The sequence below is a fragment of the Thermococcus aciditolerans genome, assembly GCF_008152015.1.
Taxonomy (GTDB): Archaea; Methanobacteriota_B; Thermococci; order Thermococcales; family Thermococcaceae; genus Thermococcus; species Thermococcus celericrescens.
In genome coordinates this window covers 221936-332857 of sequence record NZ_CP041932.1, presented here as the reverse complement: position 1 = coordinate 332857, position 110922 = coordinate 221936, and the positions used below count along the sequence as shown (strand labels likewise).

113 protein-coding genes and 2 tRNA genes (2 of these 115 only partly in view) are annotated in these 110922 nt (G+C 55.4%); 57 read left to right on the top strand and 58 right to left on the bottom strand.

Annotated features, from left to right (window positions below):
- The 6 genes from FPV09_RS01750 to FPV09_RS01725 form a co-directional block, all read left to right on the top strand.
- Nucleotides 1-1203: the 3' portion of an NfeD family protein gene (locus tag FPV09_RS01750; protein ID WP_148882148.1), read on the top strand. Its footprint begins 150 nt before the window's first position; only the last 1203 of its 1353 coding nucleotides appear in the window; the start codon falls outside the window, past its left edge; its stop codon occupies nucleotides 1201-1203.
- Nucleotides 1204-2049, top strand: a complete 846-nt coding sequence (locus tag FPV09_RS01745; protein WP_148882147.1) for a slipin family protein — start codon at nucleotides 1204-1206, stop codon at nucleotides 2047-2049.
- Nucleotides 2050-2222: 173 nt separating this feature from the next.
- On the top strand, nucleotides 2223-3002 hold the full coding sequence (gene minD, locus FPV09_RS01740) for a cell division ATPase MinD (RefSeq protein WP_058939462.1): 780 nt from the start codon (nucleotides 2223-2225) through the stop codon (nucleotides 3000-3002).
- Nucleotides 3002-3250 carry a hypothetical protein gene (locus tag FPV09_RS01735; RefSeq protein ID WP_210411146.1) on the top strand — a complete coding sequence of 83 codons (249 nt, stop codon included), beginning with the start codon at nucleotides 3002-3004 and terminating at the stop codon, nucleotides 3248-3250. Before minD ends, FPV09_RS01735 begins: the two co-directional genes overlap by 1 nt.
- An 89-nt stretch (nucleotides 3251-3339) precedes the next feature.
- Nucleotides 3340-3588, top strand: coding sequence for a hypothetical protein (locus FPV09_RS01730; RefSeq protein WP_058939460.1), 249 nt, complete (start codon nucleotides 3340-3342; stop codon nucleotides 3586-3588).
- Between the two features lie 122 nt (nucleotides 3589-3710).
- Nucleotides 3711-5222, top strand: a complete 1512-nt coding sequence (locus FPV09_RS01725) for an AMP phosphorylase (protein ID WP_148883600.1) — start codon at nucleotides 3711-3713, stop codon at nucleotides 5220-5222.
- Between the two features lie 13 nt (nucleotides 5223-5235).
- Here FPV09_RS01725 and trm5b read toward each other — a convergent pair whose 3' ends face one another.
- The gene (trm5b, locus tag FPV09_RS01720) at nucleotides 5236-6231 is read right to left on the bottom strand and encodes a tRNA (guanine(37)-N1)-methyltransferase Trm5b (RefSeq protein ID WP_148882145.1); all 996 of its coding nucleotides are present in this window, start codon (nucleotides 6229-6231) and stop codon (nucleotides 5236-5238) included.
- Between the two features lie 209 nt (nucleotides 6232-6440).
- Between trm5b and FPV09_RS01715 the strand changes: the two genes are divergently transcribed.
- The 6 genes from FPV09_RS01715 to FPV09_RS01690 all read left to right on the top strand — a co-directional run bounded on the left by FPV09_RS01715 (nucleotide 6441) and on the right by FPV09_RS01690 (nucleotide 9690).
- A complete protein-coding gene (locus FPV09_RS01715; RefSeq protein WP_148882144.1) occupies nucleotides 6441-6641 on the top strand; it encodes a t26-17p in 201 nt (66 codons plus the stop codon).
- A 967-nt stretch (nucleotides 6642-7608) separates the two neighbouring features.
- On the top strand, nucleotides 7609-7998 hold the full coding sequence (locus tag FPV09_RS01710; protein ID WP_139680844.1) for a hypothetical protein: 390 nt from the start codon (nucleotides 7609-7611) through the stop codon (nucleotides 7996-7998).
- Complete coding sequence (locus FPV09_RS01705) at nucleotides 7995-8276, top strand: type II toxin-antitoxin system HicA family toxin (protein ID WP_139680845.1); 282 nt, start codon at nucleotides 7995-7997, stop codon at nucleotides 8274-8276. The genes FPV09_RS01710 and FPV09_RS01705 overlap by 4 nt, the downstream gene beginning before the upstream one ends.
- A gap of 126 nt (nucleotides 8277-8402) precedes the next feature.
- Nucleotides 8403-8633 carry a hypothetical protein gene (locus FPV09_RS01700; RefSeq protein ID WP_148882143.1) on the top strand — a complete coding sequence of 77 codons (231 nt, stop codon included), beginning with the start codon at nucleotides 8403-8405 and terminating at the stop codon, nucleotides 8631-8633.
- A 317-nt stretch (nucleotides 8634-8950) separates the two neighbouring features.
- Entirely contained in the window at nucleotides 8951-9304 is a 354-nt protein-coding gene (locus tag FPV09_RS01695) for a hypothetical protein (protein WP_148882142.1), read from the top strand.
- Nucleotides 9301-9690 (top strand): hypothetical protein, encoded by a 390-nt coding sequence (locus FPV09_RS01690; protein ID WP_168194711.1) that lies wholly within the window; start codon nucleotides 9301-9303, stop codon nucleotides 9688-9690. Before FPV09_RS01695 ends, FPV09_RS01690 begins: the two co-directional genes overlap by 4 nt.
- A 256-nt stretch (nucleotides 9691-9946) precedes the next feature.
- On the opposite strand, the gene FPV09_RS01685 is transcribed toward FPV09_RS01690, so the two are convergent.
- A tRNA-Glu gene (locus FPV09_RS01685) sits at nucleotides 9947-10024 on the bottom strand.
- A 97-nt stretch (nucleotides 10025-10121) separates the two neighbouring features.
- On the opposite strand from FPV09_RS01685, the gene trm10 reads away from it, so the two are divergent.
- Nucleotides 10122-11234: a tRNA (guanine(9)-/adenine(9)-N1)-methyltransferase gene (gene trm10 / locus FPV09_RS01680; RefSeq protein WP_148883599.1), complete on the top strand. Its 1113-nt coding sequence runs from the start codon at nucleotides 10122-10124 to the stop codon at nucleotides 11232-11234.
- 2 nt (nucleotides 11235-11236) lie between these two features.
- Here the strand turns inward: trm10 and FPV09_RS01675 are convergent, their stop codons facing one another.
- The 16 genes from FPV09_RS01675 to FPV09_RS01600 form a co-directional block, all read right to left on the bottom strand.
- Nucleotides 11237-11803, bottom strand: a complete 567-nt coding sequence (locus FPV09_RS01675; protein ID WP_148882140.1) for a hypothetical protein — start codon at nucleotides 11801-11803, stop codon at nucleotides 11237-11239.
- A gap of 86 nt (nucleotides 11804-11889) precedes the next feature.
- On the bottom strand, nucleotides 11890-14562 hold the full coding sequence (locus FPV09_RS01670; protein ID WP_148883598.1) for a valine--tRNA ligase: 2673 nt from the start codon (nucleotides 14560-14562) through the stop codon (nucleotides 11890-11892).
- A 220-nt stretch (nucleotides 14563-14782) separates the two neighbouring features.
- Nucleotides 14783-15727, bottom strand: a complete 945-nt coding sequence (locus tag FPV09_RS01665) for an MFS transporter (RefSeq protein ID WP_246112289.1) — start codon at nucleotides 15725-15727, stop codon at nucleotides 14783-14785.
- 307 nt (nucleotides 15728-16034) lie between these two features.
- Complete coding sequence (locus FPV09_RS01660; RefSeq protein ID WP_148882139.1) at nucleotides 16035-16466, bottom strand: hypothetical protein; 432 nt, start codon at nucleotides 16464-16466, stop codon at nucleotides 16035-16037.
- Nucleotides 16454-17023: a hypothetical protein gene (locus tag FPV09_RS01655; RefSeq protein ID WP_148882138.1), complete on the bottom strand. Its 570-nt coding sequence runs from the start codon at nucleotides 17021-17023 to the stop codon at nucleotides 16454-16456. The genes FPV09_RS01660 and FPV09_RS01655 overlap by 13 nt, the downstream gene beginning before the upstream one ends.
- A gap of 36 nt (nucleotides 17024-17059) precedes the next feature.
- Entirely contained in the window at nucleotides 17060-17551 is a 492-nt protein-coding gene (locus FPV09_RS01650) for a hypothetical protein (protein ID WP_148882137.1), read from the bottom strand.
- The gene (locus tag FPV09_RS01645; RefSeq protein WP_148882136.1) at nucleotides 17535-18101 is read right to left on the bottom strand and encodes a hypothetical protein; all 567 of its coding nucleotides are present in this window, start codon (nucleotides 18099-18101) and stop codon (nucleotides 17535-17537) included. The genes FPV09_RS01650 and FPV09_RS01645 overlap by 17 nt, the downstream gene beginning before the upstream one ends.
- Nucleotides 18098-18907, bottom strand: a complete 810-nt coding sequence (locus tag FPV09_RS01640) for a class I SAM-dependent methyltransferase (protein WP_246112288.1) — start codon at nucleotides 18905-18907, stop codon at nucleotides 18098-18100. The genes FPV09_RS01645 and FPV09_RS01640 overlap by 4 nt, the downstream gene beginning before the upstream one ends.
- 49 nt (nucleotides 18908-18956) lie before the next feature.
- Nucleotides 18957-19913: a hypothetical protein gene (locus FPV09_RS01635; RefSeq protein ID WP_148882135.1), complete on the bottom strand. Its 957-nt coding sequence runs from the start codon at nucleotides 19911-19913 to the stop codon at nucleotides 18957-18959.
- Complete coding sequence (locus tag FPV09_RS01630; RefSeq protein ID WP_148882134.1) at nucleotides 19910-21172, bottom strand: DUF58 domain-containing protein; 1263 nt, start codon at nucleotides 21170-21172, stop codon at nucleotides 19910-19912. The genes FPV09_RS01635 and FPV09_RS01630 overlap by 4 nt, the downstream gene beginning before the upstream one ends.
- The gene (locus FPV09_RS01625) at nucleotides 21172-22146 is read right to left on the bottom strand and encodes an AAA family ATPase (protein ID WP_148882133.1); all 975 of its coding nucleotides are present in this window, start codon (nucleotides 22144-22146) and stop codon (nucleotides 21172-21174) included. The genes FPV09_RS01630 and FPV09_RS01625 overlap by 1 nt, the downstream gene beginning before the upstream one ends.
- Nucleotides 22143-23180, bottom strand: a complete 1038-nt coding sequence (locus tag FPV09_RS01620; RefSeq protein ID WP_148882132.1) for a hypothetical protein — start codon at nucleotides 23178-23180, stop codon at nucleotides 22143-22145. Before FPV09_RS01620 ends, FPV09_RS01625 begins: the two co-directional genes overlap by 4 nt.
- Nucleotides 23167-26718, bottom strand: coding sequence for a transglutaminase domain-containing protein (locus FPV09_RS01615; protein WP_148882131.1), 3552 nt, complete (start codon nucleotides 26716-26718; stop codon nucleotides 23167-23169). Before FPV09_RS01615 ends, FPV09_RS01620 begins: the two co-directional genes overlap by 14 nt.
- A gap of 84 nt (nucleotides 26719-26802) precedes the next feature.
- Nucleotides 26803-27771, bottom strand: coding sequence for an aminotransferase class I/II-fold pyridoxal phosphate-dependent enzyme (locus FPV09_RS01610; RefSeq protein ID WP_148882130.1), 969 nt, complete (start codon nucleotides 27769-27771; stop codon nucleotides 26803-26805).
- Entirely contained in the window at nucleotides 27756-28640 is an 885-nt protein-coding gene (gene cbiB / locus FPV09_RS01605) for an adenosylcobinamide-phosphate synthase CbiB (RefSeq protein WP_148882129.1), read from the bottom strand. The genes FPV09_RS01610 and cbiB overlap by 16 nt, the downstream gene beginning before the upstream one ends.
- Complete coding sequence (locus FPV09_RS01600) at nucleotides 28637-29374, bottom strand: uracil-DNA glycosylase family protein (protein WP_148882128.1); 738 nt, start codon at nucleotides 29372-29374, stop codon at nucleotides 28637-28639. Before FPV09_RS01600 ends, cbiB begins: the two co-directional genes overlap by 4 nt.
- A gap of 42 nt (nucleotides 29375-29416) precedes the next feature.
- Between FPV09_RS01600 and cobZ the strand changes: the two genes are divergently transcribed.
- From cobZ to FPV09_RS01575, 5 genes are read left to right on the top strand one after another with little or no spacing between them, the layout of a single operon-like run.
- A complete protein-coding gene (cobZ, locus tag FPV09_RS01595; protein WP_058939446.1) occupies nucleotides 29417-29845 on the top strand; it encodes an alpha-ribazole phosphatase CobZ in 429 nt (142 codons plus the stop codon).
- 31 nt (nucleotides 29846-29876) lie between these two features.
- The gene (locus FPV09_RS01590) at nucleotides 29877-30086 is read left to right on the top strand and encodes a hypothetical protein (RefSeq protein ID WP_245610457.1); all 210 of its coding nucleotides are present in this window, start codon (nucleotides 29877-29879) and stop codon (nucleotides 30084-30086) included.
- The gene (cobS, locus tag FPV09_RS01585; protein ID WP_148882127.1) at nucleotides 30083-30769 is read left to right on the top strand and encodes an adenosylcobinamide-GDP ribazoletransferase; all 687 of its coding nucleotides are present in this window, start codon (nucleotides 30083-30085) and stop codon (nucleotides 30767-30769) included. The genes FPV09_RS01590 and cobS overlap by 4 nt, the downstream gene beginning before the upstream one ends.
- A gap of 4 nt (nucleotides 30770-30773) precedes the next feature.
- Nucleotides 30774-31313, top strand: coding sequence for an NTP transferase domain-containing protein (locus FPV09_RS01580; RefSeq protein WP_148882126.1), 540 nt, complete (start codon nucleotides 30774-30776; stop codon nucleotides 31311-31313).
- Nucleotides 31310-31522, top strand: a complete 213-nt coding sequence (locus tag FPV09_RS01575) for a hypothetical protein (RefSeq protein ID WP_148882125.1) — start codon at nucleotides 31310-31312, stop codon at nucleotides 31520-31522. Before FPV09_RS01580 ends, FPV09_RS01575 begins: the two co-directional genes overlap by 4 nt.
- On the opposite strand, the gene FPV09_RS01570 is transcribed toward FPV09_RS01575, so the two are convergent.
- The gene (locus tag FPV09_RS01570; RefSeq protein WP_148882124.1) at nucleotides 31519-32970 is read right to left on the bottom strand and encodes a cobyric acid synthase; all 1452 of its coding nucleotides are present in this window, start codon (nucleotides 32968-32970) and stop codon (nucleotides 31519-31521) included. The two genes, FPV09_RS01575 and FPV09_RS01570, sit on opposite strands and share 4 nt — an antisense overlap.
- A 68-nt stretch (nucleotides 32971-33038) precedes the next feature.
- Between FPV09_RS01570 and cobT the strand changes: the two genes are divergently transcribed.
- A complete protein-coding gene (gene cobT, locus FPV09_RS01565; protein WP_148882123.1) occupies nucleotides 33039-34049 on the top strand; it encodes a nicotinate mononucleotide-dependent phosphoribosyltransferase CobT in 1011 nt (336 codons plus the stop codon).
- Here cobT and FPV09_RS12115 read toward each other — a convergent pair.
- Together FPV09_RS12115 and FPV09_RS01550 are read right to left on the bottom strand one after the other, a co-directional pair.
- Nucleotides 34024-34350, bottom strand: coding sequence for a PIN domain-containing protein (locus FPV09_RS12115; RefSeq protein ID WP_246112287.1), 327 nt, complete (start codon nucleotides 34348-34350; stop codon nucleotides 34024-34026). The two genes, cobT and FPV09_RS12115, sit on opposite strands and share 26 nt — an antisense overlap.
- Nucleotides 34351-34694: 344 nt before the next feature.
- Nucleotides 34695-35288, bottom strand: a complete 594-nt coding sequence (locus tag FPV09_RS01550) for an adenosylcobinamide amidohydrolase (RefSeq protein ID WP_148882121.1) — start codon at nucleotides 35286-35288, stop codon at nucleotides 34695-34697.
- A gap of 102 nt (nucleotides 35289-35390) precedes the next feature.
- Between FPV09_RS01550 and FPV09_RS01545 the strand changes: the two genes are divergently transcribed.
- Entirely contained in the window at nucleotides 35391-35906 is a 516-nt protein-coding gene (locus FPV09_RS01545) for a MogA/MoaB family molybdenum cofactor biosynthesis protein (protein WP_058939438.1), read from the top strand.
- Between the two features lies 1 nt (nucleotide 35907).
- The gene (locus FPV09_RS01540) at nucleotides 35908-37098 is read left to right on the top strand and encodes a molybdopterin molybdotransferase MoeA (protein WP_148882120.1); all 1191 of its coding nucleotides are present in this window, start codon (nucleotides 35908-35910) and stop codon (nucleotides 37096-37098) included.
- A gap of 7 nt (nucleotides 37099-37105) precedes the next feature.
- Here FPV09_RS01540 and FPV09_RS01535 read toward each other — a convergent pair whose 3' ends face one another.
- The 3 genes from FPV09_RS01535 to FPV09_RS01525 all read right to left on the bottom strand — a co-directional run bounded on the left by FPV09_RS01535 (nucleotide 37106) and on the right by FPV09_RS01525 (nucleotide 39256).
- A complete protein-coding gene (locus FPV09_RS01535; RefSeq protein WP_148882119.1) occupies nucleotides 37106-37330 on the bottom strand; it encodes a hypothetical protein in 225 nt (74 codons plus the stop codon).
- A 315-nt stretch (nucleotides 37331-37645) separates the two neighbouring features.
- A complete protein-coding gene (locus FPV09_RS01530) occupies nucleotides 37646-38740 on the bottom strand; it encodes a DUF835 domain-containing protein (protein ID WP_148882118.1) in 1095 nt (364 codons plus the stop codon).
- Nucleotides 38741-38938: 198 nt separating this feature from the next.
- Nucleotides 38939-39256 carry a hypothetical protein gene (locus FPV09_RS01525; RefSeq protein WP_148882117.1) on the bottom strand — a complete coding sequence of 106 codons (318 nt, stop codon included), beginning with the start codon at nucleotides 39254-39256 and terminating at the stop codon, nucleotides 38939-38941.
- A 232-nt stretch (nucleotides 39257-39488) separates the two neighbouring features.
- Here FPV09_RS01525 and FPV09_RS01520 point away from each other — a divergent pair, with 232 nt between their 5' ends.
- On the top strand, nucleotides 39489-40739 hold the full coding sequence (locus tag FPV09_RS01520) for an HD domain-containing protein (RefSeq protein ID WP_148883596.1): 1251 nt from the start codon (nucleotides 39489-39491) through the stop codon (nucleotides 40737-40739).
- A 21-nt stretch (nucleotides 40740-40760) separates the two neighbouring features.
- Here FPV09_RS01520 and FPV09_RS01515 read toward each other — a convergent pair whose 3' ends face one another.
- Nucleotides 40761-41717, bottom strand: a complete 957-nt coding sequence (locus tag FPV09_RS01515; RefSeq protein ID WP_148882116.1) for a transcriptional regulator — start codon at nucleotides 41715-41717, stop codon at nucleotides 40761-40763.
- A gap of 45 nt (nucleotides 41718-41762) precedes the next feature.
- Between FPV09_RS01515 and FPV09_RS01510 the strand changes: the two genes are divergently transcribed.
- Nucleotides 41763-42350, top strand: coding sequence for a GNAT family N-acetyltransferase (locus tag FPV09_RS01510; RefSeq protein WP_148882115.1), 588 nt, complete (start codon nucleotides 41763-41765; stop codon nucleotides 42348-42350).
- A 53-nt stretch (nucleotides 42351-42403) separates the two neighbouring features.
- Here FPV09_RS01510 and FPV09_RS01505 read toward each other — a convergent pair whose 3' ends face one another.
- Nucleotides 42404-42748, bottom strand: a complete 345-nt coding sequence (locus tag FPV09_RS01505; RefSeq protein WP_210411144.1) for a cupin domain-containing protein — start codon at nucleotides 42746-42748, stop codon at nucleotides 42404-42406.
- Nucleotides 42749-42806: 58 nt separating this feature from the next.
- Here FPV09_RS01505 and FPV09_RS01500 point away from each other — a divergent pair, with 58 nt between their 5' ends.
- The 3 genes from FPV09_RS01500 (at nucleotide 42807) to FPV09_RS01490 (ending at nucleotide 46702) form a co-directional block, all read left to right on the top strand.
- Nucleotides 42807-44171: an alpha/beta hydrolase gene (locus FPV09_RS01500; RefSeq protein WP_246112286.1), complete on the top strand. Its 1365-nt coding sequence runs from the start codon at nucleotides 42807-42809 to the stop codon at nucleotides 44169-44171.
- Between the two features lie 30 nt (nucleotides 44172-44201).
- A complete protein-coding gene (gene tiaS, locus FPV09_RS01495; protein WP_148882114.1) occupies nucleotides 44202-45494 on the top strand; it encodes a tRNA(Ile2) 2-agmatinylcytidine synthetase TiaS in 1293 nt (430 codons plus the stop codon).
- An 86-nt stretch (nucleotides 45495-45580) separates the two neighbouring features.
- Nucleotides 45581-46702 carry a hypothetical protein gene (locus FPV09_RS01490; RefSeq protein ID WP_148882113.1) on the top strand — a complete coding sequence of 374 codons (1122 nt, stop codon included), beginning with the start codon at nucleotides 45581-45583 and terminating at the stop codon, nucleotides 46700-46702.
- Here FPV09_RS01490 and FPV09_RS01485 read toward each other — a convergent pair.
- Nucleotides 46623-47633 (bottom strand): deoxyhypusine synthase, encoded by a 1011-nt coding sequence (locus FPV09_RS01485; protein WP_148882112.1) that lies wholly within the window; start codon nucleotides 47631-47633, stop codon nucleotides 46623-46625. The genes FPV09_RS01490 and FPV09_RS01485 overlap by 80 nt on opposite strands.
- Nucleotides 47634-47704: 71 nt before the next feature.
- Between FPV09_RS01485 and FPV09_RS01480 the strand changes: the two genes are divergently transcribed.
- The 4 genes from FPV09_RS01480 to FPV09_RS01465 are packed head-to-tail and all read left to right on the top strand — an operon-like array spanning nucleotide 47705 to nucleotide 50904.
- On the top strand, nucleotides 47705-48511 hold the full coding sequence (locus FPV09_RS01480; RefSeq protein ID WP_148882111.1) for an SDR family oxidoreductase: 807 nt from the start codon (nucleotides 47705-47707) through the stop codon (nucleotides 48509-48511).
- 23 nt (nucleotides 48512-48534) lie between these two features.
- Nucleotides 48535-49167 (top strand): cysteine hydrolase family protein, encoded by a 633-nt coding sequence (locus FPV09_RS01475; protein WP_148882110.1) that lies wholly within the window; start codon nucleotides 48535-48537, stop codon nucleotides 49165-49167.
- Entirely contained in the window at nucleotides 49149-49973 is an 825-nt protein-coding gene (locus tag FPV09_RS01470; protein WP_148882109.1) for an NAD(P)/FAD-dependent oxidoreductase, read from the top strand. The genes FPV09_RS01475 and FPV09_RS01470 overlap by 19 nt, the downstream gene beginning before the upstream one ends.
- Nucleotides 49957-50904, top strand: a complete 948-nt coding sequence (locus FPV09_RS01465; protein WP_148882108.1) for a radical SAM protein — start codon at nucleotides 49957-49959, stop codon at nucleotides 50902-50904. The genes FPV09_RS01470 and FPV09_RS01465 overlap by 17 nt, the downstream gene beginning before the upstream one ends.
- Before the next feature lie 42 nt (nucleotides 50905-50946).
- On the opposite strand, the gene FPV09_RS01460 is transcribed toward FPV09_RS01465, so the two are convergent.
- From FPV09_RS01460 to thsB, 3 genes are all read right to left on the bottom strand, one after another.
- Nucleotides 50947-52089 carry an amidohydrolase gene (locus FPV09_RS01460; protein WP_148883594.1) on the bottom strand — a complete coding sequence of 381 codons (1143 nt, stop codon included), beginning with the start codon at nucleotides 52087-52089 and terminating at the stop codon, nucleotides 50947-50949.
- 141 nt (nucleotides 52090-52230) lie between these two features.
- Nucleotides 52231-53103 carry a zinc metalloprotease HtpX gene (locus FPV09_RS01455; RefSeq protein ID WP_148882107.1) on the bottom strand — a complete coding sequence of 291 codons (873 nt, stop codon included), beginning with the start codon at nucleotides 53101-53103 and terminating at the stop codon, nucleotides 52231-52233.
- Nucleotides 53104-53205: 102 nt separating this feature from the next.
- Nucleotides 53206-54858, bottom strand: coding sequence for a thermosome subunit beta (gene thsB, locus FPV09_RS01450; protein WP_148882106.1), 1653 nt, complete (start codon nucleotides 54856-54858; stop codon nucleotides 53206-53208).
- A 177-nt stretch (nucleotides 54859-55035) separates the two neighbouring features.
- Between thsB and FPV09_RS01445 the strand changes: the two genes are divergently transcribed.
- Complete coding sequence (locus tag FPV09_RS01445) at nucleotides 55036-55704, top strand: Kae1-associated kinase Bud32 (RefSeq protein WP_148883593.1); 669 nt, start codon at nucleotides 55036-55038, stop codon at nucleotides 55702-55704.
- Between the two features lie 138 nt (nucleotides 55705-55842).
- On the opposite strand, the gene FPV09_RS01440 is transcribed toward FPV09_RS01445, so the two are convergent.
- The 3 genes from FPV09_RS01440 to FPV09_RS01430 all read right to left on the bottom strand — a co-directional run bounded on the left by FPV09_RS01440 (nucleotide 55843) and on the right by FPV09_RS01430 (nucleotide 59439).
- Complete coding sequence (locus FPV09_RS01440) at nucleotides 55843-57102, bottom strand: methyl-accepting chemotaxis protein (RefSeq protein WP_148882105.1); 1260 nt, start codon at nucleotides 57100-57102, stop codon at nucleotides 55843-55845.
- Nucleotides 57103-57242: 140 nt separating this feature from the next.
- Nucleotides 57243-58973, bottom strand: a complete 1731-nt coding sequence (locus tag FPV09_RS01435; RefSeq protein ID WP_148882104.1) for a P-loop NTPase family protein — start codon at nucleotides 58971-58973, stop codon at nucleotides 57243-57245.
- Between the two features lie 79 nt (nucleotides 58974-59052).
- On the bottom strand, nucleotides 59053-59439 hold the full coding sequence (locus FPV09_RS01430) for a DUF2095 family protein (RefSeq protein ID WP_148882103.1): 387 nt from the start codon (nucleotides 59437-59439) through the stop codon (nucleotides 59053-59055).
- Nucleotides 59440-59502: 63 nt separating this feature from the next.
- Here FPV09_RS01430 and FPV09_RS01425 point away from each other — a divergent pair, with 63 nt between their 5' ends.
- Both FPV09_RS01425 and FPV09_RS01420 read left to right on the top strand, forming a co-directional pair.
- Complete coding sequence (locus FPV09_RS01425) at nucleotides 59503-59946, top strand: GIY-YIG nuclease family protein (protein WP_148882102.1); 444 nt, start codon at nucleotides 59503-59505, stop codon at nucleotides 59944-59946.
- Nucleotides 59943-60704, top strand: coding sequence for a geranylgeranylglyceryl/heptaprenylglyceryl phosphate synthase (locus FPV09_RS01420; RefSeq protein ID WP_148882101.1), 762 nt, complete (start codon nucleotides 59943-59945; stop codon nucleotides 60702-60704). The genes FPV09_RS01425 and FPV09_RS01420 overlap by 4 nt, the downstream gene beginning before the upstream one ends.
- A 3-nt stretch (nucleotides 60705-60707) precedes the next feature.
- On the opposite strand, the gene FPV09_RS01415 is transcribed toward FPV09_RS01420, so the two are convergent.
- The 3 genes from FPV09_RS01415 to FPV09_RS01405 all read right to left on the bottom strand — a co-directional run bounded on the left by FPV09_RS01415 (nucleotide 60708) and on the right by FPV09_RS01405 (nucleotide 62178).
- Complete coding sequence (locus FPV09_RS01415) at nucleotides 60708-60947, bottom strand: hypothetical protein (protein ID WP_148883592.1); 240 nt, start codon at nucleotides 60945-60947, stop codon at nucleotides 60708-60710.
- A 108-nt stretch (nucleotides 60948-61055) separates the two neighbouring features.
- Entirely contained in the window at nucleotides 61056-61781 is a 726-nt protein-coding gene (locus FPV09_RS01410) for an endonuclease III domain-containing protein (protein WP_148882100.1), read from the bottom strand.
- Nucleotides 61747-62178: a DUF6849 domain-containing protein gene (locus tag FPV09_RS01405; protein ID WP_148882099.1), complete on the bottom strand. Its 432-nt coding sequence runs from the start codon at nucleotides 62176-62178 to the stop codon at nucleotides 61747-61749. The genes FPV09_RS01410 and FPV09_RS01405 overlap by 35 nt, the downstream gene beginning before the upstream one ends.
- Before the next feature lie 91 nt (nucleotides 62179-62269).
- On the opposite strand from FPV09_RS01405, the gene FPV09_RS01400 reads away from it, so the two are divergent.
- The 4 genes from FPV09_RS01400 to FPV09_RS01385 all read left to right on the top strand — a co-directional run bounded on the left by FPV09_RS01400 (nucleotide 62270) and on the right by FPV09_RS01385 (nucleotide 65090).
- Nucleotides 62270-62734: a PadR family transcriptional regulator gene (locus FPV09_RS01400; RefSeq protein WP_148883591.1), complete on the top strand. Its 465-nt coding sequence runs from the start codon at nucleotides 62270-62272 to the stop codon at nucleotides 62732-62734.
- A complete protein-coding gene (locus FPV09_RS01395) occupies nucleotides 62721-63704 on the top strand; it encodes an ATP-binding cassette domain-containing protein (protein WP_148882098.1) in 984 nt (327 codons plus the stop codon). Before FPV09_RS01400 ends, FPV09_RS01395 begins: the two co-directional genes overlap by 14 nt.
- A 4-nt stretch (nucleotides 63705-63708) precedes the next feature.
- Nucleotides 63709-64473, top strand: coding sequence for an ABC transporter permease (locus FPV09_RS01390; protein ID WP_148882097.1), 765 nt, complete (start codon nucleotides 63709-63711; stop codon nucleotides 64471-64473).
- Between the two features lie 74 nt (nucleotides 64474-64547).
- Complete coding sequence (locus tag FPV09_RS01385; RefSeq protein ID WP_148882096.1) at nucleotides 64548-65090, top strand: hypothetical protein; 543 nt, start codon at nucleotides 64548-64550, stop codon at nucleotides 65088-65090.
- Here FPV09_RS01385 and FPV09_RS01380 read toward each other — a convergent pair.
- Nucleotides 65087-66322 (bottom strand): phosphoglycerate kinase, encoded by a 1236-nt coding sequence (locus FPV09_RS01380; protein ID WP_148882095.1) that lies wholly within the window; start codon nucleotides 66320-66322, stop codon nucleotides 65087-65089. The genes FPV09_RS01385 and FPV09_RS01380 overlap by 4 nt on opposite strands.
- 145 nt (nucleotides 66323-66467) lie before the next feature.
- Between FPV09_RS01380 and FPV09_RS01375 the strand changes: the two genes are divergently transcribed.
- Entirely contained in the window at nucleotides 66468-68606 is a 2139-nt protein-coding gene (locus tag FPV09_RS01375; protein WP_148882094.1) for a restriction endonuclease, read from the top strand.
- On the opposite strand, the gene FPV09_RS01370 is transcribed toward FPV09_RS01375, so the two are convergent.
- The 7 genes from FPV09_RS01370 to FPV09_RS01340 form a co-directional block, all read right to left on the bottom strand.
- The gene (locus tag FPV09_RS01370; protein ID WP_058939084.1) at nucleotides 68607-69230 is read right to left on the bottom strand and encodes a hypothetical protein; all 624 of its coding nucleotides are present in this window, start codon (nucleotides 69228-69230) and stop codon (nucleotides 68607-68609) included.
- An 82-nt stretch (nucleotides 69231-69312) separates the two neighbouring features.
- Nucleotides 69313-71325, bottom strand: a complete 2013-nt coding sequence (locus FPV09_RS01365) for a metallophosphoesterase (protein WP_148882093.1) — start codon at nucleotides 71323-71325, stop codon at nucleotides 69313-69315.
- 64 nt (nucleotides 71326-71389) lie between these two features.
- The gene (locus FPV09_RS01360; protein WP_148882092.1) at nucleotides 71390-71986 is read right to left on the bottom strand and encodes a DUF447 domain-containing protein; all 597 of its coding nucleotides are present in this window, start codon (nucleotides 71984-71986) and stop codon (nucleotides 71390-71392) included.
- A gap of 31 nt (nucleotides 71987-72017) precedes the next feature.
- Nucleotides 72018-73082 carry an ABC transporter ATP-binding protein gene (locus tag FPV09_RS01355; protein ID WP_148882091.1) on the bottom strand — a complete coding sequence of 355 codons (1065 nt, stop codon included), beginning with the start codon at nucleotides 73080-73082 and terminating at the stop codon, nucleotides 72018-72020.
- Between the two features lie 10 nt (nucleotides 73083-73092).
- Nucleotides 73093-74931, bottom strand: a complete 1839-nt coding sequence (locus FPV09_RS01350) for an ABC transporter permease (protein ID WP_148882090.1) — start codon at nucleotides 74929-74931, stop codon at nucleotides 73093-73095.
- 150 nt (nucleotides 74932-75081) lie between these two features.
- Nucleotides 75082-76527: an ABC transporter substrate-binding protein gene (locus FPV09_RS01345; RefSeq protein WP_148882089.1), complete on the bottom strand. Its 1446-nt coding sequence runs from the start codon at nucleotides 76525-76527 to the stop codon at nucleotides 75082-75084.
- An 85-nt stretch (nucleotides 76528-76612) separates the two neighbouring features.
- Complete coding sequence (locus FPV09_RS01340; protein WP_148882088.1) at nucleotides 76613-77662, bottom strand: CGP-CTERM sorting domain-containing protein; 1050 nt, start codon at nucleotides 77660-77662, stop codon at nucleotides 76613-76615.
- A 155-nt stretch (nucleotides 77663-77817) separates the two neighbouring features.
- Between FPV09_RS01340 and FPV09_RS01335 the strand changes: the two genes are divergently transcribed.
- Genes FPV09_RS01335 through FPV09_RS01325 form a run of 3 tightly spaced genes read left to right on the top strand, consistent with a single transcriptional unit; the run spans nucleotide 77818 to nucleotide 82068 of the window.
- Nucleotides 77818-78945 carry a tyrosine--tRNA ligase gene (locus FPV09_RS01335; protein WP_148883590.1) on the top strand — a complete coding sequence of 376 codons (1128 nt, stop codon included), beginning with the start codon at nucleotides 77818-77820 and terminating at the stop codon, nucleotides 78943-78945.
- A gap of 30 nt (nucleotides 78946-78975) precedes the next feature.
- Nucleotides 78976-79449: an Lrp/AsnC family transcriptional regulator gene (locus tag FPV09_RS01330; protein ID WP_148882087.1), complete on the top strand. Its 474-nt coding sequence runs from the start codon at nucleotides 78976-78978 to the stop codon at nucleotides 79447-79449.
- Between the two features lie 21 nt (nucleotides 79450-79470).
- Nucleotides 79471-82068 carry a DEAD/DEAH box helicase gene (locus FPV09_RS01325; RefSeq protein WP_148882086.1) on the top strand — a complete coding sequence of 866 codons (2598 nt, stop codon included), beginning with the start codon at nucleotides 79471-79473 and terminating at the stop codon, nucleotides 82066-82068.
- 4 nt (nucleotides 82069-82072) lie between these two features.
- On the opposite strand, the gene FPV09_RS01320 is transcribed toward FPV09_RS01325, so the two are convergent.
- A complete protein-coding gene (locus FPV09_RS01320) occupies nucleotides 82073-82879 on the bottom strand; it encodes a DUF63 family protein (protein WP_148882085.1) in 807 nt (268 codons plus the stop codon).
- 104 nt (nucleotides 82880-82983) lie between these two features.
- Between FPV09_RS01320 and FPV09_RS01315 the strand changes: the two genes are divergently transcribed.
- Nucleotides 82984-83370 (top strand): V-type ATP synthase subunit I, encoded by a 387-nt coding sequence (locus tag FPV09_RS01315; protein WP_148882084.1) that lies wholly within the window; start codon nucleotides 82984-82986, stop codon nucleotides 83368-83370.
- Nucleotides 83371-83422: 52 nt separating this feature from the next.
- Complete coding sequence (locus FPV09_RS01310; RefSeq protein WP_246112285.1) at nucleotides 83423-84058, top strand: hypothetical protein; 636 nt, start codon at nucleotides 83423-83425, stop codon at nucleotides 84056-84058.
- Here FPV09_RS01310 and FPV09_RS01305 read toward each other — a convergent pair.
- The 3 genes from FPV09_RS01305 to FPV09_RS01295 are packed head-to-tail and all read right to left on the bottom strand — an operon-like array spanning nucleotide 84055 to nucleotide 86370.
- On the bottom strand, nucleotides 84055-84816 hold the full coding sequence (locus FPV09_RS01305; protein ID WP_058939071.1) for an energy-coupling factor transporter transmembrane component T family protein: 762 nt from the start codon (nucleotides 84814-84816) through the stop codon (nucleotides 84055-84057). The genes FPV09_RS01310 and FPV09_RS01305 overlap by 4 nt on opposite strands.
- Entirely contained in the window at nucleotides 84813-85604 is a 792-nt protein-coding gene (locus FPV09_RS01300; protein WP_148882083.1) for an energy-coupling factor ABC transporter ATP-binding protein, read from the bottom strand. The genes FPV09_RS01305 and FPV09_RS01300 overlap by 4 nt, the downstream gene beginning before the upstream one ends.
- Nucleotides 85570-86370: a biotin--[acetyl-CoA-carboxylase] ligase gene (locus FPV09_RS01295; RefSeq protein WP_246112284.1), complete on the bottom strand. Its 801-nt coding sequence runs from the start codon at nucleotides 86368-86370 to the stop codon at nucleotides 85570-85572. Before FPV09_RS01295 ends, FPV09_RS01300 begins: the two co-directional genes overlap by 35 nt.
- 70 nt (nucleotides 86371-86440) lie before the next feature.
- Between FPV09_RS01295 and FPV09_RS01290 the strand changes: the two genes are divergently transcribed.
- The gene (locus FPV09_RS01290; protein ID WP_148882082.1) at nucleotides 86441-86959 is read left to right on the top strand and encodes a biotin transporter BioY; all 519 of its coding nucleotides are present in this window, start codon (nucleotides 86441-86443) and stop codon (nucleotides 86957-86959) included.
- Nucleotides 86960-86966: 7 nt separating this feature from the next.
- Here FPV09_RS01290 and FPV09_RS01285 read toward each other — a convergent pair whose 3' ends face one another.
- The gene (locus FPV09_RS01285; protein WP_246112283.1) at nucleotides 86967-88019 is read right to left on the bottom strand and encodes a pyrolysin; all 1053 of its coding nucleotides are present in this window, start codon (nucleotides 88017-88019) and stop codon (nucleotides 86967-86969) included.
- 87 nt (nucleotides 88020-88106) lie between these two features.
- Nucleotides 88107-88703, bottom strand: coding sequence for a molybdenum cofactor guanylyltransferase (gene mobA / locus FPV09_RS01280; protein WP_148882081.1), 597 nt, complete (start codon nucleotides 88701-88703; stop codon nucleotides 88107-88109).
- Between the two features lie 116 nt (nucleotides 88704-88819).
- On the opposite strand from mobA, the gene ppcA reads away from it, so the two are divergent.
- Together ppcA and FPV09_RS01270 are read left to right on the top strand one after the other, a co-directional pair.
- Nucleotides 88820-90241 (top strand): phosphoenolpyruvate carboxylase, encoded by a 1422-nt coding sequence (gene ppcA, locus FPV09_RS01275; protein WP_148882080.1) that lies wholly within the window; start codon nucleotides 88820-88822, stop codon nucleotides 90239-90241.
- A 68-nt stretch (nucleotides 90242-90309) separates the two neighbouring features.
- Nucleotides 90310-90771 carry a DUF1931 family protein gene (locus FPV09_RS01270; protein WP_148883586.1) on the top strand — a complete coding sequence of 154 codons (462 nt, stop codon included), beginning with the start codon at nucleotides 90310-90312 and terminating at the stop codon, nucleotides 90769-90771.
- Here the strand turns inward: FPV09_RS01270 and FPV09_RS01265 are convergent.
- The 3 genes from FPV09_RS01265 to FPV09_RS01255 all read right to left on the bottom strand — a co-directional run bounded on the left by FPV09_RS01265 (nucleotide 90759) and on the right by FPV09_RS01255 (nucleotide 94444).
- Nucleotides 90759-90956, bottom strand: coding sequence for a hypothetical protein (locus FPV09_RS01265; protein WP_394343841.1), 198 nt, complete (start codon nucleotides 90954-90956; stop codon nucleotides 90759-90761). The two genes, FPV09_RS01270 and FPV09_RS01265, sit on opposite strands and share 13 nt — an antisense overlap.
- A gap of 87 nt (nucleotides 90957-91043) precedes the next feature.
- Entirely contained in the window at nucleotides 91044-92465 is a 1422-nt protein-coding gene (locus tag FPV09_RS01260; protein ID WP_148882079.1) for a hypothetical protein, read from the bottom strand.
- An 80-nt stretch (nucleotides 92466-92545) separates the two neighbouring features.
- Nucleotides 92546-94444 (bottom strand): S9 family peptidase, encoded by a 1899-nt coding sequence (locus FPV09_RS01255; protein WP_148883585.1) that lies wholly within the window; start codon nucleotides 94442-94444, stop codon nucleotides 92546-92548.
- Nucleotides 94445-94562: 118 nt separating this feature from the next.
- Between FPV09_RS01255 and FPV09_RS01250 the strand changes: the two genes are divergently transcribed.
- The 9 genes from FPV09_RS01250 (at nucleotide 94563) to FPV09_RS11905 (ending at nucleotide 104156) form a co-directional block, all read left to right on the top strand.
- Nucleotides 94563-95714 (top strand): hypothetical protein, encoded by a 1152-nt coding sequence (locus FPV09_RS01250; protein WP_148882078.1) that lies wholly within the window; start codon nucleotides 94563-94565, stop codon nucleotides 95712-95714.
- Entirely contained in the window at nucleotides 95708-96823 is a 1116-nt protein-coding gene (locus FPV09_RS01245) for a hypothetical protein (protein WP_148882077.1), read from the top strand. The genes FPV09_RS01250 and FPV09_RS01245 overlap by 7 nt, the downstream gene beginning before the upstream one ends.
- A gap of 15 nt (nucleotides 96824-96838) precedes the next feature.
- Nucleotides 96839-97753: a hypothetical protein gene (locus FPV09_RS01240; RefSeq protein WP_148882076.1), complete on the top strand. Its 915-nt coding sequence runs from the start codon at nucleotides 96839-96841 to the stop codon at nucleotides 97751-97753.
- A gap of 49 nt (nucleotides 97754-97802) precedes the next feature.
- On the top strand, nucleotides 97803-100235 hold the full coding sequence (locus FPV09_RS01235; RefSeq protein ID WP_148882075.1) for a tRNA(Met) cytidine acetyltransferase TmcA: 2433 nt from the start codon (nucleotides 97803-97805) through the stop codon (nucleotides 100233-100235).
- A gap of 147 nt (nucleotides 100236-100382) precedes the next feature.
- Nucleotides 100383-100895: a TIGR00288 family NYN domain-containing protein gene (locus tag FPV09_RS01230; protein WP_148882074.1), complete on the top strand. Its 513-nt coding sequence runs from the start codon at nucleotides 100383-100385 to the stop codon at nucleotides 100893-100895.
- The gene (locus tag FPV09_RS01225) at nucleotides 100892-101404 is read left to right on the top strand and encodes a TIGR00288 family NYN domain-containing protein (protein WP_014013710.1); all 513 of its coding nucleotides are present in this window, start codon (nucleotides 100892-100894) and stop codon (nucleotides 101402-101404) included. Before FPV09_RS01230 ends, FPV09_RS01225 begins: the two co-directional genes overlap by 4 nt.
- A gap of 296 nt (nucleotides 101405-101700) precedes the next feature.
- Nucleotides 101701-102633 (top strand): calcium/sodium antiporter, encoded by a 933-nt coding sequence (locus FPV09_RS01220; protein ID WP_148882073.1) that lies wholly within the window; start codon nucleotides 101701-101703, stop codon nucleotides 102631-102633.
- 108 nt (nucleotides 102634-102741) lie between these two features.
- Nucleotides 102742-103896 (top strand): thiamine ABC transporter substrate-binding protein, encoded by a 1155-nt coding sequence (locus tag FPV09_RS01215; RefSeq protein WP_148882072.1) that lies wholly within the window; start codon nucleotides 102742-102744, stop codon nucleotides 103894-103896.
- A gap of 110 nt (nucleotides 103897-104006) precedes the next feature.
- A complete protein-coding gene (locus tag FPV09_RS11905) occupies nucleotides 104007-104156 on the top strand; it encodes a hypothetical protein (protein ID WP_014013713.1) in 150 nt (49 codons plus the stop codon).
- On the opposite strand, the gene FPV09_RS01210 is transcribed toward FPV09_RS11905, so the two are convergent.
- From FPV09_RS01210 to asnS, 3 genes are all read right to left on the bottom strand, one after another.
- Nucleotides 104149-104814, bottom strand: coding sequence for a GNAT family N-acetyltransferase (locus tag FPV09_RS01210; protein ID WP_246112281.1), 666 nt, complete (start codon nucleotides 104812-104814; stop codon nucleotides 104149-104151). The genes FPV09_RS11905 and FPV09_RS01210 overlap by 8 nt on opposite strands.
- 89 nt (nucleotides 104815-104903) lie before the next feature.
- Nucleotides 104904-104980: transfer RNA gene (locus FPV09_RS01205), tRNA-Arg, on the bottom strand.
- A gap of 51 nt (nucleotides 104981-105031) precedes the next feature.
- Nucleotides 105032-106324, bottom strand: coding sequence for an asparagine--tRNA ligase (gene asnS, locus FPV09_RS01200; RefSeq protein ID WP_148882070.1), 1293 nt, complete (start codon nucleotides 106322-106324; stop codon nucleotides 105032-105034).
- Between the two features lie 239 nt (nucleotides 106325-106563).
- Between asnS and FPV09_RS01195 the strand changes: the two genes are divergently transcribed.
- Nucleotides 106564-107820 (top strand): amidohydrolase family protein, encoded by a 1257-nt coding sequence (locus FPV09_RS01195; RefSeq protein ID WP_148882069.1) that lies wholly within the window; start codon nucleotides 106564-106566, stop codon nucleotides 107818-107820.
- Here FPV09_RS01195 and FPV09_RS01190 read toward each other — a convergent pair.
- Both FPV09_RS01190 and FPV09_RS01185 read right to left on the bottom strand, forming a co-directional pair.
- Nucleotides 107807-108226, bottom strand: coding sequence for an NfeD family protein (locus tag FPV09_RS01190; protein WP_058939107.1), 420 nt, complete (start codon nucleotides 108224-108226; stop codon nucleotides 107807-107809). The two genes, FPV09_RS01195 and FPV09_RS01190, sit on opposite strands and share 14 nt — an antisense overlap.
- A gap of 32 nt (nucleotides 108227-108258) precedes the next feature.
- Entirely contained in the window at nucleotides 108259-109218 is a 960-nt protein-coding gene (locus tag FPV09_RS01185; protein WP_148882068.1) for an SPFH domain-containing protein, read from the bottom strand.
- Nucleotides 109219-109346: 128 nt separating this feature from the next.
- Between FPV09_RS01185 and FPV09_RS01180 the strand changes: the two genes are divergently transcribed.
- Nucleotides 109347-110922, top strand: the 5' portion of a protein-coding gene (locus FPV09_RS01180) for a phosphoadenosine phosphosulfate reductase domain-containing protein (protein ID WP_148882067.1). 320 nt of this gene lie beyond the right edge of the window; the window shows 1576 of its 1896 coding nt (coding positions 1-1576); it begins with the start codon at nucleotides 109347-109349; its stop codon lies beyond the right edge, outside the window.

Here is a 110922-nt window from a genome sequence, read left to right as displayed (position 1 = left end):
AGCAGGGCGGAGGATGCGAATGCCTCCGCCATAATTATCGAGCTGAACACCCCCGGCGGCAGGGCCGACGCCATGCAGGAGATAGTAACGCGGATTGAGAACGCCAGGGTCCCGGTTATCATCTACGTCTACCCCTCGGGCGGAATGGCCGCATCCGCGGGAACGTACATCGCCCTGAGCTCCCATCTCATCGCCATGGCCCCGGGGACGGTGATAGGGGCCTGCAGGCCGATACTCGGCTACGGCCAGAACGGAAGCATCGTCGAAGCCCCGCCGAAGATAACCAACTTCTACGTGGCCTACCTCCGCGAGCTGGCCCGGATGAGCGGCAGGAACGAGACGCTCGCGGCGGAGTTTATAACCGAGGACAGGAGCGTAACCCCCGAGGAGGCCATGAAGTACGGGGTCATTGAGGTTATAGCGACCGACCTTGACGACCTCCTCCAGAAAGCCGACGGCATGGAGACAAAGATGCCGGTCAAGGGAAAGGGGAAGGTCGTGCTGCACATCAAAAACGCAAACGTGGTTTACCTGGAGCCATCCTTCAGGGACACAGTTGTAAAGTACATAACCGACCCAACCATAGCGTACCTCCTTCTGAACATAGGCTTCATAGGGCTGATATTCGGCTTTTTAACCCCCGGCTGGCACGTGCCGGAAACCATAGGGGCCATACTCCTAGTGCTCGGCCTCACCGGACTGGGCTACTTCGGATACCACAGCGCGGGCCTGATCCTCGTAGTCCTAGCGATAATATTCTTCATAGCCGAGGCGCTGACGCCGACCTTCGGCCTGTTCACAGTTGCGGGGGTTGTGACCTTTGTCATAGGGGGCATTCTGCTCTTCAGCGGAACCGGAGCTGGAGGTGAGTACTTGGTGACGGGTGAGACGTACTCAGTACTGCGTATAGCGATACTGGTCATGGCAATACTGCTCGGGCTGTTCTTCCTCTTCGGTGCGGCCACTGTGGTCAAGGCCCACCGGAAAAAGCCCGAGGCTGGGAAGGAGGAGCTCATCGGGGAAGTCGGGAAGGTCGTGGAAGACGTCGATCCCGAGGGTGTCATCAAGCTTCACGGGGAGCTCTGGAAGGCAGAGAGCCGGGATGGGAGCAGAATTCCGGTCGGGGGGAAGGCCAAAGTTGTTGAAGTCAGGGGATTAACCCTCATCGTCGAAAAAGTTGGGGGAGTAAAGGAGGGAGAATGAATGGCCATAATGGCAAGTACCGTGGTTATTTCGATTGTTTTGTTGTTTGTTTTGATTATACTGGCAACGGCCATAAAGATAGTCAAGGAGTACGAGAGGGCGGTTATATTCCGCCTCGGTAGGGTCGTGGGAGCAAGGGGTCCCGGACTGTTCTTCATCATTCCAATATTCGAGAAGGCGGTCATAGTGGACCTCCGTACGCGCGTCCTTGACGTGCCGGTGCAGGAGACCATAACCAAGGACAACGTTCCCGTCCGGGTCAACGCCGTCGTTTACTTCCGCGTGGTTGATCCCGTTAAGGCGGTTACCCAGGTGGCAAACTACATAATGGCCACCAGTCAGATCGCCCAAACGACCCTGAGGAGCGTCATCGGCCAGGCCCACCTCGATGAGCTGCTGAGCGAGAGGGAGAAGCTTAACCTCCAGCTCCAGAAGATCATCGATGAGGCCACCGATCCGTGGGGAATAAAGGTCAGCACGGTCGAGATTAAGGACGTTGAGCTACCGAGCGGCATGCAGAGGGCCATGGCCAGGCAGGCGGAGGCCGAGAGGGAGAGGAGGGCCAGGATAACTCTTGCAGAGGCGGAGCGCCAGGCCGCTGAGAAGCTCCGCGACGCCGCTGAGATAGTGTCCCAGCACCCGATGGCCCTTCAGCTCAGGACGCTCCAGACCATAAGCGATGTTGCCAGTGACAAGAGCAACGTGATCATCCTGCCGCTCCCGATGGAGATGCTCAAGCTCTTCAGGAGCCTGGCGGACACCGCAGAGATGGCCAAGGTAAAGCTTGAAAAGGAAGTCCAGGAGAAGCTGGAGGCCGAGGCCAGGGCAAAGGCGGGAGAGGAGTGAACTACGAATAGTTTTTCTTCTATCTTTTTCCCACGTCTTTAGATGAACCGCAAAAAATAAAAGCATTGCCAGCATAGTTCATACACGCAAACTGAATACTCCGTATAAAATCGAAGGTCACAGTGATTATCGCGGGAAAGCGTCGTTAGCGCTTTACACCGGAGGTGTTAACTTTGGAAGGCCGTTCAATTGTTTTTGCATCTGGAAAAGGTGGAACTGGTAAAACAACGACGGTTGCAAACCTGGGTGTTGCTCTGGCCCAGTTCGGAAAGGAGGTCATTCTGCTGGACGCGGACATCACGATGGCGAACCTGAGCCTCGTCCTTGGAATGGAGGACATTCCAATAACCCTCCACGACGTTCTGGCGGGCGAAGCGGACCTCAAGGACGCCATCTACGAGGGCCCGGCAGGAGTCAAGGTCATACCGGGAGGACTGAGCCTGGAGAAGATAAAGAAGGCCAAGCCGGAAAAGCTCAGGCAGCTCATCAGGGAGATAGGCCAGATGGCGGATTTCGTCCTCATCGATGCCCCCGCCGGCCTCGAAATGACATCCGTCACTGCCCTTCTTATAGGCAAGGAACTCATAATCGTTACCAACCCCGAGATATCCGCGATCACGGACTCCCTTAAAACCAAGCTCATCGCCGAGAAGCTCGGAACACTCCCCCTCGGAGCGATACTCAACAGGGTAACCAACGAGAAGACCGAACTCACCCAGGAGGAGATAGAGGCCATTCTTGAGGTTCCGGTTCTGGCGGTGATACCCGAGGATCCCGAAGTCAAGCGTGCAAGCGCCTACGGTGTCCCCCTGGTAATCAAGAACCCGACCAGCCCCTCTGCAATAGCCATCAAACAGCTCGCGGCCAAACTTGCGGGAATCAAGTGGCAACCACCCGAGCCAGAGAGCCCCATAAAGAGGGTCTTTAAGGCACTCTTCGGAGGGAAGAAGTGATGGCCGACGCCCTCGTGTATGGAGCCGTGGTCATCCTCGTAATCCTCAACATAATCCTTCTGATGCTCTACTACTCCGCCAAAAGCAACCCCTACTACGTCGTCTACGACGAGGAGACCAAGAGCGCTCTCAAGAGGCGCGTCTCAAGCCTCAAGGAGGACCTCGAAAGCGAGCTCATAGACTTTGATGTTGAGGAGTGGGAAAAGACCCTCGAAGAGTCCATTGACGAGGAAGTCAGGAACCTCTGAGCTTTTTAACCATTTTGTTATTAAACATTTTTGGGGCGTTAAATTTTAAAAGGTCTGTTCTATTAACTCTAAAATGGGGGTGGGCTGTTATGAAGGTCCGGCTCGGCTATCCAGACAGGATAGTCGAGGTCGATGATAGGACCGTCCGCGTCTTCAGGGGCAGACTCGTGAGCGCCCCCCTGAGTGAGGTCGTGAGCTACTACCTGAGGGGCGATGGACTTCTGCCGCCTGCAGTCAGGGAAATCGCCCGCGACATCGTTGGAGTTCTCCTCAGAACGGGTGAGCTCAAGGGCGAGTACCAGGGGATTACAGAACAGGTTCATGGCCTCAGCAGATGATTTCTACATTATCCTGCAAGACCCCATCCATTTTTTAAAATGTTTTTCCCGTACATCAGTTGAAAAAGTTTAAGTATTCTTCCGCACAATACTAGGAACTAAACTCGCAGGAGGGAATGGAAGTGAAGGTGAAGGTCAGGATACTGGATGTGTACAGCGGGAGATACTCGGTTTTTATAAATGAGAAAGAGGCCATGAAGGCCAAGCTTCACCCGGATGATCTCGTAAAGCTTGAGGCAGGCAAGAAAACGGTTTATGGTAGCGTAGTCATAAGCAGTCTTGTTAAGGAGGGAGAGATAGGAATAAGCAGGGACGTTCTTCAGCTTCACAGCTTCTCGGAGGGTGAGGTGGTCACTGTCATTCCGAGCGGCACACCCGAGAGCGTCCGCTACATAAAGAAGAAAATGAACGGAGGAAAGCTCCGGAAGGTGGAGATAGAGACGATAATCAAGGACATCGTTGACAGGAAGCTCCGCGACATTGAGATAAGCTCATTCGTCACCTCGCTTGAGATAAACGGCCTCGATATGGACGAGATAGCCGCACTGACAATAGCCATGGCCGAGACAGGCGATATGCTCGACATAGACAGAAAGCCAATAATGGATGTCCACAGCATTGGAGGCGTCCCCGGCAACAAGACCAACATCCTCGTCGTGCCTATCGTTGCCGCCGCCGGCCTCACCATCCCTAAGACCAGTTCCCGCGCAATAACCAGCGCGGCCGGAACGGCGGACGTCGTGGAGGTCTTCGCGGACGTCAGCTTCTCCCTCGACGAGATAAAGCGCATCGTGGAGAAGATAGGCGCATGTATGGTCTGGGGCGGTGCCCTCAACCTCGCCCCGGCCGACGACATAACCATCAAATCGGAGCGCGCTCTCAGCATTGACCCGACCGGTCTGATGCTGGCCAGCATAATGTCAAAGAAGTACGCCATGGGCAGCCAGTACGTTCTCATCGACATTCCCACAGGCAAGGGCGTCAAGGTCGAGAGTGTGGACCAGGCCAGGGCCCTGGCGAGGGACTTCATTGAGCTGGGCAAGAGGCTCGGTCAGTACGTCGAGGTGGCCATAACCTACGGCGGACAGCCGATTGGACACACCGTTGGCCCGGCCCTCGAGGCGAGGGAGGCACTCCAGGCCCTTATGGCAGGCACCGGTCCTGGCAGCCTTATAGAAAAGGCCACCGGGCTCGCCGGAGTCCTCCTGGAGATGGGCGGTGTTGCACCGGCGGGAATGGGAAAGAAGATGGCGCGCGAGATACTCGAGAGCGGAAAGGCCTACCAGAAGATGCGCGAGATAATAGAGGAGCAGGGAGGCAACCCGGACATCAAGCCGGAAGACATCCCGGTTGGCGACAAGACCTACACGTTCACCGCACCGACCAGCGGCTACATCACCGCCATAGACAACAAGGCCATCACGGGAATAGCCAGGGCCGCAGGGGCACCGGAGGACAAAGGCGCGGGAATCGAGCTGTACGTCAAGGTTGGGGAGAAGGTCAAGGAGGGCGACCCGCTCTTCACAATCCACGCGGAGAGCGAGGCCAGGCTCGACCAGGCGATAGTCTTTGCAAGGAGAACCGAACCCATAAGAATAGAGGGGATGGTCCTTCAGAGGATAGGCAACATTTAATCCCTTTTTCTCTTTACTTCAGTACTTGAAAGTCGATCGCGATGTTGAACTGCCTTGGCGCGTAGGGGCGAACCTTTCTCCGCTCGAGAATTTCAACGGTGAAGCCGAGCTCTCTCGCCACCGCCTTAATCTTCGCCTCGTGCTCTGAGAACAGGTCTTCCTCCGGGCCGAAGCCGTAATAGTGGACCACTCCACCGTCCCTAACGCTCAGCATGGCTTCTCTGAGAAAGCGGTCGGCGAACTTGGGGAGGTTCATTATCACGCGGTCGGCCTGCACTTTACCCGCTACCTTTCGAACGTCCCCAAGGATAGGAACAACGTTGTCAACTTTATTCAGCCTGATGTTCTCCTCAAGGTAGCGAATCGCCCAGGGGTTGATGTCGCAGGCGAAGATGAGCTCTGCTTTTTTAGCCAGAAGCACCGCGTACGGCCCGACCCCGGCGAACATATCGAAGACAACCTCACCCGGCTGGGTCTTCTCGAAAATCCTCATCCGCTCCGTGGCCAGGCGGGGGGAGAAGTAAACTTTGGCAACGTCGAGCTTTAGCCTTATCCCGTTCTCGCGGTGGAGGGTTTCCGTTCTCCTCTCGCCGGCGAGGTAAATAAGCTCCCTCACACGGTATTCTCCAGAAATCTTGCTCCCCTTGGCGAAGACGGCCTTTATGTGGCGGTGAACCTTGAGAATCGCCTCGCCGATTGCTTTTCCGTGGGGCATCAGCTCCTCCGGAAGCTCGATTATCGCAACCTCGCCGATTATGTCGAAGGAGCTTGGAAGAAGCCCCCTAACCTCGTCCGGAACCTCAACGACTTCACGATAGCTGTGGGGTTTTCTCTCAAGCCTCTCGAACTCGGCCTCGACGAGCTCGAAGCGCTCTACGGGCCCCGTGACCGGGAAGAATATAAACTCACCCTCCCGTTTGACGGCGTATCCTTTAGCCAGGACGCCGAGGTCGATTAGTTTTCTCCTGACTTTCTCAGCTTCCCGCTTGGGGACTTTAACTGCGAGCATTTTTGACACCTGGTGGCCTCACTGTAAGAATCCACGGTTATTCAAAAAACTTTTGCAGGATTGCATTGGATAATGCCGTCCTAACACAAGCTTCAGATGTCTCTGGCTGGAGTGAAGTTCAGAGGGAAAGAACGATGTGACTTCTACCTTCCATTTCTACGGTAGAGAGATTTATAATGGAAGCCTTTTAAATTATATCGGTGGAGCCGATGCTCAAGGTTAAGGTGAGAAAGCAGATCAAAAGGCAGAAGAAAATGGGCAAAGTCTATAACATTGAGCAGAGGCTTATCTACGTTCCCTCAAAGGCCGAGCTTCCAGAGGAAGTTTACCTTCTCACTCCCGAGGAACTCAAAGAACTCGCCGAGCTGATTCCCGCAGAAAAGAGACCGAGCTGGCTGGTGGTGGAATGAAGGATATAATCATAGCCCTCGACAGAATCATCGGGAAACGCAAGATATGCTCACTTGTGATAATAAACGAAGCTAACATTCCTGAATTCAACCGGAGAGCATCCTGACTTAAACATATTTCAGAATTGCCAAAACGAGAACGCACATCATATCTCAGGAAGTTTCCGGAAAGGTATCAAAACCTCAAACCACTCCTCCAGAAAGCTGAACTAACCCCATTCTTTAGCGATATTGCACCCACTATCGAAAATGCAATACCTCACGTGGGTCTTCGTGCACGAGCCCCTCCCACGGTGCGTCCCCTGCTTCATAAGGGTCTGCCAGGGCCACCACTCGAAGGGCCCGCCAACTCCGTCCCCAACGGGACTTCATGCTAGTGTGGCTCATCGCCCGATCATTCTCACGGGCTCAATTCTTAATATACTCTTAATTGTTTTTAATGATTTCGGCTGGAAATTACATTTTTCTTTTGAAAGCCTCCCCCTTTGGGGCGGGGATGCAGTAAACTATCCAACGACCTTAAACTATCGAAACCCTTTTAAGTTCCGCCAGAGTAATAAGGCCTCGAAGAGGCCACCGTAGAACAACCCGATGAGATGAGGGGTTTCACGTTACCCTCCAGCGTTGGAGGGTTGACGCCGTAGGGCGTCCTTTCAAGAACCGCCTTCGAGCGGTTGAAAACTCTGAGTGGTGGCCTTTGAGGTGATAACCCCTAACCGCTTTGCGGTGGGGGTAATGGGCCTGAGACTGGGCCTGCGGGCTGAGCTGAAAGGGGCAACCCGAGTAGGTGATGGGTCCGCGAACCGAACCGCCCGCCGGCGAGGGGCTAACTCGCTGGAACCCTCGCACTTTAGGGCGGGGAAGAGGTCAGACTACCACCACTTTCATTTTCATAAGCTTTTTGCTCCTATTTTTTCGCAAACCCTATAAGCGATTCAATCGTATAAGGCAACATAGGGGTGAGCGTATGAGCGAGAGCGTCCAAGTCATCATTCACCGCATCGAGAGGATAGAACGAGAACTCGAAGAACTCAAGCTTGAGCTCATCGAACTGAAGAAAATCATGCCACCCACCCTCGAAACCCTAGAACTGACCGGCGAGTTCGCCGGGTACAAGCTCAAAGCCCCAATCCACCTAACAGTAGAATACAACCGCGAGGAAGACACCTGGTGCGTAGAAAATCCCGAGTTAGAACTCTACGGGTGCGGAGAAACACTAACCAAGGCCCTAAGGGATGCCGAAGAAGTTTTCAAGGCCCTCATAGAAGAATACGTTCTTGAAGGCGAGGATAACCTCGACGAAGACGCCAGAAAACTGAGAGAAGCACTCCTCCGGCACGTAGAGGTGAGCCCATGAAACGCAGAGAACTCCAAAAAGCCCTACGAAAGAAGGGCTTCATCGAAAAGGAAGGCGGGCGACACACCAAATACATCCTAACCGAGAACGGTAAGAAAAAACGCGTGATGACAATCCTCAGCAGGGGAAAGGATAAAGAAGAACTCGGGCCGGCCCTCGTGAAGAGAATAATGAAACAACTCCACTTCAACGATCCTAAAAAGTTTGACGACTTTGTGAAATGCCCCCTGAGTTATGAGGAATACCTCACCATGCTCCGAGAAAAGAAAGTGATTTAAGAGGGAGCTGATGAGCGACGACGCTAAAATCATCACACCGCTGGCGAGATTATTCTGCTGATGGAAAGATAGTGAACCCAAAATCTTATTAACCTCAAGAGTATTACTTTTGGTTGGGGTGATACCATGTATTCTATAAGAGATGTTCAGGATATCATCACCCATATAGTCTCTACCAAAGGGCATGTAGGAGTTCGGGACGGAGGCATAGAGATCCACATCCACGGAGGTCTTTCCGGCCAAGAATTCAGAGAGATAGAAAACACGGCCTGGAAAGGTGGGCTGGTCTTAGACAGAATATACTACCACCGGAACAGCGACAGCCTTGCAATTAGGTTCAGAAAGCCAAGGGAATGAGATAAAAACATGGGAAAATATTCAAGGCGTGGACCAATTAGCTACATCCAAAAGATACATAAGTGACGTAGCAATTACATGTCTTTGAAGTATAATTCCGTGTTATTTAATTTGTACCGTTGAAAGTTACTGTTCAGGATACTAACGCCTCCTGTATATTATCCATCTTTTCAAAACATCTTTCCTGTATGACCAAGGACAAACAGCACAAATCCAGAATACTTGCACCACCGTGCAGTATTCACCCCCAACTCGCGAACCGCGCTCCGGATGATAATTTTAAGCCCGTTGCAGTTAATAACTGAGGTGGTGTAACTATGCCGAGGAAAAGACGCCTTCCAGATGTTGTAACCATCAAAATGCCCGTACTGACTCAACCTCGTGACGTCTTCGAGGTAGTCTTTGAGAGCGAGGAAGCCAGGAAAATGGCCGAGGAGATTGTCGAGTACATCAAGAAGAATGGCAGAATGGGTTGGGACGAGTACAAGGAACTATTCCCGCCGGAGAAACACTACTTGTATTTCAGAGTCATCAAGAGGCTTGAGGCCCTTGGCTTCATCAGTCGCGGAGCCTATCACACGTACATTCTCTCAAAGAAGTTCTCTGACAGGATGGAATACCTCGGGAAACTCTGGCTTTTCAAAATGGGCAAAGTCGAAGAAATCTGGTGAAGCCCATGAAGTGGTATGACGAAAAAACCCCTGACAGGTTATTTGTCTTGACGGTTGAGGTAGTAGCTTTCACACTTCTCTTCAGTGCAATAATGGGGGACATTGGGACAAAACTCTTCGGAACTGGCGTGTTCCTGCTGATTTTGACGTTCTTTGTCTTCATAGACGCGGATGGTAGGGACATGGCAATGTATTTGGTCCTGCCAGTAGGCCTGATGGTTTCAGGGTTCATCATGACTATAGATTATCAGGATCTCCAAACGGCCTATAACTACCTCAGAGAATTTTTCAGCGAATATTATCCAGTAATGCTTTGGCTGTTTATGGCCACAGTGGTTACTATTGTATTGGAACGCAGGGTCAAGTCAAAACCGAGTTCGAGGTGACCTGCCATGACCGCAACTGCCTTAACCGTGTGGGGCGCAGGTCAAAATTGGTGGACTTTCATGGATGATTATGGAAGAAACCACCATAAAAAGACAGATGTGCACATTACTCTTGACCAGGACGTCGTTCAAGAATTGAGGCGTTTGGACGTAGTAAGGTCTCGTTTCATCAATGGCATGTTAAGGTGGGCTCTATTTGGAGAAGAGCCGTCTATAACAGTGAGGCTACTCATAAAACAGCGCGAAAAGTCAGTTATGGTGCCCCGGCCGGGATTTGAACCCGGGGCGCGGGCTCGAAAGGCCCGCATGTTTGACCGGGCTACACCACCGGGGCTCGATATTAGGGAAGGGAGAGCGTTTAAAAATCTTTCGTCTGAGGGAAAGCCGCCGGCAAACTTTTTAAACCTCCGCCCGACCCTCAACCGATGGCCATGAAGACGCTCGCCGATGTTTTCAGGGAAGCATTGAAAGAGAAGGGGATTGAGAGCTTCGGAGTGCTCTCAAAGCGCTTTAGAAAGTCAAAGAACAAGCTTCAGGACGTGGCAGTGGAGATAATCAACGGAAAGGGAGCAATATTCCGCGTCCCGGAGAAAACCGCAGTGGCCTGGGACCTGAACGGCAACCGTGTCGAGGGCTCGCATTACGCCTACGCCCCGCTGTGCATGATGGAGAAGTTCGAGCCGGTTTTGACGCCCGAAGAGCTCCGCTCAAAGCTCCCCGAGTGGCCTTACTTCATAATCGACCTCTATCACTGGAACAAACACACGCAGAAGGAGAAGGGCAAGGTCTGCCTGCAGGTGAGCCAGAGCTACGGCCTGCTGAGGGACTACTTCACGGGGAGGGAGCTCGCCGTAACGTGGGCGAACGATGAGTTCGAGAGAATGTTTAAGGGCCCCATCGATAGAATAACACTCTACGCCGGGCCGACGGCGGAGTTTTTGAGGGAGAACGACATCGACGAGGTGGTCCTCCTCGACCCCTGGGCGGAGGAGGTTTTGAGCGAGAAGGATTTTGACGTTGGGGCCTTTATAATCGGCGGCATCGTCGACACCGGCGGGAACAAGAAGAAGACCACGCCCAAGATAGGCGAGGAGCTTGAGAATGCTGGAATAAGTGTTCGCAGGAGGAAGATCGTCCTCCGGGGTGACGTTGTAGGCGTCCCCGACAGGATAAACCGCATCCTCGGCATAATCCTGAAGATGATGGTGGAAGGGAAGTCAATGGATGAAGCGGTTTATGAGTTCCAGGAGCCACTTCACGCCCGCTGGCGCCTGAGGAAGGAGCTCCCCAAGCGTGCGATCAGGTACAAAGTGAACGGTAAGACCTACCGGGTGGTCGAGAAGGAGCTGTTCGATGAGTACTCCAGATGGCTTAAAATCCGCTGGGAGGACTTCGTGAAGGTGCTGCGGGAGCTCGACCTGATAGCGCTCGAGCGGAAGAGGATACACCACCTCAACAAGATCTCCAACCCAAGAATAATAAACGGAAAGACATACCGGGTGATCCTCCTCAAGAAGGCCGCGATGCTGTGCTACAACTGCTGAAATCATTTGAAATATCCCCTTCGGATTCCAGCAAGAACGAGCAGTGCGAGGAGACCAACCCGAAGGGCGAACCTCTGGGCCGCGGAGATTTTGGGTATTGGGAGGTTGAGGTAAACGATCAGGGCCACCACTGCCAGCACTACAACGACGGCCTTCAGTTTTCTTTTCCACCATGGGTCAGGAACTTCAATCCTGCCCTCAAAAAGATCTCTGGCAAGATTTTCAAAGCCCTTTTCGCTTGTTATTATGATCTCCGTGTCCCTGGCCCTCAATCTCCTCAGGACCATATCCTTCACGGTGGTAAAGTCTGCATCATCAGACTCCCGGCTCTCAGAATTCTCCCGAATCATCAAAATCCCCACGTTCGGGATCGCGTAGATGTCTCCGAGCAGCTTTACCACGATCGAGCTACCGTTTTCCTCGCAGATTGCCTTCAGAATCTTCGCAGCATCCTCAGGGGTATGCAACTGAATGGGCTGAAGTTCCATCAGCTCAAGTTCCTTCGAGAGGGAAATCCATTCCTCCGGCGCTTTCACCCGATCAACGTAGTAAACCGTCCATCCGCCCATTCAACCACCGGCCGGATTAAAAATCCAGACCTTAAAAGAGTTACGATGTACGATTGTTCAAGAAAGAACGGAAAAAGAGTAAAACCTCAGAAGAACACCACAACGGCGTCTCCCACTACGGCCGTTTCAACCTCTTCGCCCTCGCTGAACACCGCCTTTCTGAGCACGATGTCCTCCTTGCCCAGCTCAACCTTCTGGCCGTCCACCTCAAACTCGACCTTTCCTGCCTCTTTGAGTGCCTTGGCGACTTCCCTGGCGTTCTCCTTGAGGTAGGCGGTGATCTTCGGCACGAGCTTGCCATAGCGCGGTCCCACCGTTCTGAAGTTGGGCTTTATCTCGGTGATGCGCTCCTCCAGGGCCGGCTCACCCTGGATTATCTCCAGCCTCTCGATGTTCATGGTTCCTGCGATGTCCTTCTCGATGGCCTTCAGGGCCTCATAGCTGTCGGTGGCGTAGATGGCCACGTGCTTGAGCTTGGCGTTCAAAGCCAGGCCGTGGCCGTTCTTGTAGCGTCTCATGGCACCGACTATCTCTCTGGCCAGCTCTCCGAGCTTCTCAGCCTCCTCGCTTATCCTGCCCTCATCGTACTTCGGCCACTCAAGGAGGTGCACGCTCTTGGCACCGACGTGGCCCTTGAACATCTCCTGGTAGAGCTCCTCGGTTATGTGCGGGGCTAACGGAGCGAGGAGGAGCATCACGTTGTAGAGCAGCTCGTAAAGCGCTGCTTTCGCCTTCAGCTTGCTCTCCTCATCGTCGCCGTAGAGGCGGTGCTTGATCATCTCGATGTAATCGTCGGCCACCTCATGCCAGACGAAGGTCATCAGCTCTCTGGTGAGCAGGTTGAAGCGGTAGCGCTCCATCTCCTCGGTGGCGAACTTGATGACGCGGTGCAGCCTTGAGAGTATCCACCTGTCGATCGGCTCAAGCTCCTCTGGAGCTTCCTTCGGGTCGAAATCGCTCAGGTGCCTCTCGGCGAAGCGGTAGATGTTCCAGACCTTCTGGAGGAAGCGGTAGTTGTAGTCGACTGTCTCCCACTTGAACGGGTGGTCCTCTCCGGGCGGAGCGAGGGCGGTCCAGAGCCTCAGTGCATCGGCGCCGTACTTCGGGATCACCTCATCCGGGGCGACAACGTTGCCGTAGCTCTTGCTCATCTTCCTGCCGTCCGGGCCGGCCACCATTCCGTTGATGAGGACGTCGTCCCAGGGCTTCTCGCCGGTGAGGACGTGGGTTCTGAATATCGTGTAGAAGGCCCACGTCCTTATGATGTCCGTTCCCTGCGGCCTGAGTGCGGTCGGGAAGTTGTGCTCGAACCAGCGCTTGGCCTCTTCGTCGCCCTTGATGGCCTCGTGCCACCGGGTTATGATGAGCGGGGTTATACTGGAGTCTATCCAGCAGTCGAGGACGTCCGTTACGGGCTCAAGTTCGGCACCGCAGACCGGGCACTTCTCCACGGGCGGCTTGTCGAAGCGCGGGTCAACCGGAAGGTCTTCCTCCCTCGCCGGAACCACGTGGCCGTTCTTGCAGACCCAGAACGGGAGCGTCGTTCCAAACACGCGCTGCCTGCTTATAACCCAGTCCCAGTCCATTGAGTCCGCCCAGTCCTTCAGGCGGAGGAACATGTCGCTCGGGTACCAGTTGATCTCCTCCGCGACCTTCACTATCTCGTCCGTGAAATCCCTCACCTTGATGAACCACTGGGTCTTGGGGAGCAGCTCGATGGGTGCCATACATGAGCTCCTCTCGGTGTGTCTCAGCACGCGGTGGTGGACCTTCTTCCTGTCGTAGAGCAGGCCCATCTTTTCGAGGTCTTCAGCGATCTTCTCGCGCACCTCTTCCGACTTAAGGCCGGCGTAGGGGCCGGCGTTCTCGTTCATCGTGCCGTCCTCATTGATGGCAATTATAACCGGCAGGTTGTAGCGCTTCTGCCAGACGACGTCCTGCTCGTCACCGTATGTACAGTTGTAGACCGCACCGGTTCCGAATTCAGGGTCAACGTCCTCATCGGCTATAACAGGCACTTCCCTCTCGAATATCGGGAGCTTTACCTTCTTGCCCACAACGTCCTTGTAGCGCTCGTCCTCCGGGTGGACGAAGACGGCAACACAGGCGGGCATCAGCTCGGGCCTGGTCGTGGCTATCGGGACGTGCCCGCTCCCATCCGCCAGTGGGAGCTTGATGTAGTAGAGGTAACCATCCTCCTCAACGTAGCCGACTTCAGCCTTAGCCAGACTCGTCCTGCAGCGCGGGCACCAGTAGACCGGGTGCTTGTCGCGGTAGAGCATACCCTTCTCGTAGAACTCAAGGAGGGACTTCTGCACGGCAGCCCTGTACCAGTCGTCCATCGTGTGGTACTCCAGGTCCCAGTCTGCGGAGTAACCTATCCTGATAAACTGGTTGCGCATCGCCTCGATGGCCTGCCAGGTCCATTCAACACACTTCTTGAGGAACTTCTCCGGCTCGTCCTTGCTGATTCCGAACTCCTTCTCCACCTTAAGCTCGGTCGGCAAGCCGTGGTTGTCGAAGCCCTGCGGGAAGAGCACGTTGTAGCCGGTCATTCTCTTATAGCGCGCTATGATATCGATCCAGGTGTGACTGAGCACGTGACCGAGGTGGAGCGTTCCGCTCGTGAACGGGGGCGGGGTGTCTATCGCGTAGCTCGGTCTCTTCTCGTCGAGCTCGTACTTGTAGATTTTCTCATCCAGCCAGAACTTCTGCCACTTCGGTTCAATCTCGTTCGGGTCGTAGGTCTTAGGAAGCATGGGCATCACCTTTTCGGTTTTTTGAAGATGGGTTACCCTCAGAAGGGCGGCTTAAAAATCTTAGCAACGCCGGTGGTGCCGGAGTAAAGGCTAACCAAGAAGCGCGGAACGCATGGGATTCAAAGGTTGAAATCAGCGTTACGGTGGACGATAGGCACCACCAGGGTATAGAAATGAGCCCGAGGTTTAAAAATTTTAGGGTTAAAAAATGAAAGAACCCTCATTCTTGATCGAATTCCAAGAGCAACAGCAGTGAAATGGCAGATGCGAGGGCAAGGATTCCGGCTGTTTCATACGCTGTTTCCAGGCCAAAGGAAGAGGCCAGTGCTCCAACGAAGATGTTCGCAGCCGCCATGAAGCCACTTGAGATGGTGCTCATCGCGGAGTTAACGGTCGAACGGGCTTCGGATGAAATGAATCTGTTCCTGACAACGGCCATCACCGGAAATCTGGCTCCCAGCGTGATTTCAATGACAAAAAGCAGCAGAATACTGGGTGCAAGGCCCTCCACAAGGCCGAGGAGGAGTATCTCAAGTCCCCACAGTGCCGTTAATGCGGCGAGTGCCCTTGGTGTGGGACTGATTTTCTTTGCAATCAGCGCTCCCCCGGAGGTGGACAGCACCATCAGTGCAAAGAGCAGACCCATGTACGTCTCTGGAAGTCCCCTGCCCGAAAGCAGTATCATCCAGAACGTGAAAAACGCCCTGGCGGAGAAGCTGAGGAGGAATGAAGCAGCCAGAAGGAAGTGAACTGCCCGGTTGTGCCTGAGCTCGTGCAGACCCTCCTTGAGCACCTCAACGTAGCTCTTTTTCAGTGTCCCGTAGTTGTCCGGCAGCAGGAGGTACGCCGTGAGGGCCGATGCGATCGAGAGCAGTCCCGCGGCTAACACGGGCAGATTCGGTGCGAGTGACGCCAGATAACCCGCGGAAAGACCACCAGCAAATCGAACCGGCCCTGAGAGCGCCTTGACCCTGCTGAGGACGTCTTTGACCCTGTTGCCGTCGCCAAGGGAATCGTACAGCCAGGGTATCATCGTCCCGCTGACCAGCGCCGCCCCGAATCCGGTCATTGCCGAACCTAGGAGAACCATAGGAAGGCCGCTGGAGAGCGCTATCATCAGGAGTCCGGTGCCGAAGAGAGCACTCCCCGCTGCGTATGTTTTCACCCTGCGTACCTATCCGCAAAACCGCCCGTTGGAAAGTCCGTTAGGAGCTGGACGATCTCAGAAACGCCCTGAACCAGGCCAATCTCCGAAAAACTGAGGCCCACCGTTTTAAGCCACAGGCTCAGGTAAGGGCCCAGTACCGCCGAGTCCAGCGAACTCAGCAGTGCCGCCGCTGTGTAGCGCCATTCCAGACCGCGCTTTCCTCCTCCCGTGAACGATATGCATCACCCCTGTACAGAAGTGGAGGGGGATTTAAAAATTTTGGGATCAAAGAACGAAGGGACTCATCCCCTCTTTGGACTCATCCTCAATCGCGTTCGGGGAGGTAGGCATAGAACCATGCTCCAATCTCTTCAATCCACTCACTCTCTCCGCTAAAGCACTCTTCAAACCTCAGGTTTCCACACTCAAAGACTCCGCAGTCCCCTTCAACCTTTCTGAAGCGCCCAATTATGCGGTACCTCGGGAGTCCTCGTTCCCGCGGTTCCTCCTCTAACAGGAATCTCTTCTCCCTTGCAGGCCTAGTGGCTTCGGAATACTGCAGGCTAATCACGACGTCCACGTACGAGTTCTCCCGCCCCACGAGCTTCAAAACGTCCTCTGAATCGGGCAGGAACGCCACCAGGACCTTTCCAACGGGTTCCACGAGGAAAAGGGCATCGCCGGAGTGAACAACTCCAGTATAGTCCTTAAATGGATGCAGAGATATCAGTTTAAGTCTGCTGGTTATGATTTCCATACCTTAACCCTCCTGAAGTCCTCCAACACGTAACTATAAAACCTAACTTTCCTCAGCTCAACCCACGCACTCTTCACAGGTTTTGGCTTCCTGGGCCATTCTTTCATATCCGAAAGGTCTATCCTGAGGGCATCGCGCACAAAGAAGGCCTTCCCGTTTTGAGTCTCCAACCACCCTTGGATTGGAAACCTCAGGTTTCCGCACTCAAAGATGCCCCACTCCGGCTCAAAGATTTTGAAAAGGCCCACCAGGCGGTAGCGTGGTGCCGGAACTTCAGAATCCGGGGGTTCGAGAGTGATGAGCGGCCCCCAAGCATTTTTTACGTTAAACGCTTCAAAGTACGGCGGGTCGATATCAATATCAACGTATTGGCCTTCGAGTTTTGAGAGCTTCTCAGCCTGCTCTCCAACAGGAATGAAGACGCTTATTTTGACGTCCAACGGTTCCACGAGGAACTCAGCTTCCCCCGAGTGAACCACTCCGTCGTAGTCCCTAAATGGGGTAAAAGAAAGGAGCAGAATCCTGCTGGGCACGATATACGGCGTGCTGTCCAGCAACAGTGGACACCTCCATGTTGGAGTTTCCCCTGGACTTTAAGCGGTTTTCTGCGAAGTGCAGAACAGCCCTTGAGGTTGCTCCGGTTCTTCCTGAGGGGTCACCTCTGCTTGTGCAAACAGGAGTCTTTTCCCTCTCGCAGAAATCCATCCCTTTCGGGACAGCCCTTCAATCCTGAAAGGTATTCCGAGAACGTCCACAAGTGATTCCCCCACGTGATAGCCCTTCACCGAATAGACAACGCCCTCGCTGGAGAGAGAAGCTCTGAATTCGTACTCTCCCCCATCAGAGGTTCCGATTTCGCTGGCGTCGAGGGCAAAAACCAGAAAAAGTTCTCTCCCATCCCGGTAGGCTGACTCAACCAGCTCCTTAAACTCCTCTGGGATAAGGACATAAGGAACTGGAATCCACGGGTTCCAGCCTCTAAGGAAATCACGCTTGGTTTTCCCGTGATTTCTCCTAACGAGGAAAACTGCCCTTTTGCCATCAAAATAAGCGACCCTGGCAACGGCCCTAAAGCTCTGGCCCATTAATACCCCCTCCACTAACTGTCCCAGTGTAAAACCACGGGAAAGAGGCCGTAATGAAGTCGCCAGTCCGAATTCCCAGTCCTCTGAACTTCTCATAAGGGAGGTCCATATACATTGGAATCCCCAAGGGACGGATTTCGATGAGCACTCTTTCCTCCGATTGGTTGATTTGGGTAACTCTTCCTTCAACGATGATTTCCTGCTTCACGAACCCCCTCATTTTCCTCCACTTAACTTTTCTTTCCCCCAGGTTGTACCTTTTGGCGGGGTAGTAATATCGGTATTCGATTCTCTCCGTTCCCGTTTCATCTCCCATTATATCCTCTGGAACCGCCGTTAAGGTCAGCTCCACGGGTTTTCGGGTCTTGAATGAGCGGACGACCTCTGGGTGAAGTGACTCCTCGTGGTTTCTAATGTCCGGAAGGACTATTCCGTGAGGGATTGTTAGTAGCGCGAAGTGTTCGTCCAACAGTCCCTGAAATTCTGGCAAATCCAGAACGTCAAGGTTCAAGACGACGCCTTTCACGGGAGCGGGCATCATCGGAATCACCTACGGGGTTGTTTGAACGAAGGGAGAAAACCGTTTTCTTTGTAAGTACGCGAACTTCCATATCTCACCGCTACCAGCCAGTACCGCCGGTCGTTGGGCTTCAGCTCGTGGAGGTCTCCGTAGATTTTGACCTTCCTGAAGTGCTTCTCAGCTAGGAGTCTCATCTCCCTCGGGGTGCAGATGTTGAGCTCGTCGTCCACTATGAAGGCCCTAACGCTCCCGTCGGGCTTCACTATCTGCACGAGCCTCTTGAAGTGGAGTTTCTGGAAGGCGGGTTCAACAACTCGCCAGTCGGTTATGATTAACCGCTCATCGCCCTTCCGCTCGTCCCATACTATCGGGCCGTCCCTTCCGCCGTAGTACCAGCACGGGAAGTCGGCGATGAAAATCCCGCCCGGCCTGAGAGCCCGTTTTACAGAATTAAATAATTCCTGAATTGTAAAATCATCGAAATACATGATTGAAGAGAAAAACATCGTTATCGCGTCGAACTCTTCCTCAAAATCAATCTCAAGCGCGTTTCCCTGAATGAACTCGACGCTAAGCCCTTCCCTTTCGGCCTTTCTTCTCGCAACGGCAAGCATCTCTTCGTGGAGGTCGAGGCCTGTAACTTGATATCCCCTCCTTGCGAGTTCGAGGGTTGGAATCCCGGTTCCACAGGCAAGGTCTAGGATTCGCCGTACTTCCCTTTCCGCATCCTCTCTAAAGAGTCCCTCCACGAAGTCTATCTCCTGAGAAACCCGCTCGACCCTCCGTCTGTAAATCGCGTCGTAGTACTCGGCAAGGGCCGTGTAGAGTTCGTGCATGGTACCACCAGAAATATGGACATATTTTCAAACAAAAGATTTTCGGCGCTCAGAACTCAACGGGCCACATGTTGGTGTACAGCAGGAACCGCGTATCCCCGTCGGTGCTCTCCTTAACCTTTCTAAGCGGCACCCTCTTGGTGGAATCCTCCCCTTCTCCCACCCCCAGATTCTTGACGTAAAGGATCACCCTCTTTGGCGGTTCTTTGACTTCCGTTTCTATCCTTATCTCCCGTTCCCTCATTTCACCGCCCCGGGTCAGCACGGTTACGACGAGGTCGTCCCCTCCCTCGATTTTCCATGAATAGCTCCTGCCCAGCGGCATTCTGGCTTTGATTACCAGCACGTTGCGCCTGGCCTTCCCACGCCCGAAGATGCCCATGCTGAACGACATCCCAAGCGCGAGGAGAAGAAGCGGAGGGGCGAGGTAGTACAGCTCCCCGAGATCCACCCTTCTCCCTGTGAGGTAGTCGATCGCCCACAGGAACACCAGGGCAGACGTTACCATTGCCACGGCCATCACTAAGAGGGAGGGGTAAACGACGCCCGCAACGTCCCCCGCGGGAATTTCCCACTCACTTATAATCCTCTCCTTCTCAAGCAGCTCCCCGATGTAGTCGTCAACTATCGAGACAACGACGAGCACGGGGATGTAGAAGAACGCCCGTGAAGTTGGGAGTAGCACGTTTTCCCTCAGTGCATCCATCAGAGGTGGGTACAGGGTCGGGAACGCTGTTTCGACCAGGGGGGAGGCCCTCATTATCAGGTACAGCATGTTCGCGAAGTAAGAGAGGGAGATCAACCACCCGGGGGATTCACCGTTGAGAACTATAAACCCCACCAACGCGGCCACGCCGAGGCGGATCAGCGTTTCTGGAGCGGCGATCCCGAGTCCACCAAGAAACGCCGTCAGGGGGGCTATCGAGGTCAGCATGTCCGAAACTATGAGTACCATTGGTACCAAAACTGCCAGCCTCAGTGCCGTCAGGACGTGATCCGTTCTCATCTTATCAGCCTCACAGTTTTTGTGACGACGGAGGTCACGTCTTCCCTGGTCGGATCCCAGAGGATTGAGTAAACACCCGCCCTTAGAAGGTCGTGCCGAAGGGCCCGCTTCTCCAGCAGTATCAGCGAGCTGACCTCCCTCTCCAGAAGTGAGTACGTGGACACATCGAACACGAGCATTGGAAGCCGTTTATCCCTGTATATCGGACGAAGCCTTCTTATGCCCTCCCTGACCTCCGCCAGTCTTTCGGGGAGCAGGTTTGAGACGTAAATCACCAGGGGTGTGTAGCGGATAAGCACGTGCTTGAGGCCCTCCACGGCGCGAACGAAGTCCTCCTTTTCAACTTCAACCTCTTCAAGCTCCAGGAGCGTTTTAACCAGGATATACAGCTGCTTTGACCCGGTGGCGGGAAGGATGAGCTTTCCGTGGCCCACTACGTAGAGGCCAACGTTGTAGTTTCTCTTTGTGAAGTAGTACGCCAGGGAAGAGACGAGCTGGATGCTGTATTCCAGGGGGTTTTCCACGGAGGAGCCAACTTTGGAGCCTGTTGCGTCTATGATGAAAAGCACCGTCTTTTTGCCCTCCTTCTCGAACTCGTTTACCAGAACCTCACCCTTCCTGGCGGACGCCTTCCAGTTTATGAAGCGGACGGGGTCGCCCGCGCGGTACTCCCTTATCTCCCTGAAGTCCGTGGAGGCCACGCCCCTGATGGAGACACTCGTCACGGGGATGGGAATCTGGGACTTTGTAACGGGCGTTCTGGTCCTCTTCGGAAGGCTTACGCGCGGCAGCACCGATAGGTAGGTTTCTTCACCAAAAACACCCCACCTGCTCGGTTTGAGCCCAAAGACGTGGTAGCCCATCACCTCACTGCGGCCGATGCGGTATCTGCCCCTCTTCGCGGGTTTGATGACGTACTCATACTCCACCACCAGTTCCCGGGGCCCCTTGAAAAACGCTCGGACGTTGCTCCCATCCACCAGCGCGAACTCCTCCGGGAGGGCGTCCCTTATCACCACGAAGCCGAGGCCGCGCCTGACCTTGAGGCGCACGCTGACCCTCAGTTCTTCCCCCACCCGAAGGTTCGTTTTGACGAGCTCACGCTCAACCGATATTCCCTCCGGGGGATCGGCCAAAAGCCCCACCGCCAGCACCGTCATGGGAATTACCGCCAGGTACGCCAGTCCAGGCATGGAGAAAATTATTCCAGCTGCGATGAACCAGAGGGCGGTGGAGATGAAGGAGCGAGCCGCGGTCATCACTCCTCACGCTCGAACTCTTTGGGAACCGGGACCCTCTTAACCGCCGCCTCGACGATCTCCCGACCGCTCACCCCCTCAAAGGCGTACTCCGCTCCGAGGACGATTCTGTGGGCCAGCGCATCTATAACGTATCTCTTAACGTCATCGGGAACAACGAAATCCCTGCCGTTCATCATGGCGTTCGCCTTGGAAACCTTTAGCAGCGCCAGAGCGCCTCTGGGGCTCGGGCCCGCCTCGACCCTTTCGTCCTTCCTGACCTCCCTGACGATTCCCGCGATGTATTTGAGAACCTCATCGTGTATAAACACCTCGTGCTCAACGAACGCCTGCATCTCCAGGAACGTGCCCCTGTCCATGACCGGCTCCATGTCCGCCGTTGGGTCGTCCTTGCCCCACGATATCCTGGCCTTGAGGATTGCCATCTCATCTTCCAGGCTCTTAGGATAGCCCACGCGCAACTTGAGGAGGAACCTGTCGAGCTGGGCCTCGGGGAGGGGGTAGGTTCCCTCGTACTCGATGGGGTTCTGGGTGGCTATCACGAAGAAGGGCCTCTCAAGCTTCAGGGTGTCGCCCTCTATCGTGACCTGGCGCTCCTCCATTGCCTCGAGCAGCGCGGACTGGGTCTTGGGGGGAGCGCGGTTGATCTCGTCCGCCAGAAGAACGTTCGTGAAAACCGGCCCCTTCAGAAGCTCAAACGTTCCGAGGTTTTGCCTCCAGACTTTGGTCCCTATGATGTCGCTCGGCAGCAGGTCGGGCGTGAACTGAACCCTGCGGTACTCCAGGCCGAGGGCGCGGCCGAAGGCCTTAGCGAGCAGGGTTTTCCCCAGACCCGGATGGTCCTCAAAGAGGACGTTTCCATTTACGAGAGCCGCCGCCAGCGTTTTCCTTACAACCTCCTCGTTGCCGATGTAAACCTTGGAAACCGCCGAAACGACTTCATCGCAGAGGGTTGCGTAGGACTCCGCGTTCATCTTTTACCCCCCATATACTCTTCAATCTTTTCGATGGCAGATTTAACAAGCTGAAGGCGCCTTTGGAGGCGTTCCCTCTCCCGCTTCCTGATCAGCCAGTTCGGAGTGAACACCGAATAGCACTCCTCCTCGTACTCCACGATGGGCTCGGTGAGCTCTCTAACGGCTTCAATGTTTCCCATGGCTTTTATGCCGTAGTAAGTCAGGAACGTCACGAGCGGGCCCTTCTTTTTACGGAGAACGAAGTCTTCCACCGCTCCCTTCACACGTTCGAACTCCTCGTCCCCGGTTATAGATATCTCCATACTGTGCTTTTTCCACTCCCCCACCAGATAGTTCTCAAGGTTCGCCGCCGAGAGGTGGTTCTGCACGGCCATCGCCGCCAGCAGGGTTGCGAAGCCTATCGTCCCCCACTCCAGGTAAAACACGTACTGTGGATAGTTCTCAAGCATGTAGGGCCTGAGCCCGGCGTACAGCCCCAGGAGTACAAAGAGCAGTATTATTCCGGCGGCGTTTCTCTCCACGAAACGGCTTCCTATCAGGCCGGAGCGTTCAGCGACAACGAGTGCGTACACGACCACCGATGCCGCCGCGGCGTAGAGGAACGCGGGGGCTATAATGTATCCCCTGACCAGCTGGCCGCTGAAGAGGTAGAGGGCGTAGAAGACGAGGGCCACTCCCAGGCCCCGGGTTAGAAATCCCGGAACCTCCGGGAGCTCCGGTGCAATGCTGGCTACGGTAACCCCTGCCGCAAGAAGGGCCAGTGGGAGCTGGAATTCCAAGCTGGTGTACGGTTCGGATGGCAGGAGATAGAACGCGAGTGCAAAGCCGGCCCCCTTAACGAGTTTGGAGGCAACTTCCCCGTAATTGGGGAGCAAAAGCGAGAGCCGGAAGAGGAGGAAAAACAGCAGGAGCACCTCGATGCTTGCCACGAAATCCCCCAGGTATCCGCTCAGGAGGGGGTATCCCGAAAGGGCATAGACGAGCACCATGAGGACGGGATAGAGAATCAGAGAGGTATCAATCTTCCCCATAGCAGTCACCTCCCACCAGTCGGGACAGGGACCGATAGAACTCCATGAACTCCCGCCTTCCAACGGGATAGAGGCTGTACCTGGCGACCTCGAAAAGGTACGTGACGGTCTTCAGGTCCCTCCAGTCGTATTCACCCCGCAACCTGTGGGCAAGTTCCTCCGGGGCGAGGTCCTTACCCCCCAGCCCCTTTCTCCTGGCGAGTTCGAGGAAGCATCTGTCGTAGAGCCTCATTATCTCCTCCCTGTAGTCCACAACCCACACTCTGGCCCATCCCCTAACTTTCTCACCCTTTGCGAGAAGTTCGTGAACCCCCCTGGGCAGCACCAGTTCAAATCTATTCCCCGTTCCGGCTGGCTTACCGTCGACGAAGAGCTCAACGGGAACGTCGCTCGTGACGGTGATTTTCTCGCCCTCGCCGTAAACCGGCGGCCTTCTGTCGGGATGAAGGATTGGCGCGTAGCGCCTTTTCTCCAGCCCCTTGAGTGCGGAGGCAATCCCAATCCTAAGCGCCGCGATATCCTCCTTCCTCCGGTAGACGAGCACCCCTGCGGGCAGTATGATGAGTCCCGCGAGAATAAGGGCGTAAGGCGGCCGCCTGGCCACGGAAACCTCGAACTCCGCGGTGGAGGGGAGGTAAAACTCGTCCCCTTCAAAGACCGCACTGGCCCCCTGCCTCCCGCTTTCACTCGGCCGAACAGTGAAAAGGGCCGTGCCGTTCATGTCGGTTCTGGCGCTGTGGTTGCCGAAGAGGTTGAGGATGACGACCATTCCCGGGACCGGATTGCCGAACGCATCCACGAGCCTGACCGCGATCGTGGCGTTCTCCCCCTCCCGCATCTCGCCGAATTCCACGGTTATGTTGGTGGGAGAAGCCAGAGTCACAGGGATGCTCTCCAGAAGAACGTCTTCGTAGGTAAAGAAAACGTTGTAAATCCCCGGGGAAACGTTTACGGGAACGGTGAAGTTAAAGCGCCCCTCCTCTAGGACGCTGGTGAAGCGGCCCATGGGGGTCGAAAGGGACACGCTACCGGAGTCGACGCCCAGAATCGAGCCGTTGATCGTGATGTTCCGGCCTATTATCCACCTATCCGGAACGGTTACATTGAGCTCGACCGCGGTGATGTTTACCGCCGCCTCCGCACCCAGATAGTACCTGCCTCCCCCGTACGATATCAGAACGTGGTGTTCCCCGGGCATTTCCAGAAGCAGGGGAGCCGTGAAGACGCCGGCGGAATCGGTGGTAACGTTGATGTGAAAGCTTTCATCCAGGCTGACCTCAATCGTGGCGTTGGGGACGCCGTTTCCAATGGAGTCAACGAGCTTTCCCCCAAGTTCGAACTCCCCGGTCTTCGTCACCACCCGCTCCTCAATCTTAATAGCCGTCCTGTCCCTGACGATTACCTCCGGGTCGCTGTTGGACGGGAGGTAGTAATCGTTTCCCTTGAAGTGGGCCACGATCTGATAGTTCCCCAGGGGAAGGCCTGGAGGAACGGAGCACTCAACGCTGAAGCGTCCGTTTACCGAGGCACCCCTGCCAACCACCACACCGGGGGAGTCCTTGCTCTCGTTTAGGGTCACGTACACAGGGCCGTCAACGGGCCCTCCGTTTTCGTCGGTTACGGTTCCGTTCACCCAGAAAGGCTGGTTCTTTAGTATCTCGGTCGGGTAATCCGTTATCCTCGTCCGGGTGCGCCCGAGAACGCGCAGGGGAACCTGAAGGACGACCGCTGTGTCGTCGGAGGTTCCGGTTATTTTGATGGTGTAGTCCCCGGGCCTTGAGGGCGCCGTTAAGAGGAGGTCGGATTCAAAGTCGGGGATTCCCGACTCCTTCAGGAGCCTGTACCTGCCGGGGTACTCCACGTCCAGGTTAACCCTCCCGAAGTACCCCTCTCCCGTGACGTAGATCCTTACCCCTCCGAGCTCCCCAGTTGCGAGGGTGAGGTTTTCAGGTTTTGCCTTCAGCGAGAACTTCCCTCCCCGAACTATGACGGTGAACGTCTCGGATTTCGTCCCGCTCACGGTACCGCAGTATGAGAGAGCGACTTTGACCGTTGGATGATACGTGCCCGGCTCCGGAATTCCCTTCATGCGGAAGGGTTTCGTGATGTTCGGTGCAATCGTGGAGCTGACCGAATACAGCTCACCCATGCTGATTTTAACGCTGAGTTCCGGTTCGCAGCCGTTTACCTCTCTGAGGCCGTGAGGAATCACTGTAACGTAAACCTGAAAAGACTTGTTGACCTCGGTGACAACGGGATTCGGTTCGATCAAGATGTCGAAATCCGGGCCGGTGAGGCTCTGGTTCTTCGGTTTCTGCGATTCGCTCACCCCAACGGTCCCGTTGCCCTGTCCCCCAGCGGGGGCCGTGGCATCAAACGTAACCCACCCGATGCCCTCAAAGGGCACCTCCGCCCACGCGTGGGCCTGTATCGGGTGCACGGCCTGCTCGGCGGGAGTTTCCTTTATCAGATATCCAGTAACCAGCCTCGCGGGGATTCCGTTCAGTCTGGCCAGAACCACAAAGGCCGTGTTGAAGTCGATGCAGACCCCTCTCTTTGAGTGGAACAGGAACCATTCGAGGGGGTCGATACCTTCGGGGGCGGGGGGTGCGTTCATATCAAATTCGTAGTGCGTGCGAAGATAGCTCTCTATCGCCATCGCCTTCAGGTAGTCCCCTTCAATCCCCGCGGTTATGTTGCGGGCGAGCTCCAGAACCATCTCACTCACGTTCGGAGTCTGGAGGTACCGGGTAGAAGCGGTGGTTTTCGCTCCCTCCAGGACAGTATCCGGGAATATATAGTGTACGGTTTTGAAGGAGTAGTTCCAGACGATTCCGGAGGTCCCGAACAGGTGGCTCTCATCGTAGTATCTCAGATCACCCGGCGCGCTCACCTCTTCGGTATAAAGGGCCGTCAGGAGGTTGTCCGCAATTATCGGGGACGCCAGAACCACCATGATGTTGTCCGACACCTTTGTGTGCTCTGCGATGGGGAGCGGCAGCACGCCCCGGTTTTCAGTCACCGGGGTCTCGTTCAGGCGATACCACGTTCCGTTCAGGTACGTGGCATAGACGCCACCCCTGAGGTACGCGGTGTGGGCTGCCCCGCTCACGGTCATGACGATTCTCTCGGTGTCCTCCCTGCGGAAGCCGTTCCTGCGGAGGTCTATGGACTCGGGCTCTGTGAGGATACCCGTGCCGCTTGAGTTGCTTCCAGGGGGCTGGGACGGGTAGCTCATGTTGCTGTACTCCTGACTGAGATTGAAAGAGACGTTTCTTAGGGATGCCTCACGGGAACTGCTGTTTAGCCAGGGGTAGAACCGGGAGAGGTCTGAAGTGGCGTTTCTTATCTCCGATTTCTCCTCTGACTGCTCGGGACTTTTAACCCCCAAAAGGTTTTCAATGCTGGCGATTCTTGAACCATTGCCTGCAGAGGCCCCTTCGGGGGTGCCGTAGAGCCTTGTAGGCACCTGGTTTATCGATGCTATCAGGAGCAGGGTGATCAACATGGCTAACAGTGCGGAAACATACCCCCTCAAGGGAAACACCGCTCGATCTTTACTAAACGCTGTTGGTATCTGGGTTATTTAACTATTGCTGTCGTGTTTCCACAACACGTATTGTTAAAGGCCGTTTAAAACACGCCTGAACTCCGCAATTAGAGTATCATTCTCCTCCGGCTTCCTAACCGAAAAGCGGACGTATTCCGGCAGACCGAAGCTCGTGCAGTCCCTCACGAGGATTCCGTGCTCTCTCATTGCTTTAACGAACTTCCCTGCATCCTCTACGCGCTTTATGAAGAAGTTGGCGTCGCTCTTGACGCCCAAAGCCCTCTCAAGCCTCCCCTTCTCGCGCCAGATGAGAGGCATCGTCTTTTTGAAGTGCTCAAAGCGATCTTCGATTACGAACTCAAGAAATGCCAATCCCGTTGAGCCTATGCTCCAGGGCATTCTGACGCTTCTGAAGGCCTCCTCAAAGCCGAGGACGTAGCCAACTCTTATCCCCGGCAGGCCGTAGCTCTTCGTGAAGGTTCTGAGCTTTACGATGTTCTCCCCTTCGGGGCTTTCTGGGTTCTTAACGAAGTCTATGAAGGCCTCGTCGAGGACGAGAAGCGCTTCCTTATCCTCCACGACGTCGAGGAGGGGCTTAAGCTCCTTAACGCGGTAGAACCTGCCGTCGGGGTTGTTAGGGTTGCAGAAGAAGACTACAGAGTTTCTCTCGACGCGTTCGGCCAGCTTTTCCGGCTCGTTCGGGCCTTTGACAACCTCAGCCCCAAAGATTCTGGCAGCTCTTTCATACTCGCCGTAGGTGTGGCGAGGGACCAGGACTTTTCTTCCCCTCAGCGCGAGGATTCCGAGGAGATAGAGGGCCTCCGTGATGCCCGCCGTCACTGTGAGAGGTTCCCCCACCAGCTCGGCGAGTTCCTCCTCAAGCCTCTCGTAGTAGGGGTAGCGGTTGCTAAGCTCTTTCGCGCGTTCAAACATTTCGTCAAGCCATTCCGGAGGATACGGGTTGAGCGATGCCGAAAAGTCGATTAAACCATCTTTCCTCGCTCCACCATGGTAGGTTGAAAACTTCACGGGCTCAAGCATGGGAACACCTCCTTTGCGAGGAGTAGAGCAACGATAATCACCCATTCGGCAACGACCAGCCAGTAAACTTTCAAAGCGCGCATTATGTCTTCATTAGTTGGCTCTCTGCCCGGAAAGCGGTAAACGCCGGGCTTCTCCAGCCAGACTCCAATGACCGCGCTCATCGCAGCGATCGGCTTGTCGGAGTTGAGCTTGAAGCGGGCGAGGCGGTAGTGCTGGAGAACCTTCCTCCCTCCGAGCGGGAGATAGAGGAGAACCGTCAAGCGAGCCGGAATGAAGTTGAGGATGTCATCTAATCTGGCGGAAAACTTGCCGAAGAACTCGTAGCGTTCGTTCCGATAACCGAGCATCGCATCGAGCGTGTTCACCGCGCGGTAGACCAGCGCACCCGGAAGGCCGAAGAGGAGAAAGTAGAAGAGCGGCGCAATCACCGAGTCGTTGAGGTTCTCGGCGAGGCTCTCTATCGAGGCCGAGTTGAGGTGTCCTTCATCGAGGTTCTCAGTGTTTCTGCTGACTATCATTGAGACCGCTTTTCTCTTCTCCTCGATGTCTTCAGTTACCGTTCTTGCCACGTGTTCGTGGAGGCTCCTAATCGCGAAGGAGCTCTTGAGGAGGTAAACCGCTAAAGCGTAGTTCAGCGGCAATGGGAGGCAAAACGGGAGGAATGAGAGAGCCAATGCAAAGATTATGACGATTATGGCCACCAAAGCCCCTGCAAGAAAATCCGGGGAATGACCCCTTCGCTTCCACCTGCTATCAAGAAAGCCGGCCAGCTTTCCGAACCACACGACGGGGTGGACTAACGCCGGCGGTTCTCCGAGGAGCAGGTCCCAGAGCAGGGCGAGGAGAAAGACCATCAGAACGTTCATTCCCCAAAGGCCTCCTTTATGGTCGAGTACTCTTCCAGTATTTCCTCGTTTGGTTCCCTTAGGCCTCTGCGCACATACCAGGCCGGGTGCCTGAGGTGGGTGAACTCAAAGCCGAGCCGTTTTAGAGCCTTCTCAGCCGTCCTGCCGATGGCGAAGATGGCTTTTGGCTTTACCACCTCAAGCTCCCTCTCGAGTAGCTCAAGCTCGCCCTCACCGAAGCCCCTCAGCCTGTTCTTGGGCGGGTTGCACTTCACGACGTTGGTTATGTAGACGAAGTCTGGATTGAGGCCGAGGGTGAAGAGAGTCTTTCGGAGGAGCATGCCTGAGGCGTCGCGATAGAAGCATATCCCCGTCTTTCCGCAACCCTGCCTCCCTGGGGCCTCGCCAACGAGGACAATTCCTGAGCCAGCCCAGCCGTTGGCGAAGGGCAGTCCTTTAAACTCGCCGACTTGGAGCTGATAGCGGTGGTATTCCTCGCGGCAGAACCTCAGGGGATCTTTGAGAAGCTCGCGGTAGAGGCCCTCAAGCTCCTTAGCGATTTTTTCATCTTTTTCGTCCATAATAAGAAAACGCTGTTTCGGATTGTAAATCGTCCGGGCATATACCCCATACGTTCCCTCATCGAGACTGACAAGGTCTCTCCAGTCCCGGATAAAGAGGGGTGCGACCTTGAAGTTCCGGGGGTTTATGTAAACACCACCAACTTTTCTGAGCTCTTTAAACCTCAGCAGCATAAAGGATAAAACATCCAACTGCTTTATAATTCTGGTGGTCGCATGGACATTGAAAACCTTCTTGGCCGGCTTGAATCAAAAGGTGTAACCCTCGGCTCCATGCTTGAAACTGCCATGGAACTCTACATAGGGGAGGAGCGGGGGAAAGTCGAGCGAAAACTCAGGGAGCTGATGCTTCACTACCTTGGGGACATCAACGTTCAGGCTTTGCTCACGGCCGCTTTACTTCTGGAAGAGAACTTTGAAATTGAAGGCGACCCGGTCAACCTCGTCGCCGATGAGCTGATTGGAATAAGCATCGCCGAATACATCGGCGGCAAGATGGCGCTCTTCAACTTCTTCTACTACGACACGAGAAAGCCCGGAATCCTCGCGGAGCTACCTCCATTCTTAGACGACGCAATCGGAGGATTTATAGCGGGCTGTATGACAAGACTCTTTGAGGGTGATTATGGTGGCCAGAGAGATTGAGGCCCGGAAGTGTCCCCTCTGCGGTGGAACCATGGTAAAAAGCAAAACTAGAAGGGCAGGTTATGCCCGCTTCTTCTGGGCGCCCCCCTGGAAGAGCAGGTTAACTGGGATACTAAAGCCCGTTATTGAAGCGACACCCTGGCTCTGCCTTGACTGTGGAGCGGTGATAGCGTTCGTTGATGAAAACGAGCTGTCCGCTCTGAGGCAGGAGTTCGAGGAAAATCGTGAGGTGAGCCTGTGAGAAACCTCCTTCCCTTTTTCACTCGACTGCCGGTTAGGGGAGACTTCGAGAAGGCCCGAGGAGAGCTCTGGGCGCTCCCGCTGGTTGCCTTCCTCAGTTCGGCCCTTCCAACCGCAGTCCTCTACCTCAATCCTCCGCTTGGGAACGTTTTAGCGGTTCTTGCGCTCTACTTCACGATAGGCCTCCTCCACCTCGATGGCTTGGCGGACTGGGCGGACGGGATAATGGTCAAGGGCGATAGGGAGAGGAAGGTAAAGGCGATGAAAGATTTAAACACGGGCATAGCGGGGGTTTTCGCTGTCGTGATGGTTCTCCTCCTGCAGGTTTACTCGCTCCCACTCGTTCCGGTCTACGCGCTCTTTTTGGCGGAGCTGAACTCCAAGTTCGCCATGCTCCTCGCTCTGGCAACGAGGAAGCCACTGGGGAATGGTCTCGGGGCATATTTCATGGAGGGAATGAGCGGGAGACAACTCATTCTTGGAACTGCCCTCTACGTTATCTTGCTCCTCCCAGTGGTTTTCCTTGAGCCACGCTCCATCTCATTCCTTCTAGGCCTGCTGGCAGGGCTTTACACCATTCACGTTTCCCTGCGGAACTTCGGCGGGCTTAACGGCGACTGCATCGGGGCGGTGGCGGAGATCACGCGGACAGGGACGCTCCTCATAGTGGCCTTATTGGGGTGAGCCGATGATAGTCATCATGGCCGGCGGGCGGTCGAGCAGAATGGGCAGGGAAAAGCCCGTTCTGAGGGTCGGCGGGGTGCCGATGCTCCTGAGGGTTTACTGGGAGGCCGAAAAGGTGGACGAGATTATCGTCGCCCTCTCAAGGAACACCCCAAGGACAAGGGAGCTGTGCCTCCGCGAGGGAGTTCCATTCGTGGAGACGCCCGGAAAGGGCTACGTTGAGGATATAATATATCTCCTCCGCGAGTTCGGGCCGTTCGTGGGCGTTTCCGCGGATTTACCCTTCGTCAGGGCCGGGGATTTTCAGGCCATAGAACGGGCCTTTGACTGGAAAACGAGCCTGACGGGCGTTCTTCCCTTGAGGCTGGTTCCGAGGGACCTCAAGCCTGTAACTTACAGGGGCTACGCGATAGTCGGCCTCAACGCCGTTGGAACCGAAGGCGAGGAGTTCTTCGAGCTGAGCAACCCGCTCTTAGCTTTGAACGTGAACACACCGGAAGAGTTAAAGCTCGCCGAGAGGATAGCGAGGCTGGTGGGGAAATGAAAGGGAATGAGATTAAAGGGGCCGTCGCATTTGTCCTCTTCCTGCTCCTCGCAGTCCTGTCCCTCTTCGGTTTCCTGCTCTTCGCGGTGGTTCTGATAGCGGTGGGCCTGCTCGTCTTCCTCGGCTTCTACATCTACATCCACCTGAAGCTCTGGTGGACTAGGAGGCATCCGCCGAAGGAGCTTGAAAGCCCAGAAGATTATTTTTAAAGTCCCAGCTCCGCTAGAATCCTCCCCACGTCGAGGTTCTCCTCAACGAGCCTTGCGAATCTCTCGATTTCCTCCTCTATGATCCAGCCGGCAACTGAGACCGGCTCAAGACCTTTCTCCCCCCTCAGGAGGTTCAAAAAGCGCTCGGTGAAGGCGAAGTTGTGGAATATTCCGTGCAGGTACGTTCCAAAGGCACTCTTCCCGATTGCACCCTCAGGCTCGAATGTTCTGGCCCCGTTCACCGACGTTATGACCGAGAAGGGCCTCTCCGAGGTGCTCCTGCCGAAGCGTATCTCGTAGCCCTCGACTGCCATGCCCTCAGCTGGACCCCAGAGAACCTCGGCCTTAAGGTGATTGGTTCTCTTCGTTCGCTCGAAGACGGTTTTGGCCGACAGGAGCCCGATGCCCCTAACCTCTCCCCGCCTGGACTCGACGTTGTCGATAATCTTCTCTCCAAGCATCTGGAAGCCGCCGCAGATTCCGACGACGAAGGCCCCATCCCGGTGGGCCTGGAGGATGGCATCTTCAAAGCCGTTTTCGCGCAGCCAGAGCAGATCCTCGACCGTGTTCTTGCTTCCGGGGATTATCACGACGTCGCCCTTGATTTCCTCTGGCTTCGTTACGTAGTCAACGCCGTTCGCCCAGTGAAGGGGTTCGAAGTCCGTGAAGTTGCTGATATGTGGGAGCTTGATTACCTGAACCTGAAGCTCACCCTTGACCTTGGGGAACTCCGCGAGGGAGTCCTCTTCCGGGAGGCGGTGCTCTACGTAGGGGATAACGCCGAGGGTCGGCTTCCCGTAGCGCCCCTCGAGGTACTCAAAGCCCGGCTCAAGGAGTGATTTATCTCCGCGGAACTTGTTGAAGACGAAGCCGATTATCCTCTCCCTCTCCTTCGACCTCAAAAGCTCCATCGTGCCGACTATGCTTGCGAAGCTTCCACCCCGGTCTATGTCCGTCACGAGAATTCCCTTCGCGTTCGCGCGGAGCATTACGCGCGTGTTGGCTATGTCGTAGTCCTTGAGGTTAATCTCAACGGGACTGCCAGCCCCCTCGATGATTACAAGGTCGTGTTCCTCCTTGAGCTCGTCGAGAACGGCCATCGCATTCCTGAAGAGCTCCTCTTTCCTTGAGAGCATGTAATCCCTCGCTGAGACGCTCCCTACTGGCTTCCCCATGAAGACGACCTGGCTCCGCATTCTTCCTTCGGGCTTGAGCAGAATGGGATTAAACTTCACGCTCGGCTTCTTCCTGCAGGCGATAGCCTGCAGATACTGTGCCCTGCTGATTTCACCGCCCTCGATGCTCGGAGCCGAGTTGAGGCTCATGTTCTGGCTCTTGAAGGGGACGACGTCGTAGCCGAGGTTCGAGAAAATCCGGCATAGTGCAGTAACGAGGAGCGATTTTCCCGCCCCGGAGGAAGTTCCAAGGACCATTAGAGCCTTTCCCATCCTCCCACCGGTTGGAGTTGGCCGAAGGACATATAAACCTACTGGATAAAAACTCCAGCGGTGGTGTCATGAAGAGCCTCATGCTTGTAGTTCTTGGAAACACAGAGATAAGCACCGTTCCGGGAATAAGCGTTGCAGGAGCGACGCCCGAGCTGACAAAGCTCACTCCGCCGGCAGATGCGGAGTACCTCTTCTACGAGATGCCGAGGATTATTGACGTGATACCCGTTACCCCCGAGGGGCACCCAACGCCGGCAATCATAACCAAGGCAGCCAGGGAACTTGCCGGCTTTCCCCTGATGATAGTCCGCGCCGGCACGTATCTGGCGCCTCTCGTTCCCCACGTGCACATCAGCGGACACGTTGGCAGGGATTTCAGGAAGGAACCCGCCCTCCCGGAGTTCGGGGAAATCGTTCGCCTCGCCAAGCTCTTCGGTGAGGAGCTCAACAAAACCGGCTTTGAAGAGCTTGTTATCGGCGAATCCACACCCGGCGGAACTACTACAGCCCAGGCGGTCTTACGGGCCCTTGGCTATGACGCGCGAACCTCCTCCGCCTCCCCTAATAATCCAACCGACCTCAAGGAGAGGATCATCACGGAGGGCTTTCGGCGGGCCGGGATTGAGGCCGGAGACCTAGCGGAGAGACCTCTTGAAGCCCTCAGACAGTTCGGCGACCCCATGATTGCCGCGGTGGTTGGAATTTCCATGGGATTCAGAAAGAATGTCGTTTTAGCGGGAGGAACCCAGATGCTGGCGGTCTCTGCGGTACTCAAGGGGCTCGGTGAGAACATGGACAGGTTCATGATAGCAACCACGAAGTGGGTAGTTCAGGACAGGAGCGCAACGTTCCTTGAAACTGCGAAGGAGATAGGGGTAATAACCTACGCCGCCGATCTAGACTTCTCGAAGAGCGAGTTCAGGGGGCTGAGGGACTACGAGAGGGGCTACGTGAAGGAAGGGGTTGGGGCTGGTGGGGCCACGTGGCTGGCCGTGAAAGCTGGGTTCTCTCCAGAAGACGTCAGTGGAAAAGTGGAGGAGCTTTACAGAAGACTCATGGAGATGAAACCGTCTCTCTGAGCAGTTCAGCATTTATTCCAGCATCTACCGCCTTGTCATACATCTTTTTATCATCGGTTATTAACTTCGAATTGGTCATCATGGCACAGGCCAAGAAAAGGACATCAAAACCGCTTGCTTTCGTAGTGATTCCGAGGTCGATGGCAGTTTCGAGGAGATAAACGTCTGAGTATAGCAGGGAATGTTCAGTGAGGAAGCCAATTGCAAGCCTTGAAAGGGCGGGACTGTTGGAGGGGCGGGAGACAACAGATGCAGTCTCCACGAGCATAACAACCGGCTCATGTAGCAGTATCCTACCCATGGTTACCTCCGTCGAGAATGGACTTCATCTTTCTGTGGAGGGCAAGTCGAGAATAGGAGATATCGTCCGCTTTCCGACGCTTTGGTGCAATGAAGCCCTTCACAAAGACACTAGTATCGAGCACGACGTTAGTAGTCATAGTCCCTCTCCCTCATCTTCCGTATCATGTGGGTTATGTCCTCCACGTCCTCCGTGTATTCCGTTTCCTTCTCAGCGAGTCTGATCAATTCCTCCAGAGTAACTGCATTTTGGAGTTCTTTCAATCGTATCTTCAATAACAGGTCTTGTGCATCAAGGAAAAGCCTTTCCACCTTAGCTTCGACTGATTTTTGTAGGACTTGAAGTTATTTAACACTTCTCGTCATCTCCCACTTTTCAATGCTCTCCTCAAGTGCCTTCCTGATGGCTTTTCCGATGCTTACTCCAAGCTCCGTCGCCGTCCCTGCCCATTCTACCCCACCTTCCGGAGCAAAAACGCCGATCCCATCGCTCGTCGTCCCGGTGGCGTTGTAGCCAAGCCTCAGCAGTGTGTAGGTCTTCGCCTCGGTTGCCGTCATGATGGCGTTCGCCATGGCCCCGACGGTAAGCCCATCACCTATGACGAGGGCGATGTTTATCGTCCCCGGTGTCCAGGGAGGTGGCACATCACCGGCCACGGCGGGGTTCGTTATCCCAGCCGTGACGTAGGCCGTAACACTCCCGCTCATTGCAACCGAGAGAACCTTACCCACCTCCGCGGCAGTCATGAAGCCCACGAAGTTTTTGAGCCCGTGTTCCCTCTCAAAGTCCGCACAGTCCTTCCGGTAGTTCCCGGCGTAGTTCTTGGAGACCATCATGAAAAAGAAGCCGTTTGCTTTCGTCAGGCCGCCTCTGTGGGGTGCGTTGCTCAGAGCGAGCAGCGGCTCGTTGAAGCGCTTGATGAAGTGATCGAACCTCATGAACGACCGTCCGCTCCGGGGGGATATAACGCTTGCGCCGTTAAACGCTTCCGTTTGCTGAAAGGTTATTAAGTTCGGGAACAAGCTTAATCGGGTGGTAATATGGGAGCGGAGGAACACAAGAGAAAGGCTCCAAAGAAATTTAAGTTCGCGGTCATAACGGTTAGCGACACCGCGAGCAGGGGCGAGAAGGAGGATAAGAGCGGGAAGTTTCTCATCGAGGAGTTGGAGAAGGCCGGACATGAGAAGGTTTACTACGCGGTCGTTCCCGACGAGAAGATGGAAATAATCGGTGCCGTTGTCGAGGCCTTCCGGGCGGGGGCAGAGGTTCTGGTAACCTCGGGTGGAACGGGGATAGCCAGCAGGGACGTGACGATAGAGAGCATCAGGCCCCTCCTAGATAAGGAACTGACAGGCTTCGGCGAGGTTTTCAGGCTTCTCAGCTATGAGGAGATAGGCACCGCAGCGGTCATGACGAGGGCAACCGCCGGGATAATCAGGAGCTCCGGCAGAACCATGGCCGTCTTCTGCCTGCCCGGCAGTCTCGGCGCGGCAAGGACTGGAATCAGAATTATCCTCAAAGAGGCCGGCCACGTACTCAAACACGGGAGGGAGTGACGTGAGAGAGTTCAAACGGCTGACTCCGTATAAAGAGGCCCTTGAAATGGTGCTGGAAGACGTTAGCGAGCTTGAGGACGTCGAGGAGGTTCCCGTCTCCGAGGCCCTTGGACGGGTTCTGGCCGAGGACGTCGTTTCCCCCATAGACAGCCCGCCCTTCGACCGTTCGGCCGTCGACGGCTATGCCCTCCGGGCGGAGGACACATTCCCGGCGAGGGAGTACAGTCCGGTTGAACTCAGGGTCGTGGACGAGATAGTCGCCGGGGAGGAGAGCGGAGCGAGGGTTGAGCCCGGCACGGCGGTGAAGCTAATGACGGGCTCGAAGATGCCGGAGGGAGCGAATGCCGTCATCATGCAGGAGATGGTCGAGCGCGAGGGAGAGGTCATAAGGGTTCTCCGGCCGGTTGCCCCGGGCCAGAACGTGGCCTTCGCGGGGGAGGACGTGAAGAAGGGGCAGGCTGTCCTTCAAAAGGGGCAGGTTTTAAGGCCTCAAGACCTTGCGCTCCTCAAGAGCATCGGCTTCAGGAGCGTGAAGGTCAAGAGGAAGCCCCGCGTCGGGATAATAATCACGGGCGACGAGCTCATCGAGGAATTCGATGAAGGCGCGCTGAAGGCCGGGAAGATTATGGAGAGCAACTCGATTATGCTCATGGGGCTGGTGCGGCAGTACTTCGGCGAGCCGGTTTTCTATGGCGTCGTTCCAGACGATGAAGGTGCCATCAGGTCTGCAATAGAGAGGGCAAGGGGAGAGTGCGACCTCGTCCTCGTCACGGGCGGCTCCGCCTTCGGCGATAAGGATTTCGCCCACCGCTTCGTCAAACTGCTCTTCCACGGTACGACGATAAAGCCCGGAAGGCCGGTAGGCTACGGTGAGAGGGTCTTCATAATGAGCGGCTATCCGGTAGCTGTCTTCGCCCAGTTCCACCTCTACGTCAAGCACGCCCTTGCGAAGCTGGTAGGGGCTAGGGACTACGAGGTCCGGGTTCGGGCAAGGCTCACCGAGCGCGTTTCGAGCCAGCTCGGAAGGCACGAGTTCGTGAAGGTCTGGTACGAGAACGGGGAAGCCAGGCCGATCAAGAAGAAGGGCAGCGGAATAATAAGCTCGCTGGTGGAGAGCAACGGGTACATAGAAATCTCGGAGGACAGCGAGGGGTACCTCGAGGGAGAGACCGTCGAGGTTGTGCTGTACTAGAGGCCCATCACTCCCCAATCAGCTCCTTTTTATCCGGCTTTTTTATTATGGGCTTAACCTCATCTGGGAGGACGTTTGGATCAACGAGATTCTCCACTATCTCAAGGGCCTCACTGCGCTCCCTTTTCCTTTCCGCAATAACATCACTGAGAAAATTCGATTTTCCCCACGGGAGAACGTCCCTGATTTTTTCTTCCTCGTCGTCCCGGGGGTTCTTCCTTTGACTTGCCACGCATATCCCCGGATAAAACTATCACAAGAAGCTAATAAATCTTACTCCACGGAATGTTACTATGCTATGGCCCGCCCGTAACTCCCGCCCTCATCGATGCCAGACGGCGGGCTCAGGCGGGCTAACCCAGGCGGGCCGTCTGTGCCCGGTCTGGGTTTCCCGCGGCCATTGTGCTCCGTAACGCGGAAGGCCCTCCCGCGGGGACCTCGCTGTAAGACCGGGCTGTAGCCCCCGCATCGCACTCTGGTTCATTCGTCCCCAGAGTCCTCGCGCGGGGGCATTAACACGTTGAAAAAGAGGGTATATAAAGCTGCCTCACTCCATAAGCCGTACGAGCTGGGAGTACCTTTGGGGGTCGAAGCTGGTCTTCTCAACGACCAGTATCAGGGTGCCATTGTTGATGACGACAATGTCCCGCAGTTTCGAGAGAAATTTCATAAGGCTCTCCCAGGAGTTGTAAACCGCGAGGTATTCCGGGCAGTCAATAACAACAACGCCCCTGCCGCCGGAGGCGGAGACTTTCTCCATATAGCGGTAGGAGATTTCCACCATCTTAGCCAAATCAGTTGGATAAAGCGTTTTGGCAGCCCTTTCAAAGGGAACCGTTGTCACGAAGTAGTATGTCCACGTCTCCGGAATGTCGGAGACATTGCGTATGAATGCAAGGACTGGGGAGTTCGCAAGGACGGATTTGAGCTGAATGTAGCTCTTCTGATCCACCACCATCACTCCAGGGCTCATGTCTATCTCCGATGGAACGCTTTTTGAAATGTTCTCAAAAGTGTCCATGTGCACTAGACGAAGCATGGCCCATGCCATCTCAACTATGAGAACCATTGAGAGTGTGAACCCCACCGGCATGTACCAAGTGTGGGTGCCTAAAATTGCGGCGGGAATCAGGTGAAGTCCAAAGAAGATAATGCCTATGGAAAGGTACTTCACGGCACTATGATAAATCTCCCTCACGTCCCACAGCAGAGTCCCCGCCCCAACGACGAAAACCCCGCTTATACCAAATGAGGCGGCTACCGTGGCGGTCCACAGGGCGTTGTTCGTGTAGTAATATGTGGCGTACATATAAAACATGAACATAACCGGCATGAGTCCCATTTTTCCCAAGTTGCCGTGGCGTATTCCAAGGCTTTCCTCCCCCATAAACAGAACCGAGCCGTAGAACATCAATCCCGCAAATAGGGGCAGTGAGATCAATCCAACAACCTCAAGCCAGCCCACATCCTGGAAGGCACTGGCAAGGACAAAGATAAAATCAAATATCCACGCCAGGGAAAAGGCGAGTACCGATTTCCTGCGGGTTGAGAGGTACTTTTTAAATATCACCATTGCGGCGGTTAAATCCGCCAGCATAACTATGGATGCCTCAACCACGAGGATTGTTTGGGTACCGTCCATTGGTTCACCCCATATCATGTGTAACGTTCAAGCAGTCCCATTTGAAGGGGGTTCAAAGGAAGCACCCTAGCCACGCCTCCCCTTCTCGAACTCGGCGGCAGATCTCCGGACGGGCCGCGACAGTTTGAAGATGTCCTTATTCATAGGACACATTCTGCAGCCATCGCCGCTATTCCTGGGAGGAAAATGCAGTATCACTCACCCGATGAGCTGTGGTGCGTTTCTGTTCGATGCCCGATCTCCGGTAAAAACGAACCCTACTTCTGCAGTATCTGGACACGACCCAGGGCCGCCCATTGCGCAGGCCGCCTCCGGGTTCAGAAGGCCTTCAAAGACTTCGATTGAACTCCTGTCGGAGATTTCTTTAAGATTTTGGGTCGCCCTACCCGGTAGTTTTTTCCAGTACCGGGTGCCGACGAATTGATGGCCAGGCATGTTCAGAAGATGTCCAGTAGTGGGCTCAGGAATGTTCAAAGGGCCAGCGTAAACCCCCTCCAGCAGGCTCATACAGTCCATGGCATAATAATAGGCGCCGATGTATAAAAACCTTCCCTATAACAACCCAGCCAGGGTTGCATTTTTTCCGTTGAAAACTTGCCCTGGGGGGCGGGAAGGGACCAGGCACGCTGGATGGGAGGCCATAACCCCGAAAAACCATGGACATTCCCTTTCCGCTATTTCACCGTGCCATTGTCACAATGCCGAAAATTTATTTAAGCCTGTTCTCAAATTTTCAGCGGTGATAGCGATGAATGGGAAAATTATTCACGACGGTATCCATGGCAGCATGAAGCTCACAGGACTCATTCTTGACCTCGTCAAAACCCCCGAGTTCCAGCGTCTCAGGAATATAAGACAGCTCGGTCTCGCGTACCTCGTTTATCCCGGTGCCAACCACAGCAGGTTCGAGCACTCCCTCGGCGCGTGGAGCATAGCCCGAAGACTCGCCGCAGAAGTTGGACTGAGCGAGGATGAAAGCATGCTCCTTCAGGTCGGGGCCCTGCTCCATGACATCGGGCACGGGCCTTTCAGCCACACATTCGAGAGCATATACAAGCACTACGTTAAAGAGCACGACCACATGCGGCTCGGACAGGATATAGTTCTCGGCAAGGTCAACATAACCGAGAGCGGGAACGGCGGCCAGATTCCAGAGATAATTGAGGATTACGGCTATGATTTCGAACCGGCGGACGTGGCGAACCTCATCCTCGGCAAACACGAAAAGCGCTATCTCGGCCAGATGCTACACGGCGATGTTGACGTTGATCAGCTCGACTACCTGGTCCGGGACGCCCACTACACCGGCGTCGCCCACGGCATAATCGACCTGGAGAGGCTCATGAAGGTTCTCCGGATTCACGACGGCGAGCTCGTTGTCGATGAGAAGGGCATCGAGGCCGTTGAGGGCATGATGGTCGCCCGCTCCCTCATGTACTCCCGCGTTTACTTCCACCACACCGTGAAGATAGCGGAGGGAATGCTCACCCGGGCCCTGGAGTTCGCCCTGGAGGAGGGCCACCTCTGGGACTTCTGGAAGATGACCGACTGCCGCGTTCTTGTGGAGCTGGAGGATCTCGAGGGCTTCCCCGCGGAGATGGTGCGGCGCGTGAAGTACAGGGAGCTTTACAAGGCCGCGGTTCTGGCAAACGCCGACGAACTGAGTACCGAGGAAAAGAGGGAGCTGCTGACAGCGTACAGGAACGTCAGGAGGAGGCAGGAGATAGAAAGGGCACTCGCCGATGCTGTTGGTGCGAGGGAAGGGGAAGTGATCCTGGAGTTCAGCATAGCGGACCTCATGCTCAGCGAGCCGAGGCTTAAGGCAACGGAGATAAACGTTCTCCTGGACGACGGAAGCATCCAGCCGCTGACCCGGGTTACGCCCCTGGCCAACGCCCTGAAGAGGCGTCAGACGCCGCGCTGGGCCGTCCTCATAGCGTCACCGGGGGAGTACGTGCCCAAACTGCGGGAGACCTGGAGAAAGGTGCTGTTCAGCTGAAGGGGAACAGCCGGAACGCGATCAGCCGAAGAGCTGCTTCTTTATCTCCTTCTTCAGCTCCTCTATGAGGTCTATGAGCTCGTCGGCGTCCCTCACCTCATCGAGGCTGTCCTTCGGGATAAGGGGAACCTCCCCCACGACCTCGGTTCTGGTCTTCTCGAGTATGAATATACCGTCGCTGTTTATTATCCTGCCAACCTCCGCCACCATCTCGGCGCGCTTGACTGTGGAGCGGGTCTTGCGCTCGTCTATGCCAGTCAGAATCCTGAACTCATCCTCCCTCGACACAGCGTTGAAGGGGGCCTTCTTGACCTTGACAACGCCGAGGCCCAGCTCCTTGAGGCGGTCGAATATCTCCCTCTCAAGCGGTGTCTCGGGGGTAACGTCGAGGTTGGCCTCAACGGTCGAGTGGAGAACGTCGATGGGCTCCGCCAGGGGCTCGTCGAAGAGCTCCTCAAGGCGGATGGCGACCTCTAGCGAGACAGCCTGCTCACCGCGTTCGTAGTTGTTGAGGCTCTTTCTGGAGACGCCGAGGAGCTGCGCCAGCTCGTTTATTGAGTATCCGTACTTCTCCCTCAGTTTCCTCAATAGGCCGCCGTTTATCCTCACGTAAAAGCCGCCGCGCTCGGCGAATATTGCCGGCATCTCGTTCTCGACAAGAACGTCGTAGAGGGTCTCGGGTCTGAGGGCGTAGATTCCAAACCTCTCGTAAACGACGCCCTCCTCAAGCTCGGCGTTTTTCGTCTTTAGGCCGACAATTAGGGGCGAAGCCTTGAAGAAGCGGGCCAGCCTCTTCAGATCCTCCGCCTGCTCCCCAGTGACGGCATCGATGTTGGTGGCCACCTTTATAAAGAGCAAGAGGAATAACCTGCTCGCCACTATGTCAAAGCACGAGCCCTTAAACTCCATACGCGCCGTTTTATATCCCGTGCCCCTGAGTATCGCTTCAACCGTCCGTATGAGCCTTTCCCTGTCCATCATCCTTAAATACGCAAGCCGCTTATATAAAGTTAAGGTGTCGCTATGAGGCCGATCATACTCAGGGGAAGTCTCGTGTCGATAGGCATGCTTCTAAAGGACGACCTGCGGCAGGTCTGGCTCTGGTACAACGACCGCGATGTCAGGAAGTACCTCTCTTTCCCGGAGGAGATATTCTTCTACGAGGACGAGCTGGAGTGGTACGAGGCTCTGAGGCGAGAAAAGAAGCACGAAAAGGTATTTGCGATCATGGAGAACTCCTCGCGCTCCCTCGTTGGACTTGTGGGGCTGCACAGGATAGACCACCACAACGGGCGCGCCGAGCTGGGATACTTCCTGGCCAGAAGGCACTGGGGCCACGGCTACGCCAGCGAGGCTGTAAAGCTCGCCCTCGAATACGCCTTCGAGTGGCTCAACCTGCGGAAGGTCTATGCCCACGTCTTCGAGACAAACATCGCATCGATAAGGGTTCTTGAGAAGAACGGCTTCAAACTTGCCGGCCGCTGGAGGAAGCACCAGTACGTCCCGGGGGAGGGCTTTGTTGATGTGCTGATGTACGAGCGGTTCAGGGAGCAGGATGCGATAAATGAAAGTCCAACGAACGGTAAAACCCATAGAGGGAAATCCGTTTGATTTGGTTTGATATTTTTTCTTCTCAGAACCTGCTTTAGGACGGGTCAATCCCCTCACTCTTCAGCTCCGCAGGCTCGAACATCAGAACGTACGAAGGTTCGAGGGCTTGGGGCAGTGCTCCACCCCCCGGGCACGACCGTCATCTCGCCTTCGTTGAGAACCACATCAGGCTGGCCTCTCAGCTGAACCACTATGCGCCCCCTGTAAACGTAGAAAAGCTCGTCCTCGTTCTCATGCTTGTGCCAGTGGTATTCGCCATCAAAGAGGGCCATCCTAACGACGTAGTCGTTCACCCGCATCAGCTCAACGGGAGACCAGGGTTCGGTGATTTCCTTTATCTTCTCGTCGATGTTGAGTTTGGGAATCATGGCCTTCACCATCTCAGGTTGTAACTGCACCTATTCAATCCTGACAGTCCGGTTAAGGATATAAGGATACCCTCCCACTATCAGGCGGGTGGAACGGGTGGTAAAAGAAGGTCCAACCAGACTCCTTGTCGTGCTGCTCGCGGGAATGCTCGTACTCTCCGCGGGATGCCTCAACGGCGGCGGAACCACGCAGACGACCTCAGGACAGTCCAACGGCAGCACCGCTTTCCAGACCATTGAGACGACCGGTTCTCCCCAGAGCACCCCGGTGCCAACGAGCTCCGCTTCAACAACGGGAACAACGAGCACCGAAGTACTCGAGGGGGACAATGAAACGACTTCCACCGCTACGGAAACCTCTGGGGTGGTCACGGTTACATTCATCGTCTCAGTCCCCGACTACACGCCGGAAAACGACTCGGTCTATATTGCAGGTGACTTCAACGGCTGGAATCCTGGTGACGAAAACCACAGACTCCGGAAGCGCGACGACGGGAAGTGGGAGATAACGCTGGAGTTCAAGAAAGGAGCCAAGATCGAGTTCAAGTTCACCCGCGGCTCGTGGGAGACCGTTGAGAAGGGCAGAGACGGCGAGGAAATTCCGAACAGGGTCCTGGTGCTGGAAGAAAGCGGGAGGTACGAGTTCACGATTTACCACTGGCGCGATTACGTGGAGGAAACCGGAGTTGGCACGCATACGATAGTCGGGAACGTGACGACTTTCAAGATGTTCATACCTCAGCTCAACAGGACGAGGAGGATATGGGTCTACCTGCCGCCCGACTATGGGAGGGGCTACAAAAGATACCCCGTCCTCTACATGCACGACGGCCAGAACCTATTTGACCGGGCAACCTCCTTCGCCGGCGAATGGAGGGTGGACAAGGCCCTGGAGAACCTCTTTAGGGAGAGAAACTTCTCCGTCATAGTGGTCGGCATAGACAACGGCGGCGAGGGGAGGATAGACGAGTACTCGCCATGGAGGAACGAGGCCTACGGAAGGGGCGGGGAGGGAGACGCCTACGTCCGCTTCATCGTCGAAACGCTTAAGCCCTACATCGACTCCCATTACAGAACCCTGCCAAACGAGACGGGAATAATGGGCTCCTCCCTCGGAGGGCTCATCTCAATCTACGCCGGCTTCAAATACCCCGAGACCTTCCGCTACGTTGGAGCCATGAGTTCAGCCTTCTGGTTCAACCCGGAGATCTACGACTTCGTGAGGAACGCCCCGGAGGGCCCGGAGAAAATCTACATCGACTGGGGAACCCTTGAGGGGAGCGATCCGAGCGAAATGGTAGAAACCAACAGAAAGATGGTGGAGGTATTAAGGGAGAAAGGCTACGTTGATGGCGAAAACCTTCTCGTCATCGAGGACGAGGGAGCCACACACAACGAGTACTACTGGTCGAGGCGCTTTCCGGACGCGGTGCTCTGGCTCTTCGGCGGTTGATTTTTAAACCCCCTCCCCTTTTCTTCAACCATGCTCCTCCACATCGGAATCGACGACACCGACTCACCCAACGGCATGTGCACCACATACCTCGGTGCCATCCTCTACCTCGAGCTTTCCCGGATAGCGGAGCCCATAGACCTGCCGAGGCTGATAAGGCTCAACCCGAACATCCCGTACAAAACGAGGGGCAACGGAGCGGTCGCGATGACCTTCGAGGTCGATGAAGAGGTCATCCCGGAGATCAAAGATACCGTTCTCTTCTATGTGGACCGGCTCTCCGACTTCGAGCACGAAAATACTAACCCTGGCGTCGTGTTCTTCGAAGGAGATATTCCAGAAGAGCTCCGCGAGTTCTCGTTGAGGGCTTTGCGGGAGCACGTTACGATCGAGGAGGCTGAAAGGGTCGCGAAGAAAGTTGAGGCAGAGTACTTCAAGTTCAAGCTCGGTAGGGGCATAATAGGCTCCCTCGCGGCGATAGGCTATCCCCTTGAACGCTTCACCTACGAGCTGTTAGCTTACAGAGAGCCGGACAGCTGGGGAACTCCGAGGAGAGTGGAGGGGGAGAGCGTTTTCGCCGCCGACCGCTGGAGCTATCCCTTCACCTACGACAACGTTGACCCCTACAAGAGGAGCGTCCTCATAACGCCCCATGGTAAAGACCCCGTTCTCGTCGGCATCAGGGGAATTGACCGGGGAAAGGTCATTCAGACCTTCGAGCGGGTTAAGTTTGGGGAGCCGGTTGCGTTCTACCAGCTCTACAAGACGAACCAGAACACCGACGACCACCTTACCCCAAAGAAAATCGGTGAGCTGAAGCTCTACGACAGCGCCGTGGTTAGGGGGAGGGTTGCCGGCCCCTACTGGGAGCGTGGGAGGCACGTTTTCTTCGAGCTGGAGGACGAAACTGGAAGAATCCGCGTCGCAGCCTTCGAGCCGACCAAGAAGTTCCGGAACTGGGTCAGGAAGCTCCTGCCGGGCGATGAGATTATCGCGGCGGGAGGAATTAAGGAGCACGACGGCGTTCTGACGCTCAACCTCGAAAAGTTCTATCCGGTGAAGCTCGTCCCGAGAGTTGAGTACCAAAAGCCGAAGTGCCCGAAGTGCGGTGGAACTATGAAGAGCAAGGGCGACTACCTCAAGTGCAAGCGCTGTGGCCATAAGATGCCGAAGAAGCTCATCCCGGTCGAAGTCCCGCGCGAACTGGAGAGGAAAATCTACGAAGTGCCGCCCGATGCGAGGAAGCACTTATCGCGCCCGCTGGTTCTGCCCGGTGGGGAGGAGAGGATTTTAGAAGTCGCTAAGAATCACCTTATAACCTGATAAGATGTTAAATTCTTTTAAATTAAGACACTCTAACTAGTCTATAGCTGACGAAGTGCACGACAATAGACAGAAGAGGTGATGCCGTGAACAAAATAACAGGAAGGGTATTTGAAAACGATATCAAAGAAGAAATTAGAGAACTCAGCATTAAGCTTAGTGAAATAAATACTGGAAACGAATTCTTTGCCACTCTTGTGTCAATTGCTGCAACAATTTATGTTTCCAGTCAACTTAACATTCTTCAATATTGGGACATTTCATTCAAATTGCTCTTTGGAATCTGGGTAATTTGGACAACAATAACTAGCATATATCGCTCCAACAAAAAGCAGAGCAGAGACAAGGAAAATGAAGATTCACTCCCTAGAAGTGTTGTAGAGTATAGAGCAGAAGTCATCATCGGAAAGAACATCTATCCAGGTATCACAGCATTTGGATTATTAGGTGGATTATCTGCTATGATTTACATTTCATCTCATCTCAACGTGATCTCGAAAAATTTAACTAGCATAATGAACTTGGATATAATTAGTACAATGCTCTTTTTTGGGGCCCTAGTTCTTCTTATATTTAGAAAAGAAAAGTACTTTTTAGATCTTGCCAGGAGACTACCTTACCTCAATGAAGATTTTATTGAGCTCGGTAAAGAGAGTCCCATGACATTAGTGCTAGGATATATTTTCGCCGCTATTGTCTTAATGGGAATGGCATTGGGTGTATTATTCGGGTTTGAATCCTTTTTGAGTCTTTCAGTTGATCAGAAGTTCTTGGTAATAATTCTCATGGTGTTCCAGTACATATCAATATGGACACTTGCAGTTTTGGTTAACAAATCACAGATACATCGAGATTTAGTTAATGCTTTGAATAGCCTTATAGACTTCCAAATACAAAATGAGTCCTCCCAGAATCAGTATGAGCAATTCGTTGAATTACTCAAATATGCAGATTTTAGACGTGGCACTCAATTATGGTTTTTAGATTACTACTTGTATATTCCTAACCCAAAATACGAAGTTTGGCTCCAACAGCAAGAACAAAACCCCAAAGCCCTAACTGATGCTCAAGAAGAAACTGGTAACGCTCCTCCACGAGAAAGAAAAAACAGAATGAATACAATGCCTATTACTCCTTCATCACCTTCCACACCAGCAGCGGGAAGACGAGCGTCGCATCTGCCCAGATTTCGACGTAGTCAGCCTTAGCCCTTATCTTGCCCCAGCTGACGCCTTCGCTCGGCGGTGCACCGCTCAGCGAGCCGTCCCAGGGAATCGCTGTCGTCACGTAAATCGCGTAGTCGGTTCCGCCCCTGAAGAGGTTGGCGTTGATTATTGCGTGCTTTGGCAACGAGCCTCCGAGGATTATTGAGGCCGTCTCCTTGGCGGTAACGGAGAGGTTGTTGAGCTTGACTATGTCGTTGGCTATGTCTATGACCAGCTCCCTGTCCCCGCGCTCCTCTTTGAAGAAGTAGAGCATGTCGCCGATTGAGCCGTCGGTAATGGCCGGACAGAAAATCGGGATGTTCCTCTTGTAGGCCCAGTAAATAACCGAGCGCTCCTTCTCCTTCCCGAGCTTCTCGTCCATGTACCTACCCATCTCGTAGATGAACTCGCTCGCGGTTAAGGGCTTTCCGCGCTCCTTTTCCATCTCAAGAACCCGCTCGAAGAATGGAATCATGTACTTCTCGAACTCGATGTAGCGGTCGTTGGGCACGAAGATGTTGCCGATTCTGTTGATGCCCTTCTCGCGCATCAGGGCATCGTTCACCTGCCAGTCACCGAGGATGAATGGCTTCAGGGCCTTTATGAAGTCCTCCTCGATTCCGCCGGCGGTCGTGACGATGACGTCCACTTTACCTTCCTTGACGAGCCACGCAACCAGCTCGCGCAGGCCGGAGGAAATTATGTTGGAGGTGTAGCCGAGGAAAACTCTAACCTCCTCGCCGCTGGCACGCTTCTCCTCTACCTTCCGCCAGATCTCTATCGCCCTTCCGAGGTGCGTCGCCTGAAAACCTATGCGCTCGTAATAATCGAGAACCTCTTCAATGCTCGAAACCTCGTCGGGCCAGGGCCCCTCGATTGGAAGGCCCTCGACCTCCTGGCTCTCCTTAAGCACTATATCCTTCGGCTCGGTCATGGTTGGCACTTCGAAGGTTGACGTATAAAGTTTTGGGAAAGCGTTTTATTCCCTTCCCCCAACTCTCCCACATGCCGGTGAAGATAAATCTGGACGGCCTAGGGGTCATCGTCACGGCATCATCGCGCGGTATAGGCTTCAACGTTGCAAGGGAACTGCTGAAGAGGAACGCGAGAGTTGTTATAAGCTCCCGGAGCGAGGAGAACCTGAAGAAGGCCCTGGATGAGCTTTCGAGCTACGGTGAGGTTTATTCCGTTAGGGTCAACCTCTTCGACCAGCGCGATCTGGAGAACCTCGTCAAGGAGGGATGGGAGCTCCTCGGTGGAATCGACGCCCTCGTCTGGAACGCCGGCAACGTCCGCTGTGAACCCTGCCTCCTCCACGAGGCGACCTATATAGATTGGATCGAGGCTTCTGCCCTTCACACGGTCGCTCCCGGTTACCTAACGACCCTCCTTGCTCAGGCGTGGCTTGAGAAGAAACGCCGGGGTGTTCTCGTTTACCTCAACTCGGTCTCGATAAAGGAGCCGATGCCACCGCTGGCTCTGGCAGATGTAACGCGGGCGGGTCTGGTTCAGCTCGCCAGGAGCGTTTCGAGAACATACGGAAAGCGCGGGATAAGGGCCTACAGCGTTCTGCTCGGAAGCTTCGATACACCCGGTGCACGGGAGAACCTCAAAGCCGTCGCCGAGGTGAAGGGAGAACCCTTTGAGGAGACCTGGGAGAGGGAAGTGCTCGGCAGAACGCCCCTCCACAGGACTGGGAGGTGGGAAGAACTCGGCTCGCTCATCGCGTTCCTCCTGAGCGAGGAAGCGGAGTACATGCTCGGCTCCACCGTCGTCATAGACGGCGCGATGACGCGGGGGATAGACATTTAAGCCCACTCTCCCTTTTTCCGACCATGAAGGAGGACTACTTCACCGAGGAATTCATAGCCGAGATGAGGGAGCGGCACTTCAGGCCGAGGAAGTGGGAGAAGGTTAAGCCGTTCCGGAATGCGGCCGTTCTCGCGATAGACCTTCAGGCGTACTTCCTCAGGCCGGAGAGCAGGGCGTTCCTGCCTTCAGCGCCGCGCTTCGTTCCAAGGCTTGTGGAGTTTTACAGAGAGGCGGAGAGGCTCGGCGTTCCGATAATTTTCACCCGCCATTTCCATCGGGACGACATAATGACCCGCTGGTGGAGCGGCGATATGCCAAGAGACGACCCGCTGAATGGGCTTCTCGACGAGTTTCGGCCCTTTGCAGAGACGGTAATCGAGAAGAGAACCTACGACGCCTTCTACGGAACCGAACTTGAAGGCATTCTGAGAAAACTCCACGTAGAAACCGTAGTCATCACCGGCGTCATGACGCACCTCTGCTGTGAGACCACCGCCAGGGAGGCCTTCGTGCGGGGCTTCAACGTGGTCTTTCCGGTCGATGGGACGCTGACTCAAAACAGGTTTTTCCACGAAGCTACGCTTAGAAACCTCTCTCACGGCTTCGCGGTTACGCCGCTCTTAGGGGAGGTGCTGGAATGGCTCTCGTCGGGATAATCGGGGCCGGCATAGGGGGCATAGCGACGGCGGTGCAGCTGGCGCGCTACGGGATAGAGAGCGTGATTTTCGAAAGGGATAGAATCGGGGGGCTGATAAGGAACGCCTACTCCGTCGAGAACACGATGTTCTTCCCGGACGGAATAAAGGGAGAGAAAGTTGTTGAAATCCTTGAGGAATACGTGAGAAAGTATGGCTTGAAAATCATCTACGAGGAGGTCAAGGCCGTTAAAAAGGTCGGCGGACTCTTTGAAGTCGAAACCGCGAGCGGGGTTCACCGCTTCAAGTACCTCGTGGTCGCGACGGGAACGAGGCCAAGAAAGCTCCCCTTCGATGGAATAATCTACCACGTCGCTGAAGTTCCGAGGAGGCACTACAAGCGGGTTCTTATAATCGGCGGCGGCGATGTGGCCTTCGACTACGCGTTGACCATGAGCGAGACCAGCGATGAGGTGGTAATCCTCATGAGGAGCGAGCCAAAGGCCCTGCCCTACCTCCAGGAACTCGTGAAGAGACGCTCGAACATCAAAACGCTGATGGGACAGGTGTGGGAAATAAAGCCTATAAGCGGGAAGCAAAAGCTTTTAGCCAGAACGAGCGCTGGCGACTTTGAGGTTGAGCTGGTGCTCGGTGCCATAGGGAGGATTCCCAACATCGAACTTATGGAGGGCATCGAGGACGATAACCTTTTCCTCGTTGGGGACGTTAAGAACGGAATCTACCGCCAGACGGCCCTGGCGATAGCGGATGGAATCAAAACCGCGATGGTGATATGGAGGAGGGAGAGGTATGGAGATACTGAGTGAGGTTGGCGATCCGAACGTTGCCGTCGTTTACATAGGGAAAACCTCAAAGGGCAACATAGTGGAGTTCGTCGAATCGATTCCGACCTACAATCCGGCCGAGAAGTGGGTGCTCATCGTCTCATCGCTCAACGGCTGTCCGGTCGGCTGCAAGATGTGCGACGCAGGCTTCTTCTACAAGGGAAAGCTCGACGTCGATGAGCTGATGGAGCAGATAGAGTACCCGATTCAGAAGCGCTGGAACGGGAAGCCCAAAACCAGGAAGTTCAAGGTGCAGTTCGCGAGAATGGGCGAGCCGAGCTTCAACATGGCCGTGGTAGAGGCGATGAGGCTTTTGGGCGAGCACTACGAGAACTTCCACCCGTCTCTCTCGACCATAGCCCCGATTGGGACGGACAAGTTCTTCGAGGCACTGCTGGAACTTAAGAAGGAGATGTTCCCCACCAACTTTCAGCTCCAGTTCTCGATACACTCCACCAGCCCGGAGCAGAGGGACGAGATAATCCCTGTCAGAAAGTGGGACTTCGAGAGAATCGCGGAGTACGGAAAGGCCTTCTACGACGAGGGCGGCAAGAAGATTACGCTCAACTTTGCCCTGGCGAGGGAGAATGAGGCCGATGCTGAAGTCATAGCCGAGTATTTCCCGAAGGAGTACTTCCTCATCAAGATAACGCCCCTCAACCCGACGGTGAGCGTGCTGAAGAATAAGCTCACCAACGACGTTGACCTTGGGACTGGCCTTCCGATGAAGCACAAGAAGTTCGTGGACGACCTGAGGAGGCTCGGCTACGACGTCATTATCTCCGTCGGCGACACGAGGGAGAACCTCATCGGCTCGAACTGCGGGCAGTATATTCTCAGGTTCCTCAAGGAGCGGCCAGAGCTTAGAGAGGCCTACACCTTCGCGAGGGGGTTTGATTTTAGGGTGAGCTGAAGGCCTTTCTTCTCTTTCTCTAAAAATTAGGAAAAAGAAAACTCACCAGTCCGCCTCGTGAATCAGCTCGCCCTCCGCGAAGACGTGCGTCGGGTAGTTCTCCATGTGGAACGGATCGCCGTTCCAGACAACGAGCGACGCCCACTTGCCCTTCTCGATGCTTCCGAGCCTGTCGTTAACGCCGAGGATTTTCGCGTTGTTGTGGGTGATGACCTTTATCGCTTCCGCCTTGCTCATGCCGAGCCTTATGAAGTGTCTGAGCTGCAGGTAGAGGTTCGCCTGGAGCGTGACCGGGTGGTCGCTCATGAGGCCGAAGAGCGGTTTGACCTCGAGCAGGTAGCGGGCGTTTTTCCAGTCCTCGTGCTTCAGCTCAACCTTGTAGGGGAGCGAGTCGAAGGGACCGTAGATTACCGGAACGCCTTCGGCCTTAATCTTCTCGAAGGTCTCCCTGCTGTGAACGTCTCCAGCGTGCTCGATGGTTATTCTGAGCCCGAACTTCCTCTTTATCATGAGCAGCGCCGCGATGTCGTCCTCCTTGTGTACGTGGACGCGGAGCGGGATCTCACCCTTGAGGACGGGGATTAGTGCTTCAACAGTGGGCTCAACTTCCTCCGGCTCCTTCTTGCCCTTCTCGATGAGGGCTATGGTCTTCTGGGTCTTTATCAGCCAGTTGAGGAGAATACCTATCGCACCCATCCTCGTGCTCGGTCTGGTTCCCTTCCACTCCTTCGTCGAGCGCGGGTTGTAGCCGAATGCCGCTTTAACGCCCGCATACTGGATGAAGGCATCCTCTATGTCCCTGCCGTAGTTCCTTATGAAGACCGCCTTTCCTCCTATGATGTTCCCGCTTCCCGGCAGGACAGAGGAGTACAGCACACCGAACTCGATGGAGTGCTTGAAGGCCTTGTCGTCCATGTAAATTGAGTAGAGGGCATCGACGAGTGGAAGAACAGCATCCATCTGCTCGTTGGCTTCGCCCTCCTGGTAGGGTTCACCGTAGCGGTCCATTCCTATGTGGCTGTGGCCGTCTATGAAGGCCGGCGTTACAACGCCCTCGGCTATTACCTCAGCTTCCTTTGGCTTATCCTTCGTCACATCAACGATGTTTCTATCAAAAACGACGTAGACGTCCCTCAAAACGTTGCCCAGACCATCGTAGAGAAGGGTGGCTTTAACGGCCTTCATGGTCGTCACCTCTTAAGAGTCCGCCCGAACGCTTAAATGCCTGTCGATGATGTAATTGCAGAATTAAATAATTATAGAATTTCAGAAATTCACAATATCCACTTATCGGCAAAGGCAAGATAAAAACAGAAGGAAAGGGCCTTAGAAGTAGATTCCCATCTCCTCGGCCATCTTCCTGAGCCGCTCGATCCTCTTCTCCGTCGGCGGGTGAGTCGAGAACAGACTCGCCAGGCTGGTTCCTTTGAACGGGTTCACTATGAACATGTGAGCCGTTGCGGGGTTCCCGTCCCTCATCGGCCGGTAGCTGACGGCGCGCTCTATCTTCATCAGCGCGCTCGCGAGCGCCCAGGGCTTGCCGCTTATCTTCGCCCCGCCTTCATCGGCCAGGAATTCCCTCGACCTGCTCACGGCCGCCTGTATGAGCATCGCCGCTATCGGGGCGAGGACGGCTATGAGTATCGCAGTCAGAACGTTTCCGGCGTCGTCCTCATCCCTGCCGAAGCCGCCGAAGATGGCTATCCACCGGGCCCAGTAGGCAAGCTGGACGATGGCACCTGCCAGGGCCGCCGCGAACGTTCCGATGAGCATGTCCCTGTTCTTTATGTGGGTTAGTTCATGGCCTATAACACCCTCAAGCTCATCCCTGTCAAGGATTCTGAGCAGACCCGTGGTCACGGCAACGACCGCGTGCTTCGGATCCCTGCCCGTTGCGAACGCGTTGGGCGTCTCGCTGGGGATTATGGCTACCCTTGGCATCGGCAGGCCCGCGTTCTCGGCGAGCTTTCTCACTATGGCGTAGAGCTCCGGGGCCTCGAACTCGTCAACTATCCTCGCGCGGTACCAGCTCAGGACGATTCTATCGCTGTACCAGTAGGTTATGAAGTTGAAGACCATTGAGAACAGAAACATCATGAAAGCCACGTTGGGGCCTCCAAAGGCGTAGCCGATGGCCATCAGTAACCCGGTCAGCACGGCCATCAGCAGACCAGTTCTGAACCACAGACCAAGCCCCATTCTCTCACCTCCGGTGAACTCTCACTCCCATAAGGATAGATGGATTCCAAAATAAAACCTTGTTGGTACAAGATTGAGTATAAGGAAAGAGAATAGGGGGCATCACATGCCCATGTCCATGCCGCCCATTCCGCCCATACCACCGGGCATTCCACCCTGGCCGCCTTCGGGCTTGCTTATCTTGGCGGCGATGACGTCGTCGATCCTGAGGATCATTATGGCAGCCTCGCTGGCGCTCTTAATGGCCTGCTTCTTGACGCGGAGCGGCTCGATGATGCCCTTGGCGAGCATGTCGGCCGGCTCTCCCTCAAAGATGTCGATGCCTATGGCCCTGCCCCTGTTCTTGTGCTCGCTGATGACCTTGACGAGCATCTCGACGGTGTCGAGACCGGCGTTCTCGGCGAGGGTCTTCGGGATTATCTTGAGGGCCTCGGCGAAGTTCTCGATGGCAAGCGCCTCCTTGCCGCCAACCTGCTTGGCGTACTCGTCGAGCTTGATGCTGAGCTCTATCTCGCCAGCACCTCCGGCCGGAAGGACGTAGCCATCTTCCATGACGTCCTTGACAACCTTGATGGCGTCCTCAAGGGCGCGCTCAACCTCGTCGATGACGTGCTCGGTGCCGCCGCGGATGAGTATGGTGACGGCCTTCGGGTTCTTGCAGCCCTCGACGAAGATCATGCTCTCGCCGGCAATCTTGCGCTCCTCAACGAGGTCTGCATGTCCGAGGTCCTCGGCGGTGAGGTCCTTAACGTTGGTAACGACCTTAGCACCGGTGGCTTTCGCGAGCTTCTCCATGTCGCTCTTCTTGACGCGCCTGACGGCGAGGATTCCGTACTTGGCGAGGTAGTGCTGGGCGAGGTCGTCGATGCCCTTCTGGACGAAGAGAACGTTCGCACCGGTGGCGGCGATCTGGTCGACCATCTCCTTGAGCATCTTCTCCTCCTGCTCAAGGAAGCTCATGAGCTGGTCCGGGCTGGTGATGTTTATCTTCGCGTCGGTCTCGGTCTTCTTGACCTCGAGGGCCTCGTTGATGAGGGCGATCTTGGCACCCTCAACCCTCTTCGGCATCCTGGGGTGGACGCGCTCCTTGTCGATGACGACGCCGCGAACGAGCTCGCTCTCCTCGACGCTCTCGCCGGCCTTCTTCTCGATCTTGATGTTGTCGATGTCCACGGCGAACTTTCCGTCCTTCTTCTCGGCGACCTGCCTGACGGCATCAACGGCGAGTCTGGCGAAGAGCTCCTTGTGGCTCTCGGCGTTCTTGCCGGTGATCGAGGTCATGGCTATCCTCATGAGGGTCTCTTCGTCGTCCGGGGTGACCTCTATGGCGATGTCCTCGAGTATCTCCTGGGCCTTCTCGGCGGCCATGGTGTAACCCTTAACGATGATGCTGGGGTGGATGTTCTGGTCGAGGAGCTCCTCAGCCTTCCTGAGAAGCTCGCCAGCGATGACAACGGCGGTAGTGGTTCCATCACCGGCCTCCTTGTCCTGGGTCTTGGCAACCTCAACCATCATCTTCGCGGCTGGGTGCTGAAGGTCTATCCTGTCGAGAATCGTGGCTCCATCGTTGGTGACAACAACGTCACCGAGGCTGTCGACGAGCATCTTGTCCATGCCCTTCGGGCCGAGGGTCGTTCTAACAGTCTCCGCGATTATCCTCGCGGCGAGAATGTTGAGCCTCTGAGCATCCCTACCAACGTACCTCTGAGTCCCCTCAGGCAGAATAACAACCGGCTGTCCGCTAAGCTGTGCCATTTGACATTCCTCCTATCAGATTCCTTTTTGCAGAAACGCTTCGTCAGCACTGCATATAAGTTTTTGGGTCAAAAATTTCAATTAACGCGATAAATTTTGGAAAAATGACAAAAATTTCTCCTAGAAATGGGGGAAAGGCCTAAAACCCCAGCGCACAACTGGGAGCGGGTGGATGAGGTGAGGATGATAAAGCAGGGCGCGGAGGCCAAGATATACATCTCCGAATTCGGCGAGTATTTCGGGGCGGAACTCATTCCCGGCGAAACGGTAATCGTCAAGCACAGGATTCCAAAGCGCTACCGCATAAGGGAGATCGATGAGAAGCTGAGGAAGGAGAGAACGGTTAGAGAGGCGAGGGTTCTTCACCGGGCCAAAGAGTTCGGTGTGAACTGTCCCCACGTTTACGAGGTCAATCTGAGGGACATGGTAATTGCGATGGAGTTCATCGGCGGGGAGAGACTGAAGGAGCACCTCGAGGAGGTTCCAATGGAGGAAAGGCTTCTCCTCTGCCGCGAGATTGGAAGACAGATTGGAAAGCTTCACGAGGCGGGCATAGTGCACGGTGACCTGACGACCTCCAACATGATACTCCGGGAGGGAAAGGTTTACCTGATAGATTTTGGCCTGGCGGACTTTGACCCCACCCTGGAGGCCCAGGGCGTCGACCTGCACCTCCTCAAACGCGCCATGGAGAGCACCCACTACACCTGGTTCGAGAGGGGGTTTGAGGCGGTTCTGGAGGGCTACGCCGAGGTCAGGGGTGAGGAGAAGGCCGAGGAAATAAAGGCGAAGATAGAAGAAATCGAGAGCAGGGGAAGATACAGAGAGCGGAGCTGGGTGGACTGACCCACCATCGGTGGTCCTACAATATTTGGGTGTTTCCAGTCACTCGGAAGAACGTGCCTGGAACGACCCACTTAAGAACGAGAAAAGGGCGAGTTTTCGGGAGAAAAATGTAGGAGATGCAATCAAAAGATAGAAAAATCAGACCTTGAACTTGTTGGCAACTTCCACGAGCTCCTGCACGACCCGCTCAAAGTCGGTGATGGCCACCTTGACCTCCTCAAGTGCGGAGGTCTGCTCCTCCGCAGCGGCACTGACCTCTTCAGCCGCCGCGGTTGTCTCCTCTGCACTGGCGGCGAGGTTCTCCAGGAAGCGCAGGCCCTCGTCTATCTTTTCGCCCTCTTCGAGCACCTTGCTCTTGAGCTCGTTGGCCTTAACCTCCATCTCGGCCATCAGTTCGGCTATGTGGGTGAGGTACGAAACGCTCTCCTTGAGAACCTCCGTTGAGTTGGAGACAGTTTCCACGCTCTTGCCCGTGACCTCCACGCTCTCCTGTATCTTCTCCATAATCTGGCTCACAATGTTGCGTATGTCGTCGGCGGCGTTCTTGCTCTCCTCTGCGAGGTTTCTAATCTCCTCAGCGACGACGGCGAAGCCTTTTCCTGCCTCGCCGGCGCGGGCGGCTTCAATTGCCGCGTTTAACGCCAGGAGGTTGGTCTGCTCGGCAATGCCCGTGATAACGTTGGTGATGTTGGCGATGTTCTTACCCATCTCAGCGACGCCCTTGACGGTCTCCTCTATCATGAGCATCATATTCCTTATCTCCTCGATCTGGCCCACGGCCTCCTGTCCCTTCTGGCCACCCTCGCGGGCAAGGCTGACGACATCTCCCATGGAGCGCTCAAAGTCCTCCATGGTGCTTATGGTCTCCTTGCCTATCTCGTCGATGTAGCGCATGGTCTCCGTCATGTGGTTGATGTTCTCCTGCTCGCGCTGGGCCTCTATGCTCACCTGGTTGATAGCCTCGGCAACCTGCTGGATGGCCTCACTTATCTGCTCGACGTTTTCACGGACGAGCTGGCTGCGCTCTCCAACAACCCCCGTGGCCTCCTGAATCTCTATCACCATGTCCCTGAGGTTCCTGCGCATCTTCTCGATCGCGTGGTGGATATCCTCCAAGTGCCCCGTAAGTTCAACGTCCTCCACCGAGAGGTCGCCCTCAGCAATCCTGTCGAGTATGCGGACGATAGCGTCGATCTGTGCCTCTATCTCCCGCTTGTATTTCATAACATCGGGAGGTATTTCCTTCTCCTTCGTGACACTGCTCGTGATCGCAAATGCCACCAGTACCCCTACGGCACCTCCAACCAGTCCGGCCAGGGGGCCGAAGACTGCGGAAGGCACCAGCGTGAAGATAAATGCCACAACCGGGGACAGTATCACTGCGGTTTTCTTGTCCATGGACACCCCTCCGGGGAAAATAAGTCGCGGGGCTACTTAAATGTTTCTAATGTGTAGGAGTAATAACCTGACTTTCTACAGGTTTAGTAACCACCTACACAGGGACCTACACACTGCCGTCTCCAGGGAGCACGATGCGGTTAGGAACGTCCAAACGCCCTCAGAACCCTCTCGAAAATTTCCCGTTCCTTCCCGCGCTTTCTCCTCGCAAGGCTCTCGACTATCAGCTCTGGCGTGCTTCTGCCAAGTTTTCCAAAGACGGGTTGCCTGTCGACGATGAGGTTGAGCTTTTCGTCAAGGCCCCTGGCCTCTATCCCGTCGACCCTGGCAAAGGGAAGTTCCTTCCTCAGGTCCTCCCCAAGGTGAGACACGATAACAACGTAAAAGCCCTTCTCGTGGGCTATTTGGAGAAGCTCGCCGATTATCCTAACCGCCGCACCGGGTTCGGTTATAGCCTCAAACTCGTCTATGAGAATGAGCTTCCTGCCGGAGCCCTTAAGCGCCCTCACGAAGGAGCGCAGGGCCGTCTCAAAAGCACCGGCGCCGTAGGTACTCCTCTTCCTTCTGAAGAAGAACAGCTCATCGAGGGGCTCGACCCAGGCCTTCTCCGCCGGAACCGGAAGTCCCATATGGGTGAGAACCGTTATCTGGGTCATAAGTTCTAAAAGGCTGGTCTTTCCGCCGCTGTTGGCGCCTGTTAGTATGACCACTCTCTCATTGTGGATAACATCCGAGTCCGGGACGCCGAAGTTTTCGGGTTTTTCTCCCACGACGTAGCTCACAGGTTGCGGACTCTCGATGAAAAGGTGTCTCCCATTGATAAACGCGATTCCACCGTTCTGAAGTTCCGGGAAAGAGAAGCCCTCGGTGAATTCCTTGATGGCCTGAAGGAAATCGAGTTCGTTAACCCTGGCCAGCTCCTCCCGGAGAACGGGGAGCAGGGGACGCACATTCTCAAGGATTTCCCGGCTCTTGAGGTACAGCTCAACCTTAAGCTCTCTTTCCAGTTCCTCACGGAGCATTTCGACACTTTCCGGGGGAACCGCCACGGGATACAGTTCTTCCCGGGAGAAGAGCTCAACGGCAACACCGAGCTTCTCGCTCAGCTCGTCCTCAGCCTCATTGATCAGATCGAGGATTTCTCCCTCGACCTCGCCGAAGTGTCTGAATATTGCCTCGTAGTTCCCGGCTTTAAGCTCGCCGAGGAAGTCCAGCAGCTCCTTCCCGCTCAGAGTCAGGCTGAACTTTTCCAGTTTCTCGGATATCTTCTCGTTCAGCTCGCGCTCTTTCGCGGCTACCAGCTCCTCAAGACCGTCGAGGAGTTTCCGCTTTTTCATAACCTCCCCAAGCTCGTCCAGCTTTCGGAGGATTTCCGAGGCGACACTACCCTCGCCGGTTAGCTCGCCGATTCTGGCGAGGGCATTAAGAGTTTCCCGGTTCTCCCAGAGGGGCATGATGTAGAGCTCCGGCGCTATCTGGGAGGGGACAAGTTCAACGTCGATGCCGTAGCCAACCGTGCTGAGAACCAGAGAATAATCTTCGGAATCCTCCAGGCTCGTTGAGACCTCGCAGAGACCCAGGTTCAGTGCCCTTTCGAGCTCGCCCTCGTCAACTATCAGAATCCTGTCGTGGAGGTAGTCCCGGCGGAATTTGATTGGCCGGACCCTGGCAATCTGCCCCTTCAACTCCGGACGTACCCTCGGAAGGCTTCGGCGGAAATAAGTCTGCCTGCGGAGGATTTCCTCGCGATCGGAGGTGGGTTCAAACCTATCCAGCATGGAAGAACTCCCAGGGAGGACTAACCTCCTCCTTATCTCCTCCCGGATTGAGCGGTAGACCGCTTTGGCCTCGGGGTTCAGCTTGAGCGTCATCGCTTAGGGAATGTTTTAGGGGGCTAAAAAAGTTACCTTTTCCTCGGCAAAAACTCACCTCTGGTACCACTGGCGCGAATTATGTTTTCCTGTGCCGCTCGTACCAGCCCCACTCCTTCTTGGAACCGAAGGCCCGGACTCCCCTCTCGACCAAGGTTATCCTGAGCTCCTTGGCCATCTCGTGGGTTATCTCACCGCGCTCCTCCATCCAGTTTATTATCTCAAGCGCCTCGTCATCCGTACTGCATCTCCTGAGGAAATCGATAACCGTGGGGTTGTAGCCGGAGAAGTCCATCTCCTCCCTCTCGGCGGACTCCTCCCCCTCGCCGGTGCGGTAGGCCTCTATCGGAACGCCCTCCCCCTCGAGCTCCCTCGCAAGGGCCGGGAAGGTCTGTTCAAACTCCTCCCTCTCATATTCCTGCCATGCGAAGTCGTCCGCGGGTTTCTTCGTTTTCTTTTCGTCCATTCTTCACACCAGACTCGGTTTTGGGGCCAGGGGTTTATAAATGATGAGTAGAATCCACCCACCATGAGAGGGTCGTACTTTCTCGTCGTCCTGCTGGAAAACGATAAAACCGTCAGAACCAAGGGGCGGGAGTTCCATCTAAGGAAGGGCCACTACGTGTACGTCGGCTCGGCGATGAACTCCCTCGAAAAACGCGTTGCCCGGCATTTCAGCGAGAACAAGAGGCTCCACTGGCATATAGACTTCCTCCTGAAGGAGGCAAAGCTCCTGAGGGCGTATCTCATCCCCAGTGAGGAGCGGTTGGAGGAAAAGCTCTCGCTGGGGGTGGCAAAGTACGGGGAGCCCGTCGAGGGATTCGGCGCGGGGGACGTCAGGGTCAGCACCAACCTCTACCGCTTCGAAGGGGAACCCGATGGGGCTCTCACTGCCATTCTAAGCGGACTCGGGCTGGAGTGGAAAAGGGTTAAAAGCAGGGAGGAAGTTATAGGGTTCGGTGAGAGAAAATGAGACTCCAGCTCGGAAAGGTCGAGACGTACATTCACGAGAAGATTGAGACCGAAAAGCTTCACTTCGTTCTCCTTGATCCTGATGACGTGACGCCCGAGGAAGCCGCCAGGATAGCGAAGATGAGCGAGGAGATAGGGGTAGATGCCATAATGATAGGCGGCTCGACGGGGGCGGAGGGGGATGTCCTCGACGGCGTTGTGAGGGCGATAAAGGAGTCCTCCAGCCTGCCGACGATACTGTTCCCCGGCTCCCACGGGGGGATAAGCAGGTACGCCGATTCGATATTCTTCATGAGCCTGCTCAATTCGACCAACCCCTTCTTCATCACGGGCTCCCAGGCCCTGGGGGCGTTCACGGTCAAGCGCTACGGCATAGAACCGATACCAATGGCGTACCTCATAGTCGAGCCGGGAGAGACCGTCGGCTGGATCGGCGATGCCAAGCCCATCCCGCGCCACAAGCCCAAGATCGCCGCCGCCTACGCCCTGGCGGGCCAGTACCTTGGAATGCGCATGGTGTACCTCGAGGCCGGAAGCGGGGCGCCGCAGCCCGTTCCCCCCGAGATGATAGCGCTCGTGAAGCGCGTCATAGACGTCCCGCTCATCGTCGGCGGCGGCATAAGGAGTGCGGAGCAGGCGCGGGCGGCCGTGAGGGCCGGCGCCGACATAATCGTCACCGGAACCGCGATAGAAAAGGCCGGCTCTCTGGAGAAGGCCAGGGAAAAGCTGGTGGAGCTGAACAGGGGAATAAAGGGATGAGGCTCAGACCTCGGAGAGAACCTTGAACGTTATCTTTCCGTTCCTGACGATCTTTTTGAGGTCGGAGAGAAGCTTTGGAGCGTTGTCCTCGACCACTTCCATCTTAATTTCGCTTATGCCCTCAGCATCGGGCGGGAAGAAGTGAATGTCGCGAATCCTGCCCCTAACCGTGCCATACAAACGGCCCAGAATCTTTCCCCTTCCTTCGTAGGGCAATTTTATGTCGAGTTCAACAATTTGCATGCATATCACCGCTCTATTTTATGAAAGAAGGCCTATATAACCCTTTTCATGAACGGGAATTATCGGGCAGGTATGAAAATAGTCCTGGTAGTTATAAATATGGGAGCGTCATCGGCGCCCCTTTAAGTCCGCATCCGTCACCAGTCCCTTCGTGTAGGGACACAGCTCCCTCAGCGGGCAGGAATCGCATTTCGGCCTTATCGGGTTGCATATGCTCTTCCCGTGGTCCACCATCGCGTGGTTCACGTATATCCACTTCTCGTAGGGAATCAGCTCCGCAAGGTACTCCTCGACCTTCTCTGGAGGAACCCTCGGCGGAGCCAGGCCGAGGCGCTTGCTTATCCTGTTGACGTGGGTGTCAACGGGTATAGCCTGCCTGCCGAAGCCGTACGCGAGAACTATGTTGGCGCACTTCCTCCCGATTCCCGGGAGCTTCATGAGTTCCCTGATGTCGTCGGGAACCTTTCCGTCGTGTTCCTCTAGGATTATCTGTGAAGCCTTCACTATCCACTCGCCCTTGGTCTTCCAGAGGCCGACCCCGTTCTCCCGCAGGAAGCGCTGCATCTCCTCGACTGGTATATTTGCTATCGTCTCGATGTCGCGGTACTTCTCGAACAGCTCCTCCCAAACCCTGTACGTCACCTCGTCCCTCATGCGCTGTGAGATTATGCAGTGTACCAGCGTTCTGTAGGGGTCACCGATAAGGAGCTTCTCCCTCGGATGTGTCTCCATCAGAATCTCGACGATTTTCTCCGCACGCTTCTTCTTTTCCTCCCAGCTTTCATCGAAGGTGAACCTTTCAAGGCTTAACGAGCCTGATTTTGTTTTCCCCATAGATTATCACCACCGAGTTTTTGGAGACCCTAACTGCCTTTAGGTCATCGAACTCATCGCTATAAATCTTTTGCCCGTTGTGGTTCAGAATCAGAACCTCCCTCTCGAAGGCGATGACGAATCCCTTCTCAAAGGGGATTACCTCACTCACTGGCCCCTCGAACTCAAAATCAACGACTTCAACCTCGCCCTGCGAGAACTCTATCCTCGTGCTTTTGCCCACCTTCAGCGGCGAGGGCTCCGCCAGGACGACCTTGAAGCGAAGGGACTTTCCGAGGAGCTCGACTTCGATTTCCTCACCCGTTCTGAGTTCCTTCCCCATAAGCTTGCCCTTTATGACCTCGCTGAAATCGGCCGGCAGCTCGGCCTCGAAGAGGGGCTTTAGAACGGCCCTCATGGTATCACCCTGTTCTGCATGCATGGATGATAAGCGTTTCGAAGGGAAGGTTTATAAGGATGACATATCGAACGATATATCGGTGAAGCAAATGGAGCGCCCCAATTTTCGTGGTCACATGAAGGTACTTATCCTCGACCTCCTCCGGGAGCCGATGCACGGCTACGGGATAATGGCAGAGCTGGAAGAGAGATACGGCATGAAGCTGAGCGCGGGGACGGTCTATCCTATCCTCGCGTCCCTGCGGAGAAGCGGCCTGATTGAGGTGGCCAGCAAGGGTGAGAGGGAGAAAAAGACCTACGTGATCACCGAGAAGGGGCTGGACTACCTCGCGGAGCACGCTGAGGATCTCGCCGAGGCAAAGCGCAGAATGCGCGCCTACAAGGCGTTTCTTGAGCTGGGAGGCGACGAGCTTAGGACAGCCTTCAAGGAGCTCTTTGAGTCCGTGGACGAACTGACGGAGGAGCAGAGGGAGATGGTTAGGAGGCTCTTCACCGGCTGCGCGAGGGAGCTGAGGCTGATTCTTCTTGGAGGTGAAAGGTATGAACGCGATTGAGGTTGATAATCTCGTGAAGAAGTACGGAGACTTTGAAGCCGTTAGAGGGATATCGTTCAATGTGAGGCGGGGCGAGATATTTGCCTTTCTGGGCCCCAACGGGGCAGGAAAGACCACAACCGTCCACGTCCTCACGACACTGTTGAAGCCGACGGCCGGAAAGGCCATAGTTGCGGGCCACGACGTTGCAAGGGAACCAATAGCGGTTAGGAGGAAGATAGGGATAGTCTTTCAGGATCCGAGCGTTGATAGGGAACTTACCGCCTACGAGAACATGCTCATCCACGGCAGGATATACGGTCTGAGCGGAAATGAGCTGAAGGAGAAGATAGAACGCCTCCTCAAGTTCGTTGAGCTCTGGGAGTTCAAGGACAGGCCCGTTAAGTTCTTCTCCGGCGGAATGCAGAGGAGGCTTGAGATAGCGCGCTCCCTTCTCCACGAGCCTGAAATACTGTTCCTCGACGAGCCGACGATAGGCCTCGACCCGCAGACGAGGGCGCACATCTGGGACTACATAAGGGCCATGAAGGAGGAGCACAACATGACCATCTTCCTCACGACGCACTACATGGACGAGGCCGAGCAGTTAGCCGACAGGATAGCCATAATGGACCACGGTGAGATAATCGCGGAGGGCACCGCCGAGGAGCTCAAGAAACTCGTGGGCAGCGACATAATCTACCTGAAGCTCCAGGCAAGGGAGGAACTCAAGTGCCTCAAGGCGGATTTCATCAAAGGCTGCAAGATGCTCCCGGACGGGCGGATACGGCTCGACGTGGACAACGCTGCTGAGGCTCTGCCGGAGCTCTTTGAACTGGCGAAGGAAACCGGCGTCCGGATTCTCGAGGTCACCTACCACAGGCCCACCCTCAACGACGTCTTCCTGCACCTAACGGGCAGAGAAATCAGGGAGGAAGGCGGCGAGGGGAACGTGGCGAAAATGATAATGAGGGCCAGGATGAGGAGGTGATGGCATGCAGGTCTTTTTCACCATGATATACCGCGAGCTGAAGCGCTTTTCCCGCTCCCGTGCGAGGGTCATCGGAAGCCTCATCAACCCGCTCATCTGGCTCATATTCTTCGGAAAGGGCTGGAGCGGTGTCTTCAACAACCCCGCCGCGGCGTCCATCTTCGGCGGCGTTGACTACATGACCTACCTCGTGCCGGGAATAATAGCCATGACGGTCTTCAACATGAGCTTCATGCAGGGCATAACGCTCATCTGGGACAAGCAGTTCGGCTTCCTGAAGGAGATTCTCGTCGCCCCCGCGAGCAGAACAGAGGCCATACTCGGCAGAATCACCGGGGGAGCACTCATGGCCATGATACAGGGCGTCATAATCCTCGCGCTCAGCTTTTTCCTGGCCGACCTCAACGTGAGCGGAATCCTTCCCGCGCTTGGCATGAGCTTCCTCGTTGGAATTGCCATAGCAGGCATGGGAGTAGCGATAGCACTCAAGATGACCAGCATGGAAGGCTTCCAGATGATAGTGACCATGATAATGCTCCCCATGACCTTCCTCAGCGGTGCCTTCTACCCGACAAGCACGATGCCGGAGTGGATGCAGTGGCTGGCCAAGGTAAACCCGCTGACCTATGCGGTCGACGGTTCCAGGTATTACCTGGCCGGAGTCGAGCCGACCTTTGGAATCGTCACGGACTGGGTCGTGCTCATTGGTCTGGCGGCGCTGTTCGCCGGAATTGCCGCGCTTGGCTTCAGGAAGGCTACGATAGACTGAGAGACACACTCCGTTATTTCTCTTTTCAATCGAAATCTTTTTAATTTTCCAGGTTCTAAAAACCTCGATGCGGAATGGACAGGGTAGCCCTCTCAGTCATTCTGCTCCTGGTGGCAGTCCCGTACTTTGGCATCTATCCGGCTTGCCTCTTCAAAAATGGTCGGCTTTCAGGGAACTCGCTCATCGTTTACCTAACCTTCACCTTCTCCATGATTTTCCTGGCAGCCGGGGCCGTGCTTGACTCCCTGGCTCTCGTCCTTCTGTCGCTACTGGCCCTGGTGCTAACGGGGGTTCTGTCCCGTTTCTTCAGGAAAAACCTTGAGGAAGACGCCTATTCGGTTGAAGTTAATCCCCGGGAACCGTTGAAGCTCGTGTGGTTCTTCCGGCTCGACGCTTCCCTCTGGGTGTGGCTTGCCTACAGGATAGGCTCAACGAGGGCCGCTTTTCTGAACGTCCTCGTCACTTACGTTGCCGTTATTGGCGTCATTGCACTCCTGAACCACCTTTCCAACGGTCACTTTCCCCTGAAGTCCTTTTCCGTGGTTTACGCCATCGTCATGATCCTCCAGTTCAGAAAGGTGTATCAAAATCTCTACGAGAGAACGAAAAAGGATTAAACCGAGGCCCTTTCCCTGAACCTCTCGTAGCTTATCCTGAATGCCTCCAGGACGGGGAGCTTTTCACCGGCGAAGAAGCTCAGCATCGCGCCGCCTCCGGTGGAGACGTGGCTTATGCCGGTTATATTGTGCTGGTATATGCTCGCTATCGAGTGGCCGCCCCCGACTATGCTGAAGGCCGGGCTCTCCCCTATCGCCCTGAAGACGCCGACCGTACCTACCGCGAACTCCTCGCGCTCGAAGACGCCCATCGGTCCGTTGGCGACTATTATCTTCGCCTCCCTGAGCACCTCGCGGTACTTCTCAACGGTCCTCGAGCCTATGTCGAGTATCGGGTGTTCGTCGAACAGCCATTTCTCCTCGCTCAGCAGGTCAACCTCGACGCGCTCCCCCTTGTAATCAACGGCAAAATCAACGGGGGTTCTCACGTAGGGGTAGAACTCGTTGAGTATCTCCTCGGCCCAGTCCACCAGTTCGAGAAGGCCCTTTTTCTCCATAAACTCGAGGTTAGAGTCGCCAAGGTGGAAGCCCTTGGCGAGGGTGAACACGTGACCGACCAGCCCGCCGGTGAGTATAACCTCAGCCCTGCCGTTCCTCAGTACGTTCTCCGCCACGCGGAGGGAGTCGTCAACCTTCGCACCGCCGAGCACGTAGACCCTCGGCTTCTCCTGGGTCTCGTATGCCCTTGTGAGTGCCTGAACCTCCTTCTCCATGAGGAAACCCATTATCATGGGCTTCAGCCTTGCGAAGCCGACCAGGGAAGGCTGGGAGCGGTGGGTCGCCGCGAAGGCATCGTTCACGACGTAATCGATCAGGGGTGCGAGTTTTCTCACGAAAAACGTCTTCTCGCAATCTTCAATCGGCTTGTATTTGACCTCCTCCGCAGCAAAGCGGAGGTTCTCAAGGACGATGGCCTCGCCGGGCTTTAGGGCCCGTATCCTCTCGCGGGCATATTTTCCGAAGATGTCCTCAACGTACTCCACTTCCTGGCCGAGTAACCCGCTCAGTATCTCGGCGTGCCCCTCCGTGGTGATGTAGTCCCCCTTGTATGGCTTGCTCTGGTGCGTTCCTATGACTAGTTTGGCCCCGTGTTCGAGGAGGTATATTATCGTCGGGAGAACTGCCCTGAAGCGGGCGTCGCTGATTATCTTCCCGTCAGTGACCGGTGAATTTAGGTCTGCCCTCAGAAAGACGGTTTTTCCGTGATACTCAAAGTCGATGAGCCTGAACATTCCATCACCGCGTGGGTGTTAAATCGGCGGGGTTAAAAACTTATTTTGAACACCTGCGGTGATAACAGCGCCTCCGGGGAAAGAGATTTATAAAATAAGGACGAAAGAACCGTGATAATGGACTTCACTTTCATGGGTGAGACTGATGCCGTGGACCCCGGATTTAATAAGGCTGGCACCCAGGGAAACGCTTGTTGGAGACGTAATCGAGCTGCTGAAGAGAATGGGCTTCAGGGACTACGAGAGGGTGGCGGGCAGGAAGGAGTGGGGAATAGACGTCGTGGCAATAAGGGACGACCCCATAGCGGGGATCGAGAAGGTTGTTCTGGCGATTCACCCCAAGGGGCTGGCCTCTTCAAGGGACGTCAACGTCTTTGCGGACCTGGTAAACAAATACAAGGCGGATAAGGGAATACTGATATCCCCCGCAGGATTCACGAAGGACGCCAAGGTTCTGATATCCCGGGAGCACCGAGGAAGGGTGGTTCCATGGGACGGCGAGAAGCTCGCCTCCCTGTTCAACAACTACCGGATGAAACCGCCCGCCGATCTTGTGGAGCGGCTTAAGGCTGAGAGGGAGGCGGGAGAAGAAAAAGGCCCCCTGGAAGAGTTCGAGCTCGATGCCCCGCTTCTCCATGACTTTTCACCCGAGGCCGTGCTGAGGAAGGTGGCATCGTTCGCGGCTTCCAAATACCCCGTGAAGCCGGGGGAGGTGAAGCTTGAATCCATCGCGGTCTCCCTGTCCAGTGCGTACATATTCTCCTGGTCCGTCGAAGGGGATGGGGAGAAGGACAGGGCGGTGGTGTTTTCAGAGGATCGTATAGTCCTCAGGGCAACGCAGGACAAGGACCTGAGCGTTCCCGTAACCAAGGCCCTCCTAAACGATGGCTCGATTATCCGCGCCACGGAGCGGGAGGTGGAGGTTCCCATAAGTCCAAGCGAGGCGGTCTTTGTCCTTAAAGCCGTCGCCGCAAAAGAGCTCGGCGTTCCCGAGAGCAGGGTGACCATCCACGAGAGGAAGAAGGTCTACGTTCCCAAAGAGGCCAGACTCGAGGTCCGGGTGGGTGAAAACCTGGCCGGGGCCAGGGTCGATCTGGAGCGCGGAGAGGTAACCTTCGAGATGAACCCCCTGCCGGATGACTACTTCGTTGAGAGGGTCCGAGACATCGTTCGGAAGCAGACGGGGGAGGAAATCAGTGAGTATGAGCTCAAGAGGACAAACGGAAAGGTCAAGATATCGGGGAAGACGGGGCGCTTCTCATTTGAGGCTCAGTTCAACGGCTACACCGGCAGGCTTCTTGGGATGGAGGTTCTCATGAGCGACGATGCCCTCAGTGAACTCCTGAGAAACGCCTATCCTCAGGGCAGGGTCATCAACCTCGAGAAGGGCAAGAAAGCCGCCATCGCGGACATACTCCTTGATGCAGGTGTGGTCGTTGTCAGCGTCGATCTCACCGACGGCAGCTACGAGGAGGCCAGGAGGCTCCCATCACCCGAAGACGCCTTCGAAAACGCCAGGACTGTCATAGAGGGCAACTTTCCGCTGAGAGACCTGGCCATGGAATCATACCGTGTGCTGGAGCACAAATACCTGGAGCTGGTTCTTGAGAGCGCCGATGGAAAGGCCGTCGTGAAGGTGGACGGCTCGACGGGGGACGTCCTCGACTACCTCGTCGAGGTGACGCCCGACAGGGCGAAGGAGATAGTCTCCGAGAAGTATCCTGACTTTGAGATAAAATCCGTTGAGGGTACCGAAACCGAATACACCGTTACCGCCGAGAACGACCGCCACATGGTAACCGTCAGGGTCAGCAGGGACGGCAAGCTCATCGAGGAGGCGGACCGTGTTCTGAGAAGGGACCTCGCCGAAAGGATGGCCGTCGAGGCCGCGAAGGAGATAGACGAGGAGGCCATGGTAAGGTCCGTGACGCTCAACGAGAACTGGGAGGTCGAATTCGCCGGAAGAACGAAGGTTGGAAGGTTCGTCCTTCACAGAACCACGGGAGAGGTTCTGAAGAGCGACGTCCGCTTCACAGAGATGGCGATAAAGGAGTCATACCTCGCGCATGTGAGGGAGAAATACAAGGAAGAACGGCCAGCGGTGGAGCGCCTCGTCCTCTACGAGGAGAGGGGCTACGTCCACATCAAGGTGGCAGGGAAGGAGACCCTCTACTACGCGAGAATAGACACAAGAACCGGGAAGATAATAAATGAAGACAGGGCGCCGACAAAGGGAATAACGGCAAAGCTGAAGCAGCTTCAGCTGGACAGCAGATACAAGTGATCAGGCCATCAGCATGCTTTCTATCATCCTGATGGCTTCCATTATCTTTCTCTCGGGCTTTTCTTCGTTCTTCGGTATTTCGAGGTTTATAACGAGCCGCTCCTCCTTGTCGTCCTCGAAGTCGTATATCTCCAGCTCCTCCACCTCGACGTCCTCAAAGATGCTCTCCAGCTCCGGGCTGATGATCTTCTTGTCGTTGCCGTAGACCTCGACCCTGACAACGTCGTCCGTCGTTGAGGCGACGACGACTATGTCGTAGGCGCCGACCTTCTTGACGAAGCGCAGCGCACTCCCGTAGCCCTCCACTTCCTCCGTGAAGCCGAGCTGGCGCATGGTGCTCCTTATTGCCTCCGTCTTGCTCTTTATCCTGTTGAGAATCCTCTCACGGAGTTTGTAGCTCTCAAGGAGGGCCTTCTTTATTCCCTCTCCGGCTTCCTCGACGGTACCCTCCCATATGCCGGTGACCCGTATGCCGGATGAGGTGGGCTTGAGCTCTATCTTGATGGAATCAACGTCAAAGTCTCGCAGGTCGTCTATTTTAAGCTCGCTGAGCGTGAGAATGTCGAACTCCATCCTCACAATGTTCCCGAAGGCTTTGCCTTTGAACTTCACCTTCATCACCATGGGGGGCTTATGGGGACGGTTTAAAAACTCTTCCCTGGGGAGTGCGGCTGGCGCGATGGAAATATTAGAAAAGGGAAGGGGGTCACTTCCTCCTACTGAGGAGAACCGGGAGGAGTGCGAGGCCCACGATGAAGGCCGGGCCGCAGGTGCTTCCCCCGCTCTCAGTGGTCGTCTGGCTCGGGCTGCTGGTGCTAGTGCTTCCGCCGACGGTGTAGGTGGTCTCGCCGGTGTTGCTGTAGAAGTCGGTCGCGATCACCTTGATAGTGAACTCGTTTGCATCAACGCCCGGGATCTCGGTGTAGTAGGTGGCCTCGACCTCTGTCGGCTTCATCGAGAACGCCGGGTACTCTGCCAGAACCTTGCCGTCGCTGATTATCTGCACCTTCATGTCCCTGATTCCGACGTTGTCGTTGGCGGTGACGTAGACCTTGAACCTCTGTCCCGGCTTGGGCTTGCTGGGCATGAGGTAGCCTATCTTAACCTCGGGTGCCTGGGCATCCGTGCTCTTGACGACGGTTATCTGGCTGACGCCGGTTGGGACGGTGACGTTGAGGAGCATGTATTGGGTACCGCCAATCTCCCTCTCGCCGAGGACGGTGTAGGTTATGTTGGTGTGCTCCGGATCCACCTTGGCCCCTTCGGGTATCTCGAGGACGAAGGGGCCGCTGACTGCATTGTCAAGCTCGTTCACGAACTTGACGGCGGTTCCGTCTTCACCGTTCTGCCTGTAAACGATGAACTTTTGCGGTATCGGGAGGGAGCTTATGCCCTCGTGAAGGACGTCCCCCGCGAGCGGGAACTTCACGGTGCCGTTTTCATAGACGTAGATGACCTGCGAGCCGTACCAGCTCGGAGTGGTGTAGCCCCTGCTCTGGTCGGCCTGGCTCGGCGGGTTGCTGGTCTTGTCCGGGGCGCCGGTGGTGGTGACGGTGTAGAACCAGTGTTCGTTGCCCTCCTTGTCGATGTAGAGAACCGGCTTGTCCTTGTGGATGTGTCCGGCAAGGACGAGCCTGACGTTGTACTTCTCGACGAGCTGGAGGAAGGTTCTGGCTATCTCGTCGTACTCGCCGTTCTTGCCCTCCCAGTCCCAGCTTATGAAACCGGTCAGAGCCTGCCAGTCGCCGTCGTCAAAGGCGGTGTAACCCTTTATGGTTCCGCCCCACTTGCCGTCAGGGGTGCTGTACCAGAACGGGTGGTGGACGAGGACTATCGGTACCTTGTCAGGGTGGCTCTTGAGGACCTCCTCCATCCACTGGAGCTGCTCAAGCTCGGGGTGCCTCTCCTCGCCCCTGCTGTCGAGGCCTATGATGATGAAGTCCCCGATGACCTCGTAGAAGTACCTGGGGCCAACGTACTTGTTGTAGTAGGTCGGCGGGTGGTCGTGGTTGCCCTTTATGCTTATGAGCGGAGTTCCTGCCGCGGTTCCGTGGAGTATTGCCTCGTCGAACATCTTGTAGCCCTCGCTGTCGCCGTTGGTATCGACGTCGTCGCCCGTGCTGATTATGAGGTTGATGACGTTCTCACTCTGCAGGCCAGTCATGGCGTAGTACGTCATGAAGCTGTCGGCGGCGGTGTAGCTGTGCATCGCGTAGGGGTGGTCGCAGTACTGGAGTATCTCGGGAATGCTCTTCTGGAAGTAGTCCCCGCAGACGAATCCCATCTTGGAGCCGCTGGTGACGTGAAGGTCGCTGCCGTGGGCTATCCTGAGAACCGTTGGGGCGTCCTTCATGACCCACACGCCGTTGGGTATCGTGACCTCGCCCCTGTCGCTCTTGACGACGAGGAAGTAGACGTCCGGAACCGCGTCCTCCGGTATCTTGGCCTTGATGACGCCGTTCTCCGTGCCCACTATCTGGAGGTCGTAGGGCCCATGAAGTATGGAGACTATCTGAAGGGAATCTATGGCAACTCCCTCGACGGGGTGTATTTCAACTATGTCTCCGGGCTTTCCTATCGCTGGAACTCCCGGGAGCGGCTGAACGAGGATCTCTCCCGGTGTCACGCTGCTGCTTGAAGCGGCCCAGACGGTGCCCACTGGGGCCGCCGCTATGGTAAGCAGGGCCACCAAAAGCGCCATAAGCCTGCCTGCCTTCATGGTATCACCAAGAAAAGCTGAAATAAATCGGTTATAAGCTTTCCCTTGTCTGAGGGGCGCTCCTTTACTCACTTTCGTCCAGTGCCGCTCTTATAATCTCTGCCAGCTCCGAGCTCCCCCCGAACCGCAGGTAGGATGAATAGTTCTCGACTATCCTTCCGCGCAGCTTCTTGGCAGCCTCCATCTTCCCGTTCCTCAGGGCCACCCCCAGCCTGGTGAAGTCCACGGCCATCTCCAGGAGGTGCCAGTCAGCCCTGCTCGGCGGTTTGGGGGGCAGTCTTCCATCGATGATTCCCTCCGGCTCCAGCGAACACCTCAAAACGGAGGTTTTCCCCAGATTGTCCTCGTGGACTTCCTCGGTGAACATGACCGGTCCGTAAACCCCCGGGAGTCCCCGTATCCACCTGTGCGCCCCCCTGTCCTCGAACTCAAGCTCCACCGGCAGGTTGAGGGCGAGCTTTACGATCAGCTCAACGTCGTTGGTCACCTGAACCGACGCGTGTGGGTGCTCCCTCAGCTCCTTCGCACTTTTTCCACCAAAGAGCTTGAAAAACAGCCGGTTTCCGCCCCTTACAACGCCCACCGGGGCGGCATTTGATCTCGTGACGAGCAGAACCTCGTAGACCTGCCCCTCGTTGAGGAACTCCAAAAATCCACGCATGCGACCACCTAAATGAAATGGGAAAAGGGGTTTAAAGCTGCTGCTTCGGGAGGACGATGATGTCGTCCCTCTCGACGTAGAACGTCACCTGCTGGAGCGGCCTGAGTCCGGCTATCTCCCTGTCGCTGATGGTTCTGGCGATGATCCTGGTGTCCCCGAAGAGGCCAACGACCTCAATGAAGAAGCCGTAGTACTCGATGAGGTCAACGGTCCCGGTGAATGAGACCGCATTCTCGACAGGCTTGAGCTTTATCCTCTCGGGCCTGATGACTATGACGACGTCGTCGCTCTTGTCAGTATAGTGGAGGCCATCCAGCCGTATTCCTTCGAACTCGACGGAAACGCGGTCGCCGTTCCTCTCGACAACCTTGGCCGGGATGACGTTGGTCTTGCCCATGAAGCTGGCAACGAACTCCGTCCTCGGAGTCTCGTATATCTCCTTCGGTGTTCCCACCTGCTCGACGGTTCCGACGTTCATGACGGCAATCCTGTCGCTTATTGCCATGGCCTCCTCCTGATCGTGGGTGACGTAGATGACGGTGATGCCGAGCTCGCGCTGGATTCTCCTTATCTCGGAGCGCATCTCAAGCCTGAGCTTGGCGTCGAGGTTGCTCAGCGGCTCGTCCAGGAGGAGAACCTTGGGCTCGACGACGAGTGCCCTTGCTATTGCGACACGCTGCTGCTGACCTCCGGAAAGCTGGGTCGGGTAGCGGTCCGCGAAGCCCTCGAGCTTGACGAGTTCGAGGGCCCACTCGACCTTCTTCTTTATCTCGTCCTTCGAGAGCTTCTTGAGCTTGAGTCCGTAGGCGACGTTGTCGAAGACCGTCATGTGGGGCCACAGGGCGTAGTTCTGGAAGACGAGCACCGCACCGCGCTTGCTGGACGGGAGGTAGGTGACCTCCTCGTCGCCGAAGTGTATTGTGCCGCTGTCCGGGAAGTCCAGACCCGCTATTATCCTCAGCGTCGTGGACTTTCCACACCCGCTCGGTCCGAGCAGGGTGAAGAGCTCCCCGGCCTTTATATGAAGGTCTATCCCCTTAAGGGCAACCGTTTCTCCGAAGGTTTTGACGATGTTCTCAAGCTTGACGTCAACCATCCCAACCACCTCAGGTGAGACCTATGAATGAGTACCTCTGCTTGGTTATCACGTTGGCAAGGACTATGGCTATGATCTGAACAGTCATGAGGAAGACACCGAGCGCGGCCGCGAGGTTGGCGCTTCCGACGGCGCTCGTCATGAGCTCGACCATCCTGGCGGTTATCGGGTAGTACTCTGGGTTGATGGAACCGAGGGTGATGCCGACGCTGGTCTCGCTCATACAGTAGACGAAGCTCAGCATGGCTCCTCCAAGCAGGTTCAGGAGTATCAGGGGTATCAGAATTCCCGTCAGTGCCTTCCACCTTCCTGCGCCGAGGTTGAGCGCCGCCTCCTCGAGGGACACGTGAACCTGCTGGATTCCGGCCGATATGGAGCGCGCTGCGAAGGGCAGACGCCTGATTGAGTACGCCAGCACGAGAACCATCGCAGGGTTGAAACCGAGCAGGTTCGTGGGGTCGAGGGGCGTGTCCGGGAACACCTTGGCGAAGAAGAAAAAGTAGCTCATTGCTATGACGATACCCGGAACGGCTATGGGTATCGTTGAGAGGCTGTCGAGAACGGGCCCGAGCTGACTCTTCTTGAACCTGCTGGAGGCGTAGGAGGCGGTGAGCGACAGGAGGAGGATGACGATTATTGCGGCGGTGGAATACATGATGCTGTTCATGATAACGCGTTCAATGTCCGGCTGGGTTATAATGCTCTGGATGTGCGCGGTGGTAAAGCCCTCCGGCCAGGTTCCGACCCAGCTCTCGCTGAAGGCGAGGAGCACGACACCGATCTGTGGGAATATCGAGATGAGGAGCATCGGAAGGACGACGAGGTAGATGAGGGCCGCCTGCCAGCCCTTGGGCTTGGCCACGCGCGGCTTCCACCTTCCGCCCTTGCTGAGCATGGCGTACTGGCGCAGGCTGACGTACTTTCTGATGCCTAGGAACATCAGAATGGCGATGGTGAGCATTATGAGCGCGAGGGCGGCGAGCTGTGGGCTTCCAACGTTGAAACCGCTGGTGAAGGCGCTGTAGATCTGGAAGGACATGAGCTTCCTGGCGAGCGGGTTGCCCTGGAAGACTATCGGCGCGGCGAGGTCCTCAAGGCTGAAGATTCCAACGAGAGTGGCTCCCGCCGCGATTCCCGGGAGGGCAAGCGGGAATGTAACGGTTCTGAAGAGGTGGAACCCCCTGCTTCCGAGGTTCTCGGCCTGCTCCTCGAGGGTGGGGTCGATGTTGATGAAGCTCGCGTAGGCGTTGAGGTAAACTATCGGGTAGTAGGTCATCGCCTGGGCGACTATGACACCCACGAGACCGTCGATAACGATTCTGTGCGGGAATACGTGAAGGATATCGTAGAACAGCCAGTTTATCAGACCGTTGGGAAGGAACATCTTCTTGACGATGAAGACGTTGACGAAGGGCGTAACGAGGAGCGGCACGAAGAGGAGTATCCTCACGATATTCTTGCCCGGGAAGTCGTAGCGCGCCATGACGAAGGCGAAGACCGTTCCGAGTATCGTGGTCAGGATCATGACGCTCAGGGAGACTATTATGGAGTTGAGTATCACTCCGAAGTCAACGCCCTGGACGTAGTAGATCTGCTCCCCGTTGGGCAGGGTGACCAGTCTGGAGAACTCCCCAGTCGGCCAGCTGATGTAGTACTCCGACGTCAGTATGCTGGTGAACCAGTGGAATGAGAAGTGACCGTTGTACTCGAAGGCCACCGCGAGCATTGCCAGTACTGGGATTATCAGGAAGGCCACCAGGTACAGGAGTGGGAACAGGAACGAAGTCGTGACGACCGGATCGAACAGGGGTGTTCCAAAGAGTCTCTCGCTCCACTTGCTTACCTTCATTGAGCATCAACCTCCGTTCTACTTCTGACCATACCCGCCACTCTGAGTTGGTCGAGGTGGAGTCTATTTAAAGATTTCCAAAAATTTGTTGATTTGCTCATATTGAAAAAGTGCCAAAAAAGAATGGAAATTTGCAGGGAGGTATCAAACTCAACCAAGCATGCTGTTGAGGTCGTCGAGTACCTTCTGGTACTTGTCCATGGCACCCTGGCGCCACTCCTGGACGAGCTGGTCCTGGAAGTTCCTGTCCTTGACGATCCTGTCGTTTATCTTCTTGGCGTACTCCTCGGTGAAGGTAACGGTCTGACCGGTCTCGGGGTCCTTGAACTGTATCGGGGCGGTGAGCTCGTCCTTGAGCTGCTCGAACTGCTCCTTGGTTATCTTGCCGTCCTTGTAGGCCTGCACTATGGCGACCCATGCGTCGTGAAGCTTCTGGTTCGGGTCAACGAGGGTGGCCTTGAAGTAGTACTGGAGTGCGCTCACGGTCTCAAGGGCCCTCTTGTCGTCAAACTCGATTCCCTCGGCGTGTATGGCGTCATCGTAGGCCTTCTCAAGGGCGGGCCTGGCTTCGCCGTAGGTCTTGCCCTCGTTCTGGCCCTTGAAGATGACGTCGGCGTAGGGCTTGGTGATGGTCATGTCGAATATCTGCGGGTTGATCGGGAGCCTGTTCACGTCGGGGCTCATCCAGACGGCCTGGCCCTCGGTGAGAACCCAGTAGATGAAAGCCTGCGCCGCCTCAGGGTGCTTGGCGTTCTTGAGGAGCGCTATCGGGTCGCCGTTTATGATGCTCTCTCCCTTCGGGACGACGTAGAGACAGTCGGGGTTCTGCTGCATGGCGGTGTAACCGTAGAAGTCAATGGTGTTTCCTGCCGCTATCTCACCGTTGATAACGGCGTCCCTGACGGCGTCGCTGGCGAGGTAAACTTTGGAGTTAGCCGTGATGAGGGTCATGATGCGCCAGCCCTCCTCCCAGCCGAAGGCCTGGAGGATTATCTGGTATATCCTAGTGTTGGAGGTGCTCCTGGTTGGGTCGGCTATTCCGTACTGCGGCGGGTTGAGGGCCCAGTCCTCACTCGCTATGTCCTCCCACTTGTTCGGTATCTGAAGGTTCCACTTCTCGAGCTGCTTCTTGTTGACGGTGTATCCGAAGGAGGAGAGTGCGGCGGCTATCCAGTAAACTTTGCCGTCATCGTCCTTCCTTACCATGGGCATTCCCGCGAGCTCGGTCGGAAGCGGGTTGCCGAGGAGACCGAGAACCTTTTCGTCGGTTATCGGGGCGAGGTAGTTGGCCTTGTAGAGGTCGTCAAAGAGCGTCGGTCCGCCTCCCCAGCCAACGTCGGCTCCTTTGTCTATGTAGCTGGGCCAGAGGCTCTCCGGAACCTTGATGAACTTGATGTCCTCGATGTTGTACTGCTTGGCGACATCGCTCTGGAGGAAGGTCTGCTTGACCATGTACTGTATGGTCGCGTCGTGTCTGGTGACGATGACAAGGGTTATTCCGGAGGTTTCATCGCCGTTTCCTCCGCTTATGCAGCCGCTGGCCACGACGCTGAGGGCAAGAAGCAGGATAAAGCCAATTGCCACGGGCTTCTTCATGTTTATCACCTGGTTATGTCAATCGTGGGTGGTTCGAGAAACTTAATAAAAAATTAATGGTTCAACAAGCAAAAAATGGAGGAGATCACTTCCTCCTCCTGTAGAGGGCAAGCGGTATGAGGGCGAGACCGATCAGAGCCGCCGGACCGCAGGTGCTTCCGCCCTCGCTGGTCTCGGTCTGGCCGAGGTTCTGCTGGACGCTGATGGCCCAGTGGATGAAGTTGGTGACGAACTGCGGGCCGTCGAGGTCAACGCCGTGGTAGGTCGGGCTCCACATGGGCTCGTAGCCGCCGTAGGGGGTCTCGCCGCTGACAACGAGGACATTCTTCTTGTCCTCGAAGAGCTGGACAGCCATGAGCGGGAACTCACCGGTGTCGCCGGCGGTGTAGGCCTGGGCCGCCGGGTCGGTGTTCTCAACGATCTGACCGTCGGCGCTGGTGGTCACGATGATGTATATTCCATCGGCTATTCCGCCGTGGAGGCTCTGCCAGTTGCCGTTGTCGTCAACGTAGGCGACGACGCCCGGGCCGTGGAAGAGGACCTTGCCGCCGTTCTTGAAGTCCTTGGTGAGCATGTCCTTGTCGGGGGTTCCGCTGTCGGGGTTGACGAGGCCTATGACACGGTAGCCGGCACCGGCGTTGCTGGTGGCGTCCTCGGCGGAGCACTGGTCGAGCCTGAGGTTGGCACCGATGGCGTCGAGAATGGTGTCCACGAAGTCGATCCTCTGCGGGCCGTCACCGTAGTCGGAATCGCCCGCAACCCAGAGGATCCTGTTTCCGTCGTTCCACCACTGGACGATGGCCTGAACCTCGTCCGGGCTGAAGGCCTGGGTCGGCTGGCCGAGGATAAGGAAGTCCACGTCCTTGATGGCGTCGTAGGTTATCTTATCGCCGAGCTGCTTGATTCCAAGCTCATCGGCCTTCTCGGCCGGCCCAATATAAGCCCAGCTGACGTCGCTGATGGTCTTTACCATTCCCTCAGCGAGAACGTTGCCGTCCTTGTCGGTCAGAACTGCCAGACCCTTGTCGCTCTCGCCGTGGGCGAGGTCAACACCGACGGTCGTAGCACTGGCCATGGCAAATCCAAAAACACCAAAGAAAACAAACACCGCAAGTATTATTGCAGCCTTCCTCATGGTATCACCGGGTTATATAAGGCCGATGGAGTTATAAATCTTATGAACCGGAAAGTTTTTCGTCCCTGTTAAACTTTGAAGCCCTGCAGTGAGTTCCTTTTCGCCCTCAGTAAAACCCTTAAAGGCTTGTGCCGTTCAGGCTTCAGGTGGTGAGTATGGACATAGAAAAGAGGATGGAACTTATCGGGAGAAAGCCAACGGAGGAACTCCTGACCGCGGAGAACCTCAGGCACCTGCTCGAAGTCGGCGTTCCAATGCAGCACTACATCGGATTTGAGATAAGCGGTTACATTCACCTCGGAACCGGTTTGATGGCCGGAGCAAAGATAGCCGACCTTCAGAAGGCTGGAATCAAGACGAAGATTTTCTTAGCGGACTGGCACAGCTGGATAAACGACAAACTCGGTGGAGACCTCGAGGTCATCCAGAAGGTCGCGCTTAGCTACTTCAAGGAGGGCATGAAGCAGAGCATAAAGGTCATGGGCGGCGACCCTGAGGAGGTCGAGTTCGTTCTCGCGAGCGAGATACTGGAGAAGGGCGACTACTGGCAGACGGTCATAGACATCTCCAAGAACGTCACCCTCGCGAGAATGATGCGCTCCATAACCATCATGGGCCGTCAGATGGGTGAGGCCATAGACTTCGCCAAGCTAATCTACCCTGCGATGCAGGTGGCGGACATCTACTACCAGGGCGTCACCATAGCCCACGCCGGAATGGACCAGAGGAAGGCACACGTGATAGCAATCGAAGTGGCCCAGAAGCTCAAGTACCACGCCCTCGAGTGGAAGGGCGAGAAGCTCAAGCCGGTCGCTCTGCACCACCACCTCCTTCTCGGCCTTCAGGAGCCTCCGGTCTGGCCGATAGAGAGCGAGGAGCAGTTCAAAGAACTGAAGACCCAGATGAAGATGAGCAAGAGCAAACCCTACTCGGCGGTCTTCATCCACGACACTCCTGAGGAGATAAAGCAGAAGCTCAGGAAGGCCTTCTGTCCAGCGAAAGAGGTCAAGTACAACCCCGTCCTCGACTGGGCCGAGTACATAATCTTCCGCGAGGAGCCGACGGAGTTCACAATACACAGGCCCGCCAAGTTCGGCGGCGACGTCACCTACACGACCATCGAGGAGCTCAAGAGGGACTTTGCCGAGGGCAAGCTCCACCCGCTCGACCTCAAGAATGCCGTCGCCGAGTACCTCATCGAACTCCTCAAGCCGGTCAGGGAGTACTTCGAGAGGAATCCCGAGCCGCTTGAGCTGATGCGGGAGATAAAGATCACCCGCTGATTTTTCCTTCCCTTTTAGATGGTGGAGCCGATGCCGGGAATAGACGAGAAGGACAGGGAGATACTCAGAATCCTTCGGAAGGAGGGCAGAATAACCCTAACCGAGCTTGGGAAGAGGGTTGGCCTATCCCCAGCCAGCGTGAAGAACAGGGTAGAAAAGCTGGAGAAGCTCGGGGCAATTAAGGGCTACTCCGCCATCATTGACCCGGCTTTCCTCGACGAATACGTTCAGGCGTTCTTTGAGCTCAAGCTTGCCATAGACGACCACACTATCGACCCGATTCTGAGACGGGTTGCCAAGCTGGATGAGGTTCAGAGCCTCTACCGGCGCAGCGGCGAGAGGCAGATACTCGTGAGGGCGAGCTTCCACGACACGGATGAGGTCAAGGCCTTCGCGGGAAGGCTCAAACGGCTCTTCGGCAAGAACCTGGAGCGGGTGGAGGTTACGCTCATAATAGACACCTTCAAGGAAAACTGGGTGTCCTGTGAGACGGGGAAACGCTGATCGCTTGGCGAGGGAGTGAGAATGCTCTTCGTCGTGAGACCCGGGAGAAAGAAGAACGAGCTTGAGGCATTCTTTATCGAGAACGAGCCGGAAAAGCTCACCGCGATGAAGAACCTGAAGGCTGAGAGGATATACCGCTTCATAATGCGCGAGGGGAGGCTCTTCAAGGTTCTTGAGGGAAGTCAGTATCGCAATCCGAAAGAGATAGAGAAGCTTCTTCGCCAAGCCAGAATCGTCCTGGTGAACGCCGACGAGTGGGAGGACTACTTCAGGAGAAGGCTCCAGAACAAGAGGGTTGAAAGGGCCGAGCTCTGCCGTCTCTGCCTCCTCGACGGCAGGGTAACCGTTCTCACCGAAGGAAACCGCATTAAATATCATGGCGAGTACATCTGCGAGAGGTGTGCGGAAGACGAGCTGAAGAGGGAGCTCCGCTTCAGGTTCAGGAGCGTTGCCATGTTCGACCAGGCAAAGAAGCTCCTCGACAGGTTTAGAGACCTCGATAAGGTTCTCTACGCCTTCGACCCCCGCTTCGACCCGACGAGGCATCCGGAGATAACCAAGTGGGACGAGCTGAAGGCCAAGCACGTGCGCGTTGAGAAAATTCTCCTCGACGAGCTCCCGCTTCCCGAGAAGTTTAAATCCGTTCTCAAAGCGGAAGGTGTTAACGAACTCCTCCCGGTTCAGAGTCTGGCAGTAAAGCACGGCCTCCTTGAAGGCGAGAGCCTCCTAGTAGTTTCCGCCACGGCGAGCGGAAAAACCCTAATCGGCGAACTGGCCGGCGTCCCAAAGGCCATGAAGGGCCGGAAGATGCTCTTCCTCGTTCCCCTCGTCGCCCTGGCCAACCAGAAGTACGAGGACTTCAAGCGGAGGTACTCCAGGCTCGGGCTGAGGGTGGCGATAAGGGTTGGAATGAGCAGGATAAAGACCCGGGACGAGCTTGTGGTGGTTGATACAGGCATCGATGCCGACATCATAGTGGGAACCTACGAGGGCATAGACTACCTCCTCAGAGCTGGGAGGAAGATAGGAAACGTCGGAACCATCGTGATAGACGAGATACACACCCTCGACGACGAGGAGAGAGGGCCCCGCTTGGACGGGCTGATCGCGAGATTGAGAAAGCTCTATCCGAGCGCCCAGTTCATAGGCCTGAGCGCCACCGTCGGAAATCCCGGCGAACTGGCCAGGGAACTGGGGTTAAAACTGGTGCTCTACGACGAGAGACCGGTGGATTTGGAGAGGCACATAATCATAGCTAGAAACGAGTCCGAGAAGTGGCGTCACATAGTGGTTCTCTGCCGGGCGGAGGCGATGAGGAAATCCCGGCAGGGCTACAAGGGGCAGACGATAGTCTTCACCTTCTCGCGCAAGAGGACGCACGAGCTTGCCGCTTACCTCACGAGCAAGGGCCTCAAAGCCAAGCCCTACCACTCCGGTTTACCCTACAAACAGAGGAAGCTCACCGAGATGGAGTTTTTAGCCCAAAGGCTCGACGTCGTTGTAACCACGGCGGCGTTGGGAGCCGGCGTTGACTTTCCCGCTTCACAGGTCATCTTTGAGAGCCTCGCCATGGGCAACAAGTGGCTGAGCGTGAGGGAGTTCCACCAGATGCTTGGGAGGGCTGGAAGGCCGCTCTACCACGAGAAGGGCAGGGTCTACCTCATCGTTGAGCCTGGGAGAAAATATTCCGCCCAGATGGAAGGCAGCGAGGACGAGGTTGCCTTCAAGCTTTTGACCGCTCCAATTGAGCCCGTGATGGTGGAATGGAGCGACGAGCTTGAACAGGACAACGTCTTGGCCCACTCCTGCGTCTTCAACCGGCTCGACGTCATCGAGGACATTCAATCCAAGTGCCTCGGTGCCAACCAGAGCGCGGAAAAGGTTCTCGAAAAGCTTGAGGAGCACGGCTTCGTCCGGCTCAAGGGGCCGTCTGTGGAGGTCACGCCCTACGGAAGGGCCGTGAGCATGAGCTTCCTCCTGCCCAAAGAGGCGTCATTCATAAGGAAGGACCTCGGGAAGAAGCCCGCCCAGTGGATAGCAGTCAAGCTTTTGCCGTTCGAAAACCTTTACCTGAGCGGAACGCTCCAGAGGGAGCTTGAGGGGGCAGTTAGGGGAAGGCTGAGCGCCAACGTCTTCTCGCCGAGCTTTGCCTCGATCCTTGATGAACTTGATCGAGTTATCCCCGAACTCAGCCCCAACGCGGCGGAGAGGCTCTTCACGCTCTACCAGGAGTTCTTCATGTGTCCTGAGGAGGACTGCACCGACTACGCGATGGAGCGCGTTAGCAATCTGATAATCGAGCTGAGGAGGAACGGTAAGCACCCAACCCAGATAGCAGAACACTTCAGAAAGGTCTACGGGCTGATAGTCTATCCTGGAGACGTCTTCACGTGGCTCGACGGCATCGTGAGGAAGCTTGAGGCGATAGAGAGGATCGCGAGAGTCTTCCACGTGAGGAACGCCGAGGAGGAGGCGAAGGTTCTGAAGAGGGAGATTGAAGAGGGCAGAACGATACGCAAGGACTACGGGGACAAGAGAGGCCGGAGAGACCAAGGAAAACCGAGGAGGCGGAACCAGACCCGAAAAGGACTGGATAGAAGAGGAAAAAGGAGTGGCTGAAGGCTCAGCCTCCTATCTGAAGCACCAGCTGGGCCGGGTCCCTTATGGCCGGCCCTAGGCCGAGGATGTATATTGCGAGGTACCAGAAGCGCCTCTCCTCTTCGTCTGGCACAAGGTATTTGAGCCCGTAGTATACCACCACAAGTATCAGGGTTATCCACGGGTAGTATGAGTATGCCCCCAGATGGTTCACCAGGACGTTTTCCAGCCAGTGCACCTCGCGGTAGCCGTAGAAGTGGATGGCCACGACAGTCGAAGCTATATCGAAGTAGTGGGCGAGAACCGGGTAGAGGTAGAGCCTGTCAAAGGGCCTCCACCGGTAGAACGCGAAGACTGCAGCAAAGCTGACTGCGGTGTGGATGAGGGTCAGCCCGTAGGGCTCCCAGCTTTTGGCATTGATCACCAAAAGGTAGTTGGCCCAGAGCGCCAGCAGTGCCCCCCAAGCAGTCGTTATTTTCGGATAGGTGCCCATTTTTGCGTCCGCCGCGAGGGCGGGGAGTATCAGAACGAACGCCGTAAAGAATATACCTGGAGTAAGTATGAGAGGGTTCTTTGGAAGAACTCCACCGTCAACGAGTGCCCTCACCATGGAGCCGAAGATTACCATGGGAGTAACTGCCAGGAAGAGCCTCTCATCGACCTTTATCCTGAGGGGCTTGATTATATACTTATATGAGTATATCACTCCAAACCCCAGCAAGAGGGCATACACAAGCGTGTTAACAGGGTTGTAGCCGCTTCTCGTGAACATCGGCTCCCAGAAGTATTTGTATATGAAACCCCACAGTTCATTCCACAGTAATTCCAGCATCTCTTTCCCCCTGCCTGAGTCGCCCTTCCTGTTTAAAGGTCTTTTGGGGACAAAAAAGAAAAGCTGATAAACGGTGGGATTTTAAAAATGTAAGGGGTGATAAAATGCCGTACGGACCTGCGATGGTTTTTGGTATGGGCGCCGCGATGATACTGGGCTTCCTGTTGGCGCTCTTCATAGCGGCCCTGTTCCTGTGGATGGCCGCGAAGCTCATCGGGATCAAAAACGCATCGATAGGGAAGGCGATGATTGCAATACTCGGAGGAGGTATCCTGGCGGCCATCGTTGGCTCTCTGGTCGGAGCGGTTCTGGGACCCCTTGGCCCCATAGCGGCGTTCATTACGAACCTGTGGGTCATCAAGGCGGTTTTTGACACCGGCTGGCTCAGGGCATTCCTCGCGTGGATACTCTCAGCCGTGATAGCCGGCATTGTGATGGTAATCCTTGCGCTCCTGGGAATATTCACAATCGGCGCACTCGCGGCGCTCTGAGTTTCTCTTTTTTGGGTAAGGTATAAATATTCCCAGCGCGCTAGACTATGTGATGCCTATGTTCTTCAAACCGGCCGAGCTCCAATCCAGGGAGGTGAAGCCCTTCGATGGGTTCCCCTTCGGCCTCAGCGAGGGAAGCCTAGCGGGGATAATCTCAACCGACGAGCTGGCCGAGACGGCTTTTCTGTACCACCTCGTTGCAAACGCCCTTGAGAACGGTCCCGTTTATCATATCGGGCCGGGGACATCGTTTTCCGTTAAGGTTCTGAAGCGCATCACGGAGGACGTTTCCAACCTGTACGCCGGCAACGTCTACTCCATCGAGGAACTCCTCCAAGCGCTCAACGTCGTTGAGGATGGCTCCCTCGTGGTGGTTTCTCCGTTCCCTGCGCTCCTCAACCGCTCCGCCGAGGGGGTAGTGGAGGTTAGAAAGCTGGTTGACAGAAAGGGACTCATCCTGGTTCTGGGACACACGACCATGGAGCTCAACGAGCTCGACCTTCCCGGCGAGTTTAGGCGCCTCTACGACCTGCCGGAGATATTCGAGGCGCTGGCCGTTCTGAGAACCAGCTCCTACCGCGGTCACTACAGGCTCAACATGACCGTCCTGAAAGCGCCCCCCGACTACGTCTCCGCCGTTGGGGACCACTCGATACCGATAGACTCCCTGATAAAGCCCCTTCTCTAGCCGTATATGCTAACGTGGCCGAGTCCCAGGCCGTAGCGGACGTAGAGCGCCAGTCCGAAGAGGATTAATATAATCGCAGTGGCCGCGTAGTCCCTGCCCGTCATCTCGATATCGTAGAGGAACGTTCTCTTCCTGCCAGTCCCGAGCGCCCTGCTCTCGAGGGCTATGCTCAGCTCGTGAGCGGTCTTGAGGGAGGCAACGAGCAGGGGGATGAGAACGGCGGTCATCTTCTTTGCCCTCACGAGGAGATTCCCCTTCTCGACTTCCCAGCCGCGGCTCCTCTGGGCATCGGTTATGTTTCTGGACAGCACGTAGAGTGTCGGAATGTAGCGGAGGGCTATCGAAATCGTCAGACCAAACTCGTAGGGCATGCCCAGCCTCACGAAACCTAGTATTAGGTCGCGCTGGGTTGTCGTCATCAGCAGGAGGAACGTTATCAGCGCAAATGTGAGCAGCCTCATGGCGAAAGAAACACCGAAGAGCAGTCCCTTGAGCCTCGGCTCGTAGATGATGGGCCATACCACGAGGGTTATGATAACTATCGGCAGGAGGGGTTTGAGGAGCTTTATCTGCTCCCGTATCTCGACCCCGCCGAGGAGCCTTCCGACGAGCAGGAAAGCGAAGAAGAGAGGTATCAGGATTTTGGGGTCGTTGTACAGCATAATCGCCGCTATCCCGGCGATGGTACCGATTATCTTGACCCTGGGGTCGAGGGAGTGCAGTGGAGAGCTCTTCTCCGTGTAGAATGGATAGATCATACCGCACCACCCGCCAGGGCATCGACCAGCTCACGAACGCTTCTCACGAAACCCACTCCCGCGCCTTCGCTTATCCTGAGAAGTTCGGGCTTCTCAAGTCCGAAATCATGAAGCTCAAGCGAGAAGAACTCCTCCACGGGGCCATCGAAGACCTTTCTGCCGTCGTGCAGCAGGAGGACCCTCTCGGCCAGCTCTAAAACCAGGTCCATATCGTGGGTTATGAGCAGTATCCCGTGCCCCTCGGAGCGGAGCTTCCTCACGGCATCGATGACACTGGAGGAACTCCTCGCGTCCAGTCCGGTTGTTGGTTCGTCCAGGATAAGGTACTTCGGCTTCATCGCCAGAACGCAGGCTATCGCCAGCCTCTGCTTCTCGCCGCCGCTCATTGAGTACGGTGTTCTCTCCCAGTACCCCTCCAGATTGACCAACCTCAGCGCCCACCGAACCCTCTCTTCAATCTCCTCCTCACTCAGTCCGAGGTTCCGCGGCCCGAAGGCAACCTCGCGGAACACGTTCTCCTCGAAGAACATGTGCTCGGGGTTCTGAAAGACGTAACCCACCTTCGTGCTCAGCTCGGCGACGGTGTGTTCGCGCGTGTCCATACCGTCCACCGTCACCCTGCCCCGCGTGGGCTTCAGGAGGCCGTTGAGGTGCTTCGCGAGGGTGGTTTTTCCGCTCCCGTTGGGGCCAACTAACGCGACTATCTCCTCCCCCATCTCGAAGCTTACTCCCTTCAGAGCTTCCCTACCGGTCTCATAGACGTGCCAGACGTTCTCCACCCTCAGCATCGCTTTCCACTTCCGTCCCGGGATTTAAAAAAGTTCCCAGTGAGCTCATGAGTTCGCCGAACAGAACCCTCGAGACCTCCAGAAGGGACGGTGCGTCCCCGAGTATCTCCGCAACCGAGGCTGCACCCCCCGGCACGGGATTGGAGACGTTGAGGCCCACCCCGATGACGGCGTACCTCACCCTGTCCAGCTCACCCGCAGCCTCCACCAGCACGCCGGCCGTTTTTCTCCCCTCCACATAGACCCCGCATTCCCGCCACTCCGCTTCGATTCCATAGCGGGACAGTGTCCGAACAATCGCGTCGAGCGTCGGGGGCACCAGTTCGGACACATCCGCCAGCCTCATATCCGGTCTGAGGATAACGGAGAAGTACAGTCCTCCCCTCCTGGATGCCCAGCGGCTCCCCCTGCGTCCCCTGCCCGATGTCTGCTCCCGGGCTATGACAAACGTCCATCCAGGCTCCCCATCCTCTGCGAGCTTCCCTGCAACGTCCATGGTCGATGGCGTTCTCAGAACGTAGTAGCTCCTCACGTCCAGCTCCCATGGGTACGGCTCCCCGGGCTCAGAGAGGAGCATATAGCCCTTCCTGGAGGAATCTATGGTGTAGCCGAGGGCGGTCAGCTCCCGCACATGCTTCCATACGGCGACCCTGGATACTCCCAGCTCCGCGGCCATAGTGTCGCCGGATACCCTCTCACCCCTCCGGAGTATGCCCAGGATGCCCCTCTTAACACGGCTGTCCCTGATGAGTCCCCTCATGGCCATCGAGTTTCGTTAACTAAAACATTTTAAAGATTAACGTCTGCCTGCGGGTGATGGAAAGGAGGGTGGTAGGATGAACAATAGGGACGTGGCGTTTGCGGCGCTCTTCGCCGCCCTGACGGCGGTTGGTGCTCAAATAAGCATCCCTATAGGCCCGGTTCCGATAACGCTTCAGGTTCTGTTCGTTCTCCTCGGGGGGCTCGTTCTTGGTGCCAGGCTCGGCTTTCTAAGCCAGCTCGCTTACGTGGTCATGGGTGCGGTGGGGATCCCCGTGTTTGCGGGCCCCCAGGGCGGCTTCGCCGTCCTCTACGGGCCGACTGGGGGCTACATAGCCGCGTTTCCAATAGCGGCTTTTATAGCAGGATACCTAACGGAAAAAACGGAGAAAAAAGCGGGGATGCTCGCAGGCTCCCTGGGCGGCATCGCGGTCATCTATCTCCTGGGCTGGCTCAGGCTCGCTTTCTTCATGAATGGGGACTTTGAGAGTGCTTTCAGGCTTGGGGTGCTGCCCTTCGTGCCGTTTGATATCCTAAAGGCTACCGTGGCGGTGAGTGTAGCATGGGCGGTCAGAAAAATGGTGGAAATGGTGTGATGGCAGATCACGGCTCTGCCATCGCATCTTTCAGGGTTTTTACTGCCTGCTTCTGATGAAGCGCCGCTTCCCGCATATCAGGCAATATCTGGAGTTTCCTCAGGTTCCCAAGAACCGGTCCGTATCTACTTGCATTGGTGTAGTACTCCGCCGCGGTTGAATTGTAGCCCTGCGCCATCATGAGTGTCTCGTTGTCCAGCCCACCCTCAACGGCCTCGAGATAGAGTGCGTTGTATTTTTCAAGAAGGGCCGTGTAGCGGCGGTAGTAATAGAAGTTGAGCATCATAAAGCTCACTCTCCGGGAGCTTACGACGGGTGCCGGGGTTGAATAACCGAGGTTCAGGGTCACCATTTCCTTATAGAAAGCGGCCCAGTCGGATCCCATTCTTGCAACGCTGTACTCAATGGTCAGACCCGTTACGAAGACCTTACCGCTCCCAAGGGAGTACAATACTGTGCTCGGCTTGGTGTTGTCGGGGGTTCCCAAAGGCGCCTGAACGGTGATTATCTCTGCATTCGCTGGAAGGCCTACGAAGTAACCGTGGCTTGCATAGCTACTTGTGAGGGTTGTACTGTTGGCAAGTACATAATCGTGGCTTGAATAGCTCTTCCTTATCTCCACCCCTCCGGGAAGCGGTGTAGTCCACAATCCGCCGCCCCATCCCCAGTTGGCAGCGTGTATCTCAAGGACATTTCCGGCCCTTACATATTCCTCAAGTTTGTCCATCTGAGACCCTATCTCATCGTAAAACTGCTGTCTCTGGTCACTGACAATGACGATCATGTCGTATGTGTCTATAAGATCCTGAGATGTTTTGCTCTGAAGTTCAGTACTCGTCATAACGTCGTATGGTACCCCCATGTCCGTGAGGGTATCCTCAACAGCAGGCGTACCCCAGGCATCAGAATTTTTCAAAATCAGTACGTTGTAACCCGTCAGCGGTTTGGCCGAGACGGATGGTGGGCCAATCATGGCCATTAAACTAAACAACACAAGCAACGATAACGCCGCGCTCAAAATTTTTTTCATAACAACTCTCTCCCTTATGGTCCGAACCAAGTAGAAGCACTTTCGGAACTTCTACTCAAATATATTATAGACTTTACACTATTTAAGCTTTCCTACACAATCTTGAAAAATTTTCAATCACGTTTGTCCTTCCCGCTTGAGGGTCTCGACCGCGAACCTGATGTCGAAGGAGTTCCTTACCCTGAAGAAGCTCAGCGTCACCTTTGGGTTCCTCTTTGCCAGCTCCTCAATGGACAGCGGTTCGTAGTCGAGGAACTCCGTTACCCGGTTCAGATTCCGGTAGCCCTCGGCCAGGGCCACCTCAATGGCATCGGCAAGGGCGTCAGGCTCGTAAACCGCATGCGTAACCTCCGCCGTCCCGTCCTTCCAGACCGGTATCAGCGCCTCCGGCTCGTTCTCGTAGAAGAGTCCGGTCATGTAGTTCACGAGGAAGGGCATTATCAGTGGCATGTTGCCCTCGGCCAGAAAGAACGGCTCCCCGGGGAGGGCTTTCAGGAGGGCCTCCATCTTGCTCCTCGCGGAAACAGGAAGGGGATTCGAGACGTGAAGGGAATAAGTCCTGAGCTTGTCCTTTCTGACCACCGTGATGACCTCATCTATCCTCTTGCTCGTGAGGAGCCTCCTCTCCGTGAGCCTGACGACCGGCTCATCTGCAACGGGCAGGGTGTAGTTCTCCCACCGCTTCTCCGGAAACGCCAAGATGTACACCCTCATGGGCGGAACTAGGGCGGGCTGTTTAAAAACCTTTTTCCGGCTTCCTGTCATTTATACAAGTTTTTCTCCAAAAATTTGAATTATGTCGGTTCTTTGTCGGTTTGGTTGGAGAAACAATGCTAAAAACGATGGGTACTCAGCACTTCGACAACGTATTTATTCCCTTTTTCGCGGGCAGTCCGACTATGGGCGGTGAGGACGAGGTCGTCGGGGCTTTCTACGCCTTCAGCGTCCTGGGGATAGATGAGCAGATGTGGGACTTCGAGGGCAAAGAAGTCGATGAATTCGTCGTCAAGAAGCTATTCGAGCGCTACGGCTATTTCTTTAAGCGCAGAAAGCTCGGGAAGGAACTAAGACTGACGCCGCGCGTTCCCAACCCCAGCGTCGAGAAGGCTGAGGCGAAGCTCCTCCTCGAGACCTTGGAGGCTATACCCCGGTCGGCGGACTACGCGAGGCTGTTCTACGGGGAAGAGCTTCCGCCGATATTCGAGGTCATCCTTCCGATGACAACCTCCTCCCAGGAACTGAACAGGGTTTACGAGCTCTACAGGCACTACATAGCCGGAAAGCAGTACAAGAGGGTTCATGACATCAAACTCCACGAGTGGATAGGGGAGTTTTATCCCCCGGAAATAAGCGTCATCCCGCTCTTCGAGAGCAGGGAGGCGATATTGGGCGCGGCGGACATCGTGAGGGAGTACCTCGGCGGGAAGGAGGTCGAAGGTCAGCGCGTTTTCCTTGCCAGGAGCGATCCTGCGATGAACTACGGCCTCATAAGCGCGGTGCTCTACGACAAGCTGGCGCTCTTTGAACTTCAGGAGCTTGAGGAAGAGCTCGGAATTTCAATCTACCCGATAATAGGCGTCGGCGGCGCGCCCTTCAGGGGGCACTTTACGCCGGAGAACGTCGATGGGGTTCTAGCCGAATACCCAAGCGTCCAGACTTTCACAATTCAGAGCTCGTTCAAATACGATAGGACGCCGAAGGACGTCATAAAGGCCGTTGAGCGGATCAGGGAATCAAAGAGGAGGGAAGCGCAACCCGTTCCGGAGGAGGCGTTTGAAATCCTTAAGAAGTATGAGACCAGGTATTCGGAGGAGCTGAGGGCACTCGCCCCCTTCATCAGGGAGGTCGCGAAGTTCGTCCCGTCGAGGAGGCGGAGGAAGTTGCACATAGGACTCTTCGGTTATTCGCGCGAGGTGAACGGCTCGGCCCTGCCGAGGGCAATAAAGTTCACGACCTCGCTCTACTCCCTCGGAATCCCGCCGGAGCTTCTCGGCCTGAGCGCGCTCAACGAGCGGGAGCTTGAGCTTATCGGCGAGCACTACCTTGGCCTTTACCGGGACATCGAGTTCGCCTTCATGTACTTCAACCCCAGGGCCGCAGAGAGGTTCCCCTTCCTCAAGCCGCTGGTGAAGATGGCGAAGGAATACGAGAGGGACGAGAGGCACGGGGAGATAACCTCAAGAGTCCTGAGCGGAGAGCTGAGCAGCGAGCTGATAGTTGAGGCGGCGGGGATTAGGGGGTTTTTGGGATAACCCTCGGCGAAAGTTTTAAATACAAAAAGTTATTAAAAAATAATGACAAAACCGCAGAGGTGATGGCGATGTCAGAGATGGTTATCCCGTACCCCCAGCTCCAGAAGATTCTGGAGAAGACCTGCGAGCTGGCGGTCATCAAGCCGAGGGCGGAGGAGATGATGGAGATAGTGGAGAAGAAGCTGAGCGACCTCTTTGAGGTGGCCTACGAGAACGCCAAGGCCGAGCGCTCGAGCACCATAAAGATGCGCCACATACCGATCACCAAGGGCTTCAAGAACAGCCTTAACCTCTTCAGGGCCGTCATCGAGGACGAGAAGGTCCAGATCGAGCCCATCAGGAAGTACGTCCTCAGGAAGATACCCGGCGACATCCCGCTCGAGGAGGACGTCGTCAACGAGCTCCCGATCATAGCGGGAACGCTCTTCGTGCTCGTCGGAAGGGTCATCAAGACCCTCCACCCCGAAATCAAGAACGTCTACCCCGAGCACATCGAAGAGGCCAAGAGGATTCTGGACTATACGCTGTGAAGGTTCAGCTCCCTGAACTCTTCCTTTATCCACTCGAAGTGTTTATCCCTCGTGACGAGCGTCAGCTCTCGGTTTATCGCAACGGAGGCAACGACGGCATCGACCGCTGGAACTGGCGTTCCTCTTTTGACCATTGCCTGAGATATCTTGATTGCGAGCAGGTAGTCTTCGAGGCTCGGCGTTATTACTGTTAGTCTGAGCTCAAGTGCTCTCGAAGCATGCTATCGCCACACAGAATTATGTGAATTTATGATGTATTGTAATAATGTGTATCATAGTTGATGCGAACTTCTTATGATGATTTGCTCTGCTATAAACCGGATAAGAGGAATTTCTTTTTGCAACTCTTTATCATGCTTGAATGGGATATATTTTGGTAATTTTTTGATATTTCCTTTGCTGGATTTATGCATATCTTTACTATGGACGATAGCATTTCTAGTAGCGTATATCCTTTGTGCGATAAGTTCAAGTATCTTGTCTTTTTCGTTTGTCCAATCTATTTTGTCCCCGCCAGAGAATTCTACTTTGTGATTTTGATAATAGTCTATTAATGAGGGGTCATACTCTTCAAGTAACCTTTTAATTTCATCGATATCCACGAATTTCTTGAGTGTGAGTACCAACGCTTCATGTTCACTTTGATTTTTGTGTTCGGACTCGATTCTTTTCTTGATGTTTGAATAGAGTCGTAATAAATCTTTTCTACGTTTATACGAAAAATATGGGCTTGTTATTTCATCTTGGATCATTTTGAGTAAATCGTCGATATATACCCTCTGGAAAAAGTGCTCGAGAATGTGATAAAATGACAGGAATTGGAGGACGGGACTATCTGCTGAAATTGCCATTTGGTAGTGATAGACCAAATCTGGTATATATCTTCTTCTGGGGGGTTCTAATTCATCAGTTCTACTTCTCCGTAGACGTCTGAATCTTTGTACTCTGTATAATTCTTCAAAAGAAGTAACTTTTATTATTGCAATATCCAAGTTATATGCTAAATTAAACAGAAATGCATCTCCAATTTCTTCGAAATACTCTATACTACGATTATCTTCCTCGGCCTCAATTTTTAAGGTATACCTGAATGGTAAGGGGAAATTGTCTTTCAATAATGTAAGAATATCTTTGCTTTCTATATCCATTATTCTTTTTTTGAAGTCATCATCGTTGATTTCATTATCCACTCTGGTCTCAAATGCCCAGTACAATTCGTGGCGTATTTTTCTCCTTATTTCATGAACTGCATACTCAAAAAGCCTCTTTTCTTTGAGTTTTAATAAAATAAAAAGCAAATACAAATCTGACAACAGACCAACGCTATATTTAATGTTATTTGAGGGATCATTTAGCTGAGGAATTCTAGAAAGTACTCTCTTTGTTGTTAGGAGATGCTTACCAGCAATCTTCACTGGTACTTCATATAAATTTCCAGTATATAATATTGTCTCAGCAAGATTCTCACTTGTCTTTGGTAGGTTATTGATTCTATCTAAAAGAGCCATTAGCAGTTTTTTGTTAGTTTTCCACTTAATTTCCTTAATATTTCCGTCAGCAAGTTTAACAATACCACTCAAATAAATGTACTCTTCATCTTCATTTAAGCTAAACCCATCTTCCCGGTGGAACGTACTATTAAGAAGCTCATAGAATTTAGATAAGTTTGGATTATTTTCTACTATTTCGTCCATGGATTTCCACCAATGTAGTATTGTCTATTTTAGGTTAATAAATTTTATGAAAGGGACAATTCTCCAGAATTGCCCGAAACTCACCCCTTCAGCCACCTCTCCATCCACCCCGTTATCAGCTCCAGCCTCTTAACCCTGTGCTTCGGCTTTCCGCCCCTGCTGAGGTCGTGGTTCTCTCCTGGGAAGAGCGCCAGCTCAACGGTCTTGCCGAGGTATTTGAGCGCCGTGTAGAACTGCAGTCCCTCGGGCAGCCAGCACCGGTAGTCCTCCATCGAGTGGATTACGAGCAGGGGCGTTTCAACGTTCGGCGCGTACTTCAGCGGGCTCTTCTCCCAGTAGCCGTCAGTGTTGCTCCAGGGGTCGCCGCCTATCTGATCCGGCGCGAAGAAGTAGCCGATGTCCGTCGTTCCAAAGAAGCTCACCCAGTTGGAGATCGACCTCTGGGTTACCGCCGCTTTGAAGCGCTTCGTGTGTCCGACTATCCAGTTGGTCATGAAACCGCCGTAGGAACCGCCGGTAACTCCTATCCTCTCCCCGTCAATGAAGTCGAAGCGCTTCAGCGCCTCGTCAACGACCTCCATCAGGTCCTGGTAATCTCTCTCCCCGTAGTGCTCCCTTATGTCTGCGAAGTCCTCGCCGTAGCCGTCGCTACCGCGCGGGTTGGAGAATATCACGACGAAGCCTTTGGCAGTAAGAACGTGGAACTCGTGCATGAAGGAGTAGCCGTAGGCGGTTTTAGGCCCGCCGTGAATCTCCAGAACGGCGGGATATTTCTTTCCGGGCTCAAAATCAACGGGCTTCATGATCCAGGCGTCTATCTCAACGCCGTCGCTCGCTTTGACCCTGAAGTGCTCCGGTTTGGAGAGCTCGTACTCCTTTATCCAGCTGTTGAAGTCCGTAACCTTCTTTTCCTTCCCGTCGCGGAGAGTGTAGAGCTCAGTTGGAGTGACCGCGTCCTGGGCAGTGAAGGCTACGTAGTCGCTGATTGCGAAGCTCTCGACGCTTCTATCGCCGCCGATGACGCGCTCGATTTTGCCTTTAAGGTTTACCCTAAAGAGGTTCGCCCTCGGGCCGTCCGTTGCCACGTAATAAACCCAGCCGTCTTTGAAAACCAGCTCGGCCCTTTGAGAGCCACGGACGTCGCAGTTTAGGGAGTTGTATGCAGCCCTGTCGAGTTCCACGGTGAGCTTCCTCATCTCGCCCGTCTCAGGGCTATAGTGGTAGATGTGGGTGTTCGTCGGAATCCCGCGCTCGCGGGTGTTGGCCTTGAGGATGAAGGTTCCATCGTCGAGGGGTATGAAGTCGCTCACGCTCCACTCTCCGGGGGTTAGCCTCTTTGCCTTCCTGCCCTTGAGGACGTAGAGGTCGCTCACCATCGGCTTCCTCTCGCGATCTTCCTGGGCTATGAAGTAGAGCTTTCCTTCATAGAACCTAATCTGCGAGACGTCGAGGTTCTTCGGCGTTATGCGCCTCTTCCTGCCGGTCTCAAGGTCAACGAGATAGACCACGCTCCTCTTCCCGTAGACCCAGCCGACGCCGTTGAACCAGAAAGGAATTTCCTTGATGACGTGGACGTCGTCCTTCGGCTTCTTCTCAACGTCTATTGGCGTAACGACCGCTATGCTCTTCCCGTCCTCTGTGAAACGGAGGTTCTTGATTCCGTACTTGAACTTGGTCAGAAGCCTCGCCTCGCCGCCGTCGGTTGGAATAACGTACAGCTCGGCCTCCTTGCTCTCCTTATCGCGCTTTGAGGTGAAGGCTATCAGCTTCCCGTCCGGAGAGAAGCGCGGGTTTCCGTCCTTCTTTCCGGAGGTGAAGGGCTTAACCTTTCTGCCGTCGTAGAGGTAGATCCTTGAGAAGTAGTCGTCCTTTTCAACGCTTATCTCCGTTACCTGGAAAACGAGCCTTCTCCTGAAGGCGTCGATGTTCCCGACGAGCTTGAACTTTTCGAGGTCTTTCTCGGTTAGGCCTTTCGCCATAGAAACCACCGAATTAATTCGGTTCTTTTCGTATAAAAGCTTAGCGTTTCGATAGCCGTCTCCGCGACGTATTTGCAACTGCGAAAGGTATTTAAAGACATTAACTTTGGTTGTTTTGATGAAACTCTCCAGGAGAAAATGTGTCGTGGCGCTCGCAATAGCTGGCATAGTTCTCCTAACCGTCGTCCAGTGGTGGAGCTATCGTCAGGTCGGCGAGATTTTAGAGGACTACCCCGCTACATCCGTCGTTGCCGGTTACAGCCTAAACGTTAGTCCGCTTCTGCCCTCGATGTACGTTCGCTCCATTGGGGATTCCATCGTGGGGTACTCCTACGAACCCTCAGATGGCACGTACGTTCTCCTCGTTAGGGGAAGGGCCGGGAAGCCCGACGAATACTACCGGTTGGAGCTTCAGTCGCTGAGGAACTCCTATCTGGATTATCTCAACCTCACGACTGGATACATTAAACTCTGGACCGAAAGTGGAAACGAATCGGCCTTCAACTATGCAGTGGGCCTGCTTCGGAGAACCCTCGAAGCCAGGGCCGAGCTGGAGAATTTTAAACGTGGGGAGAACGTGACGGCGGTTTTAATGGAGCCTCCCTACCCGTACAGACTCCTCTATGGGGAGAACCCACTTCCCGGTGAGATAGTGGTCTCTCTGCTCCTCATAGTCGGTACCGTCCTGCTACTGTCCCGGCTGGACTTCCTGATTGAGGTGCTTTCGGATTTCAGGAACCTGGCGCTTCTTCTCTCCGTTATTATTGGGATTTCCTTCGTCTTCTATGGCCTCATTCAAGAGCGCCCCGACCCTTTCCTCAGTATCAAGTCGAACTGGGAGGATAAGCTGAATTTCTGTGGTGAGAGGGGGTACTATGTCTATCGCAATGCTGAGGCGGATTCCCTTCTGCTCGACGCCCTCAGCTCGGCGGAATATGCCAGGGTCTGGACGTGGGGCGGGAAAAACGTGTACAGTGTGACCTTGGCGATGTCTCCTGAGCGAACTGAAGGGCTGATCAACAACCTGTCCCAGGTTACCACGGTGCTCCACATGTACTCGGTTCCTCCGTGGCCGGAACCACCGGAAATCAAGAAAGCTTTGGTGTGGCGGGTTCGAGAGGACCTGCTGGAGACGGGTAAACTGGACGAAGGAGCAGTTGATGCCATGATAAAAGCTTCCCTTGAGAATATTGAGCTGTCAATGGAGGAGTTCAGGTTCTGTGAAAACGTAACGATCGTGACGTTTGAATTCGGGAGGGATGGGTGGTGAAAAACTCCTCGAAGGTGATATTTGCCCTGGCGGTCCTGCTGGTCCTGGTTCCCTTCTTGGACTATGGCATAGCCAAGTTCCTTCTGAGGGACGTGCCGGAGGTTCCGGTGATTGTGGGCACGCCCGTGACGTATGGCACTTACTTCCCCAAGACTTATGCGGTACTGGAGGCCGAGAGGAACGGGGAGATAATCTGGAAGGCCGGCGATACGCTCTACGTCAGAACCGGGGAAAATCTCAACCTCCCCGTTGTGTACGACCACAGACCCGAAATTCAGGAGCTGATTGAGAACCGCTCCGCGGAGATTGGACGGATCCTCGAGACGGTGAGGGAGAAGAAGGGCGGCTGGAACGGGAGCGAGCTTTACCTTCAGCTCTCCAACGTTGTCTGGCTCAACGAGAGCATCGCCAAGTCGAGAGGGGGCTTTGACGAGGCGAGCGTCGAGCTGTTCTCCGCTGGAAGTTCGGGTTTGATTCTCATTCAGACGCTCGTGATAACCCTCGCGGGCGTAGCCTTTGCCTTCGAGATAAAAGACTTCGCCGACAGGGAACCGGCAAAAGCCCTCGTGGTCGCCGTGGTTTTCTCAATCCTCCTGTTCGCCAGCTACGCCTTCGTCTTCACAGGTTATCCTTTCTACGGGTTGCACAGGTCCGTCCCCGATGGATTTCTCGCGGGAATCCAGCCGGTGGAGAGGAATTCCACCGTTAGTCCCCCATGCCTGGAGGACTGGTTCGTCAGGGCGACGCCTGAAGTGGAGAGAACCTTCCGGGAGCACCTCAGGGACAACCCGCCGGTCTACGCAAACGATCCCGAGTACTCCGTCCACGACCTCGAGCTGTGGCTCAACGAGAGCGAGAGGAACGCACTCCTCTCGGAACTGGAAAACCTCGGCGTCGTGTGGGTTGAAGAGGGTGAGTGCTGGGACGAGATGCGTCTGCGGTACCTGAATGAGGCTGGGAAGCTGGGCAGGGAACTGCTTGAGAAAGGTTACATTGAGGAGAGCGACTACCAGCGTCTTAGCGAGGAAATTGGGGCCAGGCGGGAAAAGCTGATGGAGATGGAGTTTCCGGCCCGATACCGGATTTGGGTTCACTTCATCGGGGGTTAATGGAGAGCGTGAACGATGAAGCTGGTTTCAAAAGTCGTTTCGGCGGTGCTTTTGACTGCCCTCCTTCTTGTGATCCTGGTCTCCGCTGTCCAGTGGGTGGCCTTTGAGAACGCCCGGGAAAGAGTCCTCTCGCTGCCCTGCAACCTCTCCCCCGCGCCGTACAGGCTCGAGGTCGAGTCGTTCCTTCCTCCTGGGAAGCTCATTGATGATGCGGTCGGCCACCGCTACCGCTTCGGGGAGCTTGAGGTTGTGGTGCCCGGAAAACTCGGAGGAATGTACCCTTACTACGGGCATCTCCTCTGGCACCTTTCCTGGGAGCTGAACGACTCGGTAGCCTATCTCAGGGGCTTTCTCGCAAACGGAAGCGACGAGGAGGTCGAGATGGCATTTCAGGTTGTAGAGAGGCACTACTTCATGCTCAGGCTCGAAGAAAAGAACTGCCGGAAAAACCTGACGGCGGTGATTTTCAGGCCGGCTCCTCCCCTGAAGTGGGTCCTGTCATTGAGGTCTGCCCTGGAAAAGCTCAGCGAGTACCGGGACTTTAGGGCGATGCTGTTCGGGACGGCCGTTGCTTTTTCCCTCGTCGGCATTTTCTGGCTCTGGCTCTTCCTCGTTGCAAAGCTGCCCCTCAAAGGTCCGCCCAGGGTGATTGCAGCGCTCCTTTTAATGGTCATCCTCTTCGGCTCCGCCATTCCGGCGCTGAAGCTCACCTATCCAAACGGAGAAAACGACCACCCAACGCCGGCCCACCCCGGGTGTGACGTTGTCCACCTGGAGGGCTGCCACTCCGTGCTCTTCCACGCGGCCCTCGACTACATGGGTGACGACAGGAGAACCGCCACCTGCGAGACCCTCGCGTACCTGGAGAAACGCCTGAGAAAAGATGAAATAGAAAGACTGGCTGAGGTGCTGGAAGTGGACTGTCCCTGACGCCACCTTTTTAAATCCCCCCTCTCCCCTTTATCCGGGAGGGGTCGCTATGACCGTCAAGGTTCGTTTTGACAAGGAAGTGAGAGAATACGCCAAAGGCGAGAAGGTTAAGGACGATGTTCTCAGGCTCACCGAGACTGCCCTGGCACAGGCGCTTGAGAAGTTCCACAGAAGGATGATTCTGATAGAGGGCGATACGCCGCGAAAGGCGGAGCTGGCCGGAATTCTGGCCGGGGCTTCAGCGCGCGTTTTGAGCGATGCCCTGGAGGAACTAAAGAAAAAGCGCCTCCGCGATGAGAGTGAGGATGGGATACAGGTTCTCTACGCAACGGACGCCCTGGGGGAGGATACCTTCGGGCGGAAGCGTTACGAAGCATTCAGAAAGCACTTTGACGTTCTCGCGGGCTCAAACGCCGATGTAAAGGCCGTGACCTTCAAGCACACCCGCGACATACTTGGAAGGACGTACGACCTGCTCGTCCTGGACATGAGCTACGACTACTCCCCCAACGACCTCGGGAGGATAATCGAGACCGTCCGCGGAGGGGGGCTCATCTTCATCCTGGCCCATCCCTTTGAGAAGTGGAAGAAGATGTGGACGGGCTTCCACAAGAGCCTCGTTACGCCGCCATACACGATAGACGACGTGAAGAAGCGCTTCAACAGGCGCATCCTCCGTAAGTTCACCGAATACGATGGGATATACATCATCACTGAGAACGGCAAGCTTAGGAAGAAGCCGAAGCGGAACAAGACCCAAGCGAAGATTAAGGGCCGCCGGGGCGTTGAGATTCCAGGCGAGACGGTTTTCCCGCGCGAGCTGTACGAGATGGCGCTCACCGAGGGCCAGGTCGAGGTTCTGAGGGCCTTCGAGGGGCTGGTCGAGGAGGAGGACATGCTCGTCCTCACGGCGGACAGGGGTCGTGGAAAGAGCGTCTCCGTCGGAATAGCCGCGATAGGGCTTGCCCTCGCACTTAACAAGCGCACCCGCATCGTTGTAACCGCCCCCGAGCCAGAGAACGTCCAGGCCCTCTTCCGCTTCGCAAAGCGCGCCCTCGAGAGGCTGGGCTTTAAGCCCCACATCGTGGAGGAGAAGGGCCTGATAAAGGAGCTCTACGCGAGGAAGATTGGACTTAGATATTACCCGCCGGCCGAGGGATACCGCAAGAGCGCCGACCTCTACATCCTGGACGAGGCCGCCGGAATCCACGTTCCCATACTCCACAAGTACCTCGACAAGCCCCGCGTCGTTTACTCCTCCACAGTTCACGGCTACGAGGGAGCTGGAAGAGGATTCTCGGTCAAGTTCCTGAAGAAGGCCCGTGAGAAGCGCCGGTTCAGTGAGCTTCACATGGACGAGCCGATACGCTATGCGGAAGGCGACCCCATCGAGAAGTGGCTCTTCGACGTCCTCCTGCTCGATGCGGAGCCGGTTGAGCTCACCGAGGAAGATTACCAGCTGATAAAGAACGGCGAGGTGTACTTTGAGGAGCCCGACCTCGATGACTGGTTTGAAAAGGACCGGGAGGACCTCAGGAACTTCGTCGGTATCTACATCCTCGCCCACTACCGCAACAGGCCGAGCGATGTGGCCCTGCTCGCCGATGCGCCGCACCATGAGGCCCGCGTTCTCCGTCTCAAGAACGGCAAGATAGTGACGGCGATTCAGATAGCCAAGGAAGGCAACATCCCCAAAAAAGTCGTCGAGAAGATGGTCAAGGGCTACAAGCCGCGCGGCAACATAATCCCCGACATGATGGTCAAGCACCACATGCTCAAGGAGTTCGCAAAGCTCCGGGGCTACCGCATCGTCCGCATAGCCACGCATCCGGATGCCATGGACATGGGGCTGGGCAGCAAAGCCCTTGAGCTCCTTGAAAAGGAAGCGCGTGAGAAGGGCCTCGACTGGATTGGCTCTGGCTTCGGTGCGAGTGAAGAGCTTGCCCGCTTCTGGGTCAGGAACGGCTTCGCGGTGGTGCACCTCAGTCCAGCCCGCAACCCGGTCAGCGGTGAGTTCACCGCGATAGTCCTCAAGCCGATAAGCGAGAGGGCGAAGAGGCTCATTCGCCAGGCCAGCGATGAGTTCAGAATCAGGCTCACAGAGTGGCTGGGCGACACCCACAGGGAGCTTGAGCCCGAGATAGCGCGCTGGCTTTTCGAAACCCCCTTCGGTGAGGCCGTGGATTACCAGGTTCACCTCACTGACGTTCAGAAGAAGAGACTGGACGCCTTCACGGGCAAGGTCCTGACGTATGACACCGTGCTCGACGCGGTCAAGCCGATAGTGAAGCTCTACTTCCTAGACGGCTGGATGAAGCCCTACCTCGACGAACGCCAGATAAAGCTCTTGATCTACCGCGTGCTCCAAGCCCACAGCTGGGAGGAGACCGCAAAGCTCATAGACAGAACCGAAACCTTTACCATGATAGAGGTGCGCGACATCATCAGGGGCCTCTGGTACTACTACAAGAGGCTCCTTTGAGTCCCCTCCTTTTTGTGCGGCTTATACCCTCGCATTCGATAACGAAATACGATTTCCGGGAATCAACCTTTTTATAGGATTGTCCCGTAGGTAGGGTGTATCACTCTGATCGCGTGATTGGTTGAACAATTTCAACGGTGACTCCCTATGGCGGGCAGCAACTGGGAGCGGATAATATCGATGACGAAGGACGGGATGAGGAGCATCGGAATGATGCGGAGAAAGATGGGCCGGGGAAAGAGGATAGCTCTTCTCATTGATGGCCCGAATATTCTTCGTAAGGAGTTCGGGATAAAGCTTGAGGACATAGTCGAGGCCCTCGAGGGACTCGGCGACCTGCGCGTTGCCAAGGTTGTCCTCAACCAGTACGCCCCTCAGGGACTCATCGAAGCCGTCTCGAACCAGGGGTTCGACACCATGGTCGTCTCCGGTGAGACCGGGGTGAAGCTCGCGGTGGAGGCGATGCGCGAGATATACAACCCGAACATCGATGCCATAGCCATAGCAACCCGAAATGCGGAGTTCCTCCCGGTCATCCTCAAGGCCAAGGAGAAGGGCAAGGAGACGATAGTGCTCGGCATAGAGCCGGGCTTTTCCGCGGCCCTCAAGCACGCGGCGGACTACACAATAATCCTGAACCCGAAGGGTGATGAGGAATGAAGGAGACCCTCTTCAAGGTGCTCCGCAGGGGCGAAAAGGAAGTCGAGGCCGAGCCCCCCAAGCACGTGAGGGGCAAGAGCATCGGGCTGATAATCGACGGTCCGAATATTCTTCGTAAGGAGTTCGGGATAAAGCTCGAGGACATAGTGGAAGCGCTTGAGAGGATCGGCAAGATACGCGTTGCCAAGGTTGTCCTCAACCAGTACGCCCCCCAGGGACTCATCGAAGCCGTCGTCAATCAGGGACTCGAGCCGATAATCGTCGCCGGTGACACGGACGTCAGGATAGCGATAGAGGCGATGGAGCTCATCTATAACTCGGACGTCGAGGTCATCGCCCTGGCCACCCGCGATGCGGACTTTCTCCCCCTCATCAACGAGGCCAAACGTAAGGGTAAGGAGACCATAGCCATAGGCGTTGAACCCGGCTTTTCCGTGGCCCTTCAGAACGCGGCCGACTACGTGATAAGAATGGAGGGAAAGGGGGAGGAACGGGCAAATAACTTTTAAGTCCCTTTCCTATTCTACCGTTCTGGTTAGCCGTAACTTTTGTAAAGTTTGTGAGCATGCCTCGTCACGGCTAACCTTCCAGCCTCCCGTCTTCATTGGCTGGCTTTCGGGGGGAACGGAAGCTCCCCACATCTTCATGAATTTTCGCAGTCCCCATTCGGGCTTACAAACCCCACATACTAGGGACTATCACACCACTCAAAAACAAAGCCCAAGAATATTTTAAAAATTACGCAAACCAAAAGACACCAAATGTTTTAAATGCTACCAACCAAGAAACAGCCCGGTGGGAGAAAGTGATAGTTGAAATAATCCTCTTCGCCGTTGGTCTGGTTCTTCTCATCAAGGGGAGCGATTACTTCGTGGAGGCGGCCTCCCGCGTCGCCAAGGGGTTCGGCGTCAGTGAGTTCATAATCGCACTCGTCCTCGCGAGCATCGCCACCACACTGCCGGAGGTAACGGTCTCTGCCATATCCTCCTATCAGGGGAACCCGGACATCGCCCTGGGAAACGCCATAGGGAGTGCCCTCGCCAACATAGCCCTTATCCTCGGAGTCTCGGCCCTTATAATGCCCCTCAGCGTTGAGAGAACCGCCTGGAAAAACGCCCTCTTCATGGTGGCCGTCACCGCCTATGCGGGCCTGCTCATGCACGACGGGACCATAAGCCGGCTCGACGGTGCCAGCCTCATACTCATCTACTTCGGCTTCCTCTACTACCTCTACCGGAAGCACATGACGCTCGAGGAACTTCCCGAGGGCGGAACCCGCGACCCCCGCAGGGATGCCCTGATAATGCTCGGAAGCGGTCTGGTCGTGGTCATAGGCGCCAAACTGGTCGTGGACAGCGCCGTAACGATAGCCAGGGCCTACGGTGTCCCGGAAATCGTAATCGGTCTGACGATGGTGTCCATAGGCACCTCCCTGCCGGAGCTCACGAACTCCCTCATGGCCACCCTCAAGAGGCTGCCCAACATAAGCGTCGGCAACATAATCGGCGCCAACATACTCGACGTGCTTATGGTCATAGGAATAGCGTCTCTGATAAACCCCATAAAGGTGGATGCGACGGTTTACACCTTCACCCTGCCGCTGACTCTCCTCGTTATGGGGCTCCTAACCGCCGTCCTGAGGCTCACGGGAAGGATAGACAGGGTTACCGCGGGTGTTTTTCTGGCGGTGTACGCCTATTTCCTGTACGCCTACACCACCGGGGCCGTAAGCCTTTGATCCCTTTCTCAACTTTTTCCGACTTCCCGAAACTGGGAAGCAAAGCTTTATTAATCCGGTTATTACCCCATTATTGGGAATCAAAACCGAGTATTTGGAGGTGTTGCCATGAGGAAGCTTGGTGCGTTCCTCGCCGTGCTGCTGCTCCTGGGTCTCCTGGTTCCAAAACCGGTCGCGGCTGAAGAAACGCTGACGGTTTACTCCTACGACAGTATCGAGTGGTGGATGAAGGAGATAGTACCGCTTTTCGAACAGAAGTACGGGGTCAAGGTGAACCTCGTCCTCATCGGTGACGCTGGCGAGGTTCTAAACAGGCTCATCCTCGAGAAGGACAATCCCCAGGCTGACGTCGTTGTGGGCATAGACAACAGCTACCTGGCGAAGGCCATAGACGCAGGTGTGCTGGAGCCGTACAAGCCGGCCAACGCCGACGTAATTCCGGACTGGATCGTTGAGAAGTTCGACCCGACTTACCACCTCACGCCCTACGACTACGGCTTCATAGCCATCAACTACCGCAAGGACATGGTTCAGAATCCCCCGGCAAGCCTCGAAGACCTCACCAAGCCGGAGTGGAAGGGCAAGCTGATAATCGAAGACCCGCGCACGAGCTCGCCGGGAATGGCCTTCCTCCTCTGGACAGTGGCCGTTTACGGCGACGACTGGCTCTACTACTGGGAGAAACTGAAGGAGAACGACGTTCAGATAGTCAAGGGCTGGAGCGAGGCATGGGGGGCGTTCAGCGAGGGTGAGTACCCGCTCGTCCTCAGCTACGCCACCTCCCCAGCTGCAACCGTCTACTACGACAACAACACCAACGTCGGAGCCGTCGCCTTCAGGGAGGGCAACTACCTTCAGATAGAGGGTGCCGGAATCGTCAAGGGGGCCAGGAACAAGGAGCTGGCCAAGAAGTTCATCGAGTTCCTCATCAGTGCCGAGGCGCAGGAGAAGCTCCCCCTCAACCAGTGGATGTATCCCGTTAACGGGGACGTTGAACTCCCTGAGGTCTTCCAGTACGCGGTTAAGGTGGATAAGCCCGTCGCAATAGACTCCAGGGAGATAGAGACCAACTACGAGACCTGGCTCAAGCAGTGGACCCAGCTCATGGTCGAGGGCAAGAGCCCGGATGAGATACTCGGGAAGACGACCACCGACTCGACCCCAAGCACGACCTCGCCGGAAGAGGGGAACGGAGGAATCTGCGGACCGGCCCTGATGGTTGGCCTCGCCGTGCTCCCGCTCCTCCTCAGGAGGAGGCGGTGAGGTTTCTTCCTTTTCTCATTTAGTGTTTCGCATCTACAGTTCAGAATGCCATGTCACAGCCTACAAAAACCTTTATATAAATCCTTCCGCAAGAGACTATCGGTGGGAGAATGGCCAAATTTGACGGTTATGAACTCATACTGGAGACTCCGGAAGAGCTCCAGAATTTCGTAAAGGCACTCGAAAAAGCCAAGGAGCGAGATCCCAGAGAGGTAGAAGATACAGTCAAGAGAGCCTTGGCTATTGTGGGTATTATCTGAATTCTTCAAGCCTTATACTTCCGGTTAAGGCTCTTCTAACAGCCTCGGCCTCAGTGACAAAGGGATAAAACAGTTCATAGGTGCTACCCGCAGAAACAATCTGAAACCCCTCTGCAAGGGGATTCTTTTTATGGTCGAGGTAAAACTTCTTGGCAACTTCCTTTTTTGCATGGAGGGACAAACCAATTCCACCGATTTGAGCAGCATAAAGAACTGCATAGGGCTTGATGACCTTCGCTAGTATTTCACCGCCCACACCCATTCCACGGTATTCCCTCTGGATGCCAAACTGTCCAAGGAGTATTGTGGGCACGGAAGAATATTTAATATCCATACCCAAAAGCTCCACAAGCCGAGTCCGTAACTCTTCAACGAGCATCCTTTTGTTTTTCGGCGTATTATCGCGGATTTTAAGGCTAACAATAAACGGGGAAAGCGTGAAATATGACATCAGAGAATCCTCATGCAGGATGACAAAGACGGTAGAAAGACACCGCTCATGAGATTTCCATGCCATATTCCTTGCAAACTCCGTCTGTTCTTCCCCACCCTCGCCGGAGTCAAAAGACCTTATTAACTCCACATGGTCCGTTCTCAGAAACTCAACGCGAACTATTCCTCCGAGTGTCTCTAATTCAACCTCGTATGGCTTTAGCATCATGACACCGAATATTACAAACCACTTCCCATTTAAGTAAATTACGGAGGGAGATGTTACTTCACTCCAAGTTTACTATCAATCAAGAATGGCGGGCCCGGCGGGATTCGAACCCGCGACCTTCGGCTTAGAAGGCCGACGCCCTATCCTGCTAGGCTACGGGCCCTCGGGCTAATGGTCTTGGGAGAGTTTTATAAAAGTTGTGGTGGGAGCAGGCTCACGGATACAGCCTGCTCGGCGTCCTTGGAAACAGGGTTGCCCAGCGGACGTGGTCGAGCTTCAGCACCCAGGCGACGAGCCTCTCGAGGCCAAGGCCGAAGCCGCTGTGCGGAACGCTGCCATACTTCCTGAGGTCGAGGTACCATCCGTAGTCCTCCGGCTTCATGCCTTCCTCAAGAATCCTCTGCACGAGCTTGTTGTAGTCGTCCTCACGCTGGGAACCGCCGATGATCTCGCCGTACCCCTCGGGCGCGAGCATGTCCGCAGCGAGAACCTTGCGCGGGTCCTCCGGGTCCTCCTTCATGTAGAATGCTTTAATGCCCTTTGGATAGCCGTAAACGAAGAACGGGGCCTCGAACTCCTGGGTGAGGATCCTCTCCTCGTCGGCGCCCATGTCCTCTCCCCACTCTATCTCGACGCCCTTGCTCTGGAGGATGTCTATGGCCTCGTCGTAGCTCACCCTCGGGAAGGGCGGAACCGCGTTCTTGAGGGTGGTTAAGTCCTTCCTGAAGGTCTCAATCTCGCTCCTCCTGAGCTCCAGGGTGCGCTGAACCATGTAGCTGACGAGCTCCTCCTCGACCTTCATGATGTCCCAGAGGTCCATCCAGGCGGCCTCGAGCTCAAGGTGCCAGAACTCGGTGAGGTGCCTCCTGGTCCTGCTCTTCTCCGCTCTAAAGCTCGGCGTGAGCGACCAGACCTTTTCGAGGCCGAAGATGGCGGCCTCAAGGTAGAGCTGGGCCGACTGACTGAGGTAGGCCGTCCTGTCGAAGTACTTGAGCTTGAAGAGCGTCGCTCCACCCTCGACGGCACCGGTGACGAGTATCGGTGGAAAGACCTCGTACCAGCCGTCCTGGAGGAGCCACTCTCTAGCTGCTTGCATCATCGTCGCCTTGACCTTCATTATCGCGGCGACCTTGGGTGAGTGCAGGTGAAGGTGCCTGACGTCGAGGAGGAACTCCTCGCTCGCGTCCTTCGTTATCGGGAAGAAGTCCACGTTCTGCACGATCTCAATTCTGTCCGCCTGAATCTCAACACCTGTGGGAGCGCGGGGGTCTGCCCTGACGGTTCCTTCGATGATGACGCTCGACTCTATGCCCGCCTTTTTGGCTTTTTCGTAGGCGTCCTCACTCAGCTCTTTCTTAAATATCGCCTGAACTATCCCGGTCGAGTCGCGGAGGACTATGAAGACCTTCTTTCCCACTTCCCTCTTTCTGTAAACCCATCCTGCGAGCTTGACGCGTTTACCTTCCATATCGGGCTGAACATCGACACAGTAAATCTTATCAATCATCCTTACCACCTCCAGAGGCTTTGAGGGGGACTTTATAACGGTAGCGATTTGGAGCAACGGCTCCCAGAAGAGCGTCAATTCGGCCACAGGGTGACCGTCCCAATCCCGAGTCTGACGATTATCAGTAGTGGCATGGGGGATATTCGGGACACTCCCCATTTAAACCCTTTGGGCAACTTTATGTCGATATGTCAAAATATTTAAGTACCTGCGCGTCAGATGTCCAAGAGGGTGATGGGATGTTCGCACTTATAGGAACCGCCGTTGACTGCGGATCGGCCAGAAAGAACATCGCGGTCATAGTGGAAAATGGGTTCATTCGGGACGTCATCCCCCGGGAAAGGGTCGGTGAATACGCCGTTGATGAAGTTTACGGGGGAGACGGTTACATCATCCTGCCTGGCCTGGTCAACGCCCACACCCACACCGCCATGTCGAAGTTCCGGGGCCTCGGTGAGGACGTGCCTATAGAAAGGTGGCTCAGCGACGTCATATGGCCCGCGGAGCTGGAGTGGGAGCCCGGGGACGTTCGCCGCTGGGCGCTCCTCGGAATGGCTGAGGCGCTGGCCAACGGTTCGACGACGATAAACGACCACTACTTCTTCGCCGACGAAATAGCGAAGGCCGCCCAGGAAGTTGGAATAAGGGCCTTCATCGGCCAGACCGTTATGGATACGATTGACTTCCCTATAGCCGCGCCCGAGGAGGGCTTCAGGTTCTTTAAGGACTGGGTGGGGAAGGATGAGCTCGTGACCCCCACTCTCGCACCCCACGCCACCAACACGGTGTCCCTTGAGCTGATGAGCGAGATCGGCGAGTTTGCCCGCGGTAGGAACGCCCTGATTCACGTTCACCTCTCCCAGAGCATGGGGGAGGTGCGGGAGGTCAAACGCCGCTACGGTCTCTCCCCCGTGGAATACCTCGAAAGGGCCGGCGTACTTGGGGACAACCTTATTGGCGTCCACGGCATCTATCTGAGCGATTCAGAGGTTTCCCTCTACGCAAAAAGCGGTGCGGCGCTCGTCCATTGCTCCCTAAGCATGGCAAAGCTTGAGGGAAGGATAGCCCCGATAATAGAACTCTTTGAGAGGGGAACGAACATCGCCCTCGGAAACGACTCCCCTAATCCAGTGGGCCTGATGGACATGTTCACGGAGATGCGCTTCGCGGCGGTTCTGAACAAGGTCTGGAGGAGAAGAACTGACGTCGCCTCTGCGAGGGAAGTTTTCCGCTGGGCTACGGTCGGGGGTGCAAAGGCTCTCGGGCTGAAGGCGGGCCTCATAAAGCCCGGCTATCTCGCGGATCTAGTCCTGATAAACGCCAGAAAGGCCCAGTTCCTTCCCGGGGAGAACCCACACTCCCATGTGGTTTACTCGGCCCGGGGAAGCGATGTCGAGCTGGTCATGGTGAACGGAGAGATCGTTTACAGAAACGGCCTGTTCACGAAACTTGGAAAAAGGATGGAGGAGCTGTGGGCGGAGTTCAGACCTTCCTGACCATGAGCTTGACGCCGTCCACATTGACGACTTCAACGGTGTCGCCGATTCCGGGCTTTTCGTCCCCCTCGGCCAGCGCTATCCACCTGTCTCCCTCAAGCTCGACGATGTAGTGGTCCTTTCCTATTTCAACCACCTTCCCGCGCTTGCCCTTCAGCTCGAAGGTGTACTTGCCCTTTCCGGCATCCTGGACATCATTTCTTACGTAGCGGCCAACGATTATGTACGAGATTACCGCCGCTATGAGGGCCGCGACGAAGCTCTCCGTGAAGCTCACCCCGAACCCCATCAGGAGCCCCATGACGACCATCGCTATTCCGATCGGGGTTATGAACGCGGTAACCATCATGTCCAGGGCTATCACGAGGAGGCCGAGGATAAGAAGGGAAATTGGGAGCGCTTCCATGCTCACCACCATCAAAAATTAAGAAAAGGCCTTTAAGCCTTTTCCGAATTCAAATCTGAGCCACCTTCACCCGGCTCGGAGGGGGTCACTTCCTTCCCGCCATCGCCGCTGGAAGGTTTGGGCGTCTCGGGCATCGGGATGTCCTTCACCTTCTGGAGTATCCTCAGCAGTCCGATTAGGGACTCGGTGTCGTAGGGCACGATCAGGTTGCCCTGCCTTCCGAGCTCGGGGAGCTTCTCGATGTACTGGAGGGCGAGGTACTTCTCGTCGGCCATCGAGAGTGCCTCGAGAACCTTCCGTATTGCCTCGGCCTGACCCTCGGCGACGAGTATCTGCCTCTGCTTCTCACCCTCGGCCTGGAGTATGGCTGCCTGCTTTTCACCCTCGGCTTTCTTTATCTTGCTCTCCCTTTCGCCCTCCGCGAGGAGTATCATGGCCCTCTTCTCACGCTCCGCAGTCATCTGCTTGGCCATCGCGTCCTGAATGTCCTTTGGCGGGTCTATGCGCTGTATCTCAACGCGGGTTATCTTGACACCCCAGCGGTCGGTTATCTTGTCAAGCTCCTCGCGCAGCTTGGCGTTGATTATGTCCCTTCCGGAGAGCGTCTCGTCGAGCTCCATCTCACCGATGATGGCACGGAGGTTGGTCTGGGCGAGCTTGATGATGGCCATCAGGAAGTTGCTGACGTTGTAAACGACCTTGACGGGGTCGAGTATCTGGTAGTAAACGACGGCATCGACGGTGACGACGACGTTGTCCTTACAGATGACCTCCTGCGGCGGCACATCAACGACGTGCTCGCGCATGTCCACGACCTTGACGCGCTCCATGAAGGGTATTATGAAGTGTATTCCCGGCTCCAGGATTCTGTTGAACTTTCCGAGCCTCTCGACGAGGCCCTTCTGGTACGGACGGATCACCTTCACGCTCAGCAGAAGCATTATCAAAAGGAACACTCCGATTATGATAAGCGCTGCTCCGGCAAATGGCATTACTATCGCCTCCGGTTAGTGTTCATAAGCCCTGAAGTGAAACCATTTAAAAAACTTTGGGGAGGGAGCGGCTGCATCCCAGTCGCATTTATAAACCCCCGCTCCCTTCTCGCCTCAGGTGAGAGAAAATGGGAAGGCCGGTCTTCCTCGGTAAGGCTTACATAAACTGGTGTGAGAAGTGCAACGTCCCGCTCATCGGAGATAGCTGTGCCGTCCACGGAAAGGAGAGCGTTTTCCGCCTTAACATCACTCCCCCGGGCGATTTGAGGTTCGCCTTTGAAAAGGACATCGAATTCATACGCTCGGTCTTCAGGGAGCACTACGGCGTCGACCTCGGCGAGCTGTTCGAGGGGAAGGTGGTGCTCCTCAACAAGACGCCCGGGGAGGATGACACCTACGAGGTAATACTCGATGGCTACGTCTTCGGCTGGATACGCTTCGACCCGCTGGAACTGAAGTGGACGCCCGGCCTGAAGGTCGAGGGGGCAATGGCGCTGTGGAAGCGCTTTGGGAAGTCAATGAGGAAGTGGATAATCGTCGATGAAGGCGCCATAGCACCTATCCTCAGCGGTTCCAACCTCCTGCCCGTCGGGATAATCGAGGCGGAGCAGAGCATAAGGCGGAACGACGACGTAATCCTCGTCTCCGAGAGCGGTGAGGTCATCGCAACCGGCATAGCGAAGAAGGACTACGAATCCCTGGCCAGCAAGGAGCGCGGAACCGGCGTTAAGGTCAGGCGGCAGAAGGCCATAAACTACCGCGAGGGAAGGAAGGCCACGATGGAAGATGTGCTGAGGGCCAACTCCATCGAGCTTGAGCGGAAGGTGATGGAAGCAAGGCGCTTCATGAGGAAGGTTGCCGCTAAGTACTCCGACCTCCCGATAGCGGTTGCCTTCTCGGGAGGGAAGGACAGCCTGGCGGTTCTCGGCCTGGCTCTGGAGGAGTTCGGCGACGAGGGCTTCACCATCTTCTTCAACAACACCGGCATAGAGTTCCCGGAAACGCTCGAATACGTCGAGGAGCTGAGGAGGGAGCTTGAGCCAAAGGGGATTAAGTTCATAGTTGCCGATGCCGGCGACGCCTTCTGGCGCGCCCTTCACGTCTTTTCCCCACCGGGCAGGGACTACCGCTGGTGCTGTAAGGTAACGAAGCTCGGCCCGATAACCATGGCGATAAAGGAGAACTACCCGAAGGGCGTTCTCATGTTCGTCGGCCAGAGGAAGTATGAGAGCATAAAGAGGTTTAAGCAACCTCGCGTCTGGAAGAACCCCTGGGTGCCGAACGAGACAGGGGCATCGCCGATATTCCACTGGCGCGCGCTGGAGGTCTGGCTCTACATCTTCAGCAGGAACCTCAAGTACAATCCGCTCTACGAGGACAGGCTCGACAGGATAGGCTGTTTCCTCTGCCCGAGCGCATCCCTGGCGGAAATCTACACCCTCAAGGAGGAGAAGCCCGAACTCTGGGCCAGGTGGGAGAACGAGCTCAAACGCTGGGGGAAGCGCTTTGGAATGCCCGACGAGTGGATAACCTACGGCTTCTGGCGGTGGAAGAAGCTCAGCAGGGGCGAGAAGGCGATAGCGAGGGAGCTGGGCGTGGATGTTCCGGAGGAGCGCTCCTGGGAGCCCGTGAAGTATTCGATGGTGGAGAACGATGACGGCACCTTCACGGTTCGCTTCAACACCGTCGTGAACCTGAGGAGGA

Excerpts from the sequence above, each read along its gene's own strand:
- FPV09_RS01745 (WP_148882147.1), top strand. The coding sequence starts at position 1,204 with ATGGCCATAATGGCAAGTACCGTGGTTATTTCGATTGTTTTGTTGTTT.
- FPV09_RS01735 (WP_210411146.1), top strand. The coding sequence starts at position 3,002 with ATGGCCGACGCCCTCGTGTATGGAGCCGTGGTCATCCTCGTAATCCTC.
- FPV09_RS01730 (WP_058939460.1), top strand. The coding sequence starts at position 3,340 with ATGAAGGTCCGGCTCGGCTATCCAGACAGGATAGTCGAGGTCGATGAT.
- trm5b (WP_148882145.1), bottom strand. The coding sequence starts at position 6,231 with ATGCTCGCAGTTAAAGTCCCCAAGCGGGAAGCTGAGAAAGTCAGGAGA.
- FPV09_RS01715 (WP_148882144.1), top strand. The coding sequence starts at position 6,441 with ATGCTCAAGGTTAAGGTGAGAAAGCAGATCAAAAGGCAGAAGAAAATG.
- FPV09_RS01710 (WP_139680844.1), top strand. The coding sequence starts at position 7,609 with ATGAGCGAGAGCGTCCAAGTCATCATTCACCGCATCGAGAGGATAGAA.
- FPV09_RS01705 (WP_139680845.1), top strand. The coding sequence starts at position 7,995 with ATGAAACGCAGAGAACTCCAAAAAGCCCTACGAAAGAAGGGCTTCATC.
- FPV09_RS01700 (WP_148882143.1), top strand. The coding sequence starts at position 8,403 with ATGTATTCTATAAGAGATGTTCAGGATATCATCACCCATATAGTCTCT.
- FPV09_RS01695 (WP_148882142.1), top strand. The coding sequence starts at position 8,951 with ATGCCGAGGAAAAGACGCCTTCCAGATGTTGTAACCATCAAAATGCCC.
- trm10 (WP_148883599.1), top strand. The coding sequence starts at position 10,122 with ATGAAGACGCTCGCCGATGTTTTCAGGGAAGCATTGAAAGAGAAGGGG.
- FPV09_RS01675 (WP_148882140.1), bottom strand. The coding sequence starts at position 11,803 with ATGGGCGGATGGACGGTTTACTACGTTGATCGGGTGAAAGCGCCGGAG.
- FPV09_RS01670 (WP_148883598.1), bottom strand. The coding sequence starts at position 14,562 with ATGCTTCCTAAGACCTACGACCCGAACGAGATTGAACCGAAGTGGCAG.
- FPV09_RS01660 (WP_148882139.1), bottom strand. The coding sequence starts at position 16,466 with ATGGAAATCATAACCAGCAGACTTAAACTGATATCTCTGCATCCATTT.
- FPV09_RS01650 (WP_148882137.1), bottom strand. The coding sequence starts at position 17,551 with ATGGGCCAGAGCTTTAGGGCCGTTGCCAGGGTCGCTTATTTTGATGGC.
- FPV09_RS01640 (WP_246112288.1), bottom strand. The coding sequence starts at position 18,907 with ATGCACGAACTCTACACGGCCCTTGCCGAGTACTACGACGCGATTTAC.
- FPV09_RS01635 (WP_148882135.1), bottom strand. The coding sequence starts at position 19,913 with ATGAGAACGGATCACGTCCTGACGGCACTGAGGCTGGCAGTTTTGGTA.
- FPV09_RS01630 (WP_148882134.1), bottom strand. The coding sequence starts at position 21,172 with ATGACCGCGGCTCGCTCCTTCATCTCCACCGCCCTCTGGTTCATCGCA.
- FPV09_RS01625 (WP_148882133.1), bottom strand. The coding sequence starts at position 22,146 with ATGAACGCGGAGTCCTACGCAACCCTCTGCGATGAAGTCGTTTCGGCG.
- FPV09_RS01620 (WP_148882132.1), bottom strand. The coding sequence starts at position 23,180 with ATGGGGAAGATTGATACCTCTCTGATTCTCTATCCCGTCCTCATGGTG.
- FPV09_RS01610 (WP_148882130.1), bottom strand. The coding sequence starts at position 27,771 with ATGCTTGAGCCCGTGAAGTTTTCAACCTACCATGGTGGAGCGAGGAAA.
- cbiB (WP_148882129.1), bottom strand. The coding sequence starts at position 28,640 with ATGAACGTTCTGATGGTCTTTCTCCTCGCCCTGCTCTGGGACCTGCTC.
- FPV09_RS01600 (WP_148882128.1), bottom strand. The coding sequence starts at position 29,374 with ATGCTGCTGAGGTTTAAAGAGCTCAGAAAAGTTGGTGGTGTTTACATA.
- cobZ (WP_058939446.1), top strand. The coding sequence starts at position 29,417 with ATGGACATTGAAAACCTTCTTGGCCGGCTTGAATCAAAAGGTGTAACC.
- FPV09_RS01590 (WP_245610457.1), top strand. The coding sequence starts at position 29,877 with ATGGTAAAAAGCAAAACTAGAAGGGCAGGTTATGCCCGCTTCTTCTGG.
- FPV09_RS01580 (WP_148882126.1), top strand. The coding sequence starts at position 30,774 with ATGATAGTCATCATGGCCGGCGGGCGGTCGAGCAGAATGGGCAGGGAA.
- FPV09_RS01575 (WP_148882125.1), top strand. The coding sequence starts at position 31,310 with ATGAAAGGGAATGAGATTAAAGGGGCCGTCGCATTTGTCCTCTTCCTG.
- FPV09_RS01570 (WP_148882124.1), bottom strand. The coding sequence starts at position 32,970 with ATGGGAAAGGCTCTAATGGTCCTTGGAACTTCCTCCGGGGCGGGAAAA.
- cobT (WP_148882123.1), top strand. The coding sequence starts at position 33,039 with ATGAAGAGCCTCATGCTTGTAGTTCTTGGAAACACAGAGATAAGCACC.
- FPV09_RS12115 (WP_246112287.1), bottom strand. The coding sequence starts at position 34,350 with ATGGGTAGGATACTGCTACATGAGCCGGTTGTTATGCTCGTGGAGACT.
- FPV09_RS01550 (WP_148882121.1), bottom strand. The coding sequence starts at position 35,288 with ATGAGGTTCGATCACTTCATCAAGCGCTTCAACGAGCCGCTGCTCGCT.
- FPV09_RS01545 (WP_058939438.1), top strand. The coding sequence starts at position 35,391 with ATGGGAGCGGAGGAACACAAGAGAAAGGCTCCAAAGAAATTTAAGTTC.
- FPV09_RS01530 (WP_148882118.1), bottom strand. The coding sequence starts at position 38,740 with ATGGACGGTACCCAAACAATCCTCGTGGTTGAGGCATCCATAGTTATG.
- FPV09_RS01525 (WP_148882117.1), bottom strand. The coding sequence starts at position 39,256 with ATGGACTGTATGAGCCTGCTGGAGGGGGTTTACGCTGGCCCTTTGAAC.
- FPV09_RS01520 (WP_148883596.1), top strand. The coding sequence starts at position 39,489 with ATGAATGGGAAAATTATTCACGACGGTATCCATGGCAGCATGAAGCTC.
- FPV09_RS01515 (WP_148882116.1), bottom strand. The coding sequence starts at position 41,717 with ATGGACAGGGAAAGGCTCATACGGACGGTTGAAGCGATACTCAGGGGC.
- FPV09_RS01510 (WP_148882115.1), top strand. The coding sequence starts at position 41,763 with ATGAGGCCGATCATACTCAGGGGAAGTCTCGTGTCGATAGGCATGCTT.
- tiaS (WP_148882114.1), top strand. The coding sequence starts at position 44,202 with ATGCTCCTCCACATCGGAATCGACGACACCGACTCACCCAACGGCATG.
- FPV09_RS01485 (WP_148882112.1), bottom strand. The coding sequence starts at position 47,633 with ATGACCGAGCCGAAGGATATAGTGCTTAAGGAGAGCCAGGAGGTCGAG.
- FPV09_RS01480 (WP_148882111.1), top strand. The coding sequence starts at position 47,705 with ATGCCGGTGAAGATAAATCTGGACGGCCTAGGGGTCATCGTCACGGCA.
- FPV09_RS01475 (WP_148882110.1), top strand. The coding sequence starts at position 48,535 with ATGAAGGAGGACTACTTCACCGAGGAATTCATAGCCGAGATGAGGGAG.
- FPV09_RS01470 (WP_148882109.1), top strand. The coding sequence starts at position 49,149 with ATGGCTCTCGTCGGGATAATCGGGGCCGGCATAGGGGGCATAGCGACG.
- FPV09_RS01465 (WP_148882108.1), top strand. The coding sequence starts at position 49,957 with ATGGAGATACTGAGTGAGGTTGGCGATCCGAACGTTGCCGTCGTTTAC.
- FPV09_RS01460 (WP_148883594.1), bottom strand. The coding sequence starts at position 52,089 with ATGAAGGCCGTTAAAGCCACCCTTCTCTACGATGGTCTGGGCAACGTT.
- FPV09_RS01455 (WP_148882107.1), bottom strand. The coding sequence starts at position 53,103 with ATGGGGCTTGGTCTGTGGTTCAGAACTGGTCTGCTGATGGCCGTGCTG.
- thsB (WP_148882106.1), bottom strand. The coding sequence starts at position 54,858 with ATGGCACAGCTTAGCGGACAGCCGGTTGTTATTCTGCCTGAGGGGACT.
- FPV09_RS01440 (WP_148882105.1), bottom strand. The coding sequence starts at position 57,102 with ATGGACAAGAAAACCGCAGTGATACTGTCCCCGGTTGTGGCATTTATC.
- FPV09_RS01435 (WP_148882104.1), bottom strand. The coding sequence starts at position 58,973 with ATGACGCTCAAGCTGAACCCCGAGGCCAAAGCGGTCTACCGCTCAATC.
- FPV09_RS01430 (WP_148882103.1), bottom strand. The coding sequence starts at position 59,439 with ATGGACGAAAAGAAAACGAAGAAACCCGCGGACGACTTCGCATGGCAG.
- FPV09_RS01425 (WP_148882102.1), top strand. The coding sequence starts at position 59,503 with ATGAGAGGGTCGTACTTTCTCGTCGTCCTGCTGGAAAACGATAAAACC.
- FPV09_RS01420 (WP_148882101.1), top strand. The coding sequence starts at position 59,943 with ATGAGACTCCAGCTCGGAAAGGTCGAGACGTACATTCACGAGAAGATT.
- FPV09_RS01415 (WP_148883592.1), bottom strand. The coding sequence starts at position 60,947 with ATGCAAATTGTTGAACTCGACATAAAATTGCCCTACGAAGGAAGGGGA.
- FPV09_RS01410 (WP_148882100.1), bottom strand. The coding sequence starts at position 61,781 with ATGGGGAAAACAAAATCAGGCTCGTTAAGCCTTGAAAGGTTCACCTTC.
- FPV09_RS01405 (WP_148882099.1), bottom strand. The coding sequence starts at position 62,178 with ATGAGGGCCGTTCTAAAGCCCCTCTTCGAGGCCGAGCTGCCGGCCGAT.
- FPV09_RS01400 (WP_148883591.1), top strand. The coding sequence starts at position 62,270 with ATGGAGCGCCCCAATTTTCGTGGTCACATGAAGGTACTTATCCTCGAC.
- FPV09_RS01395 (WP_148882098.1), top strand. The coding sequence starts at position 62,721 with ATGAACGCGATTGAGGTTGATAATCTCGTGAAGAAGTACGGAGACTTT.
- FPV09_RS01390 (WP_148882097.1), top strand. The coding sequence starts at position 63,709 with ATGCAGGTCTTTTTCACCATGATATACCGCGAGCTGAAGCGCTTTTCC.
- FPV09_RS01385 (WP_148882096.1), top strand. The coding sequence starts at position 64,548 with ATGGACAGGGTAGCCCTCTCAGTCATTCTGCTCCTGGTGGCAGTCCCG.
- FPV09_RS01380 (WP_148882095.1), bottom strand. The coding sequence starts at position 66,322 with ATGTTCAGGCTCATCGACTTTGAGTATCACGGAAAAACCGTCTTTCTG.
- FPV09_RS01375 (WP_148882094.1), top strand. The coding sequence starts at position 66,468 with ATGCCGTGGACCCCGGATTTAATAAGGCTGGCACCCAGGGAAACGCTT.
- FPV09_RS01370 (WP_058939084.1), bottom strand. The coding sequence starts at position 69,230 with ATGGTGATGAAGGTGAAGTTCAAAGGCAAAGCCTTCGGGAACATTGTG.
- FPV09_RS01365 (WP_148882093.1), bottom strand. The coding sequence starts at position 71,325 with ATGAAGGCAGGCAGGCTTATGGCGCTTTTGGTGGCCCTGCTTACCATA.
- FPV09_RS01360 (WP_148882092.1), bottom strand. The coding sequence starts at position 71,986 with ATGCGTGGATTTTTGGAGTTCCTCAACGAGGGGCAGGTCTACGAGGTT.
- FPV09_RS01355 (WP_148882091.1), bottom strand. The coding sequence starts at position 73,082 with ATGGTTGACGTCAAGCTTGAGAACATCGTCAAAACCTTCGGAGAAACG.
- FPV09_RS01350 (WP_148882090.1), bottom strand. The coding sequence starts at position 74,931 with ATGAAGGTAAGCAAGTGGAGCGAGAGACTCTTTGGAACACCCCTGTTC.
- FPV09_RS01345 (WP_148882089.1), bottom strand. The coding sequence starts at position 76,527 with ATGAAGAAGCCCGTGGCAATTGGCTTTATCCTGCTTCTTGCCCTCAGC.
- FPV09_RS01340 (WP_148882088.1), bottom strand. The coding sequence starts at position 77,662 with ATGAGGAAGGCTGCAATAATACTTGCGGTGTTTGTTTTCTTTGGTGTT.
- FPV09_RS01335 (WP_148883590.1), top strand. The coding sequence starts at position 77,818 with ATGGACATAGAAAAGAGGATGGAACTTATCGGGAGAAAGCCAACGGAG.
- FPV09_RS01330 (WP_148882087.1), top strand. The coding sequence starts at position 78,976 with ATGCCGGGAATAGACGAGAAGGACAGGGAGATACTCAGAATCCTTCGG.
- FPV09_RS01325 (WP_148882086.1), top strand. The coding sequence starts at position 79,471 with ATGCTCTTCGTCGTGAGACCCGGGAGAAAGAAGAACGAGCTTGAGGCA.
- FPV09_RS01320 (WP_148882085.1), bottom strand. The coding sequence starts at position 82,879 with ATGCTGGAATTACTGTGGAATGAACTGTGGGGTTTCATATACAAATAC.
- FPV09_RS01315 (WP_148882084.1), top strand. The coding sequence starts at position 82,984 with ATGCCGTACGGACCTGCGATGGTTTTTGGTATGGGCGCCGCGATGATA.
- FPV09_RS01310 (WP_246112285.1), top strand. The coding sequence starts at position 83,423 with ATGCCTATGTTCTTCAAACCGGCCGAGCTCCAATCCAGGGAGGTGAAG.
- FPV09_RS01305 (WP_058939071.1), bottom strand. The coding sequence starts at position 84,816 with ATGATCTATCCATTCTACACGGAGAAGAGCTCTCCACTGCACTCCCTC.
- FPV09_RS01300 (WP_148882083.1), bottom strand. The coding sequence starts at position 85,604 with ATGCTGAGGGTGGAGAACGTCTGGCACGTCTATGAGACCGGTAGGGAA.
- FPV09_RS01295 (WP_246112284.1), bottom strand. The coding sequence starts at position 86,370 with ATGGCCATGAGGGGACTCATCAGGGACAGCCGTGTTAAGAGGGGCATC.
- FPV09_RS01290 (WP_148882082.1), top strand. The coding sequence starts at position 86,441 with ATGAACAATAGGGACGTGGCGTTTGCGGCGCTCTTCGCCGCCCTGACG.
- mobA (WP_148882081.1), bottom strand. The coding sequence starts at position 88,703 with ATGAGGGTGTACATCTTGGCGTTTCCGGAGAAGCGGTGGGAGAACTAC.
- ppcA (WP_148882080.1), top strand. The coding sequence starts at position 88,820 with ATGCTAAAAACGATGGGTACTCAGCACTTCGACAACGTATTTATTCCC.
- FPV09_RS01270 (WP_148883586.1), top strand. The coding sequence starts at position 90,310 with ATGTCAGAGATGGTTATCCCGTACCCCCAGCTCCAGAAGATTCTGGAG.
- FPV09_RS01260 (WP_148882079.1), bottom strand. The coding sequence starts at position 92,465 with ATGGACGAAATAGTAGAAAATAATCCAAACTTATCTAAATTCTATGAG.
- FPV09_RS01255 (WP_148883585.1), bottom strand. The coding sequence starts at position 94,444 with ATGGCGAAAGGCCTAACCGAGAAAGACCTCGAAAAGTTCAAGCTCGTC.
- FPV09_RS01250 (WP_148882078.1), top strand. The coding sequence starts at position 94,563 with ATGAAACTCTCCAGGAGAAAATGTGTCGTGGCGCTCGCAATAGCTGGC.
- FPV09_RS01240 (WP_148882076.1), top strand. The coding sequence starts at position 96,839 with ATGAAGCTGGTTTCAAAAGTCGTTTCGGCGGTGCTTTTGACTGCCCTC.
- FPV09_RS01235 (WP_148882075.1), top strand. The coding sequence starts at position 97,803 with ATGACCGTCAAGGTTCGTTTTGACAAGGAAGTGAGAGAATACGCCAAA.
- FPV09_RS01230 (WP_148882074.1), top strand. The coding sequence starts at position 100,383 with ATGGCGGGCAGCAACTGGGAGCGGATAATATCGATGACGAAGGACGGG.
- FPV09_RS01225 (WP_014013710.1), top strand. The coding sequence starts at position 100,892 with ATGAAGGAGACCCTCTTCAAGGTGCTCCGCAGGGGCGAAAAGGAAGTC.
- FPV09_RS01215 (WP_148882072.1), top strand. The coding sequence starts at position 102,742 with ATGAGGAAGCTTGGTGCGTTCCTCGCCGTGCTGCTGCTCCTGGGTCTC.
- FPV09_RS11905 (WP_014013713.1), top strand. The coding sequence starts at position 104,007 with ATGGCCAAATTTGACGGTTATGAACTCATACTGGAGACTCCGGAAGAG.
- FPV09_RS01210 (WP_246112281.1), bottom strand. The coding sequence starts at position 104,814 with ATGCTAAAGCCATACGAGGTTGAATTAGAGACACTCGGAGGAATAGTT.
- asnS (WP_148882070.1), bottom strand. The coding sequence starts at position 106,324 with ATGATTGATAAGATTTACTGTGTCGATGTTCAGCCCGATATGGAAGGT.
- FPV09_RS01195 (WP_148882069.1), top strand. The coding sequence starts at position 106,564 with ATGTTCGCACTTATAGGAACCGCCGTTGACTGCGGATCGGCCAGAAAG.
- FPV09_RS01190 (WP_058939107.1), bottom strand. The coding sequence starts at position 108,226 with ATGGAAGCGCTCCCAATTTCCCTTCTTATCCTCGGCCTCCTCGTGATA.
- FPV09_RS01185 (WP_148882068.1), bottom strand. The coding sequence starts at position 109,218 with ATGCCATTTGCCGGAGCAGCGCTTATCATAATCGGAGTGTTCCTTTTG.